General features: G+C 40.0%; 84 protein-coding genes and 1 tRNA gene (1 of these 85 running past the window's edge). 53 read left to right on the top strand and 32 right to left on the bottom strand.

Going from position 1 to position 115,343, the window contains the following annotated elements:
* The 23 genes from NXS00_RS07495 to NXS00_RS07385 all read left to right on the top strand — a co-directional run.
* Positions 1-835, top strand: partial view of a RagB/SusD family nutrient uptake outer membrane protein gene (locus tag NXS00_RS07495; RefSeq protein WP_258098535.1) — the 3' portion only. The gene continues 794 nt to the left of window position 1, outside the view; the window shows 835 of its 1,629 coding nt (coding positions 795-1,629); its start codon lies off the left edge, out of view; its stop codon occupies positions 833-835.
* A 37-nt stretch (positions 836-872) separates the two neighbouring features.
* Positions 873-1,985, top strand: coding sequence for a SusE domain-containing protein (locus NXS00_RS07490; RefSeq protein WP_258098534.1), 1,113 nt, complete (start codon positions 873-875; stop codon positions 1,983-1,985).
* Between the two features lie 85 nt (positions 1,986-2,070).
* On the top strand, positions 2,071-3,225 hold the full coding sequence (locus NXS00_RS07485) for a glycoside hydrolase family 76 protein (protein ID WP_258098533.1): 1,155 nt from the start codon (positions 2,071-2,073) through the stop codon (positions 3,223-3,225).
* Positions 3,226-3,237: 12 nt separating this feature from the next.
* Positions 3,238-4,653, top strand: a complete 1,416-nt coding sequence (locus NXS00_RS07480) for a glycoside hydrolase family 125 protein (RefSeq protein ID WP_258098532.1) — start codon at positions 3,238-3,240, stop codon at positions 4,651-4,653.
* Positions 4,654-4,755: 102 nt separating this feature from the next.
* Positions 4,756-6,930 carry a GH92 family glycosyl hydrolase gene (locus NXS00_RS07475; protein WP_258098531.1) on the top strand — a complete coding sequence of 725 codons (2,175 nt, stop codon included), beginning with the start codon at positions 4,756-4,758 and terminating at the stop codon, positions 6,928-6,930.
* 145 nt (positions 6,931-7,075) lie between these two features.
* The gene (locus NXS00_RS07470) at positions 7,076-8,707 is read left to right on the top strand and encodes a glycoside hydrolase family 76 protein (RefSeq protein WP_258098530.1); all 1,632 of its coding nucleotides are present in this window, start codon (positions 7,076-7,078) and stop codon (positions 8,705-8,707) included.
* A gap of 282 nt (positions 8,708-8,989) precedes the next feature.
* Entirely contained in the window at positions 8,990-10,798 is a 1,809-nt protein-coding gene (locus tag NXS00_RS07465; RefSeq protein ID WP_258098529.1) for a glycoside hydrolase family 2 protein, read from the top strand.
* A 97-nt stretch (positions 10,799-10,895) separates the two neighbouring features.
* A complete protein-coding gene (locus NXS00_RS07460; protein ID WP_258098528.1) occupies positions 10,896-12,311 on the top strand; it encodes a glycoside hydrolase family 125 protein in 1,416 nt (471 codons plus the stop codon).
* Positions 12,312-12,447: 136 nt separating this feature from the next.
* Positions 12,448-14,136, top strand: a complete 1,689-nt coding sequence (locus tag NXS00_RS07455; protein WP_258098527.1) for an arylsulfatase — start codon at positions 12,448-12,450, stop codon at positions 14,134-14,136.
* A gap of 17 nt (positions 14,137-14,153) precedes the next feature.
* On the top strand, positions 14,154-15,800 hold the full coding sequence (locus NXS00_RS07450) for an arylsulfatase (protein WP_258098526.1): 1,647 nt from the start codon (positions 14,154-14,156) through the stop codon (positions 15,798-15,800).
* 188 nt (positions 15,801-15,988) lie between these two features.
* Positions 15,989-16,630, top strand: a complete 642-nt coding sequence (locus tag NXS00_RS07445) for an RNA polymerase sigma-70 factor (protein ID WP_258098525.1) — start codon at positions 15,989-15,991, stop codon at positions 16,628-16,630.
* Positions 16,631-16,763: 133 nt separating this feature from the next.
* Positions 16,764-17,756 carry a FecR family protein gene (locus NXS00_RS07440; RefSeq protein WP_258098524.1) on the top strand — a complete coding sequence of 331 codons (993 nt, stop codon included), beginning with the start codon at positions 16,764-16,766 and terminating at the stop codon, positions 17,754-17,756.
* A gap of 119 nt (positions 17,757-17,875) precedes the next feature.
* On the top strand, positions 17,876-21,310 hold the full coding sequence (locus NXS00_RS07435) for a SusC/RagA family TonB-linked outer membrane protein (RefSeq protein WP_258098523.1): 3,435 nt from the start codon (positions 17,876-17,878) through the stop codon (positions 21,308-21,310).
* Between the two features lie 41 nt (positions 21,311-21,351).
* Positions 21,352-23,220, top strand: coding sequence for a RagB/SusD family nutrient uptake outer membrane protein (locus NXS00_RS07430; protein WP_258098522.1), 1,869 nt, complete (start codon positions 21,352-21,354; stop codon positions 23,218-23,220).
* 21 nt (positions 23,221-23,241) lie between these two features.
* Entirely contained in the window at positions 23,242-23,946 is a 705-nt protein-coding gene (locus NXS00_RS07425) for a DUF3823 domain-containing protein (RefSeq protein ID WP_258098521.1), read from the top strand.
* 127 nt (positions 23,947-24,073) lie between these two features.
* On the top strand, positions 24,074-26,554 hold the full coding sequence (locus NXS00_RS07420; protein ID WP_258098520.1) for a glutaminase domain-containing protein: 2,481 nt from the start codon (positions 24,074-24,076) through the stop codon (positions 26,552-26,554).
* Positions 26,555-26,758: 204 nt separating this feature from the next.
* The gene (locus tag NXS00_RS07415; protein WP_308708737.1) at positions 26,759-28,126 is read left to right on the top strand and encodes a sugar porter family MFS transporter; all 1,368 of its coding nucleotides are present in this window, start codon (positions 26,759-26,761) and stop codon (positions 28,124-28,126) included.
* 20 nt (positions 28,127-28,146) lie between these two features.
* Entirely contained in the window at positions 28,147-30,423 is a 2,277-nt protein-coding gene (locus NXS00_RS07410; RefSeq protein ID WP_258098519.1) for a GH92 family glycosyl hydrolase, read from the top strand.
* A 6-nt stretch (positions 30,424-30,429) separates the two neighbouring features.
* Positions 30,430-32,631 carry a beta-L-arabinofuranosidase domain-containing protein gene (locus NXS00_RS07405; RefSeq protein WP_258098518.1) on the top strand — a complete coding sequence of 734 codons (2,202 nt, stop codon included), beginning with the start codon at positions 30,430-30,432 and terminating at the stop codon, positions 32,629-32,631.
* The gene (locus tag NXS00_RS07400) at positions 32,609-33,622 is read left to right on the top strand and encodes a glycoside hydrolase family 43 protein (RefSeq protein WP_258098517.1); all 1,014 of its coding nucleotides are present in this window, start codon (positions 32,609-32,611) and stop codon (positions 33,620-33,622) included. The genes NXS00_RS07405 and NXS00_RS07400 overlap by 23 nt, the downstream gene beginning before the upstream one ends.
* Positions 33,622-36,294, top strand: a complete 2,673-nt coding sequence (locus NXS00_RS07395) for an alpha-L-rhamnosidase (RefSeq protein ID WP_258098516.1) — start codon at positions 33,622-33,624, stop codon at positions 36,292-36,294. The genes NXS00_RS07400 and NXS00_RS07395 overlap by 1 nt, the downstream gene beginning before the upstream one ends.
* Before the next feature lie 11 nt (positions 36,295-36,305).
* Complete coding sequence (locus NXS00_RS07390) at positions 36,306-38,597, top strand: GH92 family glycosyl hydrolase (RefSeq protein WP_258098515.1); 2,292 nt, start codon at positions 36,306-36,308, stop codon at positions 38,595-38,597.
* Positions 38,598-38,613: 16 nt separating this feature from the next.
* Positions 38,614-40,089 (top strand): glycoside hydrolase family 32 protein, encoded by a 1,476-nt coding sequence (locus NXS00_RS07385; protein WP_258098514.1) that lies wholly within the window; start codon positions 38,614-38,616, stop codon positions 40,087-40,089.
* A gap of 16 nt (positions 40,090-40,105) precedes the next feature.
* Here NXS00_RS07385 and NXS00_RS07380 read toward each other — a convergent pair whose 3' ends face one another.
* The 5 genes from NXS00_RS07380 to NXS00_RS26940 all read right to left on the bottom strand — a co-directional run bounded on the left by NXS00_RS07380 (position 40,106) and on the right by NXS00_RS26940 (position 43,615).
* Entirely contained in the window at positions 40,106-41,338 is a 1,233-nt protein-coding gene (locus NXS00_RS07380; protein WP_258098513.1) for a hypothetical protein, read from the bottom strand.
* Between the two features lie 107 nt (positions 41,339-41,445).
* Positions 41,446-41,823: an SRPBCC domain-containing protein gene (locus NXS00_RS07375; protein ID WP_258098512.1), complete on the bottom strand. Its 378-nt coding sequence runs from the start codon at positions 41,821-41,823 to the stop codon at positions 41,446-41,448.
* A gap of 5 nt (positions 41,824-41,828) precedes the next feature.
* A complete protein-coding gene (locus tag NXS00_RS07370) occupies positions 41,829-42,536 on the bottom strand; it encodes a cyclase family protein (protein ID WP_258098511.1) in 708 nt (235 codons plus the stop codon).
* 32 nt (positions 42,537-42,568) lie between these two features.
* Positions 42,569-43,159, bottom strand: a complete 591-nt coding sequence (locus tag NXS00_RS07365; RefSeq protein ID WP_258098510.1) for a TIGR00645 family protein — start codon at positions 43,157-43,159, stop codon at positions 42,569-42,571.
* Positions 43,160-43,231: 72 nt separating this feature from the next.
* Positions 43,232-43,615: an RDD family protein gene (locus NXS00_RS26940; protein WP_373418660.1), complete on the bottom strand. Its 384-nt coding sequence runs from the start codon at positions 43,613-43,615 to the stop codon at positions 43,232-43,234.
* Positions 43,616-43,759: 144 nt separating this feature from the next.
* Here NXS00_RS26940 and NXS00_RS07360 point away from each other — a divergent pair, with 144 nt between their 5' ends.
* From NXS00_RS07360 to NXS00_RS07335, 6 genes are all read left to right on the top strand, one after another.
* The gene (locus NXS00_RS07360) at positions 43,760-44,680 is read left to right on the top strand and encodes an SRPBCC family protein (protein ID WP_258098509.1); all 921 of its coding nucleotides are present in this window, start codon (positions 43,760-43,762) and stop codon (positions 44,678-44,680) included.
* 303 nt (positions 44,681-44,983) lie between these two features.
* Positions 44,984-45,565 carry a T9SS type A sorting domain-containing protein gene (locus tag NXS00_RS07355; RefSeq protein ID WP_258098508.1) on the top strand — a complete coding sequence of 194 codons (582 nt, stop codon included), beginning with the start codon at positions 44,984-44,986 and terminating at the stop codon, positions 45,563-45,565.
* Positions 45,566-45,807: 242 nt separating this feature from the next.
* Positions 45,808-45,889: transfer RNA gene (locus NXS00_RS07350), tRNA-Leu, on the top strand.
* 309 nt (positions 45,890-46,198) lie between these two features.
* Positions 46,199-47,701: a hypothetical protein gene (locus NXS00_RS07345; protein ID WP_258098507.1), complete on the top strand. Its 1,503-nt coding sequence runs from the start codon at positions 46,199-46,201 to the stop codon at positions 47,699-47,701.
* A gap of 51 nt (positions 47,702-47,752) precedes the next feature.
* On the top strand, positions 47,753-47,956 hold the full coding sequence (locus NXS00_RS07340) for a YwbE family protein (RefSeq protein ID WP_258098506.1): 204 nt from the start codon (positions 47,753-47,755) through the stop codon (positions 47,954-47,956).
* A 417-nt stretch (positions 47,957-48,373) separates the two neighbouring features.
* Complete coding sequence (locus NXS00_RS07335) at positions 48,374-49,597, top strand: pyridoxal phosphate-dependent decarboxylase family protein (RefSeq protein WP_258098505.1); 1,224 nt, start codon at positions 48,374-48,376, stop codon at positions 49,595-49,597.
* Positions 49,598-49,599: 2 nt separating this feature from the next.
* Here NXS00_RS07335 and NXS00_RS07330 read toward each other — a convergent pair whose 3' ends face one another.
* Positions 49,600-50,472, bottom strand: coding sequence for a mechanosensitive ion channel family protein (locus NXS00_RS07330; RefSeq protein ID WP_258098504.1), 873 nt, complete (start codon positions 50,470-50,472; stop codon positions 49,600-49,602).
* The gene (locus tag NXS00_RS07325; RefSeq protein WP_258098503.1) at positions 50,472-53,375 is read right to left on the bottom strand and encodes a hypothetical protein; all 2,904 of its coding nucleotides are present in this window, start codon (positions 53,373-53,375) and stop codon (positions 50,472-50,474) included. Before NXS00_RS07325 ends, NXS00_RS07330 begins: the two co-directional genes overlap by 1 nt.
* Before the next feature lie 116 nt (positions 53,376-53,491).
* Between NXS00_RS07325 and NXS00_RS07320 the strand changes: the two genes are divergently transcribed.
* Positions 53,492-53,983: a hypothetical protein gene (locus tag NXS00_RS07320; protein WP_258098502.1), complete on the top strand. Its 492-nt coding sequence runs from the start codon at positions 53,492-53,494 to the stop codon at positions 53,981-53,983.
* A 188-nt stretch (positions 53,984-54,171) separates the two neighbouring features.
* Here the strand turns inward: NXS00_RS07320 and NXS00_RS07315 are convergent, their stop codons facing one another.
* Together NXS00_RS07315 and NXS00_RS07310 are read right to left on the bottom strand one after the other, a co-directional pair.
* The gene (locus NXS00_RS07315; protein ID WP_258098501.1) at positions 54,172-54,468 is read right to left on the bottom strand and encodes a putative quinol monooxygenase; all 297 of its coding nucleotides are present in this window, start codon (positions 54,466-54,468) and stop codon (positions 54,172-54,174) included.
* Positions 54,465-55,247, bottom strand: a complete 783-nt coding sequence (locus NXS00_RS07310; protein ID WP_258098500.1) for an SAM hydrolase/SAM-dependent halogenase family protein — start codon at positions 55,245-55,247, stop codon at positions 54,465-54,467. The genes NXS00_RS07315 and NXS00_RS07310 overlap by 4 nt, the downstream gene beginning before the upstream one ends.
* An 89-nt stretch (positions 55,248-55,336) precedes the next feature.
* Here NXS00_RS07310 and NXS00_RS07305 point away from each other — a divergent pair, with 89 nt between their 5' ends.
* The 3 genes from NXS00_RS07305 (at position 55,337) to NXS00_RS07295 (ending at position 58,849) form a co-directional block, all read left to right on the top strand.
* Positions 55,337-56,305, top strand: coding sequence for a PhoH family protein (locus tag NXS00_RS07305; protein WP_258098499.1), 969 nt, complete (start codon positions 55,337-55,339; stop codon positions 56,303-56,305).
* Entirely contained in the window at positions 56,286-56,717 is a 432-nt protein-coding gene (locus NXS00_RS07300; protein ID WP_258098498.1) for a GNAT family N-acetyltransferase, read from the top strand. Before NXS00_RS07305 ends, NXS00_RS07300 begins: the two co-directional genes overlap by 20 nt.
* A gap of 68 nt (positions 56,718-56,785) precedes the next feature.
* The gene (locus tag NXS00_RS07295; RefSeq protein ID WP_258098497.1) at positions 56,786-58,849 is read left to right on the top strand and encodes a ComEC/Rec2 family competence protein; all 2,064 of its coding nucleotides are present in this window, start codon (positions 56,786-56,788) and stop codon (positions 58,847-58,849) included.
* Between the two features lie 45 nt (positions 58,850-58,894).
* Here the strand turns inward: NXS00_RS07295 and NXS00_RS07290 are convergent, their stop codons facing one another.
* Positions 58,895-59,296, bottom strand: a complete 402-nt coding sequence (locus tag NXS00_RS07290) for an STAS/SEC14 domain-containing protein (protein ID WP_258098496.1) — start codon at positions 59,294-59,296, stop codon at positions 58,895-58,897.
* Positions 59,297-59,442: 146 nt separating this feature from the next.
* Here NXS00_RS07290 and NXS00_RS07285 point away from each other — a divergent pair, with 146 nt between their 5' ends.
* Entirely contained in the window at positions 59,443-61,341 is a 1,899-nt protein-coding gene (locus NXS00_RS07285) for a RecQ family ATP-dependent DNA helicase (RefSeq protein WP_258098495.1), read from the top strand.
* On the opposite strand, the gene NXS00_RS07280 is transcribed toward NXS00_RS07285, so the two are convergent.
* From NXS00_RS07280 to NXS00_RS07250, 7 genes are all read right to left on the bottom strand, one after another.
* Positions 61,325-61,882, bottom strand: coding sequence for a hypothetical protein (locus tag NXS00_RS07280; RefSeq protein ID WP_258098494.1), 558 nt, complete (start codon positions 61,880-61,882; stop codon positions 61,325-61,327). The genes NXS00_RS07285 and NXS00_RS07280 overlap by 17 nt on opposite strands.
* A gap of 115 nt (positions 61,883-61,997) precedes the next feature.
* The gene (locus tag NXS00_RS07275; protein ID WP_258098493.1) at positions 61,998-63,194 is read right to left on the bottom strand and encodes a phosphoglycerate kinase; all 1,197 of its coding nucleotides are present in this window, start codon (positions 63,192-63,194) and stop codon (positions 61,998-62,000) included.
* Positions 63,195-63,259: 65 nt separating this feature from the next.
* Positions 63,260-64,219 carry an L-threonylcarbamoyladenylate synthase gene (locus NXS00_RS07270; protein WP_258098492.1) on the bottom strand — a complete coding sequence of 320 codons (960 nt, stop codon included), beginning with the start codon at positions 64,217-64,219 and terminating at the stop codon, positions 63,260-63,262.
* Positions 64,220-64,447: 228 nt separating this feature from the next.
* Positions 64,448-67,270, bottom strand: a complete 2,823-nt coding sequence (locus tag NXS00_RS07265) for a FlgD immunoglobulin-like domain containing protein (RefSeq protein WP_258098491.1) — start codon at positions 67,268-67,270, stop codon at positions 64,448-64,450.
* Entirely contained in the window at positions 67,267-67,635 is a 369-nt protein-coding gene (locus tag NXS00_RS07260) for a carboxypeptidase-like regulatory domain-containing protein (RefSeq protein ID WP_258098490.1), read from the bottom strand. The genes NXS00_RS07265 and NXS00_RS07260 overlap by 4 nt, the downstream gene beginning before the upstream one ends.
* A gap of 14 nt (positions 67,636-67,649) precedes the next feature.
* Positions 67,650-68,240: a hypothetical protein gene (locus NXS00_RS07255; protein ID WP_258098489.1), complete on the bottom strand. Its 591-nt coding sequence runs from the start codon at positions 68,238-68,240 to the stop codon at positions 67,650-67,652.
* Position 68,241: 1 nt separating this feature from the next.
* Positions 68,242-72,498 carry a T9SS type B sorting domain-containing protein gene (locus NXS00_RS07250; protein ID WP_258098488.1) on the bottom strand — a complete coding sequence of 1,419 codons (4,257 nt, stop codon included), beginning with the start codon at positions 72,496-72,498 and terminating at the stop codon, positions 68,242-68,244.
* Positions 72,499-72,682: 184 nt separating this feature from the next.
* Between NXS00_RS07250 and NXS00_RS07245 the strand changes: the two genes are divergently transcribed.
* The 4 genes from NXS00_RS07245 to NXS00_RS07230 all read left to right on the top strand — a co-directional run bounded on the left by NXS00_RS07245 (position 72,683) and on the right by NXS00_RS07230 (position 76,068).
* On the top strand, positions 72,683-73,747 hold the full coding sequence (locus NXS00_RS07245) for a PorP/SprF family type IX secretion system membrane protein (RefSeq protein WP_258098487.1): 1,065 nt from the start codon (positions 72,683-72,685) through the stop codon (positions 73,745-73,747).
* Between the two features lie 36 nt (positions 73,748-73,783).
* Entirely contained in the window at positions 73,784-75,025 is a 1,242-nt protein-coding gene (locus NXS00_RS07240; protein ID WP_258098486.1) for a M48 family metallopeptidase, read from the top strand.
* Positions 75,025-75,444 (top strand): LuxR C-terminal-related transcriptional regulator, encoded by a 420-nt coding sequence (locus NXS00_RS07235; RefSeq protein WP_258098485.1) that lies wholly within the window; start codon positions 75,025-75,027, stop codon positions 75,442-75,444. Before NXS00_RS07240 ends, NXS00_RS07235 begins: the two co-directional genes overlap by 1 nt.
* A 93-nt stretch (positions 75,445-75,537) precedes the next feature.
* Positions 75,538-76,068, top strand: a complete 531-nt coding sequence (locus NXS00_RS07230) for a DUF4199 domain-containing protein (RefSeq protein ID WP_258098484.1) — start codon at positions 75,538-75,540, stop codon at positions 76,066-76,068.
* 105 nt (positions 76,069-76,173) lie between these two features.
* On the opposite strand, the gene NXS00_RS07225 is transcribed toward NXS00_RS07230, so the two are convergent.
* The 4 genes from NXS00_RS07225 to NXS00_RS07210 all read right to left on the bottom strand — a co-directional run bounded on the left by NXS00_RS07225 (position 76,174) and on the right by NXS00_RS07210 (position 80,488).
* Entirely contained in the window at positions 76,174-78,096 is a 1,923-nt protein-coding gene (locus NXS00_RS07225) for an OmpA family protein (protein ID WP_258098483.1), read from the bottom strand.
* Between the two features lie 98 nt (positions 78,097-78,194).
* Positions 78,195-79,007 carry a M57 family metalloprotease gene (locus NXS00_RS07220; protein WP_258098482.1) on the bottom strand — a complete coding sequence of 271 codons (813 nt, stop codon included), beginning with the start codon at positions 79,005-79,007 and terminating at the stop codon, positions 78,195-78,197.
* A gap of 56 nt (positions 79,008-79,063) precedes the next feature.
* A complete protein-coding gene (locus NXS00_RS07215) occupies positions 79,064-79,705 on the bottom strand; it encodes a hypothetical protein (RefSeq protein WP_258098481.1) in 642 nt (213 codons plus the stop codon).
* Between the two features lie 39 nt (positions 79,706-79,744).
* Entirely contained in the window at positions 79,745-80,488 is a 744-nt protein-coding gene (locus NXS00_RS07210) for an NUDIX hydrolase (RefSeq protein ID WP_258098480.1), read from the bottom strand.
* 79 nt (positions 80,489-80,567) lie between these two features.
* Here NXS00_RS07210 and NXS00_RS07205 point away from each other — a divergent pair, with 79 nt between their 5' ends.
* From NXS00_RS07205 to NXS00_RS07195, 3 genes are all read left to right on the top strand, one after another.
* A complete protein-coding gene (locus NXS00_RS07205) occupies positions 80,568-82,958 on the top strand; it encodes a glycoside hydrolase family 3 C-terminal domain-containing protein (RefSeq protein ID WP_258098479.1) in 2,391 nt (796 codons plus the stop codon).
* Between the two features lie 7 nt (positions 82,959-82,965).
* Positions 82,966-83,979 (top strand): alpha/beta hydrolase, encoded by a 1,014-nt coding sequence (locus NXS00_RS07200; RefSeq protein WP_258098478.1) that lies wholly within the window; start codon positions 82,966-82,968, stop codon positions 83,977-83,979.
* Positions 83,980-84,075: 96 nt separating this feature from the next.
* Positions 84,076-85,197, top strand: coding sequence for a lactonase family protein (locus NXS00_RS07195; protein WP_258098477.1), 1,122 nt, complete (start codon positions 84,076-84,078; stop codon positions 85,195-85,197).
* Between the two features lie 5 nt (positions 85,198-85,202).
* Here the strand turns inward: NXS00_RS07195 and NXS00_RS07190 are convergent, their stop codons facing one another.
* From NXS00_RS07190 to NXS00_RS07180, 3 genes are all read right to left on the bottom strand, one after another.
* Complete coding sequence (locus NXS00_RS07190; protein WP_258098476.1) at positions 85,203-85,493, bottom strand: hypothetical protein; 291 nt, start codon at positions 85,491-85,493, stop codon at positions 85,203-85,205.
* Between the two features lie 89 nt (positions 85,494-85,582).
* Positions 85,583-85,876, bottom strand: coding sequence for a hypothetical protein (locus NXS00_RS07185; protein ID WP_258098475.1), 294 nt, complete (start codon positions 85,874-85,876; stop codon positions 85,583-85,585).
* A gap of 4 nt (positions 85,877-85,880) precedes the next feature.
* On the bottom strand, positions 85,881-86,219 hold the full coding sequence (locus NXS00_RS07180; protein WP_258098474.1) for a hypothetical protein: 339 nt from the start codon (positions 86,217-86,219) through the stop codon (positions 85,881-85,883).
* Between the two features lie 161 nt (positions 86,220-86,380).
* Between NXS00_RS07180 and NXS00_RS07175 the strand changes: the two genes are divergently transcribed.
* Positions 86,381-86,938 carry a sterol desaturase family protein gene (locus NXS00_RS07175; RefSeq protein WP_258098473.1) on the top strand — a complete coding sequence of 186 codons (558 nt, stop codon included), beginning with the start codon at positions 86,381-86,383 and terminating at the stop codon, positions 86,936-86,938.
* Here NXS00_RS07175 and NXS00_RS07170 read toward each other — a convergent pair.
* Positions 86,935-87,462 carry an NADPH-dependent FMN reductase gene (locus NXS00_RS07170; RefSeq protein WP_258098472.1) on the bottom strand — a complete coding sequence of 176 codons (528 nt, stop codon included), beginning with the start codon at positions 87,460-87,462 and terminating at the stop codon, positions 86,935-86,937. The two genes, NXS00_RS07175 and NXS00_RS07170, sit on opposite strands and share 4 nt — an antisense overlap.
* Positions 87,463-87,588: 126 nt before the next feature.
* Here NXS00_RS07170 and NXS00_RS07165 point away from each other — a divergent pair, with 126 nt between their 5' ends.
* The 6 genes from NXS00_RS07165 to dnaN all read left to right on the top strand — a co-directional run bounded on the left by NXS00_RS07165 (position 87,589) and on the right by dnaN (position 93,699).
* Positions 87,589-88,287 carry an SDR family oxidoreductase gene (locus tag NXS00_RS07165; protein WP_258098471.1) on the top strand — a complete coding sequence of 233 codons (699 nt, stop codon included), beginning with the start codon at positions 87,589-87,591 and terminating at the stop codon, positions 88,285-88,287.
* A 5-nt stretch (positions 88,288-88,292) separates the two neighbouring features.
* Positions 88,293-89,201, top strand: a complete 909-nt coding sequence (gene gldA, locus NXS00_RS07160) for a gliding motility-associated ABC transporter ATP-binding subunit GldA (RefSeq protein ID WP_258098470.1) — start codon at positions 88,293-88,295, stop codon at positions 89,199-89,201.
* Positions 89,198-89,923: a gliding motility-associated ABC transporter permease subunit GldF gene (gene gldF / locus NXS00_RS07155; RefSeq protein ID WP_258098469.1), complete on the top strand. Its 726-nt coding sequence runs from the start codon at positions 89,198-89,200 to the stop codon at positions 89,921-89,923. Before gldA ends, gldF begins: the two co-directional genes overlap by 4 nt.
* Positions 89,920-91,602 (top strand): gliding motility-associated ABC transporter substrate-binding protein GldG, encoded by a 1,683-nt coding sequence (gldG, locus tag NXS00_RS07150; protein ID WP_258098468.1) that lies wholly within the window; start codon positions 89,920-89,922, stop codon positions 91,600-91,602. The genes gldF and gldG overlap by 4 nt, the downstream gene beginning before the upstream one ends.
* A gap of 1 nt (position 91,603) precedes the next feature.
* Entirely contained in the window at positions 91,604-92,506 is a 903-nt protein-coding gene (locus NXS00_RS07145) for a DUF4340 domain-containing protein (protein WP_258098467.1), read from the top strand.
* Positions 92,507-92,574: 68 nt separating this feature from the next.
* The gene (gene dnaN, locus NXS00_RS07140) at positions 92,575-93,699 is read left to right on the top strand and encodes a DNA polymerase III subunit beta (RefSeq protein ID WP_258098466.1); all 1,125 of its coding nucleotides are present in this window, start codon (positions 92,575-92,577) and stop codon (positions 93,697-93,699) included.
* 1,075 nt (positions 93,700-94,774) lie between these two features.
* On the opposite strand, the gene NXS00_RS07135 is transcribed toward dnaN, so the two are convergent.
* The 4 genes from NXS00_RS07135 to topA form a co-directional block, all read right to left on the bottom strand.
* Entirely contained in the window at positions 94,775-94,918 is a 144-nt protein-coding gene (locus tag NXS00_RS07135) for a bacteriocin class II family protein (RefSeq protein ID WP_258098465.1), read from the bottom strand.
* 55 nt (positions 94,919-94,973) lie between these two features.
* Complete coding sequence (locus tag NXS00_RS07130; RefSeq protein ID WP_258098464.1) at positions 94,974-95,543, bottom strand: hypothetical protein; 570 nt, start codon at positions 95,541-95,543, stop codon at positions 94,974-94,976.
* The gene (locus NXS00_RS07125; protein ID WP_258098911.1) at positions 95,536-95,979 is read right to left on the bottom strand and encodes an RNA polymerase sigma factor; all 444 of its coding nucleotides are present in this window, start codon (positions 95,977-95,979) and stop codon (positions 95,536-95,538) included. Before NXS00_RS07125 ends, NXS00_RS07130 begins: the two co-directional genes overlap by 8 nt.
* 72 nt (positions 95,980-96,051) lie before the next feature.
* On the bottom strand, positions 96,052-98,385 hold the full coding sequence (topA, locus tag NXS00_RS07120) for a type I DNA topoisomerase (protein WP_258098463.1): 2,334 nt from the start codon (positions 98,383-98,385) through the stop codon (positions 96,052-96,054).
* A gap of 123 nt (positions 98,386-98,508) precedes the next feature.
* Between topA and NXS00_RS07115 the strand changes: the two genes are divergently transcribed.
* The gene (locus tag NXS00_RS07115; RefSeq protein WP_258098462.1) at positions 98,509-98,973 is read left to right on the top strand and encodes a SixA phosphatase family protein; all 465 of its coding nucleotides are present in this window, start codon (positions 98,509-98,511) and stop codon (positions 98,971-98,973) included.
* Positions 98,974-98,978: 5 nt separating this feature from the next.
* Positions 98,979-100,100, top strand: coding sequence for a glycerate kinase (locus NXS00_RS07110; protein ID WP_258098461.1), 1,122 nt, complete (start codon positions 98,979-98,981; stop codon positions 100,098-100,100).
* On the opposite strand, the gene NXS00_RS07105 is transcribed toward NXS00_RS07110, so the two are convergent.
* A complete protein-coding gene (locus NXS00_RS07105; RefSeq protein WP_258098460.1) occupies positions 100,070-100,666 on the bottom strand; it encodes a TlpA family protein disulfide reductase in 597 nt (198 codons plus the stop codon). The genes NXS00_RS07110 and NXS00_RS07105 overlap by 31 nt on opposite strands.
* A gap of 93 nt (positions 100,667-100,759) precedes the next feature.
* Here NXS00_RS07105 and NXS00_RS07100 point away from each other — a divergent pair, with 93 nt between their 5' ends.
* The 3 genes from NXS00_RS07100 to NXS00_RS07090 all read left to right on the top strand — a co-directional run bounded on the left by NXS00_RS07100 (position 100,760) and on the right by NXS00_RS07090 (position 113,153).
* Positions 100,760-102,991: a Tex family protein gene (locus tag NXS00_RS07100; RefSeq protein ID WP_258098459.1), complete on the top strand. Its 2,232-nt coding sequence runs from the start codon at positions 100,760-100,762 to the stop codon at positions 102,989-102,991.
* A gap of 2 nt (positions 102,992-102,993) precedes the next feature.
* Positions 102,994-103,452 carry a hypothetical protein gene (locus NXS00_RS07095; RefSeq protein ID WP_258098458.1) on the top strand — a complete coding sequence of 153 codons (459 nt, stop codon included), beginning with the start codon at positions 102,994-102,996 and terminating at the stop codon, positions 103,450-103,452.
* Positions 103,453-103,586: 134 nt separating this feature from the next.
* The gene (locus tag NXS00_RS07090) at positions 103,587-113,153 is read left to right on the top strand and encodes a LamG-like jellyroll fold domain-containing protein (protein WP_258098457.1); all 9,567 of its coding nucleotides are present in this window, start codon (positions 103,587-103,589) and stop codon (positions 113,151-113,153) included.
* 2 nt (positions 113,154-113,155) lie between these two features.
* Here NXS00_RS07090 and NXS00_RS07085 read toward each other — a convergent pair whose 3' ends face one another.
* Complete coding sequence (locus NXS00_RS07085; protein ID WP_258098456.1) at positions 113,156-113,854, bottom strand: RsmE family RNA methyltransferase; 699 nt, start codon at positions 113,852-113,854, stop codon at positions 113,156-113,158.
* 26 nt (positions 113,855-113,880) lie between these two features.
* Positions 113,881-115,343, bottom strand: a 1,463-nt coding sequence (locus NXS00_RS07080) for a helix-turn-helix domain-containing protein (protein ID WP_258098455.1), incomplete at its 5' end; no start/stop codon positions are given.

Here is a 115,343-nt window from a genome sequence, read left to right as displayed (position 1 = left end):
CTTGCAATACGTTCCACAATTGAGAACATGGGGAGAATATTTTGATTATGCGCCATTATCTGCAGGTGCTAGACTCAATGCAATGGCTCCAACACAAGAGTTGGTAGATAGTTACCTCATGTTAAATGGTAGTCGAATCAATGATGCTGGCTCTGGTTATGATGAAAATGATCCTTATGCTAGCAGAGATCCAAGGTTAACCCATACGGTTGTGTACCATGGTTACGAATGGGAAGAAGCAGGTGGAGGTTCTCACACCATTTACATTGAGCCAGGTTCAGATCCTTCTGGAGCAGGTATAGACGAATACGTGTCAGGATCGTCATCTACCTCTACAGGATATTACTGGCGCAAATACTTTGATCCAACACACCAAACAGCTTTCGCATCAGGGCTTGATCTGATGTTGATCAGATATGCAGATGTACTGTTGATGTATGCAGAAGCTAAAAATGAGCTAAACAAGTTGAGTGCAGGAGAATGGGATATGACCATTAAAGCATTGCGCAATAGAGCAGGATTTACCAGTCCTGGCGCTCTGGATTATAATGCTGCATTGTCTCAAGGTGAATTGAGAAATGTAATACGAAATGAGCGAAGAGTGGAGTTGGCAATGGAAGGTCTTAGAATCTTTGATATTAGAAGATGGGGAATTGCAGAGGAGGTTCTGAATGGTTGGGTGCATGGTGCTCAGTTTGGTCCTTCGGGGATTGATGATGGCTATTTGAGAGTGAATGAGCGTTCATTTGATCCGAGCAAGCACTACTTGTGGCCAGTGCCTCGAGACGAGCGAAATCTAAATCCTAACCTGGGACAAAATCCTAACTGGAATTAAACACAACCAACTCAAAACATTCAAAACATAGATTAAAATGAAAACGATATATAATTTATTGATTTTAACACTCGCAGTGATTTTTACCGTCAGCTGCGAGGAGGAAAACACTTTTTCGATAGGAGATGTAAATCCTGTAAACGACCTGTATAGTCCAGAAAATGATGCCTTCTTCGATTTGGAAGCTGCTAATTCTGTGGCTTTCGAATGGGCAGCATCAGCTACATCAGACAATGGTGTGGTGCAATATGAAGTGTATTTTGATACCGAATCTGGAGATTTCTCCGCTCCAATTTACAGAACAGCTTCTGATGGCAATGGCTTGCAAAGAACATTGACCATGGAGTTTTCACAACTCAATAAAGTAGCAGGATTAGCAGGAATTGGACGTGGCGCAGCAGGAAAATTGAAATGGTCTGTAGTAGCTACAAGAGGTTTGAATGCTACTAGCGTTCAAACTACTAGGCTGATGGAAGTTCAACGTCCAGCTGGATTTCCAGTGCCAAATGAAGTATTCCTGGCAGGAGCTGCTACTGAGACTGGTGCTGACTTAGCTGCAGCAAGACAGTTTAAGAAAACAGGCGAAAGCACATTCGAAATTTATACCACAATGAATGCTGGAGAGTATTTCATTACAGAAGGTAGAGCAGATGATGCACAAACCTACTCTATAGCAAATGCCAAAATGCAAGAAGGAGGAACAACGTCATCGTCATTTAATGGTGAAACGGTAAGGTTGATGATTGATTTTTCCAATGGAAATGTCGCTACTCAGATAATTAACACAGTAGAGCTCTACTTTTCACCCAATGATGAGTACTTGTTTGAATTGCCATACGTAGGAGGTGGAATTTGGAAAGTGGAAGATCAACTAATTGAATTCAGACAAGAATCCTGGGGTAGAGATGAGCGTTACAAATTCAGATTTACATACAACACGGATCAATATCAGTGGTATGGTAGCATCAACAGAGATAACTCCAGACCTGACAGTGCCGGCGAGGAATTTTGGTACATGTTCCCTATAGAGGAGTCTAGATGGGACTATACATTCAAGTTTGCTACAGCAGTTGATAATGCAGTAAATGATGTATCTGTCATGTTCAATGCAGAGGTGCCTGAGTATACGCACGAGATAGTGCCACAATAGTCATCATTATAGTTTAGTTAATTGTTAGATGTTGAAGTGGGGGTAGTGCCTCACTTCAACCCTCAATTCAAGAATTAGAAACAATATGCAGTTGAAAAATAAGCTTCCTTTAGTTATGGTCATGCTCGCTGCTTCGTGGAGTATAGGCTGCAAGGAGGATTTGGGAGCTCTTAGAGATCCGGATAAAAAGGTTGAAGTAGAATATACTTATGCGGCTACTGCAGACTCCATGCAGGAAGCAACCAACAATACCTATCTCACCATTGAGAGCACCTACAAGCAAGATAATTTGGGTAATGAGTTTTTCAACTACTGGTGGAATGCTCACATGGTTCATGTGTTGGTGGATGGATATATTCGTTCCAATAACCAGACGTATTTGACTAGAGCAAAAGCGTTGGTTGAGGGTATAAACACACGAAACAATGGTCACTTTCCAAATGAGTTTAATGATGACATGGCTTGGCTGGCAATAGCCTGTACTAGAGCCTATGAGCAATCAAACGACGAGTATTTCCTGGATGTATCAAGGTTGCTTTGGGAAGAAATTCTCAAAAGCTGGAGCGATCTTTATGGAGGAGGGATTACCTGGAAAATCAACACACCACAAAGCAAAAATGCAGTTTCCAATGCTCCAGTTGCTATTCTTTCGATGAGGTTATACCAGTTGGATGGAGATGCAAAGTACTTGCAATGGGCAAAAGATATTTATGCCTGGCAAAAAAGCAATTTGGTGGATCCTGTGACAGGCTTAGTTTGGGATCATATGTATACTGAAAATGGACAGGTTTTGGTGAAAAAAGAATGGATTTTCACTTATAACGTTGGGACCTACATTGGTGCATCTTTAGAATTATACAATGAAACCGGTGAGTCTTCTTACTTAAATGAGGCCTTGAAAACGGCTAGATCGATGGTGAACAGTTCTCAATTGACTACTGAAGGATTGCTCAAAGATGAAGGTCAGGGTGACGGAGGCTTGTTCAAAGGAATTCTGGTTAGATATTTTACTCAGTTGATGTTAAGAGATGATCTGACGGAGAGCGATCGGCAGACTTTCACCGACTTTTTCACTTTTAATGCGCAAACATTTTATACCAATGCCATCGATAGACCATCAATGCTTTGTAGTCCTAACTGGCGCAACCAGCCTGGAGACCGCATTGATTTGTCCACACAGCTGAGTGGTGTTATGCTAATGGAAGCTGCTGCCTTATTGGAGTCACAAGAAAAACTTTAACGAAAATCTTACATGCAAAGAAGAACATTTATACAGAGCACTGTTGCGCTCGGAGCAATTTCTATGATGGATCCATTTTCTGCATTTTCACAGTCTACATTTCCTGTGGTTAGAGTAGCAGAAGGCAAGCGAAATTTCAAAAGTAAATTAGTGGAAAAGGCCATTCAGGAATTTTCAAAAAATGTCAAGGATAAAGAATTGGTTTGGCTATTTGAAAACTGTTTTCCTAATACTCTGGATACCACTGTAACCTACTCCGAGGTAAACGGCAAGCCAGATACCTACGTGATTACTGGAGATATCGATGCTATGTGGCTCAGAGACAGTTCGGCACAGGTTTGGCCTTATATGCAGTTTGTGAAAAAAGATCAGGATTTGAAAAACCTGATAGCTGGCGTAATTAATCGTCAGACCAATTACATTCTCAAAGATCCGTTTGCCAATGCTTTTTATGAAGATCCTGATAAACGTGGTGAGTGGTCTACTGATTTGACGGATATGAAACCTGGTGTGCATGAGCGCAAGTGGGAGATAGATTCACTTTGTTATCCGATCAGATTGGGATATCACTACTGGAAAACAACAGGTGATGCTACTCCATTTGACTCAGATTGGGTAAAAGCAATGAAAGAAGTAGTCAAAGTCTTTAAAGATCAGCAACAGAAAGAAGGTCGTGGGAGCTATAAGTTTCAGAGAACCACAGCAGTTGGTACAGATACAAGGGATCTTCATGGATATGGATATCCAGTAAAACCAGTAGGATTGATTAGTTCAGCTTTCCGCCCTAGCGATGACTCTACGATATTTTCATTCCTGATTCCATCCAACTTCTTTGCTGTGGTTAGTTTGAAGCAAGCTGCAGAAATGCTCAATGCAATTCATGGAGAGCAAGCTCTTGCTGATGAGATGTTGGCACTATCTAAAGAAGTGACAACTGCACTTGATCAATATGCGAAAGTGAAACATCCGCAATACGGAGAAATCTATGCATTTGAAATCGATGGGTTTGGTAGCTACCTGCTTATGGATGATGCCAATGTGCCTAGTTTGTTGTCTTTGCCATATTTGGGAGCGATAGATCCAAAAGATTCTGTTTATCAGAACACACGAAAGTTTGTGCTGTCTACAGATAACCCCTTCTTCTTTGAAGGAAAAGCAGGAGCAGGTATTGGAGGTCCGCATGTGGGTATGGATATGGTTTGGCCAATGGCCATCACCATGCAAGGATTGACCAGCTCTAGTGCAGATGAGATTCGTGCATGTATCAAAATGCTAAAAGCAACACATGCAGGCACAGGCTTTATGCATGAGACATTCCACAAAGACGATCCAAAGAACTTCACGAGATCATGGTTCGCCTGGGCTAATACACTTTTCGGAGAATTCCTCTGGAAGACGTACCAGGAGAGTCCACGATTGTTGTCATAAATATTTCATCAACAGAACCACAGGGCTGATGCGCATAGGGTTCTGTTTTTCTTTATAAAAGTTAGGTGTAATTTATTTGATTCACCTTGTAATAACTACAATATGAAAATCATCAAATACATTTTGGGACTCGCTTCTTGTGTGGTTTTGGCTGTTGCCTGTCAGCAAAAAGAAGCGGAGACGAAACCAGAAAAATATACGCAGTACGTCAACACTTTTGTGGGTACTGCGCCTTTGACCGATCCAGGTTTTATTGGGTATACTCCTCCAAAAGACTGGCGTGTGTGGGCAGGGTTGACCTATCCGGGAGCATCATTGCCCAATGCAATGGTGCAGCTTAGTCCCATAACAGCCTATCACACTGGGGCTGGGTATCAATACGAAGATTCTATTATTTATGGGTTTACTCATACCAACAAAGGGCACTGGAATCTTTGCAATATCCCTGTACTCCCTGTTGTTGGAGCTGTCAATGGGGATCGAGGGTATCAGTCGGAATTTAGCCACGATGAGGAGACAGCATCTCCAGGATTCTACAGCGTAAAACTTCAGGATTTTGACATTAACGTGAAGTTAACCACTACTTTGAGATGTGGTTTTCACCAATATGAATATGCTTCTTCTAATGGTAAAAAAGTGCTTTTTGATCTTTCTAGAGCCAATAACCACGTACGCGAATGGGACATTACTCGTGTAGATGATCATTCTGTGCAGGGTTATCAAAATATGGGTGGTGAGACCATCTACTTCTTTGCCAAACTCAGTGAGCCAATAGCTGACATGGAGGTAGTGAAGCCAGAAGGTAATAGAGGAGGAAATGCATTGATTACGCTGAAGGATGGTAAGAAAATTGTTGAAATGCAGATCGGTTTATCATGGGTAAGTACAGACAATGCGAAAGCTAATCTAGATTTTGAAATTGGAAGTAAGACATTTGATCAGGTAAGAGAGGATGCAGACCAACAATGGGAAACCTTGCTGTCGAAAGTTAAGGTTGAAGGTGGTTCTGAACGCAACAGAGAGATGTTCTACAGTTCTCTATATCGATCTTTTCTTTGGCCGGCACTGCGAAGTGATGTCAATGGAGACTTTAAGGACACTAAAGGGGAGGTGCAAAATAAAGGTTTCCGATACTACACTATTCCGTCACTTTGGGATACTTACCGAAATAAGTTGGTTTTGCTGAGTATGATCTCTCCGGATGTTTCTAATGATGTCATTCGAACGCTTCAGGATATTGGGGAGAACCGGGGTTTCATTCCTACCTTTTTTCATGGAGATCATGCAGCAGCCTATGTAAGTGGGGCTTATTTGCGAGGTGTTAGAGACTATGATGTGCAGAAGGTTTATCAGTTATTGCTGAATAATGCAACTAAAGAAGGAGGCACTCGTCCGCACATTGCGGAATACATCGAAAAAGGATATATCTCTACTCCTGTTGTAGAGACGCCGCATGTGGAGAGCAAGGCTAAGGCTGGGGTATCCAAGACATTAGAGTACTCTTATGACGATTATTCCTTGGCATTATTAGCTAAAGAACTTGGAGATCAACCTACTTATGAGTTGATGAGTGAACGTTCTCTGAATTTTAAAAACCTTTTTGATTCGTCTACCAACTTTATGCGAGGTAGACTAGAGGATGGTAGCTGGGTACCTAATTTTGATCCACAGTATCCATATTATGAGTACATGTATCGTGAGGCCAATGCCTGGCAGGTTTCATTCTTCGCTCCGCATGCAATGCCTGAGTTGGTTGCTCTCTATGGGGGCGCTGATTCATTCGAAGCAAAGCTTGATTCATTGTTTTCTGTGCCTTGGAATCCCAATCACATCGCCAGAAACGTTTCCAGCTTTATCGGTCAGTATTGCCATGGGAATCAGCCCGATCATGAAACGCCGTGGGCTTACTATTTCGTGAATAAGCCAGAGAAATCTCAGAAGGTTCTAGATAACATTTTGAATAATTTTTACGGTGTAGGGGAGCATGGTATTGCCCTTTCGGGAATGGATGATGCAGGAGAGATGTCTTCCTGGTATGTGTTCGCTGCGGCAGGGTTCTATCCGCTATCGGCTGGTGATGAAGAATATATTGTTTCTGTTCCATTATTTGATAAGGTGAGTTGGACTACACCAGTAGGGAAAGAAGTAGTGATCTCCAAGCAAGGATCAGGGAGAGCTTTGCAGGATATTCAGGTTGATGGAAAAACATTGGAAGGATATTTCATCACTCATGACCTTTTCAGTTCAGGAGGTAAACTAGATATAAAGACGAAGTAAACAACTCGGGAGGAGGCCAATTGGTCTTCTCCTGGTTTTGCATATAGTGACAGGATAAAAAGGGTTGGTAGAAGCGGTCACAAAGATTTTTCCCATCGTGCTCAGAATGATTGAACTAATGAAATGTTTAATCTAAACCCTTAAAATGATGAAAGTATTTTTCACATTGCTGGCTGCTATTTTGGTGAGCTATGCATCTCAGGCTCAATCTTATGCTTCATTGGCGGATCGCGCTCAAGACAAACTTCACAACTCTTTCCGAAATTCAGGAGGTACCTATTACATCGAGAATAGTGGTACATCCAATACGTATTTCCATTATTGGTGGAATGCTCATGCCCTGGATGTGTTAGTCGATGCATACATTCGGACCAATGATTCTAAGTATGTGGCAAGAATAAATACGCTGGTTAACAACTGGAGTACTAACAATGGTGGAAGTATTTACAAAGACTACTATGATGATATGGAATGGTTGGCTTTATCGCTATTCAGGGCTTATGAAGAAACTGGTAATAATACCTTTCTGAATATGTCTACAGATATCTGGGATGATATTAAAACGGGCCAAAATTCTAATCAGGGTGGCGGAATAGCCTGGAGAAAAAGTCAATTAGATTATAAGAATACACCTGCCAATGCTCCGGCCATTATCTATGCATGTCGCAGGCATCAGATGTGGGGTCATAGCTGGGAGTTAAGCTTGGCAACTGATCTTTATAATTGGTTAAAATCCACACTTAGAGAATCTTCTGGAAGAATCAATGACGGAATCAATCGTCAGGGGAGTAGCCAAATTGACTATTGGCAGTTTACTTACAATTATGGTGTATTCATCGGTGCTGCTCTGGAAATGTATCAGTCAACGAACAATGCTGCCTATTTAAATGATGCCATTGCCACTGCAGACTATGCCATTGCTACCACGGATATTATGGACAATGGAATCTTTAGAAATGAAGGTGGAGGTGATGGCGCACTGTTCAAAGGAATATTGGCAAGATATCTAGCTTTATTGGCACAAGAGCCTGCCGTGCCACTAACAAAGCGCAACACTTATCAAACTGTATTGCAAGCTCAAGCAGAAGCTATATACACTAATGGGTTCAACTGGACTCATAATTTGATTGGTGAAAGTTGGACGCAAGCACCAGGAAGTACTACATGGATGTCAGCTCAGTTGAGTGGGATCATGATGCTGGAAGTGGCGGCTGAGCTAGGTTTTACAGCTCCTACTCCACCGGCAGTTCTATATCAGGATTGTAACGGAGGAGGATACTCAGTGAGTTTGGGAGTAGGTAGCTATGCGATGGCCGATTTGCAGGCTTTGGGAGTAACAAACGATGATATCTCATCGGTAGACGTAGCAAGTGGCTACTCACTCACAATGTATCGGGATTATAACTTCACCGGTGGATCAATTACTAAAACAAGTAATGATGCTTGTTTGGTTGATGATGGTTTCAACGATGATATCAGTTCGGTTGTGGTAAGTCAAAGTGGAGCCAGGATTTCAGGTCCCGTAGTGGTACAAGAAAATAGGGAAATGATGGTATACCCAAACCCAGTTACAATAGGAGATCAACTTCAATTTGATTTCGATGGTTCTTCTGACGTGTATGAAATCCAGTTGCTGGACTTAATGGGCAGAGAAGTGTTCTCACATGCTGTTGTTGACTCAAAGTATAAGATGAGTACCGTTGGTGTGAAGGCAGGAACTTACATTGTGCGGATCAGAGGAGGAAGTGTTTTCACGAGTAAAGTACTTATCAAGTAATCAGATCAGGAGTTCTGCTTTAGGAGGTAAGGCAGAACTCCTTTAGAAATGCTATTGTGAATTTGATAACTATTGCAAAGTTTGATTCGCTTATTTTGAAAGATTTGGAGACTGGGTAATCGTGAATGTAAAATTTTGAGGAATTGTAGGCCTTTTTATCTCAAAAGGTCTCTTTAAAGGTGAAGCCCATAACGGGCATAGCTCTGCTTTTTTATAAAAACGTAAAAAGTACGCTTAAGTAAGGTGAAAATTTAAGTTGACCAATAAATAATAATGATCAGAATGAGGAAAACAGTATTAATCGCAATGATGATTGGGTTTGTGGCTTCAGCTCAAGCTCAGTGGAAACCTGCGGGAGACAAAATTAAATCCGATTGGAGTAGCAAAGTTGATCCAAATAACCCCCTTCCAGAATATCCAAGACCTATCATGGAAAGAAAAGATTGGAAGAACTTAAATGGGCTTTGGGATGTGGCAATTGTTCCGGCGAAGGATGCAGAGCCATCATCCTATTCAGAAAAAATCCTTGTTCCATTTGCTGTCGAGTCTAGTTTGTCGGGCGTAATGAAGCAAGTTGGAGAAGAAAATGTCGTTTGGTATCATCGATCATTTGAAGTACCATCTAATTGGAATGGTAAAAATGTGTTGTTGCATTTCGGAGCGGTTGATTGGAGAGCAGAAATCTTTATCAACGATGTGAAAATTGGAATGCACGAAGGTGGATATACACCGTTCTCATTTGATATCACTCCATACCTGGCTTCAGGTAAACAAGAGTTGAAAGTAAAGGTATGGGATCCGACCAACTCTGGTGCTCAGCCTAGAGGTAAGCAAGTAAATCGTCCAGAGGGAATTTGGTATACTCCAGTAACAGGTATCTGGCAGACGGTATGGTTGGAGCCAGTGAGCACCAAGTCAATTGCAAGCATTAGAACTACTCCAAACATTGATAACAACACTATTTCAGTTGAAGTAGCTGCTACAGGCGCGGCTTATGGAGACTTGGTGTCTGTTGAAGTGTCTGCTGCTGGGCAGGTAATCAAAACTGCGAAAGCTGCTGTAGGTCAAAAAGTGGCCATCTCATTGCCTTCACCTAAGCTTTGGTCTCCTGAGTCACCATTCTTATATGATATGAAAGTGTCTTTAATGAGTGGTGGTAAAGCAACTGATGAAGTAAAAAGCTACTTCGCTATGCGTAAAATCTCTTCAAAAAGAGATGCTAATGGAATCGTAAGATTGCAATTGAATAACAAAGATTACTTCCAGTTTGGTCCATTGGATCAAGGTTGGTGGCCTGATGGTTTATATACCGCGCCAACAGATGAGGCTTTGGCATATGATATCAAAAAGACCAAAGATTTCGGATTTAACATGATCAGAAAACACGTGAAAGTGGAGCCAGCTAGATGGTATACACATTGTGATCGTTTAGGTATTTTGGTTTGGCAAGACATGCCAAATGGCGATGATCAGCCAATCTGGCAAATGAGAAAGTATTTCACCGGTACTGAATTGCAAAGAACTCCAGAGTCTGAGGCGATCTACAGAAAAGAGTGGAAAGAAATCATGGATTACTTGTATTCCTATCCAAGTATTGTTTGTTGGGTGCCATTCAATGAAGCCTGGGGTCAGTTCAAAACAGAAGAAATTGTGAAATGGACTATGGCTTATGATGCTTCTAGAATCGTAAACCCTGCAAGTGGTGGTAACCATTTCCCAGTAGGAGATATGTTGGATTTACACCATTATCCTGGTCCAGAAATGTTTTTGTACGATGGTCAAAGAGCTACGGTACTTGGTGAGTACGGTGGAATAGGGTTGGCACTGAAAGATCACCTTTGGGTAACTGACAGAAACTGGGGATACGTACAGTTCAAAACGTCTAAAGAAGTAACTGAAAAATATGTGGAGTTTGCTAAAGAGCTTGCTCAGATGGCTAAAACAGGTTTCTCGGCTGCTGTGTATACCCAAACTACAGATGTGGAAGGTGAAGTGAACGGTCTAATGACCTATGACAGAAAAGTAATCAAACTGAATGAGAAGGCTGTTAAGAAAGCCAACGAAGCAGTGATTAACGCTATTCAAGAATAAGTTTAGTTTATTTGGTTAGGAGCTCCGCGATTTAGTGGAGCTCTTCTTTATACCAACAATGAGTAACCAATTTGATGATTTTTTAACCCCCTTTGTAATGGAGAGAAGAACGTTTCTTCAAAGCACAGCCGTGCTTGGTGCCGCATCTTTTGTAAACCCTGCCTCACTTTTTGCGCAAGCATCCTTTCCGGTAGTTCGTACAGCCCAATCAAAAAGAAATTTTACGAGTAAGTCCGTAGAGAAAGCTATCGCGGAATTTGCTAAAAATGTGAAGGATCCGGAACTGGTGTGGTTATTTGAGAACTGCTTTCCGAATACACTGGATACGACCGTAACCTATTCGGAGGATAGTGGTAAGCCGGATACCTATGTCATCACTGGAGATATAGATGCTATGTTGCTAAGAGATAGTTCTGCTCAGGTTTGGCCTTACATGCAGTTTGCGAATCAGGATAAAGACTTGAAAAAGTTAATTGCAGGTGTAGTCAACAGGCAAACGAGTTACATTCTCAAAGATCCATTTGCGAATGCTTTTTATGAAGATCCAGACAAAAGAGGAGAGTGGTCTACTGATCTGACGGACATGAAGCCAGGGGTTCATGAGCGTAAGTGGGAGATTGATAGCTTGTGTTATCCAATCCGTTTAGGCTATCACTATTGGAAAACCACTGGAGACACTGCTCCATTTGGTGCTGCCTGGGTGAAAGCTATGGGGGAGGTTCTTCGAGTATTCAAAGATCAACAGCAAAAGAATGGGAAAGGTAGTTATAAGTTTCAGAGAACCACTGCAGTAGGTACTGATACGCGCGATCTGCATGGCTATGGCTATCCGGTCAATCCTGTTGGGTTGATTAGTTCTGCATTCCGTCCAAGTGATGACTCTACGGTATTTTCATTCCTTATTCCTTCCAACTTCTTTGCGGTTGTAAGTCTTAAGCAAGCCGCCGATATGTTGGAGGCCATTCATGGCGAGCAGAATACATCTAAGGAAATGCGAAGTTTATCTTCAGAAGTGGCTGTAGCATTGGATCAACATGCTAAAGTAAAGCATCCAAAATACGGAGAAATCTATGCCTTTGAGATTGATGGATTTGGAAGTCATTTGTTAATGGATGACGCCAATGTACCAAGTTTGTTGTCCTTACCATATCTGGGAGCTATTGATGTGAATGATCCTGTATATCAGAATACAAGAAAGTTCGTTTTATCAACAGATAATCCATTCTTCTTCAAAGGGAAAGCAGGAGCAGGTATTGGTGGTCCACATGTAGGCATGGACATGATCTGGCCGATGGCTATCACCATTCAGGGATTAACAAGTACGAGTGATCAAGAAATTAAAAAGTGCATTCAAATGCTGAAAGCTACGCATGGTGATACTGGATTTATGCACGAAACTTTTCATAAAGATGATCCTAAAAACTTCTCAAGGTCCTGGTTTGCCTGGGCAAATACATTGTTCGGTGAGTTTTTATGGAAAACCTATCAAAATACGCCAAATCTTCTTGGCTAGCGCATTAGTTTGTTGGGATGTAAACGGGTGTCGGGAAACTGGCATCCGTTTTTTGATTTCCGAATAAGTGTATTTTGTACAATTTTTATAACGTAAAATTTACGTTTATTTTTGATATACCTCTAATTTAAGCGGAATGAAGTTCAATAAGATTACCTGTGCATTCACTGCATTGGCATTAATCGGATGTTCAACATCCAAAACAACGGAAGTAGAGCAGTCTACCCAACCAGACCGACCAAACATCGTCCTAATTATGGCTGATGATTTAGGTTTCTCAGATTTGGGTAGCTATGGTTCTGAAATACAAACACCAAATCTAGATTGGTTAGCTTCAAATGGGATGAAGTTTACTCAGTTTTACAACACCTCAAGATGTTGTCCCACAAGAGCTTCATTGCTCACAGGATTATACAACCATCAGGCGGGTATTGGTCATATGACTACAGAAACCAATCAGCCGGCATACCGTGGACATCTTACAGAAAATACGGTTACCATCGCAGAAGTTTTAAAAGAAGCTGGTTACCACACAGGCATGGTTGGGAAATGGCATGTTTCCAATACGGTCGTTCAGGAAACACCAGAGAAGCAACTGAATTGGCTAAACCATCATGAAGAACATCCATACTTTTCGCCTGTAGAGCAGTATCCAACCAGTAGAGGCTTTGAAAAGTACTTTGGAAACATCTGGGGTGTAGTTGACTTCTTTGATCCGTTCAGTTTGGTGAATGGTACAGAACCTGTGACGGAAGTTCCAGAAGGATACTATCACACGGATGCGATCAATGATACTGCTTCAGTTTATATCCGTGAATGGGCTAAAGAAGACAAACCATTCTTCCTTTATGTAGCGCAAACGGCACCTCACTGGCCGCTTCATGCCCTTCCTGAAGATATTGCCAAATACGAAGATACCTACAAGGTAGGGTGGCAGGCGATTAGAGAAGCCAGGTATAAGAAAATGACTGAATCAGGTCTGCTTGACTCAACTATTTATCCATTAACTGAGCGCTGGGGTGGTGATTTGGCATGGGAAGATAATCCACATCAGGAGTGGGATGCTCGTGCTATGGCAGTACATGCAGCTATGATTGATCGAATGGATCAAGGAATAGGTAGAATCATTCAAACCCTAAGAGAAACAGGTGAATTAGACAATACCATGATTGTGTTCTTGAGTGATAATGGAGCGAGTTATGAAAACTGCATGGCATATGGTACAGGTTTTGATCGTCCAAGCGAAACCAGGACAGGTGAAGAGGTCGTTTATCCAATAGATAAAGGTGTATTGCCTGGTCCTGAAACGACTTTTACATCCATTGGTAGACGGTGGGCAAACGTGGCGAATACACCGTTTAGTTACTGGAAAATGGAGTCCTTTGAAGGTGGTATTCATACACCAATGATTGCCTTCTGGCCAAAAGGAATTACAGCACCTAAAGGAAGTAACTCTGATCAGGTTGGACATGTGATGGACTTCATGGCAACCTTTGTTGATGTAGGAGATGCTGAGTATCCAGCTCAATTCAATGAAAATGCCATTACCCCATTGGCTGGAAAAAGTTTACTGCCAGTGCTTCAGGGAAATAGAAGAGATGGCCATCCAATCTTGTTTAATGAGCACGAAGGTGGGCGATATGTTCGAACTAGCGAGTGGAAACTAGTGACCCTTAATGCAAAGCAGCCCTGGGAATTGTATAAAATCAGCGAGGACAGAACAGAAACGATTAACGTGGCTGATGAAAATCCTGAGGTGGTAAAAGAACTAGAAGGTAAATGGTATGAGTGGGCAGAAGCCAATCAAGTATTGCCGAAACCTTAAGATATATCCCAAACCCAATGATGATAAAAAGAAAACCGATTGCACTGACACTACTTGCTTTGATAATAGCACAGCTTGTGTTGTCTTGTACTACTGCTGAAGCTCCCGTGGAGGACAGACCCAATATCATTTTGATTATGTCTGATGATATGGGGTATTCTGATTTGGGTTGTTTTGGGGGTGAAATAAATACTCCGAATCTCAATCAACTTGCAGCTAGTGGGCTGCGATTTACCCAGTTTTACAACGCCGCACGTTGCTGTCCGACCAGAGCCTCATTACTAACCGGATTATACCCACATCAAACAGGGATTGGTCATATGACCAATGTTCCAGATAATCCGACCAATCACAATTACAACCTTCCGGGATATCAGGGCTTTCTGCAGACGAATACCAATACACTTGCAGAAGTGCTTGGTGGTGCCGGATATCATACGTTGATGTCAGGTAAATGGCATCTGGGGATGGCAGATTCATCACAATGGCCGCTTCAGCGAGGTTTTGATAAGTTTTATGGCATACTCAGTGGTGCTGCTAATTATTTCAAGCCAGATGGATTGCGTGGGATTACCACTCAGAATGAACAAATAGAAATTACCAATCCAGATTATTACACCACTGATGCATTTACTGATCATGCGATTGCATTTATCGATGGTGTGAAGTCTGATGATCAGCCGTTTTTCTTGTATTTGGCGTACAATGCACCGCACTGGCCGCTCAATGCTCCAAAAGAAGATGTCGATAAGTATCGCGGAAGATATGATGATGGGTGGCAAACCCTCCGAGAAGAGCGCTATCAGCGCATGAAGCAAATGGGGTTGGTGGAAGAAAATTGGCCACTTTCTGCTCAAGATTCTCCGGATTGGGATACTTTATCACAGGAAGTGCGAGATGAAATGAGCTTGCGAATGTCTATTTATGCTGCTCAGGTGGATCGAATGGATCAAAATATTGGAAGACTGACTCAATTCCTTCAGGAAACGGGAGAGTTAGATAACACCATTATTGTGTTTTTGAATGATAATGGCGCGTGTGCTGAAGGCGGAACATTTGGAGGAGGACCTGCTAATATTTTGGAAACAAAAAAAGGTTATTGGCTTACCTATGGGCAGTCATGGGCAAATGCATCTAACACGCCCTATAGAGAATACAAACACTATGTTCATGAAGGAGGAATCTCAACACCTATGATTGTTCATTGGCCCAAAGGGATTGAAAAGACTAAAAATGGAAGCCTGGTAAAGGACTATGCATTTTTGCCTGATATCATGGCTACGTTTAAGGATCTGGCCAATGCGGATTATGCAGTGGAAAAGGATGGGCAGAGAGTACCAACATTAGTAGGAAAAAGCCTTGCCCCGCTCTTAGTTGCGGATGTGGCTATGGATGCCAGACCTATTTTTTGGGAACATGAAGGAAATAAAGCATTGCGTCTTGGTAATCTAAAACTGGTCTCCAAATGGAATGACAAAGGTCCACAAACTTGGGAGTTGTACGATGTGGTGAAGGATCGTACTGAGCAAAATGATTTATCAGATCAGATGTCTGAAAAGAAAACAGAGATGATTGCTCTTTGGCAAAACTGGGCGGATACTCATCAGGTAGAGCCGTGGGATGAGATTCTTCAAATTATTCAATCTAAAAATGCTAGTCATTAGCCTGATGTATATGGTGCTGATGATTGGAAATCATCTGATGTATGGAATGTGTTTAATATTTGCTAATGCGCATATTAAAATATTTGAATAATTATATTTGATTTATTTTCTAAAGAGTGTTTAATATTTTGTTTTTTTCATAAAATTATCCTTATTTCAAGTCGTTAAATCATCAATTTCATAAAATCATGTCGGGTAGTCTAGGCAAAATTTCTGTTCACAAAGGGCTGGCGAGTAGTACTCGTGAGGCTCAGTTTGAACAGTTGTATAAAGACTACTTTGATAAATTGTATGGATATGCCAAGATGATTACCAAAGATTCAGAAATGGCTAAGGATGTAGTCTCTGATTTTTTCTTTAGTCTCTGGAAAAGTCAGATAGATATTTCTTCCATTGAAGATCTGGATGGGTATTTTTTTATTGGTATAAAGAATCAGGCGGTAAAAGCATTTTCAGCGCAGGTCAAAGAAGCTGGACATAAGGCAGATATCAAAAATCGCTTAAATGAAATAGATTTAATTAATCCAGAGCAAGTCCTATTGGAGAAAGAACTTCGTAAAAAACTGGAGTCCATCGTTAATAATCTACCAGACGTCTGTCAGCTAGCCTATCGACTTTCTAAAGATAAAGGCTTGAAACATGCTGAAATTGCCATTGAATTAGGTGTTTCTACAGAAACGGTGAAAACACATATTGCCAGAGCACAAAAGAAGTTGAAAGCGGAGATCCTTGCATACTACCAGGAACGTAATCCTAATCTAGTTCCAGATATCCGTCTGATTGGTCAGTACTTGATATTGCTGGGCTATTGCGAATTTGCTAACATTTAATCTTTTTTCTTGCGAAAGATTATGTTAACGAATGAATATCATCTATTGTTTTGTAAATATTAACTTTTTTGTCCCCTCTTACTTATAGAATTAGCTCTTTATTAATGTAGTGGTCATATAACTGCATTAATAAATGGAGGAATTATTCCGGAAATATTTGAACAATGAACTTTCTGCCAGTGAGATGGTAGAGCTAAGAGCCTGGTTGTCCGAACACCCAGAGGAGCTAGTGGCTCTAAATAAACTGGACTCTTTTGAAAACTTGAGCATCGAAGAGTTGGATAAAGCACGCACAGAAGTTTGGGATGATTTCAGACACCGTGTTCAGCTTGAAAATCAAGAAACCGTATTAAAACCATCTTTAGAAAGTACAAATTCATCATATAGTTGGTATGTGAAAGTAGCGGCCATTTTAGTGGTTTCTTTTGCTACCGTTTTTGCTGTTTACAAAGCGATGGATAAGCCTGTTGTAAAAAAAGAATTGGTGGCTCAAACAACTAGAACAACAGATGCCGGACAGAAGTCAACGATTCAACTTTCAGATGGTACCATCATCACTGTCAATTCATCCAGTTCAATAAAGTATCCTGAAAAATTTACCGGCAATAAACGTGTAGTTGAATTGGAAGGGGAGGCTTTTTTCGAAGTAGCACACAATCCTCATAAACCTTTCTATGTGAAGTTTAAAGACTCAGAGGTGAGAGTTCTTGGAACATCCTTTAATATCCGAACTTATGATGAAGAAAGTGAAGTGAGTGTCGCAGTAGCAACAGGTCGCGTAGCATTCACCTCTTCAGAAGAGAAAACGAAGGTTGTACTGGAAGCGAATGAAATGGTGACCTATAATGAATCTAGTAAGCACATGATTAAGAAGCCATTTGATCCAAAAGACATGTATGGCTGGAAAGATAAGATTCTCTATTTCAAGAATGAGGAGTTCAAGGACATAGTTCGTGACTTAGAGATGTGGTATGGAGTGAAAATCCACTATACCAAAGACTTTAGTGTGAAAGGAACCTTTACAGGAGAGTATAAAAATAAATCGCTTGATGCGGTTTTAAAAGGGCTTTCTTTCCTTTATGAATTTAAATATGAAATCGACGGTGATACCGTCCAACTAAGATGAAAATAAACCCATAGTGCCTATGAAAATAAAAAACCCACAAACCTGAGACCATCGGGAAAATGTAACCAGGATTTGTGGGCCTATTGTTTCTGATAATCAATCACCAAAAACAAAATTTTATGGATTCAAAGTTATACAAAAATCTAATTAAGGTGTCTAAAATCTGCATATACGGACTTATCATCCAGCTTTCGATGTACACCTTTGCCTTTGCTGTAACTGGCAATGCGCAGAAGAAAAGTGTGGACCTGATTCCCATTGATTTGGCCTTAAAAAGTCCCACCGACTTAGAGCTGGTATTCAATGAGATTGAGGAAAGTACTGATTTTAAGTTTTCCTACATCGACGGAATGTTTCGATCATCCAAACTAAACCTCAGTAATGAGACGTTATTTTTGGGTGATTTGTTGCGTGAGATTTCATCTCAGGCCAATGTTTCGTTTAGACGGGTAGATGAAACGATTTACATCAAAAAACTAAGAAGAAAAGAAGCGCCGATCGTCGAAATTCTTGCTGATATCACTGTGAGTGGTCAGGTATTAGATGAAAACGGTCAAGGTCTTCCAGGAGCTACGGTTGTGGAGAAAGGAACCACCAATGGTTCCATTACCGATGTAGATGGTAATTTCCGCATGACAGTAGCTGAAGGCGCAATATTATTGGTTTCTTTTGTTGGTTATGCGCCACAGGAAGTAACTGTAATGGACGGTGGAGCAATCAATGTGAAAATGGTTCCAGATTACAGCAGTCTCGAGGAGGTTGTAGTAGTTGGCTATGGTAGCAGAGATAAAAACTCTTTAACAGGAGCTATCTCGAACGTGACCAGTAAAGATCTAAAAAGTGTTCATGCGGTAACTACCAGTTCCATGCTTGCTGGTAAAATCTCAGGTTTGACTTTTAGACAAGCCGATGGTAGACCTGGGTCAAGTGCGAATATCCAAATCAGAAACATGGGCAATCCACTTTATGTAATTGACGGAATTCAAAAAGATGCTGGTCAGTTTAACAATATTTCCCCTAATGATATCGAGAGTATCACCATTCTTAAAGATGCGTCAGCTTCAATCTATGGGTCAAGAGCTGCGAATGGGGTTGTTATTGTAACGACCAAGAGAGGTCAAACTGGTCAGAAAAACACATTCAATGTAGATGCTTATACTGGAGTTCAAAACTGGTCACGTTTTCCAGAAACGGTCAATGCTGCCGAGTGGATGACTGGTAAAGTAGATGCTGATGTTAATAGAAATGGTGTTACTGACATTACTCCGGAAGAATTAGCCAAATGGCAAGCAGGAAATGAAACAGGATATCAGAGTTTTGATTGGTATGATTTCATCATTCAGAAAAATGCTCCACAAACACAGTTTAACGTAAGTGCAACAGGTGGATCTGATAAAGTAGCTTATTACTTGTCTCTAGGTCATTTGGATCAATCATCAGTTCTGGGAAGAGAATATACGTTCAATAGAACCAACCTTCAGTCAAACCTTGATGTAAACCTGACGGACAATCTAAAAATTGGTTCTCAAATTAATGGTAGAATTGAAACCCGTGATCAACCAGGTATCCCAGGAGCGGATGATTATTGGTTACCACGTTTTGCTTTATTCAGAAACCGACCGATGGAGAGACCTTATGCGAATGATAATCCTGATTATCCTGCAGATCAAGGTCATACAGAAACCAACTGGGCAATTCATAACAAAGACATTTCTGGATACTGGAGAGAAGACTGGAGAGTAATTCAGCTGAACTTCAATGCTGAATACCAAACACCAATTAAGGGTTTATTGGTGAAAGGGTTGTATTCACACTATATGGCTGATCGATTAATGAACGGTCACGAGTATACTTACGATGCGTACACTTATGATGAAGTTGCCGATGAGTATATCAGAACTGCTGGTAGTACCAACCCATGGAGAGAAAGAGGAACTCGTAAGGTGTTGGAGAACGTAAGCCAGTTACAGTTGGATTACGACAATAAGTTTGGCAAGCACCATGTTCAGGCTACTGCTGTGGCTGAGCATATTGACAGAAGAAATATAGAAGTATGGGTACACACAGTACCAAAGACAAATGAACTTCCATTACTTCAGTTTGCTGATATGGATACCTATGACGACTATGATTACGAAGAAGCTCGTGTTGGTTATGTAGGCAGAATTAGCTACGACTATGACGATAAATATTTGCTGGAAATTGCAGGTAGAAGAGATGCTTCCTGGAAGTTTGCTCCAGACAAAAGATGGGGATTTTTTCCGTCAGTTTCTGGTGGATGGAGAATTAGTGAAGAAGGGTTCTACAAGGGATCTAATCTTTCTAGCATCATCGATAACTGGAAATTAAGAGCTTCATATGGTGAGCTTGGAGATGATAACGTGGACATTGGAGCGTTTGATTATATCTCTGGTTATAACTACGCTTCATCAAAAGTGATTCTTGATGGTGAATTGATCAATGGAGCAAGAGATAGAGGTGTTCCGATCAACAACATCAGCTGGTTCACCAGTAAGATTTTTGATGTTGGGATGGATATGAGTTTCTTGAATGGAAGATTAAACGGTTCCATGGACTATTTCTATAGAAAAAGAAGTGGTTTGAAGCAGAGAAGACAAGATCTATTGCTTCCAGCATTGCTTGGATATGAGCAAGCTGAGGAAAACTTAAGAAGCGATGCACAAGTAGGAGGAGAGATTGCTCTGAACTATTCTGGTAATGCAGGTGAGTTGACGTATAGTGTTGGCGCAAATGGTTCTTACTCAAGATCCAGGTTCTTACAGTCTTACAAACCGGAGCTGAACTGGGGGAACTCATTGGATCACTACTGGAACTCTCAAGAAGACAGATGGAGTGGAACTATCTGGGGCTACGAAGTAATTGGTCAGTTCAAGTCTATGGAAGAAATCGGTGATTATGATATCAATGTAGATGGACAAGGAAATAAAACACTTCTTCCAGGTGACTTCATGTACAAAGATGTGAATGGCGATAAGGTAATTGATGGAAATGATCGTAGACCTATTGCACATGCTAGAGATAGAAACCCGACGATCAACTTTGGTTTGAATTTCACTCTAGGATATAAAAACTTCGATTTCAGAGCTGACTTCTCAGGAGGAGCGATGTACTCTTATGTACAGCGTTGGGAAATGAGAGTTGCTTACCAAAACACAGGAAACTTGCTAAAAGAATTCTATGATGATAGATGGCATAGAGAGGATCCATTTGATCCAAATAGTGAGTGGATTCCTGGAAAATACCCTTCATTGAGATTCAATGAAGGTGGTCATAGTAACTACAGAGATTCAGATTTCTGGATTACAAACGTGAGATATTTGAGACTTAGAACAATGGAAATCGGATACAACATCCCTGAGTCATTGCTTCAGAAGATTAGATTACAGCGCATGAGAGTGTATGTAAACACTTACAACCTACTCTCATTTGATAATGTGAAGTACTTAGGCATCGAGCCAGAGATTATGGACGAGAATGGTCTACAGTACCCGCAGAACAAGCTGGTGAATGTTGGTGTAAATGTTTCGTTTTAATCGACTCGTAGATCTGATCTATGACTAAAAATATTTTCAAAATGAAAAAACAACTTTTAATACTAATAGTGCCAGTACTGTTCTTAGTAATGGCATGCGACGATGAAGTTTTTCTGAATAAGGAGCCTAAAAACATCTTGCTTAATGAACAAGTATGGTCTGATGAAGGGCTTGTATTATCTGTGATGGCGGACCTTTACGGTCGTTTCCCAGATTACCAAACAATTGAAAACTGGGTAGAATTTACCAACTTCGATGAGGCATTTGCTTCTGCATTTGGAGACTATGGGAGACACCACAATCAAGACTGGAACTACTTTGACTGGGGATACTGGGATTATGGTTATATCCGTGAAATCAACCTGTTCATTGAAAAGGCAGAGGAGGCGGATCAATTGACGGAAGCAGCAAGAGAGCGTTTCCTGGCTGAAGCTCGATTTTTAAGAGCGGCAGTATATTTCGAGCATGTAAAACGTATGGGTGGAGTGCCAATTGTATTGGAACCATTGACTTACGACTACAGTGGTGACCCTACTTACTTGCAACAAGCAAGAGCTAAAGAGCACGAAGTTTATGATTTCGTCATCAGTGAACTGGATGAGATCAAGAATATACTTCCAGATGATGCTTCTATCAAATCTAGAGCTACCAAAGGAGCAGCATTAGCGATGCAAATGAGAGCTGCTTTGTATGCTGGATCTATCGCTAAGTATGGTGCTACAACTCCTGAAGTTTCTCTTTCTGGCGATGAAGTGGGCATACCATCTAGTATGGCTACAGGGTACTATCAAAAAGTGATGTCAGCATTCAATGAAATGTCTGGCTATTCACTATATGATCGTACTCCAGACAGAAGCGATAACTTCTCTAATATCTTCCTTGATAAGAACAATAACCCTGAAGTAATCTTTGTAGAAGATTTCAAATTGCAGAGTGGTAAGGTTCATGGGTTCACCATTTCTAATCAACCAAGATATCAATCTGAGGAGCAAGAAGGAGGTAGAATCAATCCTTCGTTGAACCTGGTTCAATCCTTCGAGAGATTGGATAACACTTTTGGTAAATTATCCACCAGAACCGCTGACGATTCAGACTTCATCTATTATGATGAGCCAACTGATTTGTTTGCGAATAGAGATCCTCGTTTGAGTGGTACGGTCATCCTTCCTGGTACCACTTTTAAGGATACCGACGTGGAAATTTGGGCAGGATACTATCTGGGTGATGATACTTACATTACTGGAAACCAATTTGGTGCTAAAGGTTCTATTCCTGGCATCGATGAAGATGTTCAGGTTGTAGGATACAGTGGTCCTATTGATAACCTGGAATTCAGTGCACAAACTGGTTTCTACATCCGTAAATTCTTAGATCCAACTCCTGGTTCAGGTCAGAGAGGTGTGCAAAGTGAAGTTTGGTGGGTGAGATATAGATACTCAGAAGTGCTTTTGAATGCTGCTGAAGCTTCTTTCGAATTAGGAAATACGGCAGATGCTGCTAACTATATGAATCAGGTACGCACTAGAGCAGGTTTGACTACTCCGTTGACTGCTGCGGACATCAATTTTGACAGAATCGTACATGAACGTAAAGTAGAATTAGCATTTGAAGGTCACCAACTATGGGATATGAAGCGTTGGAGACTGGCTCATATCGTTTGGAACGGTACTAGTGATGAACTAACAGAAAATCCTGGTGTTGCGACTGAGCCAAGTACAAGACCATTCGGTTTATGGCCGTACAAAGTACATGATCCAGATGGTCCAAATGATGGAAAGTGGGTGTTTAAGGAAGTGTTGCCTAGTCAGGTAACCAATCCCGACAGATTCAGACTTGGTAATTACTATTCTAGAATAGGTGATGACTTGCTGAACAAGAACCCGAAACTAGTGAAGAATCCAAATCAATAATCCATCTAAACTAGAAGAATCATGAACAAAATATTAAATAAACTATCAATGTTCGCTGTAGCACTTCTTCTGTTGACAGGATGTGCTTTGGATAACTATGAAGAGCCAGGTTCTTTTTTGAAAGGACGAATTGTTTATCAAGGAGAGCCAATTGGTGTAGAGTACAATCAGGTTTCTTTCCAGCTTTGGGAGCCAGGATGGGAATTGAGTAAGTCAATAGATGTGACTGTAAGTCAGGATGGAGAGTTTTCTGCATTGCTTTTCGACGCACAGTACAAATTGATCATTCCTTCACATCAGGGACCATTTATGTCAATTGAAAACAGTGGTACTAACTCAGATACGATTATCGTGGATTTGAATGGTAGCACTGAAATGGATATCGAAGTACTTCCTTTCTATGTGTTTAACAGCGCAGATATGTCAGTATCTGGCACTACGGTTAACATGTCTGCTTCCTTGAATAAAGTGGTTACCGGAGTGGATGAGCGGAACATAGATCGAGTGAATTTGTACATCAGTAAGACCCATTTTGTAAGTGGAAATACAAGTGTAAGCTCTGCAGAAATTGGAGGTGGTGATATCACTGATATTGGAAATATCACATTATCTACAGAAATACCTGATTTGACACCAAGTCAATCATATGTATATGCCCGAGTTGGGGTGAAGATTAGTGGAGTGGAGGACATGCTGTTTTCTCCAGTTCAAAAGCTAGAATTTTAATCCTTCTCATATGAATCATGCCGCTCTGATCTCTTGATCAGGGCGGTTTTTGATTATATATTTTTATCGAATGAATTAAACGTTAAAAATACGTTAATAAACAAGTAGACATCCTATTATCAAAATTATGAAGAGAATGAAGCAATTGAGTCTGTCTTTGATCTGTGCAATGATACTCCTATCAAATTGTGCAGAGAAAAAGGTGGAACATCTTACCACCTCACTGAGGGCACCAGCTTATCCGCTGATTACCATTGACCCTTATACGAGTTTGTGGTCTATGTCTGATAACCTATATGATACGCCTACTAAGCATTGGACAGGTAAGAATCAATCGATGATCGGAGCTGTACGAGTAGACGGTCAGGTGTATCGATTCATGGGAAAAGAGGAAGTGCCTCTTGAGTCTGTTATTCCGATGGCAGGAGAAGAAAATTGGACAGGACAATACACGTTTTCAGAGCCAAAGGAAGGTTGGGAACAAGCTGGTTTTGATACGAAAGGATGGTCTGAAGGTCAGGGTGCATTTGGTTATGATCACATGAAGTCTGTAAAGACCATTTGGGAGGATAATGAAATTTGGGTGAGACGTGAGTTTGATTTTCCTGAAACAAACACTCCTCTATATCTTATTTTCTCTCATGATGATGATTTTGAGCTATACATCAACGGTACTCAGGTTGTCAATACAGGAAATGCTGCTCGCTTTGATGTGGTACAGGAAATTGATGCTTCATTAATCAATCAAGGCGGAAAAAACGTCATTGCTGCACACTGTTTAGATAGACAAGGTTGGGCTTATGTAGACTTTGGCATTTATACCGAAAGTGATTTGAAAGAGGTTTTCACTCAAACTGCTAAGCAGACAGGAGTTTCACTTTCTGCCACTCAAACGATCTACAGCTTCAATGCAGGGCCTGTAAATCTGGATGTTAGTTTCACATCTCCTTTGTTAATGGATGATTTGAATCTTTTATCTCGTCCTGTCAATTACATAGACTATAGTGTTGCTTCCACTGATGGCAAAGAGCATGAAGTGCAAGTCTTCTTCGAAATGTCACCACAATTTGCCGTGAACGATGAGTCTCAAGAAGTGTCTGTAGAGTCTGGTTCTGCAGGTGAAGTTTTATTTTTAAGAACGGGTACTACTTCTCAAAATATCCTTGGGAAGAAGGGTGATAATGTAAGAATCGACTGGGGGTATGCTTATTTGGCTGGAGCTCCAAAAACAAATGGAAACCTGGCAATTAGCAAATATTTTGATGGTAAAAGTCAATTTGCAAGAAGTGGTGATGTAGGAAACGGTTTGTCTACACAAAAGTCTAAAATCACCGCCAATACACCAGTAATGACCTATGCGGACGATTTAGGTTCTGTTGATCAAGGATCAGGTTTCTTGATGTTAGGATATGATGATTTGTATGCGATTCAATATTTTGACAACAACTTAAAGGCATGGTGGGCACAGGATGGAAGTACCTTCAGCGAAGAACTGACGGATGCTGGAAAATCGCATGATAAAGTGATTAGTAAGTGTGTCAATTTTGACAATGAAATGTGGAATGAAGCAGTTACAGCTGGAGGAAAAGCATATGCCGATTTGTGTGTGCTTGCTTATCGTCAGTCAATCGCAGCTCATAAACTGACTAAGGATAAGGATGGTAATATCTTGTTCCTTTCTAAAGAAAACTTCAGTAACGGATCGATAGGAACTGTGGATGTCACATACCCTTCAGCGCCCTTATTCTTGAAATACAATCCGGATTTATTGAAAGGGATGTTGAATCCTATTTTTTACTATTCAGAGAGTGGAAAATGGACTAAGCCTTTTGCTGCCCATGATGTGGGAACGTACCCATTGGCTAATGGCCAGACATATGGAGGGGACATGCCTGTAGAAGAAAGTGGTAACATGATTATTCTAACAGCCGCAATTGCGGAAATGGAAGGAAACGCTAATTATGCAAAAGATCACTGGGAAGTGCTTACTGTGTGGGCTAATTATCTGTTGGAGAATGGGTTGGATCCTGAAAATCAACTGTGTACAGATGATTTTGCTGGTCATTTTGCACACAATGCGAATCTTTCTATTAAAGCCATTATGGGAATTGCTAGCTATGGTAGATTAGCAGAAATGCTCGGAAAACCTGAGATCTCAGAGAAGTACACAGCAGAAGCTCGAAAGATGGCTTCTGAGTGGGAAAAAATGGCTGCTGATGGGGATCATTACAAGTTGACATTTGATAAGGAAGGAACCTGGAGTCAGAAATATAACCTGGTCTGGGATAAACTTTTAGGTTATGAAATCTTCCCTGAAGAGATTGTGAAAAAAGAGATTCCATATTACCTGACAGTTCAGAATGACTTTGGACTTCCGTTGGACAATAGAAGAACTTATACCAAATCTGACTGGATTGTTTGGACTGCTACTCTTGCTGATAACAAAGAAACTTTCCAAAAATTCATCAATCCAGTCCATGACTATGTGACCACTACACCAGATAGAGTTCCAATGTCAGATTGGTATGAAACACCTGATGCTGAACAGGTTGGATTTCAGGCAAGATCAGTTGTTGGGGGGTATTTTATAAAGATGTTAGAAAAATAAAGGTTAGAATAATTCATCTGGTTTGTAAAAAGTTCGATACTTGATTAGGTGAAATATTACTTTCGAAGGTATTACTAATAATTACGAGTTCATTTTTTAACCAATCAATATTAAGTATTTAAAATTGAGAGCTCTGAATATTACTTGTAATAGACTTAAACCCTGTATGAAAGCATTCTGGATATTGCTTATTAAATTAAGCAGTTGACGAATGCTTTCAATATAACTAACACAAGACTGATGAATAAGAAATTATTAATAGCCTCAATTACTGCTTCCCTGGCAGGTTTTCTGTTTGGATTTGATACGGTAGTAATTTCGGGGGCGAATCTGCCCATCAAAGAATTATGGCAAACCTCCGAGTGGTTTCATGGTACATTTATTATGTCCATGGCCCTATGGGGAACAGTAGTTGGCGCTTTATTAGCAGGTATTCCAACGGATAAATTGGGTCGTAAGACTACCTTGATTTGGATTGGGGTACTATACTTTGTATCTGCGGTAGGTAGCGGAATAGCTCCAGACCCTTATACATTTTCGTTTTTCCGTTTCATCGGTGGTTTAGGTGTAGGTATTTCATCTATAGCGGCTCCGACTTACATCTCAGAGATTTCATCTGCGAACAATAGAGGCAGACTTGGTATCCTTTACCAATTCAATTTGGTGTTTGGTATCCTGATCGCTTTCATATCGAACTATTTACTCCAGGGAGTAGGTGGTGAGAATGATTGGAGATGGATGCTTGGCATAGAAGCGGTACCAGCATTTTTATACACCATTATGGTAATAGGTGTACCTAAGAGCCCGCGTTGGTTGATCATTCATCAAAATGATGTGGCTTCCGCTACCAAGGTTTTGAATGAATTGGCAGAGTCTCCTGAGCAAGCGAAGCAGATGCTTCAAGATATTGAAGAAGATCACAACCGAACCAAGAATGATACTTCTTCAGTTTTCGCTCCAAAATATAAGCGTTCGTTGATTTTGGCTTTTTTAATTGCTTTCTTCAATCAATTATCTGGGATTAATTTCATTCTGTACTATGCACCTGAAATCTTGCAAAAAGCAGGTTTTGGTTCCTCAGACTCCTTGCTAAGCTCGATTTCTATCGGTATCGTCAATTTAGGATTCACATTTGTTGGAATGCTACTTATCGATAAGTTGGGTAGACGCCAACTCATGTACATTGGATCTTTTGGATATATCGTTAGTTTATTCATGGTGGCATACGGGTTCTATTTTGAATCAGAAGCGCTATTCAAACTAGTATTCATATTAACCTTTATTGCTTCACATGCCATTGGTCAGGGATCAGTGATCTGGATATTTATCTCTGAGATATTCCCGAATAGAGTGCGTGCATACGGTCAGGCCTGGGGTAGTGGTACTCACTGGGTATTTGCAGCTTTGATTACATTGTTTGGAGCAGTATTGATAAATGCTTTTGAGCCCTATGTTGCCTTTGTGTTTTTTGGATGTTTCATGGTGTTGCAATTGTTATACACTCATTTCATGATGCCAGAGACCAAGGGGAAATCGCTGGAAGAACTAGAAGAAGAACTTGTCGGAAAATAACTTATAGAAAAATCAAACCTATGTCAACCTTTCGCTTCGCGCTATCATCTGTATGTATCATGTTGTTTGCCTTGTCTGCTGTATCTCAGGATCCTGTGGATTATGTGAACACTTTGATGGGTACAGACTCTGAACCTTATTTGTCCAACGGTAATACCTATCCGGCAATTGGTGTGCCGTGGGGGATGAACATGTGGACACCACAAACAGGTAAAATGGGGAATGGTTGGGCATACACTTATGATGCTTATCAGATCAGAGGCTTCAAGCAAACACATCAGCCATCACCATGGATGAATGACTATGGTCAGTTCACCATCATGCCTGTGATTGGTAAAAAGTTTGAGCAAGAAGCCAGAGCGAGTTATTTTTCACATAAGGCAGAAACAGCAACACCGTATTATTACAGTGTTTATTTAGCAGATCATGACGCGACAGTTGAGTTGACGCCAACAGAAAGAGCTGCTCAATTTCAAATCACTTTCCCGAAATCTGATTCTTCTTACATTGTTGTAGATCCATTTGACAAGGGATCTTATGTGAAGGTGATTCCTGAAGAGAAGAAAATCATTGGGTATACCACCAAGTATGCTCGAGGTAAACTGACCAATTTCAAAAACTACTTTGTAATTGAATTTGACAAGCCATTTGCCGATGTGAATACCTGGAAAGATTCTGTAATTGTATCTGGACAGTCTGAAATGGAAGCAAATCATGCGGGTGCTTTGGTTGGATTTAAAACTTCAGCCGGCGAGGTTATTAATTTGAGAGTAGCCTCTTCATTTATCAGTTTGGAGCAAGCACAGTTGAATCTTGATAGAGAACTTGGTGCTGATGATTTTGAAACGACAAAGCAAAAGGCCCGTGACGAATGGAATGAAAAGCTAAGCAGAATAGAAGTAGATGGTGGTACCATTGATCAATACAGAACATTCTACTCTTGTTTGTATAGAGCGCTATTCTTCCCGAATAAGCTGTATGAGATCAACGCGAAGAACGAAATCGTTCACTGGAGCCCATACAATGGAGAAATCTTGCCAGGATACATGTTTGCTGGTACAGGATTTTGGGATACTTTCCGTGCCCTGTATCCATTCTTGAATCTGGTTTATCCATCGATCAACAAGGAAATGCAAGCTGGTTTGGTGAACGATTACCTGGAAGGTGGTTGGTTGCCAGAGTGGTCTAGCCCTGGATTGGCCAATATTATGGTTGGTAACAACTCTGCATCTGTAGTTTCTGATGCATATATCAAAGGGTTGCGTGGATATGATATTGAGAAACTCTATGAAGCATTGATACACGGAGCAAACAATGAAGGTCCAATGACGGCAGTAGGTCGTGCTGGTGCAGAATATTACAAGAAACTCGGCTATGTACCTTATGATGTTAACATCAACGAGAATGCCGCGAGAACCTTGGAATATGCTTATGATGATTTTGCGATTTATCAATTGGCGAAAGCACTAGGTAAGTCTAAAAAAGAAATCAAACTATACAGAGAGCGTTCACAGAACTACAAGAAGTTATTTGATCCGGAAACTGGGTTGATGCGAGGTAAAAACGAAGACGGAACTTTCATGTCTCCATTTAACCCATTTAAGTGGGGTGATGCATTCACTGAAGGAAATAGCTGGCACTATAGCTGGTCAGTTTTCCATGACATTGAAGGTTTGTCGACACTAATGGGCGGACATGAGAATTTTGTGAAGAAACTTGATTCAGTATTCTTATTGCCACCTGTGTTTGACGATAGCTACTATGGTTTTGTGATTCATGAGATCAGAGAGATGCAGATTGCTAACATGGGGCAATATGCACATGGTAATCAGCCAATTCAGCATATGATTTACTTATACAACTATGCTGGTGCTCCATGGAAAACCCAATATTGGGCTCGCGAGACTATGAATAGAATGTATATGCCAACCCCTGATGGTTACTGTGGAGATGAAGACAATGGTCAGACTTCTGCCTGGTATATTTTCTCAGCGATGGGATTCTATCCAGTTTGTCCAGCTGTCAATGAATATGTACTCGGAGCACCTTTGTTTAAGCAGGTGACAGTAAAACTGGAAAATGGTAACGACTTGGTTATCAATGCACCAGGCAATAGTGATGAGAATAGATATGTTCAGTCACTGAAGATAAATGGAGCAGCCAGCTCTAAAAATTATTTAGATCATAACATGTTGATGAAAGGGGCAACACTAGATTTTGAAATGGTTGATCAACCAAATAAGTCTAGAGGTGTAAATCCATCAGATTTCCCTTATTCATTGACTAACGAAAAATAGTCGATCATGAAATTGAATTATAAATCTCTGCTACTAGGTGTTCTGGTAGCAGCTGGGTGTAGTACGCCCGAAATAAAACAAGAAATTACTCTGGTAGATAGACCTGACACGTCTACAAAAAATGAATTCTACCCAAGCAATCGTGCGCCATTACAGCGAAATGCTTTAATCAAATTGCCGGTAGGTGATGTGAAACCAGAAGGTTGGGTTCTGGAATATCTGAATCGTCAAAAGAATGGATTAACAGGGAATTTGGGTAAAATCAGTGCCTGGCTTCAAAAGGAAAACAATGCCTGGCTGTCGAAAGACGGGCAAGGAGCCTGGGGATGGGAAGAAGTTCCTTATTGGTTAAAAGGCTATGGCGACATTGCTTACATCCTGGAAGATCCAGAAATGATTGAAGAAACCAAGATATGGATCGAAGGTGCGTTGGCAAGTCAGCGTGAAAATGGCTACTTCGGACCTGGGTTTGCCTGGGAAAGTTATATCGCGGAAAACGAACGTACGGAAGAGCGTCAACAGCAAATGACACAAGTTCAGGACTACTGGGCGAACATGATCATGTTATATTGTTTGCAGTCCTATTATGAATACTCTCAGGATGAGCGTGTTATCGAGTTGATGACTAACTATTTCAAATTCGAATTGACTGTTCCTGATTCGTTATTCTTATCAGAAACCAAATATTGGCAAACCAGAAGAGGTGGGGACAATCTCTACAGTGTGATTTGGTTGTACAACCGCACAGGAGATGAGTTCTTGTTGGAATTAGCGGAAAAGATTCACCGTAATACGACAGACTGGTCAAGCAGAGGGAATGCCTTTGAAGCTATTCATGGTCACAAGGAATCGAGAAATGGTGAGTTTCCGGAGTGGTTTGGTGATTTGATCGATTGGCACAATGTAAACATTGCTCAGGGATTCAGAGAGCCTGCTCAATACTATCAGGTGAGTGGAAACAAGGCAGATCTGGAAGGTACTTATGAAAGCTTTGACGTCATCCGCAAATATTATGGACAGGTTCCAGGAGGTATGTTTGGGTCAGATGAAAATGCACGACCAGGTTATGACGATCCAAGACAGGGAATCGAGACTTGTGGAATAGTTGAGCAAATGAACTCTGATGAGCATTTGTTGAGAATTACAGGCGACATCTTCTGGGCCGATCATGCCGAGAATGTTGCATTCAATACTTATCCAGCGGCAGTAACTGATGATTTCAAAGCATTGAGATACATCACAAGCCCTAACATGGTTTTGAATGATAGTGAAAACCATCATCCGGGTATTGCAAATGCAGGACCATTCTTGATGATGAATCCATTCAGTTCAAGATGTTGTCAGCACAATCATGCTCAGGGATGGCCATACTACGCAGAGAATCTTTGGATGGCTACACAAGACAATGGATTAGCTGCTGTGCTGTATGCAGCAAGTAATGTTACTGCTAAAGTTGGTTCAGGTGCAGAAGTAAGTATTCATGAAACCACGCATTATCCATTTGATAAATCCATCCAGTTTGAGGTAAGTCTATCCGAAGATGAAACTTTCCCTCTTTACTTAAGAATTCCAGAATGGACAATGGGACCAGGAGTTAAAATTAATGGAAAGCCTGTTGTAGATGTTTCCATTGAAAGAAATAAGTATGTTAGAATCAATCGTGAATGGAAGGATGGAGACAAGGTTGAGTTGACTCTTCCGAAAGCGATTACTGTGACTCGTTGGGAAGCTAATCACAACAGTGCCAGTGTGAATTATGGTCCATTAACTTTCTCATTAGATATTGATGAGCGCTATGTGCGCAAAGAGAGTGATGAAACGGCTATTCATGATTCTAAGTGGCAAGAAGGTGCGGATACCAAAAATTGGCCTTCTTTCGAAATCTATGCCGACTCTCCATGGAACTACGGATTGGTTTTGAATGGGGAAACCGGTGAAGTGTTTGAGGTAATTGAAAAACCTTGGCCAGCCAATGATTTCCCATTTGGAGCTGATGTAGTGCCTTTGGAAATAAAAGTGAAGGCTAAGCAAATTCCGAATTGGAAAATAGGACCTCATGGTTTGGTGGGTGAATTGCAGGATAGTCCTGTAATCACTGATACAGAAACTGTAGAAGTGACGCTTATTCCAATGGGAGCAGCTAAATTACGAATCAGTTCTTTCCCAGTTATATCAACAGATGGGAATGGAACTCAATGGACAGAATAATATGCGAATGAACATCTTGAAAAACTATTCTTACTTACTCCTTATAGCAGTATTTGCTGCGTGCAGTCAACCTGCTCCGGTAGAGAAAGCTGGTAACCCGATCATTGATGGGTGGTATGCCGATCCTGAAGGTATTGTCTTCGATGATGAATACTGGATTTATCCTACCTATTCGGATTATTACAGTAAGCAGGTTTTTATGGATGCTTTTTCATCAAAGGACTTAATCACCTGGGAAAAGCACGAGCACATCATTGATACAGCAGCTGTTAGTTGGGCAGATAGTGCCATGTGGGCTCCAGCGATTGTAAAGAATAATGAGCAGTATTTCTTATTCTTTGCAGCTAATGACATTCAAAACAATGAGTCTGTCGGAGGAATTGGAATAGGTGTGGCGGATAATCCTGCTGGACCCTATTCAGATTATTTGGGTAAGCCATTGTTAGACTCTATTGTAAATGGAGCACAGCCAATTGATCAATTTGTTTTTCATGATCAGGATGGTCAGTGGTACATGATTTATGGAGGCTGGAGACATTGTAACATCGTGCGATTAAGTGATGACTTCAAAGAGATTCTTCCATATGAAGATGGCTCCATTTATAAGGAGATCACACCAGATCAGTATGTAGAAGGTCCATTCATGTTTATCAGAGATGGTAAGTATTACTTCATGTGGTCTGAAGGTGGCTGGGGAGGCCCGAACTACAAAGTGGCTTATGCAATTTCTGACTCACCATTCGGTCCGTGGGAGCGTATTGGTGTGGTGTTGGAGCAAGATGCTGACGTAGCAACGGGTGCAGGACATCACTCATTGATCAAGGTTCCTAATGAAGATGAATGGTACATCGTTTATCACAGAAGGCCTTTGACAGAAACGCATCACAATCACCGAGCTACCTGTATTGATAAGCTTGAGTTTGATGAGGAGGGTAAGATCAAACCGGTCAAAATTACCTTTGAGGGTGTCGCAAAAAGACCATTGAAGTAATGCGCATAGCTTCCAATACGATATTGATATTGACTATTTTGTTTGCACAGGTTGCCTTCGGGCAACCTGACGCATTTAAGGTGGTTGAGCTCAAAACAGAATATCTGGTTAATCCAATTGGTATAGATGCTCAGCAGCCCCGGTTGACCTGGCAGATGCAGGATAGTCGCAAAGACGCATCTCAAAGAGCATTCGAAATCTTTGTCGGAACTGATTCTTTGAGTCTTCTTTCAGAGAAATCCGTCTGGAGTTCGGGCAGAATTGACTCTGATCAGATTCTGTATCAATACCGGTCAGAGTCCTTGAAATCATTTACCAGATATTACTGGAAGGTAAAGCTTTGGAACCAGGATGAAGAATTACAGACATCACGCGTGGCTTCTTTCGAGACAGGGATGATGGATGTGAGTGACTGGAAGGGCTCCTGGATAAGTGATCATCACGATATCGATTTTAAGCCTGCTCCCTATTTCAGGAAAGAATTTAATGCATCAAAGAAGGTGAAGTCCGCAAGAGCTTACATTGCTGCAGCAGGGTTGTATGAATTATCTCTCAATGGTGAAAAGGTAGGAGATCATATCCTCGACCCCATGTATACACGATTTGATCGCAGACTGCTTTATGTGACTTATGATGTGACTAATCAAATTACAGACGGAGCGAATGCTCTAGGGCTGATTTTGGGAAATGGATGGTACAATCATCAGTCCACGGCGGTTTGGAATTTCCACAATGCTCCCTGGAGAGGCAGACCGGCATTCTGCATGGATTTGAGGATTACGTATGAAGATGGTACAGTTGAAACTGTTTCATCAGGAAAAGATTGGAAATCCTCAACAGGATCAATCATTTTCAATAGCATTTACACTGCCGAGCATCAAGATGCCCGACTGATTCAGGAAGGATGGAATCAGCCAGGTTTTGATGATTCAAAATGGAGTAATGTCATCTATCGAGCGGCTCCAGCAGATAAAATTGTAGCGCAGACCATGCATCCAATTAGACATGTGGAAGCGATTCAGCCAAAGACTGTAAGGAAGGTTAATGATTCACTGTACGTGATTGATTTTGGAAGAAACATTGCAGGTGTGACTCAGTTGAAAATAGAAGCAGAGGCAGGAACGACATTGCGCTTGAAACATGGCGAACGTCTTGTGTCAAATGGGTTGGTGGATATTAATAACATAGATGCACATTATCGACCAACAGATGATCTGGATCCATTCCAAACGGATATTTTCATTACGTCGGGAAATGGTGAGGATACCTTCTTGCCTAAATTCAATTATAAAGGGTTTCAATATGTAGAAGTCCAGGTTGACCATCCCTTAGCGTTAAGTGCCGCGAACTTTACAGCATATTTTATGCATTCTGATGTGCCCGTAGTGGGAGAAATAAAGACTTCTAGTGAGATGTTCAATAAGTTGCTTTTTGCAACAAACAGCTCATATCTGTCTAATCTTTTTGGATATCCTACCGACTGTCCGCAACGGGAGAAAAACGGCTGGACTGGAGATGCTACCATCGCCATCGAAACTGGACTTTACAGTTTTGATGGGATCACCATTTACGAAAAGTGGCTCAATGATCACTTCGATGAGCAGCAGCCAAACGGCGTATTGCCATCCATCATTCCAACTGGTGGCTGGGGGTATGAATGGGGAAATGGGCCAGATTGGACGAGTACCATTGCGGTAATTCCGTGGACGATCTATCAATATTATGGTGATGCTACGCTGTTGGAAAGAAGTTATGAGCACATCAAGCGTTATGTAGACCATATCGATGATTTATACCCAACTGGACTAACTACCTGGGGGCTTGGCGATTGGATTCCCGTGAAATCAAAAGCTCCTGTAGAGTTGACTTCTTCGGTTTACTACTTTGCTGACGCGACCATTTTGGCGAAGGCTGCTCACTTATTGGGTAATCAAGTAGATGAAGAAAAGTACAAGCAGCTAGCTAACAAGATTAAGATTGCAATCAATGATAAATATCTAGACAAAGAAACGGCCATTTATGGTCAGGGCTTGCAGACTGAATTGAGTGTTCCGCTTTATTGGGGTGTTGCCCCTGAGGATTTGAAAGTAAAAATTGCACAAAACCTTGCTGATCGGGTGCGTGCTGATGGTAATCAACTAGACGTTGGCTTACTTGGCACCAAAGCCATACTTGGAGCATTAAGTCAAAATGGACAAGTTCAGGTGGCATATGATTTGGCTGCTAGAGATACTTACCCAGGTTGGGGTTGGTGGATTGCTAATGGAGCTACCACACTTTATGAAAACTGGAAGATTGAGGCGGCAAGTGATATCTCTATGAATCATATCATGTTCGGCCAAATCGGAGCGTGGTTCTACAAGTCATTGGCTGGAATTAATCCATCGGAATCTAATCCTGGGTTCAAAGAGGTAAAGTTGACACCAAACTTTCCAATAGGACTAGATGAAGTGTCCGGGTATCATGATGGACCTTATGGTAGAATCATTTCCGAATGGAAGCGGAAAGGAAAGACGGTAGAAATGATCGTGCAAATACCTGCCAACAGCACCGCTCAGCTTAACGTACCTACCGGCTATGTATTGCAAAAAGTAGATTCAGATAAAGTCTCTAATTTGGAGGAATTGGAACTTAAATCAGGTAAGTATCAACTGACATTTAGATCAAAGTAGAATAGATGAAAATGAAACAAATCATAACCAGCTTCTTCGTATTATTCACAGCAATTAATGTTTTTGGACAAGCTACAGATCCTTTAGATTATGTGGATCCAATGATTGGAACGGCCCGAATGGGACATACTTATCCTGGTGCAACAGCTCCATTTGGGATGGTGCAGTTGAGTCCAGATACAGATACGATTCCTTACGCTGTTAATGGTAAGTACACTGGAGATGTATATAAATACTGTGCAGGTTATCAGTATGAAGATAAAACGATTGTAGGCTTTAGCCACACGCATTTTAGTGGAACTGGACATTCTGACTTGGGTGATTTCTTAATCATGCCTACAGTTGGATCGCTTCAATTAAATCCTGGGACTTCTGATAAGCCTGAAACTGGTTACCGATCTCGATTTTCACATGATACCGAGGATGCAGAGGCTGGATATTATAAAGTCCAACTGGATGATCATGATATTCAAGCGGAGTTGACAGCTACTACTAGAGTAGGAGTGCATCGCTATACTTTCCCGGAAACTGATGAAGCGCATTTGATTCTGGACATGATGTATGGTATTTATAACTATGATGAGAAAACTACCTGGTCGTTCATCCGCATGGAAAATGACACGTTGATCACTGGTTACAAATCAACAAACGGATGGGCAAGAACCCGTACAATGTATTTTGCCATGTCGCTGAGTAAGCCTGTGAAGTCTTACGGTTTCAAATCGTTTGAGAAACATCCTTACAAAGGTTTTTGGGGTCGATTTGACCAGGAGAATAATTTCCCTGAAGCGGCGAATGAAAAGATCCGAGTGCACTTTGATTTTGATATGAAGGAAGGGGAGCAGCTTATTGTAAAGATGGCATTGTCTCCAGTTAGTACTGAAGGGGCATTGAAGAACCTGCAAGCTGAGGCTGCCGGGTTGAGTTTTGATGCGATTAAACGTCTAACTCAAAATGCCTGGAGAAAGGAGTTGAATAAGGTAGAAGTGAAGACTATTGATGAGCCAGAAATGACCAATTTCTATACGGCTATGTATCATGCATTTTTGGGACCAACGATTTATCAGGACGTAGATGGGAAATACAAAGGAATTGATCAGAACATCCATCAGGCAGACGGATTTACCAATTACACAAGTTTTTCGCTTTGGGATACTTATCGAGCATTGCATCCATTGTTCAATGTGTTGCAACCTGCCAGAAATCAGCAGATGATTCAGTCCATGATGGCACATTACGATCAAAGTGTTCATAAGATGCTACCAATCTGGTCGCACCATGCCAATGAAAACTGGTGCATGATTGGGTATCATTCAGTGCCTGTGATTGCCGATGCGGTGATGAAAGGAAATGCTGATTTTGATATCGAGAAAGCCTTTGCAGCATGTGTGCAAACAGCCAATACCCGATACTTTGATGGAATAGGGGACTACATTGATATGGGTTATGTGCCTGAGGACAAGAGCCGCGCTTCTGTTTCTAAAACCTTGGAATATGCCTATGACGATTGGTGCATTGCTCAGATGGCGAAGAAGTTAGGTAAAAAGGAATTATATGATGAGTTCATGAAGCGCTCAGAAAGCTACAAGCAAGTTTATGATTCAAAAACAGGCTTCATGCGACCTAAGCTGTCCAATGGAGAGTGGGTTGAAGAGTTTGATCCTCTTGATACGCACTGGAAAGGGTTCATAGAAGGTAATGCATGGAACTACAGTTTATATGTACCCCACGATCCTGCATCTATGATAGACATGATGGGGGGGAAGAAGCAATTCACAGGTCATTTAGATTCATTGTTTACAATGGAGCTCCCTGATAAGTATTTTGAACATACAGAGGATATTTCCAGAGATGGAATCATTGGTAACTATGTTCATGGAAATGAGCCGTCACACCATGTGGTGTATTTATTCGATTGGACCGATGAACCGTGGAGAGCTCAAAACAAGATTCGTATGATTTTGAAGGCGATGTATAAGCCGGCATCTAATGGTTTAGGTGGAAATGATGACTTTGGACAAATGAGCGCCTGGTACTTATTTAGTTCTTTGGGCTTCTATCCAGTTGCGCCAGGTTCTGTTGATTATGCATTGGGAAGCCCGGCAGTTGAAGAAGCTACTATTCACCTGGAGAATGGAAAGGACTTCAAAGTAGTAGCAAAAAACCAGAGTGATAAGAATGTGTATGTTAGCAAAGTGCTTCTGAATGGCAAAGAAGTGAAAAGCAACTTCCTTTCTCACGATGACTTAATGGCGGGTGGAGAGCTTGTTTTCTACATGTCCAGTAAGCCAAAAAAGAAATAATTTGTATCTTCCTTATATGAGGAATACAACACTAACCTTCGGTCTGGTATTGACCATTTTAATTGGATGCGCTCCTAAAACCCAAGAGCAAGTTGTGGAGCAATCAGGAGATAGTCAATACCGACCTGCTTACCATTTTACCCCTGCCTCAGGTTGGATGAATGACCCAAATGGATTGGTCTATTTTGAAGGTGAATACCACTTGTTTTACCAGCACTATCCAGATAGCAATATTTGGGGGCCGATGCATTGGGGACATGCGGTTTCTACTGATTTGGTACATTGGGAACACCTGCCCATAGCATTGTATCCTGATTCATTGGGGTATATCTTCAGTGGTAGTGCTGTAGTTGATTGGCAAAATACAGCCGGATTTGGAACGGAAGAAAGTCCTGCTATGGTAGCTATGTACACTTACCATGATCCGATTGGTGAAAGAAACAATACCATCGATTTCCAAACACAGGGAATAGCATATAGTCTGGATAAAGGAAGAACCTGGACGAAGTATGAAGGAAATCCAGTTATTCCAAACCCTGGAATACGTGATTTTAGGGATCCCAAAGTATCCTGGAATTCAGAAACGGAGGAGTGGAACCTCATTTTAGCGGTAAAGGATCATGTCAATCTATATTCTTCTCCAAACCTTAAAGAATGGACTCATCAGAGTGAATTTGGTGTGGATCTGGGTGCTCATGGGGGAGTTTGGGAATGTCCGGACCTATTTCAGCTTACTGATCAGAATGGAGTAACTAAATGGGTGATGCTGGTGAGCATCAATCCGGGAGGACCTCAAGGCGGTTCTGCAACGCAATACTTTGTAGGTGATTTTGATGGAAGTGTGTTCACTCCTTTAGGCTCAGCCATTAGATGGATTGATTATGGTGCTGATAATTATGCAGGAGTTACCTTTTCTGATGTGCCTGAAGAAGATGGAAGACGTTTGTTCATCGGGTGGATGAGTAATTGGCAGTATGCCAACATCGTGCCTACATATGAATGGCGAAGCGCTATGACGATTCCAAGAGAACTAAAGATTCAAAATACGGAGAATGGTTATTTGCTTCGTTCAGTCCCAGTGGGCGAAATGGAGTCTGCATTCACTATTGAAGGAGCTAATGGTGAATTAATCAATGTAAGTGGTTCTGTTTTCAAATTAGGAATGACTATTGAGTCATCAACTGGGGCTATGGTGCTGTCTAATGATGTAGGAGATAGTCTGATCGTGTCTTATGATGAGAACTATCTCACCATCAATCGCGAGCAAGCAGGTAAAGTAGCGTTTAGTGATGTATTTGCTGCCAGCCATCAAGCTCCGTTGAATGGAATAGAAGTGAAAAGCCTTGATGTTTATGTTGACAATTCTTCTGTAGAAGTGTTCGTCAACAATGGTGACTTAGTGATGACTGATTTGTTCTTTTTCGAACAACCAGTGAGTAAGGTAAAAACATCGGGAAGTACCCTGGTAACGTACCTCCCGAATGAGGATTAAACTAAGTTTTGCTGAATTAAAGTCTGGTATTCAACACGTTGTTGAAAATAGAGCCAAATGTATAGCTCATACCGACACCTAAATTCAATTTGCTGGTGGTGGCCAAAGCGCGTTGCTGAAGGATAATATCTTCCAGCGATGCTTCTCCCTTTGGTAAATTAATTTGATCTTTTATAACCTGAAAATTCGCGTTAACTCGTACTGAAAATCCTTTGAATACGCGAACTGATGCCCAGTTATTAATGGATAACCTGTTCTTGCTTGGGTCATTCAGGAAGTTACTTGCTCTTACACTTGAGTATACACTTCCCCAGTTCTTCCGATATGTTAAGTTCATGGAAAGTGACTGAGTGTAATATTGATCTCTCAAGACATCAAAAATGGTCGTTTCAAAGTACTTCTGTGTGTTATAGTTGATTTGGTAAGCAAAGGTGATTTCTCGAGTGAGTACTTCTTTGTAATCGAATAATGAATATTCAATCGCTGGAGCTACAGCTGATTTAAATTTGAAGTTATCTACGGAGTTGGTACCAACATCACCAAAGACTCCAGCAGACCAATGATTACCAAGGCTTTTGACTATGCTTCCTCCTAAAAATTTTCTATTTCTAACACTGGTGAATGAGCTATTGTCTGACTCTGTAATCTTCAGCGTGTTTTTATTGTAATAACCATCTAGGCGTACACGCCAGTGTTCTGTCACTTTATCTCCATCAAATCCTACATCGTAGTTGAACTCTTCACGAGTATCCTGATGCTCCATATCCATATTGCCTCTTACGGAGAAGATCCAGTTATTCCACGGATCATCAATTTTCTCTGTAGTCGTTTTTGGAAGTTCATGAAGAACAAGTTCTAATTGTTCCGCTTGATCAGTATGCAATAAATAAGGGATATATCCTTTAATCAGAGTTTCTTTTAGTAGATCTCTGATCTCGTTTCCTGTGAGTGTTTTGGAGTAGTCTACACTAAACTTGTTGTTAATGCCTTCAAATCGACCTTTACCTGTGTATTCTATTTCATAGATCACGGAAGATGGATTGCCAGAAGTGTTTACAAATACATAGATCTCTGCTAAGTCCTGGTCTCTAACATGGTCTAGAAATGTGATGTTCTGTCTCATGTAGTTTCCATCACAGCCCCTACAGTCAATCTGGGTTTTGATGGAGAGCGGCTCTTCAGTCGCTTGACCAATGGCAATAGAACAATTTAGTAAAAATAGTAGGTTGGTTATGATTGCAAATTTCATTAATCGTAATTTTCACGTTAATTCATTGCAATTAAATCAATCAATGGTCTGAATTCCAAAATAAAACTAGTGAACAGGAATATGATGGTATGAGCGGTCAGGAAACCTTATTCCTCCGTATAGAATTCTATCAAGCTGTCTATGTATACATTTTCCCATCCATCGCTGATGTCGTCGAACGCTTCTTCTGGAATATTGGTTTGAATGATCTCCATAGAAGTGCCTTTCTTATGTGGATGTAACTTGATGGATACAGGTGACTCATGACCTTCGCCAAAAAACCAGATTTGATCGATCTGTTTGCCTTCAATAAAAGCCACATTTTTACCAACGATGCTGTCATCCCAAAGTGAGAATTCCGTATTTTCCTTCTTCTCAAACACAGCAGGTGAGCCTGTCCATAGCTCGATACTTGGTTTGAAGGTTAATGCAGCGAAAATCTCTTCGGGTTCGGCAGGGATAATAAAGTATTTCTTGTAGTCCATGGTAATTAATTGAAGACAGCAACCGCTCTTACAGGTGAGCCTGTTCCACCTTTGATTCTTAAAGGTAATCCGATAAACTGAAAAGGGCCTTTGTTTAAAAGTTGGTGTAGATTGATAAGGTTCTCATAATGTGTAAACCCCATTTCACCACATATGTGATGAACAGCTTTATTCGTTTTACCCTTGACTCCTGGAGCCATTGATTCAACACCAAATGCTGCGATTTTCTGTACACCCAACCAAATGGCAGCTTCTTCATCAAGTCCGGGATTATTGGCCCAATCTGAAGTGTTAAAATGTCTTCTGAAGTGATCAGTGTAAATCAATACGGTATCACCTTTCAGAATTTGCTGATCACCAAGCGCAGTAATTAAATTCTTCTTTGTAATGAGTTCTCCTGGATTTTTATCTGACAGGTCCAGGCATATTCCTCTGGTAATAAACATGGATAGCGGCATTCTATCGATCGTCACATTGGAAAACCTTTTACCCATATGTGAAATAGCATCCACATGGGAGCCAGTGTGCTCGCTAAATTCCAGTTTGTTCACAGCAGGTGTAACCCATTTGTCTATGGGTTCATCGTTCCATTGCTCATGAGTAGCATGGACAGAAACCTTTACCTGTGGTTGTGTATGATGTACAGCCATTCCATCATAAATTTCCTGGCTTAGATCAATGATTCGCATGGCAATAAAAAACCCTTCCTGCAAGCAAGAAGGGTTGTATTAATGTTTTCTTGAATTTAATGTCCTTCTTTTTCGTCTTCCTCATCAGCAAACTTAATTGCTGCTGCATGACCGTGTTTGTAACTGTGAGTAGTTTTCTCAGTCAATGCAAGCAAGAATGCAGATACAATAAAGACCATGTGAATAACAATCTCTATGATTACCGCCTCGCTATCTTCTTTTTGAATAGCCTCTCTGTAGTTGATGAAAGTCTTCAATAGCTGCACTCCGGAAATGGACGCTAAGGAAGTAGAAAGTTTAATTTTCAACTGTCCTGCATCAAGATCTTCTAGCCAAAGCGGCTTGTCTTCATGACTATCAACATCAATTCTACTGGTAAATATGGAATAACCTCCAATAGTTACCATCACCACCAGGTTCATTACCATTGATACATCTACCAATGCCAGAATTCCAAGCATCATCTGATTGTCATCCCAGGAAATTGTATGTTGCCATAGGTGATATAGCTCTTGAAAAAATTTGAAAAGGTATAAGAATGAAGCCATGATTAATCCTGTGTATAGAGGAGCTTGTACCCATCTACTCCAGAACATGAATCCTTCGAAAAAATTCTCAAACTTTTTTAGGCCTGAATCTTGTGCCATGTTGCTTTATCTTAGTTACTGAGCGAAATATACAATTTTCAATTTTTATAATGCGTCGAAAAACGCGAAAAATCAATTATTGCTCGAAATTATTACAAAAGTACCGGATAGCATGTCATGTAATCCTTTTTTTTGTTGGTTAAGTTCTATGATGGCAAACCCGAGAAAAAACAGAAAGCCACTTATGAGCTTGGTAGAGGATCTTAGTAGGGAACGAAAAAAGCTAATATTTTGTAAGGAATTATTGGTAACCTTTAGCTTCATCATGCGTTTGCCTACTGTGCCGCCATTGAGAGAGGTAAGGATTACTTCATAAAGAAATGAAACTAAGAAACAGACCACCAGTAAGATGTGGTCAGACGCAATGAGAAAACTGAATAAATAATAAAATGGCAATAGTATTATCAGATCGATATTGTGCGCCATCAATCTCGTCCATAAACCAGCATGCGTCATCTTTGTTTTTGTATTTTTCTACTATATTGATCAAAGAATTATAGGATTCCAATCATGCGGGTCATAAAAATTGTTGTATTAATTGTATTTCTTTTAGTACTGTCCGTATTAGCGATGATCTACTTTTTGCCTAACAAGGCTCATATGGAGAGATCAGTCGTTATTAAATCTCCTGCCAGTAAAGTTTATCATGAATTGATCACCTTCCGAAATTTCAACAAGTGGTCTCCATGGGCAGCCAAAGATCCTACAGCCAAGTATTCGTATACCGGTCCGGATTTCGGAGCTGGGGCTACTATTTCATGGTTGAGTGAAAATCCAGACGTTGGGAATGGTTCATTGGAAATCTTGTTAACCGATAAGAGTAAGCGAGTGGTTTGGGAAATGAACTTTGACGGGTATCAGAGTAGTCCTACGTCTTCTTTCTTATTAAGTCAGATCAATGATTCGGAAACACAAGTAGTTTGGACTTACGATGAAGAGGGGATCTCAGGGTTCTCTAAAATCTTCATGTTAGGTATAGATGGGTTTCTTGGAGGTGATTTTGAATCAGGTCTCAATGAGTTGAAAAAGAGAGTTGAAAGTCTTCCCAATTTCAATGTCAAAATATTTCCAGAATATGTAGTTGGTTTTCACTATATAGGAGTCCGAGATTCCAGTTTGAATGAACCTTCTTTAATAGATGCTAAGATGGCTGCCGACTTTGGTGATCTGGTAGCGTATGCAGATCAATATGATTTGGTGGTGAAAGGAGTTCCTTTTGCGATGTATACGGCTAGTGGAGATTTTAATGTAGACTTCACCTGCGGTCTTCCTGTTATGGAGACTGACACCATATATGATGAGCGCATTCAGCTTTACTATCAGGATACCGTGCAGTGTTTGGTGGGCAAGTATTTCGGATCTTATGATGAATTGCCTACTGCCCATGAAGAGATTAACAAGTTTGCATCGTATTATAACTATGATATCATCGGATTATCATGGGAATCATACATCACCGGGTACGATTCGGAGCTTGATACCAGTCAGTGGCAGACCAATATCTACTATCCATTTAAGTAATTCCTTGCGGAAAGTGCACTTTTAAATAGATTCTTCTAGTGTGGTTGCTGGAATTAGAATTTTCATAGCCTTTTGTTGAAATACTTGAAAGAATCCTAAAAACGGTGTGAAAAATTCAATAATTAAGTCGTTCTCAGGCTGTTTTTCTGAAACTTTTCAATCGGACATCGATTTCATTGGATGAGATGTAAAAAATTCCCGTTTACTTAATAAATCATCTAATAAAAGGGTTAATAATTTGCGAATGTGATCAGTCTTTCCCCAAATTTGTATCATAATTCATAACGAAACATGAATGCAATTATGAAACATTCTATCAAAAACCTACTTGCACTATTAATAGTTTTTAGTGCTACATCTACAACCTTTGCCGTAGATTCTGTTTACATGGCTACTGTTTGCAAGATTGTTGCAGAGCAGGAGAAAATGTATAGAGTAATGTTCTATGCTCCTACAGAAGAGAATGTGTCTGTTCAGATTAAGAATAGCAACGACCAGATCGTATATATAGAGTCTCTAAAGTCTTCAGAGTTTGTAAAGAAATATGACCTTTCTTACTTGCCAAAAGGAACTTACGAGATGGAAGTAAAATCTGCAGGATACAGCATCAAAGAAGAATTTGAGCTTGGAAGCGTTAAAGGATTCAACTTCGATCTTTCTCAACTAGAGAAAAAATCTGTATCTCTAGTAGGATCTCACGCTCAAGGTAAAGACATGACGCTTTATATTCTTGATGGCAACGAAGATGTTGTTTACCATGAAGGATTCGATGACACGAAGCAAGTTCATAAGAGATACAATCTTGAAAAGCTTAGCAATCAGAAAGTTACATTCTTGCTTTACCACGATGATCAATTGATCAAAAAGCAAGCATTCGACTTCTAAGAAAAAGAAATTTAAATTATTTGAAAGGATGTCTATTTTGACATCCTTTTTTTGTTGTTTTAATTAAAACAATAATATAGTTTTGCCCTCCGTTTGACAACAATGTGTGCTCAACGAAAACCAAAATGCCTGAGTGGCGGACTTGTCCGCCGATGAAACTGGGAGACAGTTTTTGATCAAGCATTAAGAAGCCTGAGTGGCGGTCCCGATAACTATCGGGAGGTAGACGCTCAACGCAAGAAGCCTGAGTGGCGGAACTGGTAGACGCGCACGACTCAAACTCGTGTTCCGCAAGGAGTGCCGGTTCGATTCCGGCCTCAGGTACTTAGAAGGCCTTCTCAAAATGAGAAGGCCTTTTTTGTTTAAGACTATAAAAAATCAAGGAGCGCCGGCTCGACCAAACGTTGGCCCGGTCCTCCCTCAGGTACGAAAACCTCATTCTGAAAAGGATGAGGTTTTTTGTTTTTAATATGTTCCTGATTGTTATAACCTGAATTCATACTCTACCATATTTGGTATTTTCACCAAATATGGTAGAGTTTAGGTTTGTTGGTGACAACACCAACAAAGGCAAGTTTTTGGGTGACAGAATGGGTGACAGATTTTTATCTGGATATTTGATTATTCTTACATATGGAATTACACCCACACTTAATTCAGTTCAAGAATCATATAGAAGATTTTCCTAAGAATGGTGTGCTCCTTAGGAAGAAGTTTATGAATTATCATTTGGATAGACTTGAAGGGGCATCAACTAGATTAAGAGAATTCTCCTATTGCCAATTTAATAGGAGGTTAGTTATTGATAGTAATTATCAGTATCGGTTTGATAACTGTGTTTTTATTGAAGGAATAAGGTTATCTGTCTTTAGTGGAGAATTGACCTTTACAGATTGTTCATTTATACATTGTAATATTGATTATAAATCACCCCACGAAGGCGCTCAGTTCTACTTTGATAACTGTTCTTTTAGTGGTGAACAGTTAGTTATTAAGAATAGTGCAGAATTTAGCAACTGTCACATTAATGTGTTGAATTTATCGGAATCTATTAACAGTTTAAGTGTTAAAGCGAAATCTAAAATTTCTTCTTTTAAGTTTGAAGAGGGTTCAAGATTGAGCTCTTTTTTTATTGATGATTCGGAAATAACAGACTTAAAGTGTGATGTGGGATTTATAGGTGCGTCGGAATTGAAATTTGCAAATAGCGAAATCAACACGTTGGCAGTTTTTAATGCCCCTGTTGAAATGTCAATATCAAGTATTAGGTCAGAGAATATGGAGTTCTGTAATATTCGAAATGATCAAAAGCTTTATATAAGCAGTTGCATTGCTAAATCAGTAGTCATTGAGCCAGCTTATGGAAAATCGATAGTAAAAATTTGGGATAACACTTTTTCGAAATTGAAGCTAAGTTCTTTTGGTGAAGAAGTTGATGTGCGTGTTTTTAAGATTTATGGACTTAAATCGCTTTGCTTGCAATTTGTTAAATGTAAAAGCCTTTTCCTTTCTGAAATACAAGTTAATGAAATCAAGATCCGAAATACCGATTTTGAAACATGGCAAATCGGTTACATTGATTGGGGTAAGTCTTTTTCTCTAAAGCTAAGTGAGGATATTGCTGATAATCGCACTGTCACTAATAAATACCTTGAGTTGATGGAGATTAATAGAAGATTCAAGCAGTATTTTAAGATGAAAGATAGCCCTATAGATGCAGCGATATTTCAAAGAAATGAGTTGCAGGCATATTTGAGGTACTTACTTCATAAATGGAATCGACTGTCATTCTCTCAATTTTTTGATTTGACATTACTTGGGACCAATAGAATATTTTCGAATTTTGGTCAATCATTTATTTTACCATTGTTATGGCTTTTAAGTATTCATTTTTATCTGTTCTATCTCCTAAATCAAAATTATCAATTAGGTTATGATTTGTGTTTTGATTGGGATTCAGGTTGCAGTTTTTCAAAAGAAGCTTTTGGATACTATTTACATTTAATTAATCCTGTTCACAAATTAGTGGATGTTAATGGAGAATCCGTTATCGCAGTTGAGGATTTTATCATGAGAATTTCATCAGGGTATTTTATATTTTACTTTCTTAAAGCCACCAGAAAATTTAGTAGGTAACTTGAAATAATCATTAAGACTAACTTTAAGCCCAAAACATCCAACCGATTCATGTCAAAGTCAGGTCAGAAGCGAAGTAATATCGAAATAGGAGCAGAGGTAGAGATTGTAGAAAAGCACAATCAACGGACTGGTGAACTCACTTCAGGTTTTGTGGAGAAGATTCTTACCAAATCGTCTACTCATCCACATGGTATCAAGGTGTTGCTGGAAACAGGAGAAGTAGGGCGAGTTCAGTACATTTTGGTGGATTAAGTCAATTTTTTTGGGACGGGCCTTATTCATTTTAGATTTAAGAAGATGGAAATCAGATAAGAAATAAAAATTGTTTGAGCCATGAGAAATCTCTTAATGTTGAGAATTTACTTTGGCGAGTTTTTTTATTTCCTGATTTAGTCGAACTTAAATCGTGAAGAAATGAATACAGCCCTAGATTTTTGCTTACTTTTCATCAATGGAAAAGTAAGGTGAGAATTAAGTTTCTGAGTAATCAGATTTAGTTTTTGGTTGGTATTGGTATATAATAAACTCCAACTCGAGGTTTTAAATATACTTCTGAATCAATTATCCAGTTTGGATATCCACTTCCAATTACCTACTTTCACCACACATTTCTACAGGACTTCTGCCCGAGGATCCTTAAAGCCAATCCTAAAATCTTATTGTATTGCCATGAAAAAGTGGAGAAAGCTATCTCAGGAAGAGATCAAGCAACGCGTGTTTTCTGCCTTGTCAGAGAATGTTGATTATTATAATGAGAATATATTGGGTGTGCCTGCATCGCACCTGGATGATCGTGTATTCTATCAAAATGCACCATTTCTGGAGGATGCTCCTTTCTTGAGTACGCTTATTCATAATCCTAATCATATAGGTTGCCATACACTTGGTTCATCTGAGAGTTTCTTTAAAGGAACTCAGCAGATTGAGAAAGAAGTGATCTCCATATGTGCTCATGATATTTTAAAAGGAGAGGGTGACTATGATGGGTATGTAGCCTCTGGAGGTACAGAAGCAAACTTGCAGGCTGTTTGGATCTATCGCAATTACTTCATGCAGGAGCTGAATGCCACCACGGATGAGATTGCTTTGATTACTTCTGCTGATGCACATTATTCTTCGGCCAAAGCATCCAATGTATTGCAAATCTCCTTTTACAAAGTGGCTGTAGATGAAGAAGATCGGTCCATCAGTCGAGAGGCGGTAAAAGAAACGATTTTTCAAGCTCAGGCTGACGGAAAGAAGTACTTTGTCGTCATGGCCAATATGATGACCACTATGTTTGGTTCAGTTGATGCAATTGATTGTTATACTGATGTGCTGACTGAGCTTGATTTGACGTTCAAACTTCATGTGGATGGAGCATACGGTGGTTTCTTTTATCCTTTTGCCAAGCAGGAAAACGATATGAACTTTAGTAATCCTCATGTTAATTCCGTGACCCTGGATGCCCACAAAATGCTTCAGGCACCGTATGGAACTGGTATTTTCCTTATCAAGAAAGGGTGGATGCATTTTGCCAATACGGAAGAGGCTAGCTATGTAGAAGGTCAGGACTTCACACTGATCGGATCCAGGTCAGGAGCCAATGCCATTGCAATCTGGATGATATTAATGAATTACGGGCCTCATGGCTGGTTTGAAAAGACCCTGGTGTTGAATCATCGGACTACCTGGTTGTGCGATCATCTGACAGAAAGAGGAATCGAATACTTTAGATATCCAGATGCCAACATTGTGACTATGAAAGCACAGTACCTGAAACCGGAGCTATGTAAGAAGTATGGATTGGTGCCAGACAATCATCAAAACCCTAAATGGTTCAAGATTGTGCTAATGGATCATGTGACTGTAGAGAAGTTGGAGAAATTTCTACAAGACTATGATAGCCTTTAAGGCTATCTAAAGTCTTCTTCTTTCATCAAACCTTCTTGTAGCAGTGTGGAGATTACGATTTCCGTCATTTCACTTTTGAAAGCAAACTCACTTCGTATATCCATTACATAAGCTTTTAGTCTCATTTTGAGATACGATCTGCGCTCTTTTACTTCGTTGAAGAACAGCACGGCTATTGGCTTGTTCAGGTAGATAAACTTGGATACCTGAGCGGCCTGTGTGGCTATTTCTCGTACTCTCACTGTGTCAATGCTCAGAGGTAAGTAGATTTCAGCTACTACCTGGCAGTTTGCTTCTCCTGAGTTGGCGTTGGATACGGAACCATTCATGATGGAGCTATTCGGGATGGCCACCAGAGAGTCATCCGCAGTTACTATCCGAGTAGAGCGAAGGCCAATTTCAGTTACTTCACCATAGAAAGAGCCGACCTCTATTTTGTCACCAACCTGGAAAGGACGGTCAAATAAGATCATCACACCTCCAAAGATGTTCTTAAGTATGTCCTGAGCTGCAAAACCAATAGCAACACCCACAGAAGCTGATAAAGCCCATACCGTCTCCATAGGCGGGTGGAAGATGCCTGTGATGATGGTGATAATCACGAGAATCCATCCCATGATCCGAACTACCGGAATGATTCCTTTGAGTGTAATTCGATACTGTGTGCTACGTTCTGCAAGGATTTGCAAAATGTGGCTGAAGAATCGGATAAGGATATAACCTGTTATAATCACTACCAAGGACCAAAACAGCTTGGGAATGGAGAAGATTTCACTCAGCTTAGGAGCTTCATCTTTGATGTCTTGAACAGCTTCCTGTGCATGACCTGCAAGAGCAATTAAAGACAAAAGGCCAAATGTTATATATCTAGACATTAATGAATCAAGTTTTTAGCTTTCAATAAGCTGATGACACTTCGGTATACCAGTGTGTTCACCAGGTATTGGTTTTCTTTTTTGACCAATATGCCGTCTTCCAGCATCATGGATAGTAATAGGTGAGAAGCTTGCAGTTTTTTACGCATCACTTCTGAAAATTGCTCTACGGTCAGTCCGTCATGCAATATCAAGGCATGCAAAGTTTGAATCTTCTCCAGGTTAAGAATTTCCAGGAAGCTTAAGTCCGGCTTTTGGAACGAATTGATCACTATTCGATCCTGGTCTACACTTTTTGTGGAAAGCAACCAGAACATCAAAGCCATGGTAATGTTGCTCTCTGAGAAATCGATTAGGTTTTTGAAGAATCTTCTTCTTAAAAACTCTTGCTGTTCTTCTTCTGAGAGCTTCGCAAAGCGCTTACTTTCAAGTTTACTAATTTGAGGTTCGAAATAAATCTTATATCCACTGATGCGGTTTCTTTTCTGCACAATCTGACTCAAATCTTCTTCAGAAGGGTTCTTTAGTCCTATTGGATAGCTGAAAATTTCATGGATCTGAATGGTCTTTTTGAAATATTCCCAGGTATAAACCGTACAGGTAGTCATCCAGAACACGTTCTGAGAAGTGTTGCTAATCAACGTCATCAAGGACTTCAGTACACTGAATCCTCCAGTTTTACGGATGTATAGATTCTGTATGTCTTCTAGTAAGATGATTCTTCTGGAGCCAGTGTTTAATTTATTTTGGATCTCTTCGAAGCCTAATGCCTCTTCTGAAGGATTAATTTTTTGTAGGATCTCCTCAAATTGTGCCTTGCTATCAAGTGACGTTTGACACTTTATTCTAGTAATCGGGTGCTTGAATGTAGAAGTATTTTGAATGTAGTTGATAAATGAAGTCATTCCGCTCCATTTCTCACTATACAGGATCACCGATCCCATTTTTCCTTCCACCCACTTGTTGTATGCTGTGGTTAATTGGTCTAATTCAGCTTTTCGTCCTACAAACAGTTCCAGGTCTGATAATGGCTCTGTTTTATACAGGTTACGATAGATCACTGGCAAAGCATTGATTCGCTCCTCTGCACTGGCCAGGAAGTCTGAAACAGCTCTACTTGCGGTGTCTTTCTTGGAGGTAAGAATAAAGCGTTGACGAAACTCACCAATGAAGCTGTTGGCTTCTTTGAAGCGCTTGGTCGCATATTCCTTTCCTTGATCAAAATAGGTAGCTGCCTTGCTCTTGAGTTCTGTACGATACGCTTTCGTTTGTTGGATGGTCTTGGCTTTGGCAATGCGCAAACGCATTTCGCGAATGTTTTCATTGACCATCAACGCCTCCAACTCCTCATTGTATTTATTCACAGCATTCGTCAATGACAAGTGAGTGTCAATAAATAGTTGAGAAAGCGCTTGTTTGATTTCATTCACACGATCTTCAGATCTCTGTAATGTGCCCAGGGCAACGCGCTGTGATGATTCAGAGTCGGATTGATCAAGCTGTTGAATGGCAGTGGATAGACCAAAGGTGATCATGTGGTCCAGATCGCCACTCAGAGTGATTTGCTTGTTAAGTTGGGATAGTAGAGATCCTTTTATACGATCAAATTCTTGAAACAACGCCGGAGCAATTTCAAATGCTAATAATTCGTATAATGGAATAGTGGTGATACTGCTATTTGGTATTGGTTCTTGATATTGGGTAGCTGTTTTACATAGACGTAAGTCAAAACTCATGGATTTTAGTCCTTGAGTAATGGTGTTTTCTAGTCTCGCAACCGCGTTGATTGTGTTCTTGCTGCTTAGTTTTTCTACCAAAGAAGGTATGGTGGACTCATCCAGATCTTTTTGAGCTCTGTAATTAATCTTTTTTAATGACTGTCCCAGGTCTTCGGTTGAGTCAATTGCCTCTCTAGACTCTTCTATGAACTGCAGGATTGCATTCAAGTCTGGAGATATTGACTCTTCGAAGGTTTTAGATTGTGATGCCTGATAGGTTGTTAGAGCATCTTTGCTTTGGTCGGTCAGGCGTCTCAGCTCCAGATCACTTCTCCATTCTTCATGAAGCAGTAACAAGGTGTTCTTCCATTCCTTGTCTTCTTTCTTCCAGAGTTCATTTGCTTCCGCGATCGCTTCCTCTAATTTGCCAGACTGGTAGTTGCTGGATTTTAACTCCATGGTGTCTACCAGTTCAGCTTCTTTGATAAGATGCGAGAACGTTTCATCAAGCTTTTCAAGAAGATCTTTCTTTAAAAGATTTCTGGTTTTAGTGAATTCTTTCTGAAGATTTTTGGGCTCAACCAGGGGAGTTTTCTGGTCCACACTATCAATCAATAATTCGGTGTAAGCTTTAGTTAATTGCGTGAAATATGTTCTTCTAAGCGGCTTAATTCGCTCTACAAAGTCTCCCTGAAGATGCTTTTGAGAAAGTGCTCTTAGCGGAACTGTGTGATTCCAGTATTTTTTATCCTTTTTGGTTTTTCTAAAGACATTGGCAATTCGCCTTGGCGAGTCAGATACTTTGTAGCCAAAGTGTTTGAAGGGCTTGCGTGATTTCACAAAAAAAGAATCACCCGCCTGCGTGACAAAGCGTTCTTGTTTTTGTTCCATCACTATCTTTTCAGGGATTTCGTCAAATAGGTTGATTAATTCCTTGTTAAAAGATTCGGAAAATTGTTGAAAATCCGTGCCACCATCGTTGTACAAGTCATAGACTAATATGTCGTGTATAGACTCTGCAATTTTAGCTGGAGATTGTTCTGATTGAAAAATGGCATCAATTTTTTCTCTGAGTTTTTCGAAGCGCAAATAATGCTCCCTTATCTCTGCTTTGTAGGAGTTGTAAAGCTCCTTAGAGATCAAATTGGCGGTTTTTTCTTTTAGTGATTCAATGTGTTGATACATTCACAAATTATTAGGCAATCAACATACGTATAAACTTATTAAATAGTTAATAGTAATATGAATAAAATGTTTTTGCGTGATTCGGTGTTATCTTTATAAGACTAAAATTTTCAAGCATGAAAGTAACTATACAGCTAGCTTCTATATTAATAATCGTTGGATTATTTGGTTGTCAAAGTAATTCTGAGCCGGATTTAAGGCAAAACACGTACTTGTTGCATCGTGCCAATTCTAATCCAGTGCGAGGTGATGTCACTGTTACTGAACTGGGGCCAGGAAAGTTAGAATTCAGAATTCAGGTTGAAAATACAGTAGAGGGGGGTGTGCATCCAGCGCATTTGCATTTTGGTGGAGTAAGTGAGGTTGGTGAATTAGCATTGAGATTGAATGATGTAGATGGGGCTACTGGAGAAAGTGTCACAGTGGTTGAGAATACAGTGCTTTCTGATGGTCAGGAGTTAACCTACGATTTGTTCCTTACTCTTGATGGTAGTGTCAAAATCCATATGAATGATACTTACTTTAAGCATATGGTGCTGTCATTTGGAAACGTAGGTAAGAATGAGGATTACTTATTTGATGGAGTAGCTGTCTGCACTGGACACTAAAATAGGACTGGTATAAAAAAAAAGATCCCTCGTAAGGGAAAAACGAGGGACCACAACCAGCTATGTCTATGACCCTTTCGGGCTAGATTCATGTACAAATCTATGGGTTCCCGTGAATTGACAAACTTTTGTTCGTTCAACCAATCAAATTCTTCGGTTAAATTCTGAAATGCTCTGTCGAAGGGTGTTTAAGGAAGATCAATCACTTGTTCCAGAGAGTAAGCACTTGGCTTATCGGCGAATAGGAATTTTGTTTTAGCCCAGGTGGTTTTGAATAACTCCGAGTTTCTGTAATCATCCAGATCCTGTTGAGCATCCCATTTACTAATTGTGTAGTAAACATTTGGAGAATGATGGTCTCGATGTAGCGAAAGGTATTGACAGCCACTTCGAGCACGGATTTTCTCTTTACTCGCATCAAAGACTGCTTCAAATGCATCAGTCTTATCTTCTTGAAAGACCATTCTAACTATTCGGGTAATCATATTTCAAAATTGATGACAACAGGGGAGTCCAGCGCTAAACCAAGAAGCTCAGACGCATTTCCTTTATTGATTCCTATTTGCAAATATCCATTGCTGTTAAAGAAAATATAGAATTCGCCAGATTCTACTTCATTGTATGTTTTGTGAATTCTTCTTGATTTCTCTCTTCCAAACCCTACTTCAAATGGCTTGTTGCCATTGATTTTCATAATTGTGTCAAACTCTGTCTGAACAATATTTGTAATCAAATTGCCATAAGAGTCTACTCTGATCACATTGCCAGAGATTTCTCTTTTAGTGACTTTGAGTTGTCTGGAGTAAAGCACTTTCATCTCTTGCAATGCAGGACCAATCTCATGGATGTTTTTACCATTGGCTAACCCGGACACTACTGGAGCCATAATGTCTTTGGCGTCAAATGTACTTTCTATGGGCTTCAGTGCATTGATGTCAATAATGGCAGTTGGTCTTTGAGTAGACAAGAGACTGAACAAACCACTGTCAGGGCCAACAAAATAATGCTCTTCGAGTTTAATAGCTATGAGCTTATTAGGTTCTCTCGAGTTAAGATCAACCGCACATAGGTGAACTGTATTGGCAGGAAAATCACGAAATACGCTTTTCAAAACGTACGAAGCATGTCCGATATCTGAAGGATAGATAGAGTGACTGATGTCAATAATGTTCAGAGATTGGTTGCCTTTGAGAATGGCTGCCTTTACCGCTGCTACATAGTGGTCCTCTGTACCGAAATCTGACATAAAAGTGACTAGCGCCATACAAGCAACGGAAATATTTTTTTAACTTGAGACAAAAATATAAATTCTAAAAGCAAGAAAAATTAAACCCACATAAATCGAGCATTCATTTGTTAGAAAAGGTAATAACGCTAGAAAATATATCCCTTGTCGATTTCCTTGGAATCCAAAACCAGAATATTAAAGAAATCGCCTCTGCGTTTCCTGAGAGCAAGATTATTTCACGAGGAAACGAGATTAGAATACAGGGAACTGCTCCACAGATTCTGAAGATTAACGACATTTTAAATAGTCTGCTAAATCATTACAATAAGTATGGCAAGGTGACTCACGAAAATGTGGTGTCTTATATCAATGATGAGCAGCACAGTACGACACATTCGGGTGCTGATGACGTTTTGGTGTTTGGAACTAGAGGTTTTAAAATCACTCCAAAGACTAAAAATCAAAAGGATCTGGTCAAAGCTGTAGAAAAAAACGATCTGGTTTTTGCTATTGGGCCTGCTGGTACGGGTAAGACTTATATCAGTGTGGCTTTAGCAGTAAGAGCACTTAAGAATAAAGATGTCAAGAAAATCATCATTACACGTCCGGCAGTAGAGGCTGGAGAAAACCTTGGTTTCTTACCTGGAGATCTTACAGAAAAGATCGATCCATACTTACGTCCGATCTATGATGCGCTCAATGACATGATTCCTTCTGAGAAGTTGCGTTATTATCGGGAGAATGGGGTGATTGAGATTGCTCCGCTAGCATATATGCGTGGGCGTACATTGAATAATGCTTACATCTTGTTGGATGAAGCTCAGAATACTACGCCCATGCAGATCAAGATGTTCTTGACTCGTATGGGACCGGAATCAAAAGTGATCATTACGGGAGATCGATCTCAAATTGACTTGCCTAGAAATCAAAAATCTGGTTTGGTTGAAGCACTACATGTTCTTCGTGATATCAAGGGAATAGGATTTGTAACACTTGATGAGAAGGACGTAGTACGTCATAAGCTAGTGAAGGATATCGTGAGAGCTTACAATTCACATCAGGATAATCAAAACGATGGAGGTTCTAAAGGTTGATTCAGCAGCGTTAAAGCAAAAGGCAGTAGCTATTCGTCATGAAGTGTTTGTGGATGAGCAGGGAGTTCCTGCTGAAGCAGAACAGGATGAACACGAGGATATCTGCAAGCACTTTGTTGTTTTAGATTCAAATGCTGATCCAGTAGGAGCTGCTCGCTACAGGCAAACAGAAAAAGGCATAAAATTAGAACGTTTTGCCGTAAAGAAAACGGCAAGAGGCACCGGAATTGGATCGAAACTAGTGGAGGCAGTTCTGGAAGATATTCGAATGCAATATGGTCAGGGTATTTATGTCTATTTGCATTCTCAATTATCTGCTGTTCCTCTTTACTCGAAGTTTCATTTTCTGAAAGAGGGTGAGCAGTTTGAAGAGTGTGATATCATGCACTACAAAATGTATCGCAAATCTTAAGTTAAAACGTTGTATGTGTTGTCGGAATTGGTGATATTCATTTACCGATTTAGTCAGAACACGTCATAATGTTTAAATGGTCTTCTTTTCCCTTCATTAGGCTTTCAATTGGCTTATCTGCAGGTATTGTGATCTCACAGCTAGTTAAAGTTGATGAGATTCCTAGTTTGTGGATAGGAATTGTTTGCATTTTACTCATTGTAATTGCTTTCTTGACATACAGATGGTCGGTCATAAGAGGAGTGGTCATTTTACTTCTGTTCACTATAGTAGGTTTTCTGCTAGGAGGGTTGAATGAGGAAGAAAGAATCTCAAATCATTATTCGCATTTTGAAAATCCAGATGGATTTGTAGGAGTTATTGTGTCTGACCACAGTGATCGAACCAATCATCGGAGGTATGAGCTAGAACTTTTTGAAATCATCAATGATGATAGTTCAGCGCGAGTTCAGGGCAAAATCTATCTGTATGTTGAGCGTGCAGATAGCAAGTTGCTACAGTATGGTGATGTGGTGGCTATTTCCAAAGGTTACTTTGATATTGCTGCGCCGAAGAATCCTGAGGAGTTTGATTACAAAACCTATCTCAAAAGACAGAATATCTACGCTCATGCTTTTGTCTCGTGGGATCAGGTGCAACAAGTTGATCATCAACGTTTGAATCCAATCTTAGGTTGGGCTTATCAGATTCGTGCAGAATCACAAAAGGTAATTGATGAGTTGATTCGTAATCCCAGAGAAAAAGCTATCATTTCTGCACTGATTTTAGGTATTAAAGATCATTTGGATAATGAACTTAAAACAGCTTATTCTTCTGCAGGTGCTATTCATGTATTGGCTGTGTCTGGATTGCATGTTGGCATCATTTTCATTCTTTTGAAAATACTATTTAAGCCATTGAAAGAGCGTCGCTATGGTCGGTTTGTTTTCATGATTGTAGCTACTAGTGTCATCTGGATGTATGCGCTGATTACAGGGTTTTCTCCATCTGTGATGCGAGCTGCTACTATGTTTTCAGTAATCATTATCAGTGAAGCATTTCATAAAAAAGCTAATATTTATAATTCATTGGGAATTGCAGCTTTCATTTTAATCGTATTGGATCCGTTCGTAATCTATGCAGTAGGATTTCAATTGTCGTTTATTGCTGTCTTTGGCATTCTGATGATTTACCCACTTTTGTACCACAAGTGGCATATTCACAATAAAGTCGGAAATTATATCTGGTCGATTTTGTGCGTTTCCATTGCTGCCCAAATAGCTACGTTTCCGTTGACGCTCTATTATTTTCATCAATTTCCGACATATTTCTTAGTATCAAACCTGGTGGTTATTCCTGCGGCGACGGTGATGTTGTATGGTGGTTTGTTAGTACTACTACTGGGAGCTACTATTCCTGTGGCTGGTCAAGTATTAGCTTTCATTTATGAGTTAATCGTTTATGGTGTTAATGAAATCGTATTGTCTCTGAAGGTACTTCCATATCCTTTATTTGATTGGATTTATTTTGACCTCATCGATGTGGTTTTGATTTACCTCATTTTATTGTTCTGCTATCAGTTGGTGACTTGTTACAGTTATCACCTGATGAAGATTTCAGTTTTCTGCATCATGCTTTTCAGTTTATGGTTAGTTTGGAAGGATTGGGATCAGGATCATAAACGAATTACTTTGTTGTATGAAATTGATGACATAGCCGCTATAGATATCATTCAGGGGTCTGAAGCTGTGCTACTTGTTGATACTTTTCCGGAAAACTTAAGAGAGGAGACTTATTTCCAGGTAGATCCGTTTCGATTGGCGAATGGCTTGTCAAAAACCTCCAAATCCTGGAAAATGATTGAGCAGTCTGAGTTGGCAAGAGCAATTGGGCAGCTTCAGGTAATAGAGGCCAATGGGAGAGAGGTGGTTTTAGTTGGTGACATGCAGGGGTATGAGCTCTCTGAAAAGCTCTCTGTGGATATAGTTTACCTGAAGTCTCCATGTGCGGAGCTACTGGATTATTTTGATTGCCAGTTGGTAGTGCTTGGGAACGGGTTGAGCTACTATGAAAAGCAGCAAATGATATCCCTATGTGAATCTAATGGAATTGACTATCACTCCCTGAAAGATGATGGTTATTTAAAATTGTAGTTCGAGTACTGCTGCTAACAACAAATAGGTCAAACCTCTAAATTGTTAGATAGACTTCAACCAACTTATTGCTTCATTCGTATTGCTAAAGTGTCTGGATTGAAGCCCGAGCATTGATTTCTTTTCTTCAATGTTTTTAATGGACATTTGATTGAGAATATTATCACTTACGATGACGGCAGTTGCTCGATAGCCATTTTTGTAAGCTTTTTCATACCATTCGTTTGCTAACCATTCCTGATTTTCCTGGCTAACAACTTTCGAGTTCCTGTTGTCTACTAATAATTTACTGGACTTATTTTTAGTCATTAAATCCAATGCGAAATTGCAGGCTTCCTGAAAGTCTTTAGCAATAGAAAATCCTTTCCATTCTATTTGAATAGCGTTTATTTTAGGAAGATGTTGAATAGCGCAGTGTTTTTTGTTGTAGGTTGTGTGGGTACTCATGAGGTGTGTTTATTCAGTCAAAAAGAATTTATCGGATTGATCTTTTTAATCTATTTGAGTGTTAAAATAATTCAACTTATCTTCATTCCGTCAGATTTGAATTAAAAAGGCTTTTGTCAGATTACCTTAACCTTAGCATTGTATAGTTGAGTACACCACTTCAAATATTACAGAAATTTTGGGGCTACTCTGATTTCAGACCTCTACAGTCTGAAATCATTGGTGCTGTGCTTGATAAGCAGCCGGTATTGGCGTTATTGCCAACAGGAGGAGGGAAGTCAATCTGTTTTCAGGTTCCCGCTTTGTGCGTTGAAGGTATTTGTATAGTGATATCTCCTTTGATTGCACTGATGAAAGATCAAGTGATGCAGTTGCAAAAGCGCAATATTAAAGCGGTGGCTATTTATTCTGGCATGAGTAAAAAGGAGATTGATATTGCTTTAGACAACTGTGTTTATGGGCAAATCAAGTTTTTGTATGTCTCTCCTGAGCGATTAAAGACGGATATTTTCAAAGAGCGTGCAAAGCAAATGGATATCAATCTGTTGGCTATTGATGAAGCTCACTGTATTTCCCAATGGGGTTATGATTTCAGACCTCCTTATCTGGAAATTGCGGAGTTTATAGAAGAAATCAATCCTCCCAGAATTGTTGCTTTAACAGCTTCTGCCACTCGTGAAGTGAAGTTTGATATTCTTGATAAACTCAAAGCAGAGAATGCGCGTGTTTTTCAGAAGAGTTTCGCACGAGCTAATTTGTCTTACTCAGTTTTTGAATTGGAGCATAAGGAGCAAAAAATTCTGGAGATCTTAAAAAGTGTTCAGGGAAGTAGTGTGGTGTATGTTCGGAGTAGAAAGCAAACCCGTGAAATTGCTGAATTCTTGCATTACAATCAGATATCAACTGATTACTACCATGCAGGAGTTCCGGGCTCAATAAGGTCAGCTAAGCAGGACAAATGGATAGCTGGTGAAACGAGAGTGATGGTAGCTACGAATGCCTTTGGGATGGGGATTGACAAACCAGATGTGCGTACTGTTATTCATTATGATTTGCCTGACTCATTAGAAGCGTATTATCAGGAAGCCGGTAGGGCAGGAAGAGATGAGCAGAAGGCATATGCCATTCAGCTGTACACAAAAAACGATATAGAAAACCTAAGAACTCGTACGGAGCAGGCAGCAGTTTCTGTTGAATATATCAGAAGGGTTTACCAGGCGTTGGCCAACTACTTTAAGCTGGCTGTAGGAAGTAATGCGCTTTCTAGTTTTGAGTTTGATTACCAGGCTTTCGCTCGCAATTTCGACTTGCCATTAGTAGAAACTTTTCATGCGCTCAATAAGCTAGCGGATGAAGGCTTGATAGCCTTAAACGAACCATTCAAAGAGACATCCAAGCTGATCTTTAATTTAGATCAACCGGAAGTTTACAAGTTTCAAGTGGCTAATAGAGCAATGGACCCAGTGATCAAAGTACTCATGCGTTTGTATGGAGGTCAGCTGTTTACCGACTTTGTGACTATCAAAGAGAAGGATATAGCATCACTTCTGGGTGAGTCCATTGAAAAAGCCTATCAACAATTAACCTATTTGCACCAAGCGGAAGTAGTTACTTATCAGCGCGCCAGTGATATCCCAAGAATCACATTCCTGACTCCACGATACGATGCAAATAACTTACCCTTAGATCAAAAGCGAATCAAGTGGCGAAGAGATGTCACTCTCCGCAAGGCCGAGTCGGTCATCAATTATGTCTCTGATACCAAAAAATGTCGCTCCAGAGTGATTCAAAAGTATTTTGATGAAGTCACTGCTGAAGATTGTGGTGTTTGTGATGTTTGCCTTTCCAAAGTCAAATACACCAATTCCATACCACTTAATCAGATTGAAGACTTTATCCAGACAGGTGCTAAATCTGAACAAGATTTAAAGGCACATTTTACAGGACTAGACTTTGATGATTTGGTAGCTGGAATTAGGACTTTGATGGATCAGCGTCGCATCTACTTCACCAGGAGTGAGATGTTTGCTATTTCTCCTGAGTAGTTTTAGGTGTATTTCCTGCAGGTTTCACATGTTTCCAGGAATCTCCCCGCTTAATGCTAAAAATGGTTCCTACGGAGACTCCAAATTGTTTTGCAATGATTTTGACACGAGTTTTTCGGTTAGGATCAGCCATCATCTTTTTGATAATAGCTACTTGAGTTCGGCTTAGTTTGTTGTTGGGAGTAAACTCTTTATCGTAAGTGTAAGCTGATTTATGAAACTTGCTCATATGATGCTTGAACTCATCTTTGTCAACCCATTTAAGGTTGTCAGCAGCTGGATTTCCCTTGTTTTCATCTAAAAAGATAATATGGTCAAGTCCATCTGGGTTCGGCAGAAAGAGCTCAGCTACCACTTTGTGAACATAGATTAGCGTGTTCTTACCATCCTTTTTACGGGTTGGTATTGCACGATAGCCCATATTTTTATAGTGCTTTAAGAGTTTGGGAGGATTGAAATAAAGTGATTTGACTTCACCGTAGTTACTAACAAGAAACTTATTACGAATATCCTCGTTTTCCCATGTTTTCCATTCTTCCATAGGTGAGAAGGCAGTGTGTTCGTGTCAAAAATACGCTAAATTTTTGATAATCAAAGACATAAAAAAAGAGCAGATTGAAATAATCTGCTCTTTTCGTATTGATTTTTGTTAGTTTTTACTCTTCCGTTTCCTCAAGAGCCGCTACTCCTGGGAGAACTTTGCCTTCCATGTACTCAAGTAATGCACCCCCACCGGTGCTTACATAAGATACTTTATCTCCAAATCCTAAGTTGTTGATAGCCGAAGCAGAGTCTCCACCACCTATGAGTGAGAAGCCACCGTTTTCTGTCGCATTTACTACAGATTTTGCGATAGACTCAGTTCCTACTGCAAATGCAGGGAATTCAAACACTCCCATAGGACCATTCCAAAGGATAGTTTTAGACTTTTCAATCGTCTCAGAGAACAATTTTACTGTTTCTGGTCCAATGTCCAATCCTTGCCAATCGTCGGGTATAGTGCCCGCTGTAACAGTTTGCTTATTAGCATCCTTGTTAAAGTCATCAGCTATCACCGTATCTACAGGAAGAATAAGGTTTACACCTTTTTCTTTAGCCTTAGCTCTCAATTCTTTAGTCAATGGCATTTTGTCTTCCTCTAAAAGAGATTGACCGATGTTGCCACCCTCAGCTTTTGAGAATGTATATGACATTCCGCCACCAATGATTAGGTTGTCAGCTACATCCAACAATCTCTCGATGATAAGAATCTTGTCAGATACTTTTGCTCCACCCATAATCGCAGTAAAAGGTCTTTGTGGTTCGCCTAATACTTTCTTAGCATTCTCCAACTCTTGCTGCATTACATATCCACAACATTTGTCGTTGAATGATTTCGCAACTATAGTTGTAGAAGCGTGTGCTCTGTGAGCTGTACCAAACGCATCATTTACATAGATATCTCCAAGTTTTGCCAGTTTAGAAGCAAACTCTTCATCACCCTTAGTTTCTTCAGGGTAGAATCTTACGTTTTCAAGAAGTAATACCTGACCAGCGCCTAGTTTCTTACTTTTCTCTATAGCTTCTTCTCCTACGCAATCATTTGCGAATTGTACAGTAACACCTAATTTTTCACTAAGATCTGGAATGATGTGCTTTAATGAGAACTTCTCCTCTGGACCAGTTTTTGGACGGCCTAGGTGGCTCATCAAAATGGCACTTCCTCCTTCATCTATAATCTTCTTGATCGTAGGGATAGCAGCTTTCAGACGAGTATCATCAGTTACATTGAAGTCTCCATCCAAAGGCACGTTAAAATCCACACGGATCAATGCTTTTCTGTTTCTAAAATTAAAATCATCTATGGTTCTCATATCCACTAAGTTTAGGAGTGCTAAATTGTTCTATATGACAATAAAAGCAAAGATTTATTGCGATATTATCTTGATGCGGCGCGATTTAACCTATCGTTAATAGCCTGACCAAGCCCTTCCTCTGGAAATTTCTCAGTCAGGATTAAGTCAATATCTTTCTGATCCATCAAACGCAAAGCGCTAAAAAGGTTACGTGCTGCTTCGTTTAAATCCTTCGATTGGGATAATGCTATTTGGTTTTCGGCAGGAACTTGCTCGAACGTTTTGGAGAAACTGATAATACCGATTTTCTTATGCTCGAAGCGAGAAACTAGTAAGTCAAGTTTTCCAATGATTAATCTTTTGGAAGGAGCGTAATGAGATTTTAACATTCCCGGAGCCATCGGATCTGAAGAATGGATAATCTTTAGCTTTACTTTACCTACTACCGCTTCAATGTCTTCTACCTTCTTACCACCAAGTCTGTAGATGATAGGTCTTTCATTTTCTCCGAATCCAATGATCGTTGATTCTATACCGATAGAGCATGGCCCTCCGTCCAAAATGTACGGAATTTTATCTCCCAACTGATCATTGACATGCTGTGCAGTAGTAGGGGATACATATCCGAATGGGTTAGCACTTGGGGCAGCCAGTGGGAAATCGAATTTGCTAAGAAGTTGTTTCGTAAGCTCGTGTCGAGGCATTCTTACTGCTACCGCTGGTAAGCCTGAAGTCAGTAGGTCAGGCATGTGAGGTTGTTTTTCCAGTAAGATAGTCAATGGTCCTGGCCAGAATGCGTCTGCTAGTTTCATGGCAGGCTCAGGAATGTGTGTGACGTAGCTTTTTACCTTCTCCAATGAGTCTGTATGAGCGATTAGAGGGTCAAATTTTGGCCTTCTCTTGACACTGAAAATATCCAGAATAGCACTTTCATTTAAAGCATTACCAGCTAACCCATAAACCGTTTCGGTTGGAATAGCTACCAGCTTCCCCTCACTGAGTAACTCAGCTGCTTTATCTATGTCTGTACCAATTACCGCCATTTCTGTAAAAACTCTACAATTATCCTAAAAAAAAATGTAATCACTGATATATTTACGATCTAAACCCATTCAGATATTGAAATGAATAACAGCACTAGAAATACACTAAGAATTGTATCCATTATTCTTGTTTTAGGCTTAGTATTAATGCAGCTCAATATCATTCCAGACCTTCTTAACTATAAGTTTTGGTTCATGATAACGGCCTATGCGCTATTATTGGTTACACTAAAACGGTAATCTTACAATTCGTACTGTATGGTTTTTGCCTTTGTAGTGAACCACCACAAAGTAAATGCCAGATCTTACAGGAATTCCAGCATTATTTAATCCGTCCCATACTATTTGATTTTTACCAGCATACTGAGGTGCGAATAGAAGGTTTCTGATCAGTCTTCCAGAGTCGTCGAATAGATCTATTACTACTTCTCCATCTTCAGGCAGTTCGTAGGATATAGTTGATTCAGCTGTGAAAGGATTAGGATAAGCTTTGCTTGTGAATGATGCTGAAGCGAAATCAGGTAGATTGTACTTTTTGGCATCATTAACAAATGTTTCGAATGTACCACTTCCGTGGGTTGCAATGACAAGTCGCCCATCAATGGTTCGGTAATCCATCATGGTTACCACGGCATAACCAATTTCCTCAGCTCCATTTTGTTCCCAAATGGTATTAAATCCGTCGGCACTGTCAGTTGTAAATAATCCGATACTTGTTCCCACGAAATAACGATATCCATTATTTGTCGGAACTATTTCAGACCATCGGACACTTGGTCCATAGCCCAGTCCATTTGGAAATTCTTCTAAGTTTCCACTAATATCAATGAATGTCTGCCCTCCATCAAAGCTTTCAAAGATCGAAGGAACATTGTAATTAGAGATTGTTAACACAATGTGGTTGTCATCTTCTGGATTGATGGCAATACTAGATACATGTCCACCAGCTGGTAGTATAAGGCTGTCTCGATGAAAGGAAACGGTTGTGTTGAATTTGTCTGAGGCATTGTCAATCACCACCAGGCCAGGCAAATCAGAAGTAATTCCAGCATATACTTTGTCAGATGATGGGCTTACACTCAAGCAGGAATAAAGGATATCGGGAATTTTGGTTGCTGTCAACTTATCCCACCCGACTGAAGTAGGCTTCTGTAAGCCACCAGGAATCTGTGCTAGATTATTGTTTCTCCAAACCACATTGCCACCCAATAGGAACATAATGTTATCATTTTTGGGATCCAATTCGAAGGGGTTTATAAAGAGATAAGGGACTTCTTCTGTTCCACCACCTAACGGGTCTACTCTCGCGAAAGAACTGAGGCGATAGTTATCTGTCATTGTGGTACGATAAACCTGGCTATTCTGGAAGGAAACGTATCTATAATCTGAATTGGAAGTTATGGCGGCATATCCTCCATCTCCGCCTAGTACTCGATTCCATGGAGGATTTTCTCCTACAGCGTCTCTGAAGTAGCTACCATTGTCTTGCATGCCTCCAATGATCTCATTGGATCGACTGTCTTTGCGTTGGGAAATGCTATAAAACTGAGAAGTTAAATAGCCATTGTTAAGACTAGTCCATTTTACCGTGTCAGCTTGATTGTTGTTAGTCTTTATCAATCCACCATCTGAGCATGAAATCATTTGATTGGAATTGGAAGGATAGAAGAGTAACAAGTGCTGATCAGCATGGTGGTCTTCATATTGTGAAGCATTGTTTTTAGGACTATAGCCACCGATCCATGAGGTGTTTCTTTCTGTAACGAATCCGTCAGTGGATCGATACAAGTTTGTGCCACCTACATATATGATATCGTCATTGGAAGGATGAACAGATACCATCATATTGTATCCACCTTGAGAATCAAAATTTCCATAGGTACCACCCAATTTAGGGATTCCAAAAGCTAAACTGTTCCAGGTGCCGTTAAGGACTGAAGCACTTTTGCTCGTAATTGTTAATTTTAAAAAAGCCTGGCTTTCTCCGTCTATTAGGAAGTAAACCTCGTCTCCGGTGTTATTGCTGTTGATGACGGTTCGTTGATGTTTTTCTGGGAGAAATGCAGGCGTGATGTTGATCCAGTTGATGCCATCTAAACTGTAGTAGAATCCTGCTTTGGTATATTGTTCATCATTTTCACAGCTAGAGTTTCTAGCTGCTGCGGTTTGTGCACTTAACGATGCAAAATATACACCTTGTGCGGTACGATGGATTTCAGTGTAAAATGGAGCGATCTCACAGTTTAGGTCTTCAATGTCAACATTGTATAAAGATTCACCTAATACAACAGACCAGCTGTCTCCTCCATTTGTTGAACGCACAATTCCTCCGAATGTGGCGGCGTAAATCTCTGATTCATTTAGGTTGTCTGGGTTTAGGGCCATTCTCCATACGTATTGAAACATGCTGGTGAAATTGTCGGGAGAGGCCTCATCGATGGTTGAATTAAGTATTGTCCAGGTATCTCCATTATCATTGGACTGATAGATGCCTCCTCCACGATAAGGTGAAGCGAGACTTCTAGCGCTGTTTCCAAGAAGTTCTCCAGTTCCGAAGTACCAGGTGTCCTGATGATTTTCTCGAGTATCTTGTACTAAGGTCGTAACTGAGTTGCGAATGTTGGCGGTGGAAGAGCGAGTCCAATTTTCACCGCCATTGATGGTTTTCCAAATGTTCCCAGAAACTCCACCGGCTAGAATGGTTCGTTCTGATCTTACATCAAAAGCTGCTGCTCTGGTTCTTCCTCCAATATTGTATGGGCCAGCTTTTTGGAATTCTTCGTCTTCAATTCTAAGGTCGCTGTGAGATTTTTCTTTTATGGGGAGGGTGCGAGCAAATGCAAGTTGCTGCTTTCTATTGATATCTATTAGGCCCGTTTTTGGGTTTGCAAGGAGTTGATTTTCGTATGCTTGTCTGGCTAATGGATTCTCTTTGGAGCCAATGGATGATTCTTCAGAGACGAATGAAATAGAATAATCCGGGCACGTTTCAGGTACCCGGATTATAAAAATAATGCTTAATAAAAGCAGATAATTAGAGAGTTTGATCACTCAATAACTGTATTTACTTTGTTTAATTTCCCTTCATCCAACGGTGCGGTAACAACTCCTTCACCATTATTATTCATGTCGCCTTTGTGCGCATAGATGTAATAAGATACAGGCTTAAGGTCTTTAAAAGTCACTCGCCCTTTGCTGTCCGAGCTCATCGTAGCAACAGCATTATCTCCGGCTCTGTAATCCTCTTCTTTTTCAAAGATGGAAACAGTTGCGCCTTCAGTTGGGTTGCCCAGACCGTCAATCACAGTTATTCTAAGTTTTGTAGGTAAAAATTGGTTGTCTACATTTTTAAAAGAGAATAACCCAGCTAGAAGAACAGCGGAGATTACAAAAAGAATGTATTTCATAGTTTTCATGTTTCAAGTGTTTGTTACTTATTCAACAAAAACTCAGCCAATTTTTCAAAGTCATCAGCTTCGTTGTATTGGCGGTCATTGTAATTGTTGACAATAAATCGGATGTACGTTGGATGGTCATCCACGGTTATATGTTCAATCAAAATATTTCCGTATTGTTGATTGATTCGATCTTTGGGTTGAGCAAAATTGACTCGAGGTTTAAAATAATACCTCGAAAGTGTCTCAACAATCCCGTTTTTAGCAGTTACTGTGACGTCACTGTTAGCTCGTTTGTAATTCAGTTCTTTGGTCCGTTCGCCAAACCAGTCAAATAGGAAAGCGAATTCCTCTTTGTTCATTCGCTCATTGTAGCTAATGGCAAACCCGTTGGATCTATTGGTTTCTAATAAATGAACATCAGGATCTCCAATGACGCCTTGTTTTTTGAGCTCGTAGGAATTGTAAACCGCGTTTAGTATATCAAACCTTTTGAAAGATTTAGTCCACATGGTATAGTCATCCAGGTAGCTTTTACTTCGCTTGATAGGTTCATGAAGTAAGATTTCGTTCTTATTTGACTTCTGCGGAAAGAGTTGATTTACGATCTGATCAAAAAATGCCATCTTATTTAATAACCGTCACAGATCCATACTGTTCAATCTTTTGTCCATCAGTTCTCAGCGTACTGGTAAATAGCATGCGATAAGCATAGGTTCCCTGAGAAACATATCGTCCATTGAAGGTACCATCCCATCTGAAGTTTTTATCCGTAGAGTAATAAACAAGGTCACCCCATCTATTGAATACATATACTTCAAACTGGTCCACAAACTCATTTGGATATGCAAACCATTCTTCATTTTGTCCATTGCCATTCGGGCTAAATGCATTGGGAACGAAGATCGTTTCATAACATTCCTGAGATACGCTTAGCTGAACGGTATCAATCTGCACGCAGTTAGGCGGCGCCACATCTCTGACTTCTACAAAATAAGTACCACTGTCCAGATCGTTAATGCTAAATGTGCTGGTGGTCAATAGCTCAGTAGAAGAGAATACTGTGTTGCTAAACTGATCAAATACATTGATTTCAACATTCTCTGGAATCAAATTGCTGAACGTAATTTGAATATCTCCAGTTCGTGCACATTCGTTTTGGGCGATCGCCTCTATATTATAACTCGCATTATCTTCCAGCTGAACAGTTTGAGTGCGAGTACAACCAGTGATTGAGTTAGTGATAGTGGCTGTGTAACTACCAGATGAAAGCCCAGTAATATCAGGTGTAAGTCCTGGTCCGTCAAATGTGAATGGTCCTGCGTTAACTGCTCCCGAAAGTGAATAGGTAAAGTTGCCTGATTCAGCGATTTCCAAGGCAAAAGAGCCATTGGCCTGACTACATTCTGGATTGACCACATTGGCTTGAGTTACCGTTGGTGCACCTACAATAGAAACAGTCACACTATCGGAATAAATACAGCCTGTAAAGTCATTAATCACTTCTACGGCATAAACAAACTCTCCTGCTATGTTGCTGTTGATCAATTGTGTGCGCTGATCTCCAATTTCTGCTCCATCTTGTGTCCAGGTAAATATTGGACCGGGATCATTTGCGTCGAGTAAAATGGAATCAAACTGACAGATTGTTAAGTCTGGACCCAAATCCACAAAAGTTTCACCATCTCCAATGAATACCGTAACAGTATCAGAACTACACCCGAAATCATTGATAATGGCTACATCCACCACAGTTGGTGCGTCGAAAGTTACCTGACGAGTGAAATCTCCCGTAGACCAGTAATAATTCAAATCATCTCGATCCACATCCCAGGCAGAAAGGGTTACTGATCCACCACATAGGGAGGTGTCAGAAGGAACCATGGGTGCTTCAGGAATAGAAAACACAGTGACTGTATCAGTCAATACGGAATCCGTGTCACATCGATTACTTAGTGTAAGAGTTACAATGTAAGTACTATCAATTGTGTATACGTGTGAGGTGTCTGGACTTGATAAATTAGCAATGATGGTTCCATCACCGAAATCCCAGGTGTAGAACTCAATGCTATTGTCACGTCCAGTTCCTGAGAAAAGCGTCTCTTGTCCAGCACACGCTACCGTCGTAGAAATACTTGGTGTCAAGCTAGGGTCTGATACCTGTTGAGTAAAGTTAGGTAAACCATATCTGGAAATACGACCTTCTCCCAGTGGGTCTAAATTGACCTGTCCGGCGGCATAACTAATGTCATTTGCTGTTAGCCCAGTCGGGTTCTGAATCTGATCAATCAAGCTGGAATTATTCACAGCAATGTATATGATGCCATTTGGTCCCATTTGCATAGCACCAAGATCAGCAGAAGTGCCAGGAACTATCTCTTTGGTCGCTTGAATGTCGGTGGCTGGATTGTTACTGTTTAATGAGTCCAGTCGATATTTCAATAATTGTGATGCTCCACCAAGTACCGAACTGGTCGTAATGAACATGTTTTGTCCATCAGCAGAGAATTCCATGCCGTAGACAAAATTGCCAGGCTCATCAATTTCAATCAAACGAGAATTGCTAACCGCTCCATTGGTGAGATCGTAATCAAGAATATCTACATAGTTGTTGGCTCCGGGAATAGAGACCGCTACATGGTTGCCACCTGGGATGAATTTCATGTAACCTGTAGCTCGAGGCTCTTCTTCGAAAATATGCTCTTCTCCAGCTGAGGAATGAATTGGGCCAATAACACCATTGTCATTGACTTGATAGGAACGGAAGTTGTTGTTGCCATATTCGTGAGCAAGCAAGTAAGGAGTGCCCGTAAATCCACTAGCGGTAACTCTTTCCGTACTACATTCAATGATTGGAATGTCTTTTATAAGCACCTGACCTCTAGCCGTATCCTTTTTAATGTCTACAATAGACATTTTCAGGTTGAAGGTAAAGTCGCCATATACTTCTTCCGTAGTGAAGATGTAGAACATCGTATTGTCATCAGGGAAAGGTAAAATAATGGCAGATTGAGCCGCAGTACTATCCCCTCCAATATTGGTTCCGCCTACCATAATTTCATGGTCCCTATTCCAGACAGTGACTCCATTGGTGTAGAAGAGTAGTTCTCCATTGGAGCCAGACATGGTGGCACAACCTTCTGGACTGTCCATCAGGTTTTCATCGACCAGGGCTTCGGGAGGAGTGAAATTAAAATCCAATCCAGCACGCTCTCCAAAATACCACTGATTGGAAAGTTGTCGTTGGAATCCGTACTCTGTTACCACAATGTCGTCAAAAGATGTACATCCTCCAGGGCCAGTTACTTCTACCCAATATGTACCAGCTGTATCAATATCTATCGTCTGAGTGACTTCTCCAGTGCTCCAAATATATTGCACACCTTCTCCTGCATCTAAAGTGAGTATTTCATCCACACATATGGTGGTGTCATTCCCCAGGTCTACAGCAGTGTCAATGGCTAAAATTTCTATTGGTAAACTGATCGACTGAGTATACCCGTTAAGTTCTGCCGTTAAAGAAACAAAAGCTCCAGTAGGTCCATCGTAAGTATGGACTGCTGCAGGGCCTACACCTGTATTGCCATCTCCAAAGTTCCAGAAATAGCGATCCGCCACCGGATTGGTAAAGGCTATGAATTTCGTTGCGCTTTGTTCACAAGAATCTAAATAAGTGAAAGTCAGCGAGTCAAAGTAATTGACTGGGTAAAATGCTGGCGAAAACTCAGGAAACTGTGTTGCTAAAAAGTTTTCTTCGAACAATAAACTGTCATACAGGACTCCAGTGTCGACAACACTATCTGGTGAGTTTATTCTACCAATGGTAAATGGGTCTGATCCGCCATTGGCCTGGTACAGGTGGTAGATGCGGTTGTCTGGTCCCTTTTTCAATCCGAAACTGCGGAATACACTATTGGTTAATACAGGAGTGACTGGATAATCAGTAGCTACAGTATCTGTTAAATTAACCTGGTATAGGTTGCCGCCATTGGTATCGTCTCCTGTTCTTGAGAAATAGAGTTTTGAGCCGTCCGGAGACCATTCCAAATCATAAATAACTTCTGAGCCAGTATCTGAAAATCCTGAATTCAGTATCTGTTCCTGAAAAGTCATTTCTCCTGTAGCAGGGTCGAAATCCAATAAAACGATATTTCTGTTATTGCGAATAGAGGATAGGGCAAGAGTAGTTGCTCCTAAAGAATCCGTTTTTACAGCTACTGCAGTTGCTTCAAATGAAGGGATGGAATCTGGAAATACATCGTAGTTGGTTGTGCTTAAGATACCCCCAGATGCTACTTGACTTACCACTAGGTCTAATGTGTTAACGTCTTGAGTTACTAGCCAGAAACTCTGTCCATCAGCACTTTCCAATACTTTAAATAGTTCAGCAGCATCCGTGATTCCTGTTGGTTGGTTTAGTAAGGTGATATCTCCTCGTGGGAATTCACTCATCGTAGAATTTCCTTGCAAAGAGGCGTCTACCACACTATATTCAATTGTCGATCCTGAGTTAGTGAAAATGTAATATTGCTGAGAATTGTCTGGAAATGGACAAGACACTACAGGTTGAATCTTGGTTAAATCCCCATTCAATCGAGAAAATGCCAAACCTGGCAATAATTGATGTTGATTGTCATATATAACCTCTCCATCTGAATAGAAAAGTAAGTTTCCTTTTAGCTTATCTGCAATTACGGTAGATCCATGATTGCCGAATGGAGTGGCTTGATCGTCCACGACCGTTGCATCTCTAGCACTTTTATCAATTACAAAACCATTTGAGTTACTTCCAAAGTACCAATGACGCTCTGTAATATTTTGTCCGGAAACCCAGAGAATGGACCAGAAAATGATAAAAACACCTGAAAGTAGAAATTTTCGCATGCACAAAGTAAGGGTTAAATCATGTGGATATGTCCCATGAACACAACACTATGTAAATTTAGTACAAAATACTAACGCTAAACTTTACGTTACATTACCTAGTTTAGCAACTTTAACCTATTAACAATTAAGTTAGTGGTTATCCGTTGCTAAGGTTAAGCAAAATATCTTTATTCGCATAGATTTGTTCACAAACCATACATATCGGTCCATATTTACAGGGTTATCGGCAATTTTTGTCGTTGCAATGTCTTTTGTTAATAACAAAGCATATGCGCAAGACCCTCAGTTTTCACAATATTATGCAGCACCACTTTACTTAAACCCTGCTCTCGCTGGGATTAATCAAAAGGGTAGAGCAGGAGTGAACTATCGTAATCAATGGCCGAATATTGATGCGAATTATGTGACTTACTCAGCATATGTTGATTATTTCTTTGAAGAACAATACAGTGCTTTAGGGCTGATTGTCAATAGAGATCAGGAAGGAATTGCTGGTTTACAATCCACTAATGTGGGATTGCAATATGCTTATCAGCTAAACTTGAATCACAACTGGACATTCAGACCAGGTGTAGAAGCAGCTTATTATTGGAGGGATATCAACTTCAGTGCACTGACATTTGGAGATCAGTTCGATGAAACCGGGCAAGTAAGACCAGTAACTGGTGAGGTATTCAACACTGGATTGAATAATCAATTTTTCGATTTGGCCTTAGGGGGCATTTTATACAGTGGCAACTTGTGGTTTGGTGCTGCCATGCATCATGTTTTAGAACCTAATCAGGCAGTTGCTGGAGGAGATGATCCTTTGTATAGAAAATTTTCACTTCATGGTGGATATAAGATTCCATTCTCTCAGTTAACCAATAAAGGTCGTCCCAACCCAAATCAGAAGGAACGCAGCATGACGCCTTCTATCAATTACAAGCAGCAAGGTGCCTTTAAGCAATTGGATCTAGGTGTTTACTTTACGCTAGAACCAATCTTGGTGGGATTCTGGTACCGAGGATTGCCTATCGATGGCTTTGATAACACGAAAAATAGTGAGTCTATCATCACTATGATAGGATTGAATGCAGGAAACACTACGTTTGGGTATAGTTTTGACTACACCATTTCTGATTTAGGTATTGGTAGTGGTGGAGCTCATGAGCTCTCTATCATCTATGCATTTAGTTTAGCAGATCCTAGAAAGCCTTCTCGTGAGGTGCGCGAGCTTCAATGCCCGGTGCCTTTCCTTTTTTAATTTCTCAATTCTCCCTAGTGTGCTTAATATTGTGAAATGAGCGAACAGACCATCTTCACAATTCTACTGGTTATCATAACAACGGATTTTGCTTTAGAAAGGATTCTTGGATTTTTGAATGCAAAGAATGCAAAGAAACCAATTCCTGAAGAATTGAAAGGTATTTACGACGAGGAGCAATATGCTAAATCTCAGGAATACAATCGGGTAACCACCCGGTTCGGAATTCTGACAGCTACTTTTTCATTTGTCTTACTTTTCGCAGCTCTTTATTTTGGCTGGTTTGGAATGTTAGATAAATGGGTGCGTGGTTTTTCACCTCTTGAGCCAGTGACCACACTGATATTCTTTGGAGTTTTATTTGTGATTTCAGATGTATTAGGCACTCCATTTGGTTGGTATCAAGCCTTTGTGATTGAAACTCGTTTTGGGTTCAACAAGATGACTCAAAAGACTTTCTGGTTAGATAAATTGAAAAGCTATGTACTGACTTTAATTGTGGGTGCAATTCTGCTTGGAGCTTTGATCTACTTGGTAATGTTTATGGGCAGTGATTTCTGGATTTATTTCTGGGGCATCATCACGGTTTTCATCTTGTTTATCAATGTCTTTTATACTTCGTTATTACTGCCATTATTCAATAAACTGACTCCAATGGAAGATGGTGAACTGAAACAAGCCATCGAAAGCTATAGCGAAAAAGTGAAATTTCCATTGAAGAATATCTTCGTCATGGATGGATCTAAAAGGTCCAGTAAAGGGAATGCATTTTTCTCAGGGCTAGGAAAGAATAAGAAGGTTGTGCTTTATGATACTTTGATTGAAAAACATACTACCGAAGAGCTCACAGCAGTTTTTGCTCATGAAGTAGGGCATTTCAAAAAGAAGCATATTATCTACGGAACGGTTATTAGCATCTTATCTGTAGGAGTGATGCTTTATGTGCTCTCCTTAATGATTTATAACAGTGAAGTGAGTTGGGCAATGGGAGGAGATATTACAGCACTTCACTTGAATATCCTTGCATTCGGAATTCTATACTCACCAGTCTCACGTATCCTAGGGATTTTTGGAAATATCTTCAGTAGAAAGAATGAATACGAAGCGGATGAATATGCTGTAACGACTTATTCAGGTGAGCCACTTATTGCAGGATTAAAGAAAATGAGTAGTGATCATCTGTCTAACCTGACACCTCATCCGGTATATGTGTTTGTGCATTATTCGCATCCACCATTGTTGCAACGCGTTCGAGCCATGCAGGATAAAATGAATTGATGAAACGAAGTTATCTGCTATATGGTGTAGTAGCAGGAGTGCTTTTAGTAGTGCTTCAGGCAGTTCAGTATAAGACTATGATTAGAGACATGCGTCTGGAACTGTATGCTGGAGTAATCGCAATTCTTTTTATGATAATTGGTGTGGTTGTAGGATTGCAGTTTGTCAAAAGAAAAAGTACCAACGCTGTAGATTCTACTAAAGCGAATCAACTCAACTTGAGCGAACGTGAATTGGAAGTGCTGCATTTGTTAGCTGATGGTTACAGCAATCAGGAAATAGCTGATAAGTTGTTCGTCTCTTTGAATACCATTAAAACTCATATCTCAAAACTTTACCAAAAGCTAAATGTGAGCAGAAGAACCCAGGCAGTTCAAAAAGCACGAGATTTGGCTATTTTGATTCCTCCGAAAGGGTGATTTGAGTGAAATCACCCGAAAGTATGAGTGATTTTTGTCTGATATTGACGTTCATTGAGCCATATTTAACAATTACTCAGACGACTTACTATTATGAAAAAGAATCTATTATATGCATTGAAATATGGAGCTATTGGAGGAGCAATTATTGTTTTTGGTTGGTATTTGGCTCATCAAGTGTTGTCCAATGAAGACGGTAGCTTTAATATGGAACGAAGTGAGATATTGGGCTATGCTGCCATGTTGCTTGCTTTCGTTGCTGTATTCATCGGGGTTAAAAATTACCGAGATAAGGAACTGAATGGCTCTATCTCTTTTGGAAAAGCTTATTTGATTGGAATGTACATCGTGTTGGTTACGACATTCATTTATGTAGCTGGTTGGATGATTTATTTTCCACTGTTCATTCCTGATTTTCCAGATCAGTTTATGGCTAGCCAATTGAAATCTTTAGAAGAAAGCGGCATGACCGGTGTTGAATTAGAAGCGAAAAGAGAAGAGATGGCCAGTTTTATGGATTGGTATAGACAGCCATTGAATATGATTGGGATGACTATTGTTGAGATCCTTCCAATCGGCTTAATCGTGGCGTTGATTTCGGCATTGGTTTGGAAGAAGAAATAAAAAAAAGGGCTGTCTCAAAAGATGTCATTTCGACTTTGGGGAAACCTTTTCCGTTACCTCAAAATGTCAAATAAAAATTCCTTTTGAGACAGCTTAATTCAGTTATTAAAACTCTACGATTTCAAATTCTGTTCTTCTGTTTTTGGCTTTCCCTTCCGCAGTACTATTGTCTGCAATTGGTTGGGTTTCGCCATAGCCTTTACTTCTGACTCGGTTTTCTTCAATGCCAGCTAAAACCATGTATTGTCGTACGGCATCAGCACGTGTTTGAGAAAGAGACAAGTTTAGCTCATCCGAACCAACATCATCTGTATGACCACCAATTTCAATCACCATGGTGTTGTTGTCTTTCAGTAAGTCAACAGCTTTGTTTAACTCCACATAGCTTATTGGTTTCAACTCTGCTCTACCGCTTTCAAAGAAGATGTTGTTCAAGACAACTTTAGTTCCTTTTTCTATCGGCTCTAGAGCAATGTTATTGATGATTTCCTGGTAGCTTGTATCGGCAGGAATTTCAAAACTCTGTGAGTAGAAGAAGAAGCCCTTGCTACTAGCGGATACGCTGTAATTTCTACCAGCAGGAAGTACAACCAGGTATTCACCACTCGACGAGTTGCTCTTATTCACACTGATCAATTCACCTGAGTTGATGTCTTCAATCAATACTACTGCACCAATTGGGGCCAGTGTTTTAGAGTTGGATACAATTCCTTGTACAACCACCGTTGGTTTAGGTTTCAGTTCATCAGGAAGCTCGATTTGGAAGATCTCGAAGTTGGACCCGTCTAGTCTTGAGGAGGAGAAGTATCCCATTCCTTCTGCAGAAATACTGAAGTTGGTGTCATCACCTCTTGAGTTGAGTGGAGCACCAAGGTTCTTCGGTGTTGACCACTTACCATTTTCAAAAATGCAGTAGAAAATATCCATTCCACCAAATCCGGGATGTCCATTACTAGCAAAGTATAAGGTTTTACCATCAGGAGCTAGGTACGGGCTATTTTCATTAAAAGGAGTGTTGACAATACCACCTAGGTTCTGAGGAATACCCCATTCGCCCAATTGATTCTTTTCTATCATGTAGATGTCAGATCCACCATAACCTCCTGCGCGTGCTGAGGTGTAGATGACTCTGTTTCCATCTGCACTGATAGTAGGTTGTGAGTCCCAATCATCAGAGTTGACCACATTACCCATGTTTACCGGTTTGGACCATTCTGTTCCTACCAGCTGGGTGATATAAAGGTCACAATTGCCAATGCCTTCTTCGGTATCACATTTTACGTAAACCATTACCTGACCATCACCTGTAAAGGCAGACCCAAAGTCATCTCCCATGGAGTTTAGTGGCTCTGGAAGCAATTTTGGAGCACTCCAGGCATTATTGACTAGAGAGGAGTAATATAAGTCTTCACCAAAGTCTGTTGGGTCATTGGCGTCTGGATTATCAAACCCACCTTTTCTAACACTGGTGAAATAAAGGCGAGTACCTGTAGGATTTACCTGCGGCATGTAATCACCTGATTTACTATTTAAGGTCGCTATAGGTTGAGGAGCAGTCATCGTTGGTTTAGCTGCTCTTACTTTTCTGCTTTCTACCGCATAGTTTAGCCGGTAAACCCCCTGATGGCGAGATGCCATGTTAATTGGCTTATCTTCTAATTTGGATAAGAACATGTTTGCAGCATTCTCTGCATCTTCCAAATTATCCAGTTCTGTCAAAGCTTTACAGGCTTCGTAATACATCCATGGATTGTAGTTTGGGTTAATTGTTTTAAGTCTACTCATTGAGTACACTACATTTTGATAGTCTTTGGCATAACCAAAGCTAATCCCCAGGTAGTACCAGGCATCCTGATAGTCGTTTTTCAGGTTAACAGCTTCTTTAAACTTATTAATTGCTTGCTGGAAATTGCCACGATTCAGTGCGCTCATTCCATCAGTGTAGGATTCTCGGGCATCCTGGGCACTAGCCCAAAATGAAAGGGTAATGAGAATCAGGAAAGTTACTGGTTGGATAATTTTCTTCATAAACTCAAAAATATGCTAGAAAGTAAAGAATTAATGCAAAATAAAAAAGCCCTGACGTATGGTCAGGGCTTCCAACTGATCTATCAAGTATTAATTAATCAATAAAGATAATCGAGAGCGATTTTATCATTGGCAGTGAATGGTCGGTCTCCTTCTGGACTTCCACAAGCTAGCATCCATGAATTGGCGTCTGGTCCTGTAGGTGTGCCCGGGATGTAGTTGTCCCCAACACCTCCATCGCCTTCATCATCTGCAGCGCCACCACAGCTGTAGCTTCTGTCCATGTAGTCTGTGTGTCTAAAACCAATGCAATGTCCCATCTCATGAGCAATAGTGGTTGCAAGTCCATTGATATTGCTTACACCATCGTAATAGGCACGTGTCATCAGGATTTGATTGTGAGGGTCACCGGACGCAGTAGGGAATCCAGCAGATCCCAAAATGCCAAACCAATAGTAGTACCATGGTGATGCTGTGATGGTAATGTCTGCGGAACCTGAGCTAGTTACCCTTTGGAAGGTTAGGTTTAGACCCTCTGAGTTATATCTGCTTATAGCTATATCTGTAGCATCCAGATATTTTTGAGGCATGTTCACATAAACATTGATAGTTCGCGGTGAGCCAGAAACTAAATTGTCAGTAGAATAATGTTCTTCAACTGCAAGGTCTTTTCCTGGTTGCATTTGCTTTAACTCTTCGACAGAGATGGCAATGTCTCCTTCAATGAACAGCATACCATCGTGCATTTTGACTTCATTGGAATTAAATCCCAATGCATCAATTTGATCCAGGATTTCTTTGGGAACATCTTGTAGCTCTGGAGTAACTACATCATTTTGCTCCTGACAAGCAAATGAAATTGCTAATACTGCTGCAAGTAGTGCAGTCTGCTTTAATTTGAATTTAATCATAGTTAACGAAATTAGGTTTTTTCTAATTTACATTAATCTAACAAAAACGTCAAGTGTTACTTTAATTTATCGATGAGCTGTGTGGACATGCCAGCTTTGAATGGGTGAGAACTAGTGGCTGCTAATTCTGTAGGAGTGTGTTCTCCGCCATAAACTTTCATTTTGGCCTTTTTGTCTGCTCCTTTTTCTATCAATAGCTCTACTATTTCCAGTAGGTTGTCTGGAACAACTTGACGTTCTGTTTCTAGACCATTGCTTGCACAGTAATGTAGTAGCGTTGCGTGATGTGGGTAATTGGAAGCTAAGTTGACTATTTCGGGCGATTCAGTGAGGACATGTTCCAAGGTATTGATATCACCTCGAAGGAGATTGTCTACTGCAAGCTCAAAACGATTATTCAGATAGAGATTTGAGTTGATGACTTCTTCCCAATTTAGAAAGCCATGAATTCTACTAATAGTAAGCTTTGCATCGTCTTCTGAAAATGGAGTGTCAAATATCTGTCTTGCTGGTTTGCCAATTAGACCTGGGTGCCAGCAGGTGATTTCAATTACAGCACCAGGGTGTTTGGTTTGATGACCATGATGCAATATTTCGGCTTTTTCCGAAAGGAATTGCAATACATTCAATGCAGAATTAACCTCTTTGTATAGATCAATAACAGAAGCTACTTCTTCGGAAATGTATATATCTGACATTTCCTTAAGTTCGCGATTATTTAGTTAGTAATCAATTATTTACCATCCTGATTTTAGTCCCTTCTCAATGGCCTGATGGTATTTGTCTTTGTCAAACTTGTATAGGATTGGAGCCTTGTGAGCACCTCCTTTTCTGCGTTCGTCAGTTTGAATCAAAATATCGTATGCCAGCATTTTTCTACGGAAGTTTCTTCGATCCAATTCTTTTTCCAATAAGGTTTCATACAAAGCCTGAAGTTCCGGCATGGTGAATTTTTCTGGTAGTAGATTGATTCCGATTGGTTGATAAATTAGTTGTGTTTTGAGAGTCTGGTGAGCTTTATGAATGATTTCCGAGTGATCTAGTATAAGATCTGGTAACTCGGTAAGTGGGAGCCATTCACATTTATCAGAAATATTATCAGGAGTGGGCTCTTGTACATTGGCGAATTCTACCAATGCATAGTAACCTACGGTGATGAACCGTTGTTGAAACCATTCTTTCATGTCAGGCTCTATGACACCTTTCTTGACCAGTTTGTCAACATAGGCTTGATTATTTCTGGAAACATTGCCAAACAAATGGAATTGGTGAAGGAATATGTCCTTTAGTCCAGTTCTACGTTGCAATATATTAATGGCTTCTTTGTCTACATCTTCCTTAATGTTCACAAATCCACCAGGCAATGCCCATTTGTCCATCTGCTTCATTTTAAGCATTAGGACCTTCAGCTCATTTTCATGAAAGCCAAATATTACACAGTCTACTGATAATCCCGGATGCAGGTTAGTTGTCTCACTCACGGTTCCACCTTTTCGGGCAAAGTTGGTAAAATTTTCGATTAATTAATTATGTTTGTGTCAATACGACACAATGAATCTGATGATGAAACAATTTTTTTACCCCTTAGCTGCCTTGTCCCTAATGGTAGCGTGTAGTAGTCCTGAGAAAGCTCCAGACTACAAAGACCTTAACAATAATGGCAAAATGGATTTGTATGAAGATCCATCTGCTTCTTTGGATGATCGTGCGGCTGATGCGGTATCTAAAATGACTCTCGAGGAAAAAGTTGATTTAGTAGTGGGAGTTGGGATGAATCTGAGCATGCCTGATATGCCAATTGGAGCCATAAAAGAAAAAGTGGCAGGTGCGGCAGGTAGTACACATGCTATTCCTTCGCTGGGAATACCTTCTATCGTTTTGGCGGATGGGCCTGCGGGTCTGCGAATTTCTCCGACAAGAGATTCTACCGATCAGACCTTTTACTGCACCGCTTTTCCTATTGAGACTTTAATTGCAAGTTCATGGGATGTAGAGCTGGCAGAAAGCATTGGCAAAGCAATGGGTAATGAAGTGAAAGAATATGGAGTTGATATCTTGCTTGCTCCGGCGCAAAACATTCATAGAAACCCATTAGCTGGAAGAAACTTTGAGTACCTGTCAGAAGACCCAATTTTGAGTGGTAAGATGGCTGCTGCTTTGGTGAATGGCGTTGAGTCCAATGGAGTAGGTACTTCAGTTAAGCACTTTGCAGCGAATAATCAAGAAACGAATAGGATGCTTGTTGATGCCATCATCGGTGAGCGTGCATTGAGAGAAATTTACCTAAGGGGCTTTGAGATTACAGTAAAAGAATCACAGCCATGGACCATCATGAGTGCCTATAATAAAGTGAATGGTACTTATGCTTCGGAGAACAAAGATTTGTTGACAACCATCCTTCGTGATGACTGGGGTTTTGAAGGGTTGGTTATGACAGATTGGTTTGCAGGAAAAGATCCTGTAGCGCAAATGGTGGCTGGAAATGATCTGTTGATGCCTGGCACTCCTAATCAAACTACAGCAATTCTGGAAGCAGTGAAAAAAGGAGAATTGGCAGAATCAGTACTTGATATCAATGCAGCGAGAATTATCAAAATCATTTTACAATCACCTGTGTTTTTTGATTACCCATATTCGGACAAGCCTAACCTGGAAGCGAATGCTAAAATTGCTAGAGCAGCTGCGGCAGAAGGAATCGTTTTGCTTAAAAATGATGAAATATTGCCAATTAAGAATCAAAAAAATATTGCAGCATTTGGTGTTGGTTCGTATGAGTTTATAGCTGGAGGTACAGGTAGTGGAGATGTGAATGAGGCATACACTGTTTCACTAGTAGAAGGTCTTGCAAATGCCAATTATACTGTAGATGAAGAATTAGCTTCCGAGTACAAAACATACATTGAAGAAGAAAAAGCAAAACAACCAGAGAAGCGTTTCTTCTTTGAATTATTGCCTCCAATTGCAGAAAGACCTTTAACATCTTCTCAAGTATTAGCTCAGGCCAAAGAAAGTGATATTGCTTTCATCACTCTCGGTAGAAATTCTGGGGAATTTCAGGACAGACAATTATCTGGAGATTTTTACCTGACAGAAGCAGAGCAAGACATGATTTCTAAGGTGTCCGAAGCTTTCCATTCACAAAACAAGAAAGTAGTGGTTATGCTGAACATCGGTAATGTGATAGAGACAGCTTCCTGGAAGGATAAAGTGGATGCTATTGTGCTCGCATGGCAAGGAGGACAAGAAGCAGGTAATGCTTTGACAGATGTGCTTATAGGAAAGGTAAATCCGTCAGGAAAAATTCCAACAACATTCCCAGTTACCTATGAAGATGTGAAGAGCGGGGAGAACTTCCCTGGTGAGAATTTGCCAGACTCCGAGGAAGTAATGATGGGACCAATCTCTATGGGATTCCCTTCCAAAGTGACTTATGAAGAAGGTATTTATGTTGGATACCGGTATTTTAGCACTTTTGACATTGCAACTTCCTATCCATTCGGTTTTGGACAGTCATACACCGATTTCGAATATGGAAATGCTTCTTTGAGCAGCTCCACATTTGATGGTAAAGAATTTACTGTTTCTGTTGACGTGAAAAACGTTGGCGATGTAGCTGGTAAAGAAATCGTGCAAGTTTATGTGACAGCTCCTGATGGAGGGTTGTTAGATAAACCAGCATTGGAGCTAAAAGCGTTTGATAAAACAGGATTATTGAAGGCTGGTGCTAGTGAAGCATTGACACTGACTTTGTCTGCGAAAACGCTCGCTTCATTCGATACGGAGAGATCCGCATGGATTGTAGAACCAGGTACTTATCAGGTGAAAATTGGTGCTTCAAGCGAGGATATTCGCGAAGTACAATCATTTGAAGTGTCTGAAGAGTTGGTGGTAGAAACTGTGAATAAAGCTTTGGTCTCGGATGTTGCAATAGATGAGTTAACCTCTAAATAATCTATTGATGAAAAACTTACTGAGTTTAGTTCTACTAATGGTTGCTACGTTCTCGCTTACAGCGCAAAAGCTGAACGAATACACTCTTGAAGAAAATGTGTTGTGGGCAAGTCCTGGGGATTTTGATTTAACCATGGACATTTACACACCTGACACGGGCAAGGATTCCTATCCGGTATTGATCATTTTTCATGGTGGTGGCTGGTTGATCAACAACAAATCCATCATGAATGATATGTCCAAATATGTCGTTGAACATGGTGAATATGTTGTTTGTAATGTGAATTACCGATTGCTAGGTGATCAACACAATACAGTAACTATGAACGAGATTGTGGAGGATGCTTTAGGTGCTGTACTTTGGGTGCAGAACAATATTGAAAAACATAAAGGCAATCCGAATAAGGTGGCCGTAACTGGAGACAGTGCTGGTGGTCATCTTGCTGAAATGGTTTTAATCGGAGGTTACAACCTAAGTGATACAGGCTTTGATCAGGCTCCATATGGATTTAAGCCAACTTATTTACCAGAAGGAGTCACTTGTAAAAGTTTGATGAAACAAGGCGGCGTCCAGGTGCAAAGCGCTGTGATTAGTTATGGAGCGTTTGATATTTATGCGAGTGCCAAAGGAGGTTTTGAAAGTGCTGGTAATATTTTCTGGCAATTAGGAGGAGCACAACCACGTAGCATTTTTGGAGGGGTGATTACTCCAGCGAATAATCCTGGTTTCTACAAAATTGTTAGCCCAATCCATAACATTCCATTATCGTACGAACGAAACCTTCCGCCTCAACTATTCACTGTTGGGAGTAATGATAATTTGACTACTCCAGAGTCGGTAAAAGAATATATGGAAAGGCTGAAAGAGGCTGGTCATAAAGTAGAATATTGGGTTCATGAAGGGCGTCCACATGCTTTTATGGACTCAGGAAGTAATGATTTTTTGAAAATTAGCTGGGAAGCTGATGGAGTGCCTGCAATGGGGCAGGTAATGGCATTTCTAGAGAAGACACTTTATTAAGTTTGGTTAGATTGTTGTTTAGGAGATAAGGCCCGTTTCGGGCCTTTTCTTTTTTCTAAAATTCGGTGGCTATATTGCACACTCAATTTTTTAGCTATGAGATCAACCTTACTGTCACTTCTAAGTGTATTAATCATTATGTCTTCATGTTCATCTAATAAAGAACAGAGTACTTCTGAAAGTACTTCACCTTCAACGTTGGATCTATTGGTGGGAACATACACGGGAGATGGCAGTGATGGTATCTATCAGTTGCAATTCGATCCTACAACTGGAGAGCTTAGCGACAGGGTTTTGTTGGCAACAAGTTCCAATCCTTCATTTCTGGCTGTTGGAGATAGCTCAAAGTATATTTTCAGTGTAAGTGAAGACGAGGAGGGAAGTATCTCTTCGTGGAAACGGAATGAGCAGGGAAAGTTAGATTTGATCAATTCGGTATCTACTTATGGAAAACATCCTTGTTTTATCGATGCGAATTCAGGGCTGGTTGCAGTAGCTAATTATAGTTCAGGTAATGGTGGGATTTATACCATTGGCACTAATGGACAATTATCAAAAGGCTTTAGTGAGTTTCAGCATTATGGTTCGAGTGCCAATGCTGAGCGACAAGGAGAGCCTCATGCTCATTTTTCCCAATTCTCAAAAGACGGAAGGTTCTTGTATGTAATTGATTTGGGTATTGATCAGGTATTGGCTTATCCAGTGAATAATAATCGATTAGGAGGAGCTGCAACTGCGTTAGTGGCTGAAGCTGGAGATGGTCCAAGACATCTAGAGTTTCATCCTACAAAGGATTTAGTATTCATAGTAACGGAATTGAATAGTATGATTATGTCTGCTTCAGTGGATAAAGAAACGGGTAAGTTCTCATTGATAGACCGGAAGAGTACATTGCCTGAAGGTTTTACGGATGCGAGTTACTGTGCCGATATTCATGTGAGCCCTGATGGTAAGTTTGTTTATGTATCCAACAGAGGGGATCAGAGTATTGCTATTTTCAAAATTCAGGAAGACGGAAATTTGGAGCTACTAGGTACAGAAAATGTTCGCGGAGATTGGCCAAGGAATTTCACCATCTCACCTGATGGCGCATTCTTGTTAGTAGCTAACCAAAACTCAGACAATATCACGGTGTTTAAGCGTGATGCTGAAACAGGATTGCTGGAATATACAGGCAATGAGTTCAAGATGTCTCACCCTGTATGTTTGAAATTCTGATAGGCTCAAAGCCAAAACATAATAGCTGCAAGTAAGCCTCCAAAAAGAGTGCTTAGAAGGAATACTGCTTCACTGTATTGTGTGTTTCTTTTGTTTTGGGATATCATCTGATCTCTGATGGCTATCAGTAGCTCTGGGCTCGCTTGTTTGAAGGTGAGTATTGTTCTGGTTTTGCTTTCACCCAGGTAAGCCTCTCTATCGAAGTTGTTGAACTTACCTGCTTCACTTGCTTTTAAAAGAGATCTGTTAAGCTGTGTGGTCTTAACCATGTCTCGTAAGTATCCTGCGCTTATCATAATACTTATATAATCGAAAATGACGGCTAAAGGATGTCCGAAATCGGCTGAAAATGGTCTTGATGAAGACTGATATTCGTCAGTTGATATTAGAACTTCACGAGTAGCATGATGGCCATACAAATGATTGCTGCTGTAGTTGCTGCAATGATGATGATGCGCTTCTTTCTTGCGGTTTCAGCATTTTGAAGATTCATCTTTTCTTGAATGTCTGCTAATATTTCTGGTGAAGCTTCTTTGAAAGCGGGTGTTTTGCTATTCTTTGGAAGGGCATAGGATGCATGATCAAAACTTCCATAAGTTCCACTTGCTTTTTTTAATAGTGACCGGTTGTTATTGGTTGTTTTAACCATGTCATGAACTAAACCTCCTGATCCTGCCATTGTCTTAAAGTTTAGCTACAAGAATAAATATTAGGCATGCACATGCCACTGCTGAACTAATCAGGAGTATGTTTCTCTTGATTTTAGCAATCCTTTCATTTTCAGCGAGAAGATTTAGCCGGATTGCGGCTAGCATTTCTGGGGATGCTTTTTTGAAGGAAGGAATGATTCGATTCTTCTTCTTCACCTGATAGGACTTAGTGTCAAAGTTCTTGAAGACAGCATCATCCGGACCTTTTAGCAAAGATCTGTTGTCTTTGCTAGAAGCGATCATATTCCGTATGAAACCAGCACCCATCATCATACTATTATTAATCGTAAAACCGCAGTTAAAGGTTGCCAAACGGTAATGGATGAAATACTTCTGTACAGCAGCTGATTTTAGTCATTGGCGCATAGTTCGCTCTAAGAGTGCTTTGCAGCATGGAGAATAAATTCTATCAAATACCCGAACATTTGAGGCCCAAGAATGAAGGGACTGACGAGTTGTTTACAAATGGTTTCATGGAGAAACTTACTCGCACGCATATTTCCATTCCGGTGACCATGCACTCTATCATTGTGATTACGTTTTGTTATTTCGCATTTCGGCAAGTAGCATGGCAAACTGTAATCGGACTGTTCTTTGCTGGATGGCTTACCTGGACATTAGCAGAATATTGGGTGCACCGATATGTCTATCATGTGCATACAGAGAAGAAGTGGCTGTTGAAAATCCAGCACATGGGACATGGTATCCACCACCAATATCCTAAAGATCCAACCAGATTGGCAATGCCGCCTGTTCCAGCACTTTTGCTATTGTCATTGTTTTACGGCTTGTTTTGGTTAGCACTTGGGAACCTGGCTATTGCCTTCTTCCCAGGATTCGTGTTTGGTTATTTGCTTTACATTTCCATACACTATGCACAGCATCGTTTCAAAACACCTAAGTTTTTTATGTTCAAAAGGCTATGGAAATACCACGCAATGCATCACTATAAATATCCTGAGGACAAGGCATTTGGTGTGAGTACTTTGCTTTGGGATGTGGTTTTTGGGACGTTACCAAAAGAGAATTAAAACTCGATAAATTTTTCTGCTTGCTCTTTTAGCAGCTGCATGTACAGGTTGTTGGTGATTTGGAAATCACCATCTATATGAGCTTCTATGCGTGCTAGTTTTGGTTTAAGAGCAAGCACATTCATGCCGCAGTAATTAAAGATGTCAGTTAAGTGGCTTAAGGCTAATCCACCACCTTGCACTCCAGAAGAGAGGCCAACTAAAGCACATTTCTTGTTTTTGAATGTGTTGGGATATTCCAATCCGTCGATGAAGGTCTTCAATACTCCCGGGAAAGAACCATTGTATTCTGGTACTATGAACACATATTTTTGAGCTTGACTCATATGAGTACTGAATGTGTTGAACTGTTCATTCTTTCCTGAATTTTCATACAATGCTGAAAAGGCAAAATCAGCTGGAAGATCATTCAAATTGAGAATTTCACTTTCTGCACCCAAATCAGCCAGCACCTGTTGGTAGAGGAGGCTTATTTGATATGAAAGCGCGTCATTCCTGTTCGTAGAACATACAATGGTTATCATAGCTCAAAATTAGAAGAATGAATGGTAGATAAAAATATCAATCCGGTGAACTCTTTAGTGGGCTGAATGTTTTCCAAGTTGTTATTAATCACAAAATCAAACAAATTGCAAACCACTAACAGGAATATGGATAACCTACAAGGCAAAGTTGCTATAGTAACCGGTGTAAGTAAAGGAATTGGACTTGAAGTAGCTAAACTTCTTCTGGAAGAAGGAGTGAAAGTAGCAGGATGGAGCAGAAGCCAGCCGGAGTTAATTCACGATGATTTTTATTTCATTGAGACGAATGTAGCAGATTTAGATTCTGTAGAGAGTGCTTATAAAGAGACTGTCAATCGATTCGGAGATGATGTTCAATTTTTGATCAACAACGCTGGTTACGGTGTTGCTGGAGCAATTGACGAGTTGAATATCGAAGACTGGAAAGGAATGTTTGATGTGAACGTGCATGGCTTGATGTATTGCACCAGGGCTGTTGTTCCTCAGATGAAGAAAATGGATCAGGGGCACATTGTCAATGTAAGTTCTATCGCAGGATTGAATCCCGTGAAAAACATGTCTGGCTATGCGGCTACAAAGCATGCTGTGACAGGTTTTGGGCACTCATTGTTTATGGAGCTAAGAGACTGGGGAATCAAAGTGACCAACGTTTATCCAGGAAGTGTGAAGACTAATTTCTTCGATGATATCGACGGATATGATGCTCATGACAATATGATGCGCCCTCAGGACGTTGCTAAGTCGATAATTGATCTTCTAAATACACATCCTAACTATCTTCCTGTAGATTTGGAGATCAGACCACTAAGACCTAAAGGGAAGTAATGCATATGTCCGTATCAATCCAGCAGCTAACTAAAGTTTTTGGAGAGCAAACTGCCGTGAATGGAATCTCCTTCGAAGCATCTGAAGGAATGATCACTGGTTTTCTCGGGCCAAATGGCGCCGGGAAGTCAACTACCATGAAAATGGCCACTGGGTACATTCGCCCAACTTCAGGTAAAATTTTAGTTGATGGAATTGATGTGGAGGAAAATCCCATTGCAGCAAAGCGGATTATAGGTTATTTGCCTGAGCATAATCCGCTTTACCTGGACATGTACGTGCGCGAATTTTTAGGATTCGTGGCAAGTGCCTATAGCCTGAAAAATGCCAAAAAGCGTGTGGAGGAGATGATTGAGCTCGTTGGATTAGAAAGAGAGCGAAGCAAAAGATTGTCAGCTCTTTCTAAGGGATATCGTCAGCGCGTTGGTTTGGCCAAATCATTGATTCATGATCCTAAGGTGTTGATTTTGGATGAACCTACTTCTGGTTTGGACCCAAATCAGATATTAGAAATACGTCAGGTCATTAAGAATATCAGTGCTGACAAGACAGTTATTCTTTCTACCCATATCATGCAGGAAGTGGAGGCGATTTGTGATCATGTAGTGATCATCGATCGTGGCAATATGGTTGTGAATGACGAGCTGTCAAAGCTCAAAGAAGGTCTGGGCAATACTTCCGGAATTATCATGGAGTTTGAAAAGCCTGTGAATAATGCAGTGTTCGCAGAAGCCGGTTTCGAATTGAAAGATTACGGTAAGAATGCCTACTTAATAGAATCTGATCGTTCGGATCTGAGAGCAGAACTTTTGCGAATTACCTCTGAGCACGACTTGCCATTGAGCAGTTTGACCAAAGCTCAGAACTCTTTAGAAGAAATATTTCACCGACTAACCCAGGGGAAAGCATCATGATAAGCATCTTCATTAAAGAAGTCAACGAATTTCTAAACTCGCTGATTGCTTATGTGGTGATCGGGGTGTTTTTGATTGGTATTGGATTACTCATGTGGGTGTTTCCAGATACCAATATTCTGGATTATGGCTATGCTTCATTGGAGCCACTATTCAGTTTTGGACCGTATGTGTTCATGTTTTTGATTCCAGCCATCACGATGAAGTCATTTGCTGAAGAGCGACGTACTGGAACAATCGAATTGTTGCAAACCTTACCGTTTAGAGATTCTCAAATCATTTTAGGTAAGTTTTTCGCAGGGTTCTTTCTGGTACTATTCTCGGTGATTCCAACTTTGGTATACTACTTCTCAGTGAGCAGTTTAGGAAATCCTGTTGGCAATCTGGATACTCCGGGAATCATTGGTTCATACATTGGTTTGGTGCTTCTTGGAGGTGTCTTTACTTCTATTGGTATCCTTTCATCAGCTTTGACAGGAAATCAGATAGTGTCGTTCATTCTGGCAGCATTTCTATCCTTCTTTTTCTATACCGGAATTGATTCTATGGCCTCAATCAACGTTTGGGCTGATTGGTCTTATTACATCTCGGAGTTCGGAATTATGGCACACTATTCATCTATCAGTAGAGGATTGTTGGATTTGGTCGATATTGTGTATTTCGTGAGCCTTATCGCCATTATGTTATTATTGACTCAACTTATAATCGGATCAAGAAAATGAGTCAGACAAATCATAAAATAGCGTTGTTGCTTCGATTCGGTATTGGTCTGATGATTATTTGGTTGGCTTTTCAGGTAGCCAATCGCTTCCAGTTTAGACTGGATATGACCGAAGAAAAACGTTACAGCATTTCCGATGCTACCAAGAACCTATTAGGAAGACTGGAAGGTGATGTGGTTATTGAGGTATACTTGGCGGGGGAGTTGCCATCCAATTTTATTCGTTTCCAAAAAGGCATTCGAGAGACGCTAGAAGAGTTCGCTATTTACAGCACGGGTAGTTTTGATGTTCGTTTTGTAGATCCCACACAAGCACAAAGTACGCAAGCTAGAAATCAATTCTTCCAGGGGTTGATCAATCAGGGAATTCAACCGACCAACCTGAACTTCTCAAAAGATGGACAGAACACGCAGAAAATGATTTTCCCGGGTGCTATTGTAACCTATCAAGGTAGAGAATTAGCAGTCAACTTGTTGAAAGGAAGTAGGGCAGGTAATCCGGATGAGATTATCAACCAATCCATAGAAGGGTTGGAATATGAATTTGCCAATACGATTCAGCAATTAGCAAGCTCAGGAAGAAAGCGTATCGGATTGGTAACAGGACACGACGAGCCAGACTCTACATTGCTAGGTGGTTTGACCAATTTGGTACTGTCAAAATACGATCTATTCAAGGTAAACCTGCCTGAAAAATCAACGCCGTTGGTTGGATATGATTTGCTTTTGATCACTAAGCCAAGTGCAGAGTTTACAGACGATGAGAAATTCCTACTAGATCAGTACGTAATGAAAGGAGGTCGATTGGCTTTCTTCATGGATGTGCTGAGCATTAATATTGATAGTGCATTAATGAGCAGTTCGGTGGCTATTCCGGTGAAGACGAACCTGGAGGATTTGCTATTCAAGTATGGTATCCGAATTAATCAGAATTATGTTGCTGATTTAAATGCAGGGCAGCTTCCGGTAATCACTGGTAATATTGGAGATCAAGCACAAATCACTATGTTGGATTGGCCGTATTTTCCAGTAATAACCAATTACGGTACTCATCCTGTGGTTCGAAATATGGATGCCGTCATGTTGAAAATGGCCTCATCTATTGATACGGTTAAAGCGCCTGGTGTGAACAAATATCCTTTATTCTCAAGTTCAGCTAATTCTAAAGTAATTGGATACCCTGTGGAAGTTAGCTTGAACGATCTCCGAGGCACACTACGTCCTGAAGCTTTTCAAGCGGGACCTCAGGTGATGGGCTATTTGTTGGAAGGGAACTTTACTTCGCTCTATAAAAATAGATTTGCTCCACCTGCTTTCCGAAATGTGGATAAAATAGATGATGGAGCTAAGAGTAAGATTGTGGTGATTGCTGATGGTAACATTATTACCAATGAATTGAACCCTGAAAACGGACAGCCTTTGCCACTCGGTACGATGCCTTACAGTCAGAGCTCCTACGGAAATGAAAACCTGGTCAAGAACATCATTGATTACCTGGTGGATGAAGATGGTTTGATTCAAACCAGATCCAAGGAAGTGAAGATTCGTCCTTTGAATAAGGTGAAGGTAAGAGCAGAAAAAGTGCAATGGCAGATCATTAACATCGTGATACCTATAGTGTTGCTAATTCTGTTTGGTCTGGTAAAAGTCTATTTGAGAAAACGATCTAATAAGTTCTGATATGAAAGGGAAGAATAAGAAGTTATTGGGGGTATTCGTTTTGCTATTAATTTCCAACCTCATTTTTTTATTTGTAGGAGGGAAGTCGTCAGGAGTGTCTTTCAATGAGCAAAAGTTTGCCTTAATGGACACGGCGGGAGTTTCTTTTATCAAATTGAACGACATCAAATTATCCAGAGGACCTCAAGGACAATGGTTGGTTGATGAAGAATATGCAGTGGATCCAAACCTTGATCGTCTATTGTTTTCCATATTGAATCGAGTGAGAGTTCAGAAGCCTGTTGAGATCCCACAAGAAGAGGGAATTAAGGTTGAGATTTCTGGTGATCAACCGATGACTTATCATGTTTGGGGTAACCCAACTAAAACGAGAACTTACTTTTCCATGGACGGAGATGATGAAGTTTATCAAGTTCAAATTCCTGGATACAATGAGTATGTCGGAGGTATTTTTGAATTGAAGAAAGACCAATGGAGAGATCGTTTGGTGTTGAATGAAAGTTGGAGAACTATTCAGAATTTGCAATTGGATTACCTTGATGAGGGCAAGAAAGACATCAATATCAAATTTGATAAAGATTTTTTCCTGGTTGAAGGTGTTCAGCAATTGGATTCTAATGCAGTAGTAGAGTATTTGAATCAATTTCAGTACTTCCAGGCCAATGAATGGGTGAGTAAAGGGCGATTTGAACAATATGATAGTCTGTCTACCAAGCCTGTATTGGCTAAATTGACTATTGAGTCGATTAATTACGATCTGCCGATAATGCTTGAGATCTATCCAAAACTTCCTGGAGATAGGATTTATTTGGTAATGACTTATGACGAATCCATGTTTGTAGTGGATGATCGACGCATGTCACAAATCCTTTTACAAAATAAAGATTTTGAGATTGAAGACTGAGTTTGAAGTATGCCTTTAAATCTCAAATTTTGTTCTTAAATTTGACGCCCAATTGAAATCTCGAACGAATGAAATTTATAGTATCATCATCCTATCTACTTAAGCAGCTTTCAGCGATCAATGGTGTGATCACTACCAATCCGGTTGTGCCTATCCTTGAAAACTTCTTGTTTGAAATTAGCGATGGTACCTTGACTATCACTGCTTCAGACTTGCAGACAAGTATGATTACTGAGCTAGAAGTGGAAGCAAAGGAGGATGGAAGTATTGCTATTCCAGCTAAGATCTTATTGGAAACTTTGAGAAACTTGCCAGAGCAACCAGTTACTTTCTCTATTGATGCAGATACTTACAGCATCGAGATCAATTCGGATAATGGTCGATACAAGCTATCAGGAGAGAATGCTACGGACTTCCCTAAGATACCAACAGTGTCTGATGGATATTCTGTAAACATGTCTTCTGGAGTACTTGCTCAGGCAATTAATAGCACCATCTATGCTACCAGTAATGATGAGCTAAGACCAGCAATGACTGGTGTTTACATTAAATTAGATGAGACTAATACTACATTCGTTGCTACAGATAGTCACAGATTGATCAGATACAGAAGAGTGGATATCGCTTCAGATATGTCTCACAGTATGATCATTCCAAGAAAAGCATTGACACTTTTAAAAGCGACATTGCCTTCTGAAAATACCAATGTGAATTTGGAGTTCAATGCATCGAATGCATTCTTCAGTTTCAATAATGTAAAAATGATTTGTCGTTTGATTGATGAGCGTTTCCCAGATTACGAGAACGTAATTCCTTCAGATAATGAAAATACTATGAATATCAACAAAGCAGAGTTGTTGAGTTCATTAAAGCGTATCGCTATTTATGCGAACAAAACAACTCACCAGGTAAGGTTGAAAATTACTGGTAGCGAGTTGATGATTTCTGCAGAAGATTTAGATTTCTCAAACGAAGCAAATGAGAGACTTTCTTGTGAGCACGATGGAGAGGATATCGAAATCGGATTCAATGCTAAGTTCTTGATCGAGATGTTGAACAATCTTGACGCGAAAGAAATTACGTTGAAACTTAATGCTCCTAACAGAGCAGGTATCTTGTTCCCAGTTGAGAAAGATGAAAATGAAGATATCCTTCTATTGGTAATGCCAGTAATGTTGAATAATTACGTGTAATAGAAGTCCACTGAAAGAATTGAAAGCCGATTGAAAAATCGGCTTTTTTTATCATTGAAATCATCAGGAGCTACGTTTTGAGATGAGACCTTTACCCGCTACGACAGAGAATTTGAGGATTTGGTTGAGTCTGTAGGGGTTCCACTGAAAGAATTCAAAAGTAATGTTTGATTGACGAACAAGTACTGATAGTGCCTGATAAGTGACTGTATGCTAGTCATGGAAAAGTAACAAAAATGACAGACTAGGGTAAGAAAAAGTGCGCATTGAACTCAAGTTTAAGTTGGTTTTATGAGGTCATTAAAAGCAACTCAGTGTTTTTGGGGAAGATAGGAAAGAAAAAAGTGTAAGCATTAGATGAAATAACTCAGTTGTCCGATAAAAATGGAGAGTAAATAGTTCAATCGGATTGTTCGAAAGACGCACTGCGTTGAGACCTCTATCTGAAAGCAGATTAATGTTAGTAAAAGGAATCAAGTACAATACTTCAATGTAAACTCAAGTGAAAGCAATGCTTCATGATTTATTATAGGCCTTCTGCTGATTCCGAGTTGATGATGATTATTACTACTTATATTATTGCTTTAAAGAGGAATAGCTGTGATGTATGCTTGGCTTTTAAAGGATAAAAAGGGCTTGTTGTGAACAAGGAGCAGATTGAGCAACACTATATTTGGATGTTGTTGGGATAAAGGGCGTTCAGTGCGTTAAATATACCTCAAGACTTCATACGCCTCATGAGGCCTGTATCATCTGATAATTGAAGGCCTTATCTAGATTGGACTATGAACACTACTTGTTTTTCAACACGTATTTAGTAATAATTATTGATTTCTCTAGTCTTTATAATTAGTTGGTTAATATCTAATTTTATGTATTCAGATTGTAAAAGCTGTTTGGGAGAAGTTTCTGAAGCGTATGGTCAACTAAAGATCTCTGACATAAATCACGGCTTCTTCACTTAAAGTGTTTGAGATGATGATGTAAAGACATATGTGTACTTAATATCAAAAGGCCGTCTCAAATATAATTGAAACGGCCTTTGTTTCATTAATTATCTAGATTGAAGAATAAATTATTCTTCTTCAATCCATTCATAGACGGCTACAGCGGCCTCAACAGTTTTTTCTCCTACCCATTCGGCAGCAGCAATTAGCCACCCTACTCCTCCATTTACTTGGCTAAGTTCTTCAGTACTTAATTTTTCAAAGTTTTCCATAGAATTATTATTAGTTATACCGTTAAGATAAAGGATAATTTTTAAAAACCGCAAGCTACAATGATTTGAAAGTATTGATTATGTTTCTAAGATATCGAATTTTTCGGCCATAGATTAAATCAATTAGGTAATTCAAGAAAATCCCAAGAAGTATTATAATTGAAATTGCCACACTATTCTCTGTCAACCATAGTATAAGGGGAATTGAATCCTTGAAATATTGTTGAACTGTACTTATTAAAAAACTAAGCCAGAGTACGACCTTATAATGAAGAACAAAGAACCTTAAGTAGCCATATAACTTTTTAAGGCTTGTTCGCACATCATCTTCAAAGCTAAAGTTCTTTATCTGACGAATTAAAAATTGATAGTAAAATAGATAGACGAGAGTAATTATTACAGCTAAACCTCCCCATATATATTGTTTGTCCCGAATCAAAAGGAAATAAGTGAAGACAGGAATAGCTGCCACATTGATCCAAAACTCAATAGTCAAGATTACCCTGATCCAAAAAAGAGTACCCTTAGATCTTTTGCTGATCGTTTGGTCTACATCTATGTCAGGGCTTAAATCGTATGATTTCCCTTTCTCCCAAAGCGCTATGATGTCAATATCTTCAGCCATTGATCATTGTCTTCAGTTTATCTTTTAATCGATTTACTTTCACTCCTACATTAGAAACAGTCATACCAAGGATTTCGCTAATCTCCTGGTAACTTTTTTTCTCTAGATAAAGCACTATTATCGCTCTATCACTTTCGTTTAACTGTTTGATAGCCTTATAAAGCAGGTCAATTTGTTCTTTTTCTGTATGGTCAATCTGATCCTCAATATCTAAAGATTTGATAGGCTCAGTATCGATTTTTTTCTTTCGGTTGATGGCCAAACAGACATTTAAGGTAACTCGATATACCCAAGTGGATATTTTAGAGTTACCCTGAAACTTTTGATGTGATTTCCAAAGTTGGATGGTCACCTCTTGTATCAAATCCTTCAATTCTTCATTGTCAGACGCATAAGCACGGCAGATATGGGAAATGATTCCCATATTTTCCGTCACGAATGACTTAAAGAACAGGTTAGACACAATAGGTTAGATGTAGGTTAGGTAAGTTTTCTTACAGAGGACGAATTATTTTTTCGTCTTCCTTTTAGCTCCACCACGTTTCTTCTCAGGAGTGGCTTCAGCTAAAGCTTTACAGTCCTCAAAAGAAAGTTCTTCAGGTTTCTTATCCTTAGGGATCTTAACGTTTTTCTTTCCGAACTTAATGTAAGGTCCGTAGCGTCCATTCAATACAAATACGGTATCGTCTTCATCAAACGTTTTAATGTATTTGTTGGCGTCTTCTTCCCTTTTAGCAAGGATTAGTTGAACTGCCTCTTCCTCGGTGATAGTTAATGGATCTTGCTCTGGCTTCAATGAAACGAACTTGCCAGCATGACGAATATATGGTCCATATCGCCCAACCGCGGCTGTCATTACCTCACCTTCTAATTCACCTACTTCACGTGGTAATTTGAATAGTTCCACAGCTTCTTCCAATGTGATACTTTCTATTAGCTGGCCATGTCTCAGACTTGCAAACTTTGGTTTTTCACCTCCATTTTCCTCGTCTTCCATTTCTCCGAGCTGTACATAAGCACCGTATTTGCCAAGCTTAGCGATGATTGGTTTGCCTGTTTTTGGGTCAGTACCAAGTTCTCTTCCGGCTTTCACCTCAGAGCGCTTCAGCTGTTCTGTATCTTCAATTTTTGAATGGAAACCGCCATAGAAAGATTTGATCATGTCTCTCCATCCTATTTTTCCATGAGCAATATCATCAAACTCTTGCTCTACTTTCGCTGTGAAAGAGAAGTCGATCACATTAGGGAAGTATTCTACCAGAAAGTCATTTACGACCATTGCAGTATTGGTAGGGAAGAGCTTGTTTTTCTCTGCGCCAGTAATCTCTGTTTGAGTTACGGTTTTGATGTCTCCACCTGCAAGAAGAACTTCTCTGTAATTACGCTCATGTCCATCACGATTCTCTTTGGCGATGTAGTTACGCTTGATTACAGTAGAGATAGTTGGTGCATAGGTAGAAGGTCTACCAATACCCATTTCTTCTAATTTCTTAACAAGACTTGCTTCAGTATATCTTGGAGGATGTCTAGTGAATCCTTCTTTCGCAAGCATGCTTTTCAAGTCTAGAACCTGACCAATATTTAATGGAGGGAGCATTCCTGCTTGTTCCTCATCATCTTCATCGTCAGTTGATTCGATATATACTTTTAAGAATCCTTCAAACTTGATGACTTCACCTTTGGCTACAAGCTTCTCATCATTGGTGCTGATGCCAATGGTTGCTGTTGTTTTCTCTAACTCGGCTTCAGCCATCTGAGAAGCAATAGCTCTTTTCCAAATTAGTTCGTAAAGTCTTCTTTCTTTATCGTCTTTACCTGCTTCGTGAGTAGAAAAGTCTGTTGGTCTGATAGCTTCGTGAGCTTCTTGTGCACCTTGACTCTTCGTTTTGAAATGTCTTTCCTTGAAGAAATCTGGACCGTATGCTTTGGTAATCTCTCCTTTTGCACTTGCAATCGCATCGTTGGAAAGGTTTACGGAGTCCGTTCTCATGTACGAAATCTTACCAGCTTCATATAGTTTCTGCGCAACTGACATGGTCAGGGCTACTGGGAAACTTAACTTTCTACTCGCTTCCTGTTGCAAAGTGGAAGTGGTAAATGGAGGAGCAGGAGATTTTTTTGCTGGTTTAGTTTCCAGGTTCTCAATGCTGAATTCTGCAGAAGTACAGCTTTGTAGGAAAGCTAATGCATCAGATTCAGATTCGTATTTTTTAGGTAATTCGGCTTTTAGTATTTTCCCTCCACCCAAATCGAATAGAGCTGTTACTTTAAAGCTTGAAGTTGGGGTAAATTGATCGATTTCTCTCTCACGCTCTACTACGAGTCGTACTGCCACTGACTGTACTCTACCAGCAGATAGACCCGCTTGTATTTTCTTCCAAAGAACTGGAGATAATTCGTAACCAACCAAACGATCTAAAATTCTTCTTGCTTGCTGCGCATTTACCAGATCCTGATCAATAGTCCTTGGATTTTGGATGGCATTCTGGATGGCGTTTTTGGTGATTTCTCTAAACACAATTCTTCGTGTTTTAGAATCATCAAGCTCTAGTGCATGATGCAAATGCCATGAAATTGCCTCTCCTTCACGGTCATCATCCGATGCAAGGAAGATTGTATCAGCATCCTTAGAAAGTTTCTTAAGCTCTTTGATGACTTCTTTCTTGTCAGCAGATACTTTATAGGTGGGTTCGAAGTTGTTTTCTATATCAATAGCAAAATCATCCTTAGGGAGGTCTCTCACGTGACCATAGGAAGATTTTACCTGGTAATCTTTACCCAAATACCCTTCAATCGTTTTCGCTTTTGCTGGAGACTCTACTATAACCAGGTTTTTTGCCATGTTTTAAAATTTTTAAGGCGGTAAATATCTTTAAATTTTATTAATTAACTAAAGATTTCAAGAGGTGTAAGCCAACGAGGTGTTATAATCGCTACCTTACACGCATAACACAATATTACCAAAATGGTTAAGAAACTTTTCCTTTTGAGGCACGGTCATGCCGTGAGTGGATTTAATATGAGAGACTATGATAGAACGCTATCCCAAGAAGGAGAGCAGTCTATTGCTGCACTGGCAATCCAACTCAAAGCTAAAGAAATACATATAGATCAAATCATTTGTAGTCCTTCAATTCGTACCATGCAAACATGTAATATCCTAACCACTGGGATTAATTACGAAGGCAATGTAGACTATGTTAATGCAATTTACGAAGCAACCACCAATCAATTATTTCAGTTAATATCAGAGACAAGTGATCAAGTAAATGATATCATGCTTATTGGGCACAATCCTGGAATAAGTTATTTGTGTGATTATCTAACTACAAGTAGAAATACTGGAATGTCTCCAGGAAATTTAATTGAGATTCATTTTGAATGTGATCACTGGAATGAAGTAACAAAGGGATCTGGTACCATACATTAACTACAATGAAAGTCATAATCTGCCCCAATGCCTTTAAAGGTTCTTTAAGTGCCGAACATGCTGCTGAAGCCATTGCTAGAGGACTCAAACTTGCGTCTGATGATATTGAATGTGTGGAGTTGCCTATAGCAGATGGGGGAGATGGCTCACTAGGTGTGATTGCTAAGTACTTAGATGCTGAGATCTATACTCGAGAGGTGGCTGGTCCATGCGGTTCTGTTGTTGAAGCGAAATATGGTTGGCATGATGATGAGAAGTTGGCAATTATTGAACTTGCAGAAGCCTCAGGTATCCGATTATTAGAGGAACTGGATCCATGGAATGCAACCACCTACGGCACAGGTGAATTGATACAAAATGCCTTAAAGCGAGGTGCTACTAAAATTTATTTGACGATAGGAGGAAGTGCTTCGGTTGATGGAGCAATTGGAATTTTAGATGCTCTTGGAGTGGAGTTTATTGATCTCAGAGGAAAGGTTATTGAGAACCCGAAACCATCAGATATCAAACGAATTTCAGAAATCAAAATGGATGTATTGACAGAGGTTCGAGACCAATGTCAAATACATATACTCTGTGATGTAGTCAATCCTTTGCTCGGTGATGAAGGAGCTGCTCGAGTTTTTGGTCCTCAGAAAGGATTGGAAGAGCGAGATATTCCGTGGTTTGATGATGCTTTAAAATCTTTGGCTGATCATATCGAAAAGAGTAGAGGGTTAAAAGTTCATGATTTGGAACATGGTGGCGCTGCTGGTGGAGTGGCAGCTATTTTAAATGGAGCATTGGATGCACGTTTGATACCAGGTGGCGATACAATTTTAGAATGGGCAAAATTCAAAGAGCAGCTTGAAAGCGCAGATGTACTCATTACTGGAGAAGGCCGAATAGATCAACAAACCAATTTTGGGAAAGGACCAGGACTTGTTGCTCGACTGGGCAAAGAACATGGTTTGAAGGTGATCGGACTATCAGGGTCTGTCAATACAGAAATAGAGCCCATCGATTATTTTGATGTGGTTTTGCCTATCATCAATGGACCGATGGATCTTTCAACTGCCATGAAGTATACCTATGTAAACTTGGAGCGAACCGCTTATCAGTTAGCCAGGCTGGTGTTAGCTGATTGATTCAGTTCATCCAACAAGTCTCTAAAATTCTCGGTATCGTATTTAGCCATTCCATGATTCTCAACCACCATTTGTCCTGCAGGAGAGATTACATAAGTAGTAGGGATTGAAGAGGTGCTATATGTTTTTGGTAATCCGGTTTTTAAATAATAGATAGGGAAATCATACCCTTTATGCTCTACAAACTCTTTTGCTTTTATTCTATTTTCATCCAATGAAATCATGACAAAAGAGACTTCAGAGCCTTTTTTCTGATATAAATCATCAATGTCCGGCATTTCTGCGATGCATGGAGGGCACCAGGTGGCCCAAAAATTCAAAAAGACAGTTTGGTTTTTAAATTCAGAGAAAGAAACTTCTTCACCATTGATGTCAGTCAGTAAAAAGTTATAATCAGCTGACTTATCCTCTTCTACTTTATTGGGTTGAATGATTCCGGTGGCAAGTAGTCCTCTTTGCAATAAACCTATTGCTTCAGTATGTAAACCAGTGAAGTAAAGCGTTAGGCCAACCACCACAATAATCAGCCACTCAGTGAGTTCTCTTTTATAGGTCTTTTTTGCCATGATTGTTTGACTAAATTTATTCTTAGATTCCTAACATAATTCTTGCCGATAAATTCCTAGAAATGATATTTTTGGCGCCCAATTAAAATCCTTATGACAAACTACATAGCTAAGATAGCCCAAGAATTCTCTTTGCAACCACGATTTGTGGAAGCAACTATTAACCTATTAGACGAAGGAGCCACCGTTCCATTCATTTCCAGATATCGTAAAGAGCTTACTGGCTCTATGGATGAAGTGGAAGTTGCAAATGTGCGTGATCGAATTGCGCAGCTTCGTGATTTGGATAAAAGAAGAGATGCTATACTTAAGTCAATTGATGAACAAGGTAAGCTAACCCCTGAGCTGAAAGTTAAAATAGAAGCAGCTGAAACAATGGCTGTATTGGAAGATTTGTATTTGCCGTATAAGCCGAAAAGAAAAACAAGAGCATCAGTTGCCAAAGAAAAAGGATTGGAACCTTTGGCAAAAGTTATCTGGGAGCAAGGCAGCTTAATGCCTGAGCAAGAGGCTGAGCAATTCATTAGTGAAGAAAAAGGAGTAGAAGATGTAGCAGCTGCACTTCAGGGAGCAAGAGACATTATTGCTGAGTGGATCAGTGAAGATGCAGATGCGAGAAAGAAAGTTAGAGCACTATTTAAGTCAGAAGGAGTTGTTAGCTCACGCGTGCTAAAAGGAAAAGAAGAAGAAGGAAGTAAATATAAGGACTATTTCGAATGGGAAGAGGGTTTGAAAGAGATTCCATCTCACCGATTATTAGCGATTAGAAGGGCTGAGAGAGAAGGTATTCTAATGATGGATACTTCTATACCAGAAGAAATGGCTTTTGATACCTTGAGTAGAATGTTTGTTCAGGGTCAAAATGCAGCTGCAGAGCAGGTAGAAATCGCTTTGAAGGATTCTTACAAGCGTTTAATCAAGCCAAGTATCGAAACTGAAGCGCGTCTGGAAAGTAAAAAGGCTGCTGATCTTGAAGCGATCACTGTATTTGCTGAAAATTTGAAGCAATTGTTGATGGCTGCACCTCTTGGGCAAAAGGCTGTTATGGCCATCGATCCAGGTTTCAGAACAGGTTGTAAGGTTGTATGTCTGGATCGTCAAGGAAAGTTGTTGGAAAATACTGCCATCTATCCAAATGCTCCACAGAATGATCAGCATACTGCTGGTGCTGTAGTAATGGCATTGGCACAAAAACATAACATTGAGGCTATCGCCATTGGTAATGGTACAGCAAGTAGAGAAACAGAGCAATTTGTGAAGTCACTAGGACTACCTAGAAACATCATCATTGCAATGGTAAATGAAAGCGGTGCATCCATTTATTCTGCTTCAGAAGTAGCGCGTGAAGAGTTTAAAGAATACGATGTTACAGTTCGGGGAGCTGTGTCAATTGGTCGTCGTATGATGGATCCTTTGGCGGAATTGGTAAAAATTGATCCAAAGTCTATCGGTGTAGGACAATATCAGCATGATGTAGATCAAAATGAGCTGAAGCACTCATTGGATGACGTGGTAATGAGTTGTGTGAACGGTGTAGGCGTAGAGTTGAATACTGCAAGTAAGCAATTATTAACCTACGTTTCTGGTTTAGGACCTCAATTAGCGGAGAACATTGTAAAGCATCGTGATGCCAATGGAGCGTTTAAAAGCAGAAGTGAGTTAAAGGCAATTCCAAGGTTAGGTGATAAAGCATTTGAACAAGCTGCTGGTTTCTTGAGAATCAAAGGAGCCTCTAATGTGTTGGACGAAAGTGCTGTACACCCAGAGCGATACGAAACCGTAAATACCATGGCAAAAGACCTTGGTTGTTCTGTGGAGGATTTGGTGAGAGATCAAAACCTAAGAAGTCGTATTGACTTGAAGAAATACGTCACAGATACGGTTGGATTACCAACACTTAAAGATATTATTGACGAATTAGCAAAGCCAGGTCGTGACCCTCGTGAGCAGTTTGAGGCATTTGCTTTTGCTGATCACGTTCACGAAATAAAAGACTTAACAATTGGAATGAAACTTCCAGGAATCATTACCAATATAACTAAGTTTGGAGCGTTCGTTGATGTAGGGGTGCATCAAGATGGATTGGTTCACGTAAGTCACTTATCAGATAATTTTGTGTCTGATCCGGCATCAGCTGTAAAACTTCAGCAAAAAGTAAATGTGACCGTTCTGGAAGTAGACGTGCCGAGAAAGAGAATTTCACTTTCTATGAAGTCTGATCCATTTGGACAACCTGCTCCAAAGCAAAAGAGAAGACAAGAAAAGGAGCCAGAAGGTGACCTTCAAGCTAAACTGGCTATGTTAAAAGGTAAATTCAACAGTTGATTTTGAAAAAAGCGGTATTCTATCTGGTTTTAGTAATTGCAGGACTTTCGGCTTGTGATGATGGTTATTTGCCCGAGGGTTACTGGCCATATCAGGTAGAATACATGCTTACTGATGGCGATAGTAAAAATTGGTTGGTTACCGAATGGGTCGAAGATGATAATCAAGTGGTCATGACCTCTTGTGCAGATAGTCTACGTTTTGCATTCGCATATATCACCAGCGATTCCATAGCCAGCTATGAATTACGAAAACTTGGAGATTGTTTGACATATGACACCACCTTTTTGGGAGAATTAACAGCCTCTGGTGGTAGTGGTTATTTTACTGATAGTTTGTATGTTGAACTGTCAAATGGAACCATTAATCGATATTTCGTAAAATCACTGACTTCAAGCTATTTAAATATGGAATTTGTAAAAAGTGGAAGAAAAACTGGGATTGTAGCTACTCAGGAATAGTCTTACGAGAAAAAAGTAAGCATTTTGCCTAAAAAAATAGTATTGTTCGTCGATAATATTTGATTATCTAGGTATTTCTAGGAAGATTTGTGTTTGAGAGACATCAGTTTTAGTACTGTCAACACGAAATGCATATGTACCGTCTATTTATTCTGATTAGCGTCATTGGAGCTTTATCTATTCCTACATTTTCCCAAACAGGGCCAGCAGGGGTAGGTAATACCAGTAGTAACATTCTTTGGCTTGATGCACAAAACCCATCTTCACTTTCTGGTTCCTTAGTCAATGATGATCCAATTACTACATGGAGTGATGTGTCTGGAAATGGCAATGATTTTGTTCAGCAAGGTGCTGACCCAGTTCCTGTTTTTAGAAATGATGGTTTATCATCCGGTTCTTATAACGTTGTTCGTTTCGATGGTACCGAAAGATATCTAGTTCATCCTGATGATGATGATTTTGATTTAAATCTAAGCGAGTTTACGATTCTCGCTGTTTATTACAAAGGCTCTTCTGATGACGACCCAAGAGGGATTCTTTCTAAAAGAACATCATATGGATCTCAGGAATCCTATTATTTATACACTTACACAGGAAATACATTAAGACTAAATACTCGTACTTCAGGTAACAGTGGGGTAGTTTCTGCCAATGCTTTGTCGGTAGGTGACAACTTAATTGCAGCTACATTCACCGGTGCATTGCAACAATTGCATATCGATTCCGATCAGGAGGCGTCAGGGTCAAAAACGGGTACTATTAACAATTCGACATCTTCCATATTCATTGGAGCGTTGAATAACAATTACGGAACCTATTTCGATGGAGAAATAGCTGAGCTTATTATGTACCGTACAGCCCTTAATGGTGGAGAAAGGCTTGTTGTTGAAAACTATTTAGCGGAAAAGTATGGACTTACAATTGCTAATGACTTTTTTGGAAACGATACGGATTATTCATCTTCATATGATGCTGATATTCGAGGAATAGGAACAGGAGATGGATCAAATCTTCATGATGTGTCCGGGTTTTCTAGTGGTTTGCAGCTGGAAGCAGTGAGTGGGCTTGATAATAGTAATGAGTTTGTGCTTTTTGCTCATAATTCTGCTATATCACATTCTGATGCAAGCACTGCTAATATTGCATCAGCGGATATAGTAAGTGGGGATATAACCAACAGGTGGGCTAAAGATTACTACTTCGAAGTTAGTCAAGGTGGGTCGATTGATGCTGCTACTGTTGATACGAAATTTGTTTTTGATTTTTCTGAAGCCGGGTTGGCCTTTTCTGGTAGTTCTTCGGACTATGTTTTGCTATATCGAGAAAATACGTCAGATGATTTTTCCCGAGTATTTGCTTATGAATATGCATTAGAGAATTCTGATCAGATAGTTGTTTCCATTCCGGCAAGTAGATTAAAAACTGGATATTATACCTTGGGTAGAGGAACCCAAATCACTACAAGAAAGTGGTATGTTCTTCAGAACGGAAATTGGTCTGATGCATCCACTTGGACATTAGATGCTGGTTCCGCACCTATTCCAAATAATCCATCCAATGAAACCCCAGGAGTTGAAGATGATGTGATTATCCGCACAGGTAAAACTGTTACGATGACTACCGACAATATTGCAATAGGTAGTATCACTGTCGATGGTACTTTAATTGTTTCCACAACTACGGGCCATGATTTCAATCAGATTGATGGTCAAGGAACAATTAGGATTAGTGGAAATGGTGGCGTGAGTAATTTTCCAGAAGGTAATACTGTATCTTCAAATGGTTTTGGTAATCCAATCAATGGTGGTTTACTGTCCGTTCGAGGTACAGGTCTTGAATTTAATGAAGATGAGACTTTCAAGGACGTAAGGATCTTATTAGATAATCCTACAGACATTGTTCAATTGGGGGCAAATTTGACAATCAACGGAGATTTCAATGTGAGATATGGAACGCTTCAATTTGGAGATGGATCTGGAGTGAACAGGACTTTTACTGTATTAGGAGATTTTAAGGTTGAAAATAATGGAGGATCTCAAGATGGTCGTGTAAGTACAGCTTTTGTAGCTTCTTCAAATACACGTCATGAATTTAACCTATACGGTAACTTCTTAAATGAAGGAACGGCACAATTTTCTGATAGAACTGCTATTAACTACACTAGTGAATCTGCAAATGGTGTAGTAGACCTTAATCTAATCAGTACTACTGATGATCAAAGAGTAGATTGTAATGGACTCACTTATTTCTACAGGATAGAAATTGTTAAAGGATCTACAGACTTCACGGCCTTTATTCAGGCAGATGATCCTGGTAACTTTATTTTGACAGGATATGCCAATGATGACACAAATTCTGATATCACTATTCCTTCACAAAATGAAAATGCTCTTGGACTTGTTACTGGTACAGTCAGTTTAGGAACTAATGTGAATGTTCGTTTAAATACAACAGGAAACTACTCTATCGGGTCTAGTGCTAAATTAGTTGTTAATGGCGCTATGGTTACCAAAACAGGAGGAGCAGCAATTACTCCTTATGGAACTATAGAAGTAATCGGAGGTATTCTTGAAGTGCCATCTGGTAGTGGTATTACAACGAGAGATGCCGGCCAAATTAATGTTTCTGGAGGACAAGTTTGGGTTAGTCAAATCCGAACATCTATTCAAGGAGTCAACGCCCAGGGAGGTTTTCAACAAACTGGTGGTACTGTCAATGTGTGGGATTATAGTGCTGCGGAAAGCCCGATTTTAGGAACAGCAGCGGGATCAGCGAATAATGATTATGCTCGATTTAGCCTGGTTTATGAAGGCAACGCTTTCACTATGACTGGAGGTACGCTCAATGTAAAAGATGCAACTTCTAGTGGATTGTTATTCATCAATTCTAATCCGGATAATATTAAAGTACAGGGCGGGACAGTCAACCTTTACTCTACTGTAACAGGTAATTCCGAAATTGCGTCAAAGGCTCCTTTCTGGAACCTAAAAATTCTCAATAGTAGTACTAATACTACGGCAAAAGTTGTTGCTCAAACATTACTTAATGGCCCTGGTGGAGTAGATGATCGTACCATTACAGATCCTGATGTTATTGTTTTGAATGATCTGACGATTGAGACGAGTACAACCAGAACTTCTGGTTCAAACACCTATGGTGGATACCTGGATTTATGTCCAGGAAACAATTGTGTTAATCTGGAAGTTGGGGGAGACCTCTTAATAAGAGATAGTGGCGTATTAGATGTATGGGCTTGGGATGGTAGTAGCAATGCTGGTAGTGCCACTGTAACCATGAATGGTAGTGAAAATGCTATGTTATACGTTGGTGATATTACTACCTATAACAACTCCCTTGTTGAGTTTGAATACCCTGACACAGGTCCATGGCCATCAGGTTTTGGTAGTGGGGATGAAACTTACGGTATCTACACTTTGCCATTTTACAATTGGGTAATTGATAAAGAAGATGCTGTATTGTTTTTATCTGCAAAGAACCCTAGTAAAGGTAATGGAAGTCCTAGTAGTAACGCTAGTTTGTACAAAACTTCGAATGGAGGTAAGAACTTAAGTAGATATGCGGTAAGGTTGGTTGTGGTAACTAATGAGTTTGAGTTACTAAATGGAACACTAAATCAAAATGATCCAGTGAATACACTTCAATTGACTGAAGGGGATGGGAATGATTTTGGAAATGTTGGAGACCCTGTAGGTTATGGTATGTATTTACTTGGTTCAGTTACGAATAATGGTAACTGCTTTGTCTATGATGATGGTGTAACACGAAAAGAAGGAACTGTCAACATCAGAGCAGAGAATGATGTAACCATTACTTCTGCAGACGGAGCCACTTTTGGAAATTTGGAGCTTAATAACGATGGTTATGAGTTCATTTTAACAAGTGACCTGGAAGTTGGTAGGTTACAGTATGCTGCTGGAATAATTGATATTGGAACCCACAATTTGAAAGTTGATGTTTTCGAATTTTTAGATTTATCATCTAGTGGTTTCATTCCGTCTGTAGGAGGACAGGGCATTTATAATACGAGTAATTATATCCGAATGGCCGGTAATGCATCTGATGGTGGCTTATCTATTAAATTACCTAGATCTCTTACTCTTTATGAAAGTAGTACGCCATCATTTCCTGATGCCAACTATACTGAAGAATATAATATTGTTGATAGATCCTCGTACTACGATGATGGTCAGGTTTATAATACACCGGATAGAGTCTGGTTCCCAATTGGTACTGCAGCCAACTCTACAGAGAGATATACGCCGGCTGTTATGCATATTGTAGATGATGCAGGTGTGACTTATAGTGGTGATGAATATGTGACAGTTCGTCTAGTGGATAAAGAACTTCAAACGACTGATTTGAGTGGTGGAGATATACTTTCTTATTATTGGAACGTAAGTACAGAAGGTTTTGATGGAGGTCTCCCGACTGTTTCATGGATATTCCAATACGATGATAATGATGTAGATGCCGGTGACGAAACATTATATGTTCCTGGCAAGGTTGTTTCTAATGGGAGTTACTTAAGGTCAAATGATGGTACAGCTCAAGCAGTAAAAGATGGTGGAGGGACTGGAAATGCTGGTAACATCGTAGGTACTGACCCAGCAAATATCATCATGTTCAACGGAGTAAACATTGACGCAACAGTTGATGATGCCAATGATGAAATAGATTCAGGAACTAATGATGGCGTATATAGACAGGGCAATGTAGATAACAACTGGACCACTCCATGGCCGGGTACAGGGTTCGCACTAGAAGCTGGTAACTATACTGCTGGTGAGGCTACAAGATTTGTTGGTTCTCCTGAGATATATTACAGTAGACGAGATGGTGATTGGCATCAGTCAAGTACATGGTCCACTGATCAAACGAATAAGCATGAAGGAGCATCAGCTTCAGACTACCCACAAGTTGGGGATGTTGTATTTATTGCTGGTAATAGTTCTGATGGGTCGCATACTATCATAATAAGTGAAGAGTCATCTCATCCAGATGATATCGAGGTGGAGGAAGTAACTTTTAATGGTGGAGGAAGTCCATCATTGGTTATGCAAACAAATGGCGACCTCAATAGTGTGGACTTGGGTATAGTAAAAGGAGAAGCTGGTACAACTTCTCAAATTATAAGAGAAATAGAGACTAGTACTTATACATTTACTGCGGATATTGGAGATTGGGCAAGTTTCTCTGAAAACCAGTTCCAATATAAGAAACATAGCCCTTCAGGGACATTGACAATCCCTACCGATTTGAGTGAGTTTCCAACGTTGGCATTTGCTGGTAATCGCTCTGGCGATAAATCTGATCCACCTAGTTACGATTTAATTTTAGGGCATTCAATTACTGTTAATGGAGATATGATATTCATGTCAACGGTTGACTTTGAGTTGGAGGATGGTGCCACAGAAACGATCACTGTTGCTGGAGATGTTAATATCGGGGCAAATAATGATGCTAGGGTGACTTTTCCTGAAACAGGTTTCTGGACATTAGATATAGCAGGAGATTTAGGCTTGTTAGTTGGTACTAGTTCTGGCTGGGGTGAGCAGGCGGAATTACTCATTGATGACAATGCAACAGTAGAGCACCTTATTAAATTGGGAGGTGATTTAGTAGTTGAGGAAAGAGAAGACGGTGTAGATGGGGCAGATCCTTTAATCGACTTGGTAGCCAATGTTGGTGGAGGAGGTATTATCCTGGAGTTTACTGGAGAAAATGATGGGACGACTAATATTACTAATTCCGGAGGGAGTGTACTTGTTCCAGACCTTTACAAAATAGTAATGAATAAAGGTTCTGATCTCTCGAATACATTCACCATAGCTTCAGAGATCAATTTGCCACAACCAACAGATTTAGGAGCGGCACCAGTGGAAATACTCAATGGCTTACTCATATTTGATGACCCATCACTGGATATCACTTTGGCAGATGGAACTCAAGGTGACCTTTATTTACCAAATACTTTAAATACATACGCTTCCTCTGGTTCTGGTGGACTTGAGATCAAGCAAGGTACAGCGAACATCTCTGGAGATGATACTGGAATTATCCTTGACGGTTTGTTGAGAGTCTCTGGTGGTACGCTTGATATGGCAATTACTGGAGATAATGGCAATAATTTTATTGAATATGGTAGTTCTGATAATGCCACTATCGAGGTAACGGATGGTTCTCTATTAGTTGGTTCTCAATTAAGAAGAAAATTAACCGCGGTGACTGGTTTGTTAAACTATACTCAGACTGGAGGTATTGCCAGATTTGGTATTGAAGCTGCCCCAGAAAATACACGAGGAGTGTTTGAATTAACCAACTCTGGAAGTGAGTTTACGCACACTGGGGGAGAATTCACCATAGTAAGACAAAATGGTTCATCAACTGTAGGTTCGTTTATACTTAAACCTGATACTGATGATCTAGATGTGAGTGGTTCTACAATTACATTCGGAAATTCCGACACTCCTGTAAGTCAAAGTCAAATTGGAATTGACTCCAATGTACCATTGAATAAAATCTTAGTTACCGGAAATAACTCTCCAACGGTAGTCATATTCAATACTTCACTAGAATTGGATAGTTTGACAATTGAAACTGGTGGAACGTTCGATGCCAATGGATTTACATTGACTATCAATGAAGATTTAGTGAATGATGGCGTGTTTGAAAATGGAGGAACAGACATCAATCAGCAAACGACTTATTTCGCATCAGGGGTTGACCAATCTATTTCAGGATCTGGAATCACAAATTTCTATAATCTTATTAAAGACGGATCGAGTACGCTTGATATTCAGAAGAATATTACCGTCGATAATGATTTAGAATTTCTGGATGGTACAATGTCTACTGATACCTATGCTGTGAATCTGAAAGGAGATATGACACTTGATGGGACTCATCAGAGTAGTTCGGTAGGGCCTGGTATTGTATTTAATGGTACTGGCGGACAGAATCTGGATACATCAACCGATACTGGTGAGTTTGGGGTAATGACACTTGATAATTCAAATGGCTTAGAGATTCCTGGTGATGGAAGAGTTTTCGCTGTAAACGATAAAATTGTTCTAACCTCTGGAGTTTTCAATATCGGTGGTAACCTATTGGTGATGAATGAAAGTGCATACTTTGAAAACGGTCTAGGTGCAACAGATCGATCCGGTTTTAATAAGAATAGTATGATTTCAGTGAATGCGAGTATTACGGATAATGGAGTGCGTAAGGTGTTCAATGATTCATATACTGGAACTTATTTGTATCCTGTAGGTCTGAACTATTATACTCCGGCAGAAATCAATATTACAGGTATGTCAGGGGGGAACACAGGTCAGATAACTGTAAAACCAATTGAAGATATTGCGGGTGGTATTTCGGATGATAGTGATGAGACATGTTTTGGTGACAATAGTGACTATGATGATACAGAGAATATCCTTCAATTCTATTGGTTGATTAGATCTGCAAATATTACAGATTTTGATGGCTCAATTTATCTGTATCATGTAGATGCGCTTGAGTCTGTTAATAATACACAAGGATTAGGTTTGACAAATTATGCTCCTGCGAGATTGTTAAATAATAGTTCAGCATGGGATAAGGCATACAGTGAAGCGTTGTTTGATGAAACGAACAATGTTATCATGTTTAAGAATAGTGTATCCGCTGATTACGCCAACTTTACTAGTACTGATATTACAGGGACTTATACCGCTGGAATAACAAGAGATGACTCTGACGTAATCCTGTGCGGTGGAGCAATTCCAGATATTGTGCCTGAGTATATCACTATCGGGACATTAGGATCAGGAAGTATTACGGATATAAGTTCATTTGCTACTGCGGATGGTGGTACAGTACCAAGTTTAGGAGAATCTCCGGATTTAACAGTTGCAGGAGATTTCACTCTTGACCTGACAAATCAATTTTGGAGATTCAGAAAGGTTACAATAGAGACAGGTGCAACCCTTACTATTACAGGTGCAGGAGTCAATTTAGGTACGATTGAAGGTGAAGGGACATTGAAGTTGTATAATACGAACGCTTTACCTGCCGGTGATTATGCTTCATTTGAAGCTAATTCTGGTTGTACTCAGGGTGGAATATTGGAGTTAGAAGTTACTTCTGGAAATAGCGTTGATTTGGCTTTACCATTTAATAATTTGAGAGGATTGGTAGTATCTGGTGATGGAGAAAAAGTGATAACGAATGGGACGTCATTTGATATCTGTGAAGACCTGGAGATTCTTGATGCTGGTACATTAACAATGGGTGATAATACCACATTAAGAATTAAAGGAGATATTATCAAAGAAACCGCTACAACCTTCGATGGTGATAATAATAATGCGAGAATCATTCTTAACGGATCCACCCAACAAACTATTGATGGAGCTTTTGAAGGCTCTGAAATGATTAGTTATTTGAGAGTCAATAATGCGGCAGGTTTGACAGTCCTAAATGCTACAAATGACAATGTAGAAGTAGAGGACCTGGTACTAACTAATGGTAAAATTGTTACAGACGCCGATAATTCATTAATTGTAATCAATACAGGTACCATAACTGGGAATTTTAGTAGTACAACATTTGTAAATGGTCCATTGAAAAGAAGATTGGAAACAAGTACTGACCGTCAGCTTTTCCCTGTTGGTTCTGGTTCTGTATACCAGCCATTCGAGGTTAGTAATACCCTGGGATACACGGGTACAAAAGATTGGTCAGTTCAGTATCATGATGAAGATCCAGGTACTACCGCATTGATTACCAACGTTAACGCTTCTTATGACTTCTCAACATGGGGTGGTGAAGAGAATGACCTTAACTCAACCTTATTTAGAGAAGATGTATTTGAAGTAGAAGTGGCGTCTCCTGCTACTGCGGATGTTAGACCTTACTGGGATAGTGATTCAGATGTGGGAGCAACCTGGAATGAATGGCAATACTTAAGGGTAATGGTATGGGACAATGTTGATGAGACCTGGGAAAGTTATGGTAACGGAAACCTAAATTACAGCGGAATGACGGCTTCAAGAGGATCAATCGTTTCTGATACAGACTTAAGTTTCAGTACCAATTTCGTGACCTTAGGATCTAACGAACCTGTACCACTTCCGGTAGAGTTTGTATTCTTCACAGCTCGCTTAGCTGACAATGGTACAGTGGTTTTGGACTGGCAGACAGCTTCTGAGATTAGTAATGATCGTTTTGAAGTTGAGCGAATCAATGCCGATGGGGAATTTGAAGTGATCGGAACTGTAAAAGGTGCTGGAGATTCTAATGAATTGCTTGATTATCAGTTTAAAGATTACTCACCTTATCACGGTATCAACTACTACAGATTGAGACAGGTTGATTACGACGGTCAATATGAATACAGTGGATTAGTGATGGTTAATAATGATGATTACTTTAAAGGATTGGATGTGACAGTATATCCAAATCCAGTCGAGGGTGATCAAATTGGACTAATCATTAAGTCAGGTGATGAGCTTTCAGATATTCAATTGGTTTTAATGGATGTGGCTGGCCGTACCTTGGATAGAGTAGTGAAGACTCCAATCATTGGCTCAGCAAAATATGAAATGGACTTTAGAAAAGGTGAAGTTGGTTCAGGATTATTTTACCTTATCGTTGTACAGGGAGAGAACAAGAAAGTAATGAGAGTATTGGTCAAATAGACTCAATACTCATTGATCATATTCACGAAATGGCCGGCCGCAAGTCCGGCCGTTTCTGTTCTTAGGGTACTAGAACCTAAGCTGATTTTCTCAAACCCTGATGTAAATGCTTTGGATGCTTCTTCTGGTGTGAAGTCTCCTTCAGGACCAATAAGCGTTAAAATGGAATTGTGAGGTCGAATTACTTTCGAGTAATAGGGGAGGTTATTCTCCACTACTGCGATGAATTTTGAATCAGCACTGGTGTTTTTTAGAAACAGATCAAATTTGACTAAATCATTGATTTTAGTGAGATAACCACTTTTGGATTGCTTTAATGCGCTTACGGCTTTTTTCTCCAATCGATCAATTCTGATCTTCGTTCGCTCACAGTTTTTGGTAAGAATCAAACTAATTTCATCTACACCGAGTTCACAAGCTTTCTCTACGAACCATTCTATTCTATCAATATTCTTGGTGGGTGCAATGGCTATATGATTGTAAAACTTTTTTGCGGGTAGTTGCTTTTTCTCAACTACTTCAAATCTGGTTACCTTTTTACTGACTTCAGTTAGTTGAATGGTGTAATCTCCTCCAATACCATCATATATCCCAACTTTATCACCAGCTGTCTTACGCAAAACTTTACTGCAGTGCATATGCTCTTCTTCTGGTAGTTCAAAAGAGCCTTTGACAATATCGGGATGGTAGAAGTAGATCATATTGCCTCGAAATTAATCAACACAAATTAAGACTGTTTAAAATATTGTCTTGGAGTACATCCTTTTAATTTTTTAAATACTCTATTGAAGGTGGGTTTTGAATTAAAACCTACTGAAAATGCCACTTCCAAATAGGAGGCTTTTGGGTGTTTTTCAATGTGTTCTATGAATGCTTTAATTCTGTAGCTATTGATTAGTTCAGTGAAATTCTGTTGAAATTTTTCATTGATAACTCTGGATAGCGTATGACTAGCGGTAGGTATCGAATGTGCTACTGATTCCAGGGTTAGATCAGGTTTAAGGTATATTCGATTGACAGTCAATGCTTCGATTAGTTTAGATTGAACTAAGGTGGCTTCATCCTGGTCAAACTTGGAGTCCTGATATTTTTTCTTTACCTGTAGTAATTCTGGATATTTAAGGGCGTAGAAAGCAAGAGTGAAAATGATAAAAGAAAATGCCAACCATAAAGTATCGATAATTACTTCGACATATTCCAGAGTGTCCAAAACACTAAATTTTCCAATCAGATAAATGATGACAGCAAAAAACCAAAGTGTTAAATAGGCAAGTTTAAATTTTAGGATGGTTCTTATGAATTTTAAATAATGACCTTGCTTTTCGCTGCTGTGCTCTGCGAGTACATAACTGTTAACTAATTGTCTTGATAAAAACCAATATCCCATATTGAAGAACAATGCAATGGCACCTGAAACTGCGAAATAAGGGAATAGCTTTTTGTCAATTAAGTCATAGATGATTTTTTGCTCCGAAGCTATCAAAAAAGGAAGGTAAAGCGCTAACTGAATAATACTGGGTATGAAATGAACGATAAAACTCTTTTTCGTCTTAATTCTCAGTAGTTTGTGCACATATAGATAAAATGCCGGACCGTAGGAGAATAAGATTAACTCTGGTAGAAATATCAGTTTAGGTTGCCAGTTAAAAACTCTTGGATCCAAAATAGCAGCCCTGCCAAGAAGAGAGATAGTAATCAAGAGCAATAACGATGATAACACGGTATTTGCGGGCTTGTTCTTATTTCTGATGGTGTTGACCACAATCATTAGTAATAGCCCTTGTAGTGCAGCTAAAACGAGAAATATCATATAAGCCGTATAAAAGCCGAGGGATATGTCTTCCCATGTCTCTATGGTGAGGTGAACAGTTTGAGGTTGACCATTGGAAATCACTATTCGATTTGGCAAAGCTCTTCCGTCATTTCTAGCTTCCACAGAATGCCAACTTCCTCGAGTGATTTTATAATTGATTGTATCTGCAGGCTCATTAAGAATTAGCCATAATGTTCCATCCGATTTTTTTTCGAATCGACGCTCTGTAACGTCGGGAAACCAACCATCTACATCTGTCGCAAGGTAGATGGAAGCATCATGCGGTGTATTAGCGGGTAGATCATTAATGATAAATGTGATGGTAACAGTATCCTCTTGAGCATCTGCCTCCAGAATTCCGAACAATCCAACGACCA

Origin of the sequence: Marinoscillum pacificum (assembly GCF_024714495.1) — a bacterium.
Lineage (GTDB): Bacteria > Bacteroidota > Bacteroidia > Cytophagales > Cyclobacteriaceae > Marinoscillum > Marinoscillum pacificum.
Note: the sequence above shows the minus strand (reverse complement) of the source record. Positions and strands in the feature narration are given on the sequence as shown.

Coding starts and splice junctions, on each gene's coding strand:
- NXS00_RS07250 (WP_258098488.1), bottom strand. CDS start 72,498: ATGCGAAAATTTCTACTTTCAGGTGTTTTTATCATTTTCTGGTCCATT.
- NXS00_RS07435 (WP_258098523.1), top strand. CDS start 17,876: ATGGATTCAAAGTTATACAAAAATCTAATTAAGGTGTCTAAAATCTGC.
- NXS00_RS07190 (WP_258098476.1), bottom strand. CDS start 85,493: ATGATAAGCGCAGGATACTTACGAGACATGGTTAAGACCACACAGCTT.
- NXS00_RS07330 (WP_258098504.1), bottom strand. CDS start 50,472: ATGTCTAGATATATAACATTTGGCCTTTTGTCTTTAATTGCTCTTGCA.
- NXS00_RS07490 (WP_258098534.1), top strand. CDS start 873: ATGAAAACGATATATAATTTATTGATTTTAACACTCGCAGTGATTTTT.
- NXS00_RS07170 (WP_258098472.1), bottom strand. CDS start 87,462: ATGATAACCATTGTATGTTCTACGAACAGGAATGACGCGCTTTCATAT.
- NXS00_RS07185 (WP_258098475.1), bottom strand. CDS start 85,876: ATGGCAGGATCAGGAGGTTTAGTTCATGACATGGTTAAAACAACCAAT.
- NXS00_RS07325 (WP_258098503.1), bottom strand. CDS start 53,375: ATGTATCAACACATTGAATCACTAAAAGAAAAAACCGCCAATTTGATC.
- NXS00_RS07260 (WP_258098490.1), bottom strand. CDS start 67,635: ATGAAAACTATGAAATACATTCTTTTTGTAATCTCCGCTGTTCTTCTA.
- NXS00_RS07460 (WP_258098528.1), top strand. CDS start 10,896: ATGGAGAGAAGAACGTTTCTTCAAAGCACAGCCGTGCTTGGTGCCGCA.
- NXS00_RS07380 (WP_258098513.1), bottom strand. CDS start 41,338: ATGAAATTTGCAATCATAACCAACCTACTATTTTTACTAAATTGTTCT.
- NXS00_RS07440 (WP_258098524.1), top strand. CDS start 16,764: ATGGAGGAATTATTCCGGAAATATTTGAACAATGAACTTTCTGCCAGT.
- dnaN (WP_258098466.1), top strand. CDS start 92,575: ATGAAATTTATAGTATCATCATCCTATCTACTTAAGCAGCTTTCAGCG.
- NXS00_RS07470 (WP_258098530.1), top strand. CDS start 7,076: ATGATGAAAGTATTTTTCACATTGCTGGCTGCTATTTTGGTGAGCTAT.
- NXS00_RS07320 (WP_258098502.1), top strand. CDS start 53,492: ATGAAAGTAACTATACAGCTAGCTTCTATATTAATAATCGTTGGATTA.
- NXS00_RS07450 (WP_258098526.1), top strand. CDS start 14,154: ATGATGATAAAAAGAAAACCGATTGCACTGACACTACTTGCTTTGATA.
- NXS00_RS07430 (WP_258098522.1), top strand. CDS start 21,352: ATGAAAAAACAACTTTTAATACTAATAGTGCCAGTACTGTTCTTAGTA.
- NXS00_RS07475 (WP_258098531.1), top strand. CDS start 4,756: ATGAAAATCATCAAATACATTTTGGGACTCGCTTCTTGTGTGGTTTTG.
- NXS00_RS07410 (WP_258098519.1), top strand. CDS start 28,147: ATGTCAACCTTTCGCTTCGCGCTATCATCTGTATGTATCATGTTGTTT.
- NXS00_RS07130 (WP_258098464.1), bottom strand. CDS start 95,543: ATGGCTGAAGATATTGACATCATAGCGCTTTGGGAGAAAGGGAAATCA.
- NXS00_RS07395 (WP_258098516.1), top strand. CDS start 33,622: ATGCGCATAGCTTCCAATACGATATTGATATTGACTATTTTGTTTGCA.
- NXS00_RS07355 (WP_258098508.1), top strand. CDS start 44,984: ATGAAACATTCTATCAAAAACCTACTTGCACTATTAATAGTTTTTAGT.
- NXS00_RS07275 (WP_258098493.1), bottom strand. CDS start 63,194: ATGAGAACCATAGATGATTTTAATTTTAGAAACAGAAAAGCATTGATC.
- NXS00_RS07455 (WP_258098527.1), top strand. CDS start 12,448: ATGAAGTTCAATAAGATTACCTGTGCATTCACTGCATTGGCATTAATC.
- NXS00_RS07135 (WP_258098465.1), bottom strand. CDS start 94,918: ATGGAAAACTTTGAAAAATTAAGTACTGAAGAACTTAGCCAAGTAAAT.
- NXS00_RS07375 (WP_258098512.1), bottom strand. CDS start 41,823: ATGGACTACAAGAAATACTTTATTATCCCTGCCGAACCCGAAGAGATT.
- NXS00_RS07195 (WP_258098477.1), top strand. CDS start 84,076: ATGAGATCAACCTTACTGTCACTTCTAAGTGTATTAATCATTATGTCT.
- NXS00_RS07110 (WP_258098461.1), top strand. CDS start 98,979: ATGAAAGTCATAATCTGCCCCAATGCCTTTAAAGGTTCTTTAAGTGCC.
- NXS00_RS07290 (WP_258098496.1), bottom strand. CDS start 59,296: ATGAGTACCCACACAACCTACAACAAAAAACACTGCGCTATTCAACAT.
- NXS00_RS07335 (WP_258098505.1), top strand. CDS start 48,374: ATGAAAAAGTGGAGAAAGCTATCTCAGGAAGAGATCAAGCAACGCGTG.
- NXS00_RS07465 (WP_258098529.1), top strand. CDS start 8,990: ATGAGGAAAACAGTATTAATCGCAATGATGATTGGGTTTGTGGCTTCA.
- NXS00_RS07090 (WP_258098457.1), top strand. CDS start 103,587: ATGTACCGTCTATTTATTCTGATTAGCGTCATTGGAGCTTTATCTATT.
- NXS00_RS07300 (WP_258098498.1), top strand. CDS start 56,286: ATGGAGGTTCTAAAGGTTGATTCAGCAGCGTTAAAGCAAAAGGCAGTA.
- NXS00_RS07390 (WP_258098515.1), top strand. CDS start 36,306: ATGAAACAAATCATAACCAGCTTCTTCGTATTATTCACAGCAATTAAT.
- NXS00_RS07310 (WP_258098500.1), bottom strand. CDS start 55,247: ATGGCGCTAGTCACTTTTATGTCAGATTTCGGTACAGAGGACCACTAT.
- NXS00_RS07315 (WP_258098501.1), bottom strand. CDS start 54,468: ATGATTACCCGAATAGTTAGAATGGTCTTTCAAGAAGATAAGACTGAT.
- NXS00_RS07240 (WP_258098486.1), top strand. CDS start 73,784: ATGAGCGAACAGACCATCTTCACAATTCTACTGGTTATCATAACAACG.
- NXS00_RS07295 (WP_258098497.1), top strand. CDS start 56,786: ATGTTTAAATGGTCTTCTTTTCCCTTCATTAGGCTTTCAATTGGCTTA.
- NXS00_RS07385 (WP_258098514.1), top strand. CDS start 38,614: ATGAGGAATACAACACTAACCTTCGGTCTGGTATTGACCATTTTAATT.
- NXS00_RS07105 (WP_258098460.1), bottom strand. CDS start 100,666: ATGGCAAAAAAGACCTATAAAAGAGAACTCACTGAGTGGCTGATTATT.
- gldG (WP_258098468.1), top strand. CDS start 89,920: ATGAGTCAGACAAATCATAAAATAGCGTTGTTGCTTCGATTCGGTATT.
- NXS00_RS07420 (WP_258098520.1), top strand. CDS start 24,074: ATGAAGAGAATGAAGCAATTGAGTCTGTCTTTGATCTGTGCAATGATA.
- NXS00_RS07225 (WP_258098483.1), bottom strand. CDS start 78,096: ATGAAGAAAATTATCCAACCAGTAACTTTCCTGATTCTCATTACCCTT.
- NXS00_RS07360 (WP_258098509.1), top strand. CDS start 43,760: ATGGAGAGATCAGTCGTTATTAAATCTCCTGCCAGTAAAGTTTATCAT.
- NXS00_RS07425 (WP_258098521.1), top strand. CDS start 23,242: ATGAACAAAATATTAAATAAACTATCAATGTTCGCTGTAGCACTTCTT.
- NXS00_RS07445 (WP_258098525.1), top strand. CDS start 15,989: ATGTCGGGTAGTCTAGGCAAAATTTCTGTTCACAAAGGGCTGGCGAGT.
- NXS00_RS07200 (WP_258098478.1), top strand. CDS start 82,966: ATGAAAAACTTACTGAGTTTAGTTCTACTAATGGTTGCTACGTTCTCG.
- NXS00_RS07115 (WP_258098462.1), top strand. CDS start 98,509: ATGGTTAAGAAACTTTTCCTTTTGAGGCACGGTCATGCCGTGAGTGGA.
- NXS00_RS07205 (WP_258098479.1), top strand. CDS start 80,568: ATGATGAAACAATTTTTTTACCCCTTAGCTGCCTTGTCCCTAATGGTA.
- NXS00_RS07270 (WP_258098492.1), bottom strand. CDS start 64,219: ATGGCGGTAATTGGTACAGACATAGATAAAGCAGCTGAGTTACTCAGT.
- gldA (WP_258098470.1), top strand. CDS start 88,293: ATGTCCGTATCAATCCAGCAGCTAACTAAAGTTTTTGGAGAGCAAACT.
- NXS00_RS07085 (WP_258098456.1), bottom strand. CDS start 113,854: ATGATCTACTTCTACCATCCCGATATTGTCAAAGGCTCTTTTGAACTA.
- NXS00_RS07340 (WP_258098506.1), top strand. CDS start 47,753: ATGTCAAAGTCAGGTCAGAAGCGAAGTAATATCGAAATAGGAGCAGAG.
- NXS00_RS07145 (WP_258098467.1), top strand. CDS start 91,604: ATGAAAGGGAAGAATAAGAAGTTATTGGGGGTATTCGTTTTGCTATTA.
- NXS00_RS07100 (WP_258098459.1), top strand. CDS start 100,760: ATGACAAACTACATAGCTAAGATAGCCCAAGAATTCTCTTTGCAACCA.
- NXS00_RS07365 (WP_258098510.1), bottom strand. CDS start 43,159: ATGGCACAAGATTCAGGCCTAAAAAAGTTTGAGAATTTTTTCGAAGGA.
- NXS00_RS07485 (WP_258098533.1), top strand. CDS start 2,071: ATGCAGTTGAAAAATAAGCTTCCTTTAGTTATGGTCATGCTCGCTGCT.
- NXS00_RS07405 (WP_258098518.1), top strand. CDS start 30,430: ATGAAATTGAATTATAAATCTCTGCTACTAGGTGTTCTGGTAGCAGCT.
- NXS00_RS07480 (WP_258098532.1), top strand. CDS start 3,238: ATGCAAAGAAGAACATTTATACAGAGCACTGTTGCGCTCGGAGCAATT.
- NXS00_RS07400 (WP_258098517.1), top strand. CDS start 32,609: ATGGAACTCAATGGACAGAATAATATGCGAATGAACATCTTGAAAAAC.
- topA (WP_258098463.1), bottom strand. CDS start 98,385: ATGGCAAAAAACCTGGTTATAGTAGAGTCTCCAGCAAAAGCGAAAACG.
- gldF (WP_258098469.1), top strand. CDS start 89,198: ATGATAAGCATCTTCATTAAAGAAGTCAACGAATTTCTAAACTCGCTG.
- NXS00_RS26940 (WP_373418660.1), bottom strand. CDS start 43,615: ATGACGCATGCTGGTTTATGGACGAGATTGATGGCGCACAATATCGAT.
- NXS00_RS07280 (WP_258098494.1), bottom strand. CDS start 61,882: ATGGAAGAATGGAAAACATGGGAAAACGAGGATATTCGTAATAAGTTT.
- NXS00_RS07345 (WP_258098507.1), top strand. CDS start 46,199: ATGGAATTACACCCACACTTAATTCAGTTCAAGAATCATATAGAAGAT.
- NXS00_RS07230 (WP_258098484.1), top strand. CDS start 75,538: ATGAAAAAGAATCTATTATATGCATTGAAATATGGAGCTATTGGAGGA.
- NXS00_RS07220 (WP_258098482.1), bottom strand. CDS start 79,007: ATGATTAAATTCAAATTAAAGCAGACTGCACTACTTGCAGCAGTATTA.
- NXS00_RS07165 (WP_258098471.1), top strand. CDS start 87,589: ATGGATAACCTACAAGGCAAAGTTGCTATAGTAACCGGTGTAAGTAAA.
- NXS00_RS07175 (WP_258098473.1), top strand. CDS start 86,381: ATGGAGAAACTTACTCGCACGCATATTTCCATTCCGGTGACCATGCAC.
- NXS00_RS07215 (WP_258098481.1), bottom strand. CDS start 79,705: ATGTCAGATATATACATTTCCGAAGAAGTAGCTTCTGTTATTGATCTA.
- NXS00_RS07255 (WP_258098489.1), bottom strand. CDS start 68,240: ATGGCATTTTTTGATCAGATCGTAAATCAACTCTTTCCGCAGAAGTCA.
- NXS00_RS07235 (WP_258098485.1), top strand. CDS start 75,025: ATGAAACGAAGTTATCTGCTATATGGTGTAGTAGCAGGAGTGCTTTTA.